General features: G+C 71.3%; 96 protein-coding genes and 5 tRNA genes (1 of these 101 running past the window's edge). 29 read left to right on the top strand and 72 right to left on the bottom strand.

The window, feature by feature from the left end:
* On the top strand, positions 1-57 hold the 3' portion of the coding sequence (locus E6P78_RS14300; protein ID WP_136203950.1) for a helix-turn-helix domain-containing protein. The gene continues 351 nt to the left of window position 1, outside the view; 57 of the gene's 408 nt are visible here — the last part of the coding sequence; its start codon lies beyond the left edge, outside the window; its stop codon occupies positions 55-57.
* On the opposite strand, the gene mutM is transcribed toward E6P78_RS14300, so the two are convergent.
* The 8 genes from mutM to recG all read right to left on the bottom strand — a co-directional run bounded on the left by mutM (position 33) and on the right by recG (position 7,531).
* Entirely contained in the window at positions 33-914 is an 882-nt protein-coding gene (gene mutM / locus E6P78_RS14295; RefSeq protein ID WP_136203949.1) for a bifunctional DNA-formamidopyrimidine glycosylase/DNA-(apurinic or apyrimidinic site) lyase, read from the bottom strand. The two genes, E6P78_RS14300 and mutM, sit on opposite strands and share 25 nt — an antisense overlap.
* A 107-nt stretch (positions 915-1,021) precedes the next feature.
* Positions 1,022-1,846, bottom strand: a complete 825-nt coding sequence (gene rnc, locus E6P78_RS14290) for a ribonuclease III (protein WP_136203948.1) — start codon at positions 1,844-1,846, stop codon at positions 1,022-1,024.
* A gap of 19 nt (positions 1,847-1,865) precedes the next feature.
* Positions 1,866-2,039 (bottom strand): 50S ribosomal protein L32, encoded by a 174-nt coding sequence (gene rpmF / locus E6P78_RS14285; RefSeq protein WP_003965982.1) that lies wholly within the window; start codon positions 2,037-2,039, stop codon positions 1,866-1,868.
* Between the two features lie 2 nt (positions 2,040-2,041).
* Positions 2,042-2,650 (bottom strand): DUF177 domain-containing protein, encoded by a 609-nt coding sequence (locus E6P78_RS14280; RefSeq protein ID WP_136203996.1) that lies wholly within the window; start codon positions 2,648-2,650, stop codon positions 2,042-2,044.
* A 231-nt stretch (positions 2,651-2,881) separates the two neighbouring features.
* Positions 2,882-3,988, bottom strand: coding sequence for a cell division initiation protein (locus E6P78_RS14275; RefSeq protein WP_136203947.1), 1,107 nt, complete (start codon positions 3,986-3,988; stop codon positions 2,882-2,884).
* A 110-nt stretch (positions 3,989-4,098) separates the two neighbouring features.
* Positions 4,099-4,578, bottom strand: a complete 480-nt coding sequence (gene coaD / locus E6P78_RS14270; protein ID WP_206307808.1) for a pantetheine-phosphate adenylyltransferase — start codon at positions 4,576-4,578, stop codon at positions 4,099-4,101.
* Between the two features lie 26 nt (positions 4,579-4,604).
* Positions 4,605-5,189, bottom strand: a complete 585-nt coding sequence (gene rsmD, locus E6P78_RS14265; RefSeq protein ID WP_136203945.1) for a 16S rRNA (guanine(966)-N(2))-methyltransferase RsmD — start codon at positions 5,187-5,189, stop codon at positions 4,605-4,607.
* 122 nt (positions 5,190-5,311) lie between these two features.
* Positions 5,312-7,531 (bottom strand): ATP-dependent DNA helicase RecG, encoded by a 2,220-nt coding sequence (recG, locus tag E6P78_RS14260; protein WP_136203944.1) that lies wholly within the window; start codon positions 7,529-7,531, stop codon positions 5,312-5,314.
* Between the two features lie 175 nt (positions 7,532-7,706).
* On the opposite strand from recG, the gene E6P78_RS14255 reads away from it, so the two are divergent.
* A complete protein-coding gene (locus E6P78_RS14255) occupies positions 7,707-9,644 on the top strand; it encodes an HSP90 family protein (RefSeq protein ID WP_136203943.1) in 1,938 nt (645 codons plus the stop codon).
* Positions 9,641-12,556: a tetratricopeptide repeat protein gene (locus E6P78_RS14250; RefSeq protein WP_136203942.1), complete on the top strand. Its 2,916-nt coding sequence runs from the start codon at positions 9,641-9,643 to the stop codon at positions 12,554-12,556. Before E6P78_RS14255 ends, E6P78_RS14250 begins: the two co-directional genes overlap by 4 nt.
* Before the next feature lie 391 nt (positions 12,557-12,947).
* Here the strand turns inward: E6P78_RS14250 and E6P78_RS14245 are convergent, their stop codons facing one another.
* Positions 12,948-14,582, bottom strand: coding sequence for a DAK2 domain-containing protein (locus E6P78_RS14245; RefSeq protein WP_136203941.1), 1,635 nt, complete (start codon positions 14,580-14,582; stop codon positions 12,948-12,950).
* A 274-nt stretch (positions 14,583-14,856) separates the two neighbouring features.
* On the opposite strand from E6P78_RS14245, the gene rpmB reads away from it, so the two are divergent.
* Positions 14,857-15,042: a 50S ribosomal protein L28 gene (gene rpmB / locus E6P78_RS14240; protein WP_003965989.1), complete on the top strand. Its 186-nt coding sequence runs from the start codon at positions 14,857-14,859 to the stop codon at positions 15,040-15,042.
* Positions 15,043-15,175: 133 nt separating this feature from the next.
* On the opposite strand, the gene thiD is transcribed toward rpmB, so the two are convergent.
* The gene (gene thiD / locus E6P78_RS14235) at positions 15,176-15,985 is read right to left on the bottom strand and encodes a bifunctional hydroxymethylpyrimidine kinase/phosphomethylpyrimidine kinase (protein WP_136203940.1); all 810 of its coding nucleotides are present in this window, start codon (positions 15,983-15,985) and stop codon (positions 15,176-15,178) included.
* A gap of 10 nt (positions 15,986-15,995) precedes the next feature.
* The gene (locus E6P78_RS14230; protein ID WP_136203939.1) at positions 15,996-16,967 is read right to left on the bottom strand and encodes a thiamine-phosphate kinase; all 972 of its coding nucleotides are present in this window, start codon (positions 16,965-16,967) and stop codon (positions 15,996-15,998) included.
* Positions 16,968-17,209: 242 nt separating this feature from the next.
* Here E6P78_RS14230 and E6P78_RS14225 point away from each other — a divergent pair, with 242 nt between their 5' ends.
* Positions 17,210-17,443, top strand: coding sequence for an Lrp/AsnC ligand binding domain-containing protein (locus tag E6P78_RS14225; protein WP_136203938.1), 234 nt, complete (start codon positions 17,210-17,212; stop codon positions 17,441-17,443).
* A 20-nt stretch (positions 17,444-17,463) separates the two neighbouring features.
* Complete coding sequence (locus tag E6P78_RS14220; protein WP_240799206.1) at positions 17,464-17,949, top strand: DUF3515 domain-containing protein; 486 nt, start codon at positions 17,464-17,466, stop codon at positions 17,947-17,949.
* Positions 17,950-18,000: 51 nt separating this feature from the next.
* Here the strand turns inward: E6P78_RS14220 and E6P78_RS14215 are convergent, their stop codons facing one another.
* Genes E6P78_RS14215 through E6P78_RS14205 form a run of 3 tightly spaced genes read right to left on the bottom strand, consistent with a single transcriptional unit; the run spans position 18,001 to position 20,978 of the window.
* A complete protein-coding gene (locus E6P78_RS14215) occupies positions 18,001-19,158 on the bottom strand; it encodes a D-alanine--D-alanine ligase family protein (RefSeq protein WP_136203937.1) in 1,158 nt (385 codons plus the stop codon).
* A gap of 60 nt (positions 19,159-19,218) precedes the next feature.
* Positions 19,219-20,229 carry an NAD(P)H-dependent glycerol-3-phosphate dehydrogenase gene (locus tag E6P78_RS14210; protein WP_136203936.1) on the bottom strand — a complete coding sequence of 337 codons (1,011 nt, stop codon included), beginning with the start codon at positions 20,227-20,229 and terminating at the stop codon, positions 19,219-19,221.
* Positions 20,226-20,978: a lysophospholipid acyltransferase family protein gene (locus tag E6P78_RS14205; RefSeq protein WP_136203935.1), complete on the bottom strand. Its 753-nt coding sequence runs from the start codon at positions 20,976-20,978 to the stop codon at positions 20,226-20,228. The genes E6P78_RS14210 and E6P78_RS14205 overlap by 4 nt, the downstream gene beginning before the upstream one ends.
* 161 nt (positions 20,979-21,139) lie before the next feature.
* Between E6P78_RS14205 and cofC the strand changes: the two genes are divergently transcribed.
* A complete protein-coding gene (cofC, locus tag E6P78_RS14200; protein WP_136203934.1) occupies positions 21,140-21,823 on the top strand; it encodes a 2-phospho-L-lactate guanylyltransferase in 684 nt (227 codons plus the stop codon).
* Positions 21,824-21,833: 10 nt separating this feature from the next.
* A complete protein-coding gene (locus tag E6P78_RS14195) occupies positions 21,834-22,037 on the top strand; it encodes a hypothetical protein (RefSeq protein ID WP_018551731.1) in 204 nt (67 codons plus the stop codon).
* Between the two features lie 96 nt (positions 22,038-22,133).
* Here the strand turns inward: E6P78_RS14195 and E6P78_RS14190 are convergent, their stop codons facing one another.
* The 4 genes from E6P78_RS14190 to leuC form a co-directional block, all read right to left on the bottom strand.
* Positions 22,134-22,811, bottom strand: a complete 678-nt coding sequence (locus E6P78_RS14190; RefSeq protein WP_136203933.1) for an HU family DNA-binding protein — start codon at positions 22,809-22,811, stop codon at positions 22,134-22,136.
* Positions 22,812-22,952: 141 nt separating this feature from the next.
* Entirely contained in the window at positions 22,953-23,180 is a 228-nt protein-coding gene (locus E6P78_RS14185; protein ID WP_136203932.1) for a hypothetical protein, read from the bottom strand.
* Positions 23,181-23,305: 125 nt separating this feature from the next.
* A complete protein-coding gene (gene leuD, locus E6P78_RS14180) occupies positions 23,306-23,899 on the bottom strand; it encodes a 3-isopropylmalate dehydratase small subunit (protein ID WP_136203931.1) in 594 nt (197 codons plus the stop codon).
* Between the two features lie 2 nt (positions 23,900-23,901).
* Complete coding sequence (gene leuC / locus E6P78_RS14175; protein WP_136203930.1) at positions 23,902-25,368, bottom strand: 3-isopropylmalate dehydratase large subunit; 1,467 nt, start codon at positions 25,366-25,368, stop codon at positions 23,902-23,904.
* Between the two features lie 174 nt (positions 25,369-25,542).
* On the opposite strand from leuC, the gene ndgR reads away from it, so the two are divergent.
* The gene (ndgR, locus tag E6P78_RS14170; protein WP_003966003.1) at positions 25,543-26,259 is read left to right on the top strand and encodes an IclR family transcriptional regulator NdgR; all 717 of its coding nucleotides are present in this window, start codon (positions 25,543-25,545) and stop codon (positions 26,257-26,259) included.
* An 81-nt stretch (positions 26,260-26,340) separates the two neighbouring features.
* Here the strand turns inward: ndgR and E6P78_RS14165 are convergent, their stop codons facing one another.
* The gene (locus tag E6P78_RS14165; protein ID WP_136203994.1) at positions 26,341-26,838 is read right to left on the bottom strand and encodes a DUF4188 domain-containing protein; all 498 of its coding nucleotides are present in this window, start codon (positions 26,836-26,838) and stop codon (positions 26,341-26,343) included.
* Positions 26,839-26,928: 90 nt separating this feature from the next.
* Between E6P78_RS14165 and E6P78_RS14160 the strand changes: the two genes are divergently transcribed.
* Positions 26,929-27,570, top strand: a complete 642-nt coding sequence (locus E6P78_RS14160; RefSeq protein ID WP_136203929.1) for a MerR family transcriptional regulator — start codon at positions 26,929-26,931, stop codon at positions 27,568-27,570.
* Positions 27,571-27,643: 73 nt separating this feature from the next.
* Here the strand turns inward: E6P78_RS14160 and E6P78_RS14155 are convergent.
* From E6P78_RS14155 to E6P78_RS14115, 9 genes are all read right to left on the bottom strand, one after another.
* A tRNA-Glu gene (locus E6P78_RS14155) sits at positions 27,644-27,716 on the bottom strand.
* A 26-nt stretch (positions 27,717-27,742) separates the two neighbouring features.
* Positions 27,743-27,814 (bottom strand) — tRNA-Gln (locus E6P78_RS14150).
* Between the two features lie 12 nt (positions 27,815-27,826).
* Positions 27,827-27,899: transfer RNA gene (locus tag E6P78_RS14145), tRNA-Glu, on the bottom strand.
* A gap of 60 nt (positions 27,900-27,959) precedes the next feature.
* Positions 27,960-28,032 (bottom strand) — tRNA-Glu (locus E6P78_RS14140).
* A gap of 27 nt (positions 28,033-28,059) precedes the next feature.
* Positions 28,060-28,131: transfer RNA gene (locus E6P78_RS14135), tRNA-Gln, on the bottom strand.
* A gap of 85 nt (positions 28,132-28,216) precedes the next feature.
* Positions 28,217-28,936, bottom strand: coding sequence for an HAD family hydrolase (locus E6P78_RS14130; RefSeq protein ID WP_136203928.1), 720 nt, complete (start codon positions 28,934-28,936; stop codon positions 28,217-28,219).
* Positions 28,937-29,094: 158 nt separating this feature from the next.
* Positions 29,095-30,567: a glutamate--tRNA ligase gene (gene gltX / locus E6P78_RS14125; RefSeq protein WP_136203927.1), complete on the bottom strand. Its 1,473-nt coding sequence runs from the start codon at positions 30,565-30,567 to the stop codon at positions 29,095-29,097.
* Complete coding sequence (locus E6P78_RS14120) at positions 30,560-31,336, bottom strand: fumarylacetoacetate hydrolase family protein (RefSeq protein WP_136203926.1); 777 nt, start codon at positions 31,334-31,336, stop codon at positions 30,560-30,562. Before E6P78_RS14120 ends, gltX begins: the two co-directional genes overlap by 8 nt.
* Positions 31,337-31,425: 89 nt before the next feature.
* Entirely contained in the window at positions 31,426-31,617 is a 192-nt protein-coding gene (locus E6P78_RS14115) for a hypothetical protein (RefSeq protein WP_136203925.1), read from the bottom strand.
* 582 nt (positions 31,618-32,199) lie between these two features.
* On the opposite strand from E6P78_RS14115, the gene E6P78_RS14110 reads away from it, so the two are divergent.
* From E6P78_RS14110 to E6P78_RS14075, 8 genes are all read left to right on the top strand, one after another.
* Positions 32,200-35,913, top strand: coding sequence for a nitrate- and nitrite sensing domain-containing protein (locus E6P78_RS14110; RefSeq protein ID WP_136203924.1), 3,714 nt, complete (start codon positions 32,200-32,202; stop codon positions 35,911-35,913).
* Positions 35,914-36,336, top strand: a complete 423-nt coding sequence (locus E6P78_RS14105; RefSeq protein WP_003966009.1) for a roadblock/LC7 domain-containing protein — start codon at positions 35,914-35,916, stop codon at positions 36,334-36,336.
* 132 nt (positions 36,337-36,468) lie between these two features.
* The gene (locus tag E6P78_RS14100) at positions 36,469-36,876 is read left to right on the top strand and encodes a DUF742 domain-containing protein (protein WP_018521347.1); all 408 of its coding nucleotides are present in this window, start codon (positions 36,469-36,471) and stop codon (positions 36,874-36,876) included.
* Positions 36,857-37,441, top strand: coding sequence for an ATP/GTP-binding protein (locus tag E6P78_RS14095; RefSeq protein ID WP_018551719.1), 585 nt, complete (start codon positions 36,857-36,859; stop codon positions 37,439-37,441). The genes E6P78_RS14100 and E6P78_RS14095 overlap by 20 nt, the downstream gene beginning before the upstream one ends.
* A gap of 347 nt (positions 37,442-37,788) precedes the next feature.
* Entirely contained in the window at positions 37,789-41,004 is a 3,216-nt protein-coding gene (locus tag E6P78_RS14090; protein WP_136203923.1) for a nitrate- and nitrite sensing domain-containing protein, read from the top strand.
* Between the two features lie 10 nt (positions 41,005-41,014).
* A complete protein-coding gene (locus tag E6P78_RS14085; protein WP_018551717.1) occupies positions 41,015-41,428 on the top strand; it encodes a roadblock/LC7 domain-containing protein in 414 nt (137 codons plus the stop codon).
* A gap of 89 nt (positions 41,429-41,517) precedes the next feature.
* Entirely contained in the window at positions 41,518-42,144 is a 627-nt protein-coding gene (locus E6P78_RS14080; RefSeq protein ID WP_136203922.1) for a DUF742 domain-containing protein, read from the top strand.
* Complete coding sequence (locus E6P78_RS14075) at positions 42,125-42,706, top strand: ATP/GTP-binding protein (protein ID WP_014048542.1); 582 nt, start codon at positions 42,125-42,127, stop codon at positions 42,704-42,706. The genes E6P78_RS14080 and E6P78_RS14075 overlap by 20 nt, the downstream gene beginning before the upstream one ends.
* 118 nt (positions 42,707-42,824) lie before the next feature.
* Here the strand turns inward: E6P78_RS14075 and E6P78_RS14070 are convergent, their stop codons facing one another.
* The 3 genes from E6P78_RS14070 to E6P78_RS14060 all read right to left on the bottom strand — a co-directional run bounded on the left by E6P78_RS14070 (position 42,825) and on the right by E6P78_RS14060 (position 48,810).
* The gene (locus tag E6P78_RS14070) at positions 42,825-43,031 is read right to left on the bottom strand and encodes an acyl-CoA carboxylase subunit epsilon (protein WP_136203921.1); all 207 of its coding nucleotides are present in this window, start codon (positions 43,029-43,031) and stop codon (positions 42,825-42,827) included.
* Between the two features lie 68 nt (positions 43,032-43,099).
* Positions 43,100-44,683, bottom strand: coding sequence for an acyl-CoA carboxylase subunit beta (locus E6P78_RS14065; RefSeq protein ID WP_136203920.1), 1,584 nt, complete (start codon positions 44,681-44,683; stop codon positions 43,100-43,102).
* Between the two features lie 254 nt (positions 44,684-44,937).
* Positions 44,938-48,810: an endo-alpha-N-acetylgalactosaminidase family protein gene (locus E6P78_RS14060; RefSeq protein ID WP_136203919.1), complete on the bottom strand. Its 3,873-nt coding sequence runs from the start codon at positions 48,808-48,810 to the stop codon at positions 44,938-44,940.
* Between the two features lie 361 nt (positions 48,811-49,171).
* Here E6P78_RS14060 and E6P78_RS14055 point away from each other — a divergent pair, with 361 nt between their 5' ends.
* Together E6P78_RS14055 and E6P78_RS14050 are read left to right on the top strand one after the other, a co-directional pair.
* Positions 49,172-50,401: a glycoside hydrolase family 64 protein gene (locus E6P78_RS14055; protein WP_136203918.1), complete on the top strand. Its 1,230-nt coding sequence runs from the start codon at positions 49,172-49,174 to the stop codon at positions 50,399-50,401.
* A 324-nt stretch (positions 50,402-50,725) separates the two neighbouring features.
* A complete protein-coding gene (locus E6P78_RS14050) occupies positions 50,726-51,346 on the top strand; it encodes a YceI family protein (RefSeq protein WP_136203917.1) in 621 nt (206 codons plus the stop codon).
* 98 nt (positions 51,347-51,444) lie between these two features.
* Here E6P78_RS14050 and E6P78_RS14045 read toward each other — a convergent pair whose 3' ends face one another.
* The 3 genes from E6P78_RS14045 to E6P78_RS14035 all read right to left on the bottom strand — a co-directional run bounded on the left by E6P78_RS14045 (position 51,445) and on the right by E6P78_RS14035 (position 54,145).
* Positions 51,445-52,002 (bottom strand): DinB family protein, encoded by a 558-nt coding sequence (locus E6P78_RS14045; protein ID WP_136203916.1) that lies wholly within the window; start codon positions 52,000-52,002, stop codon positions 51,445-51,447.
* A gap of 86 nt (positions 52,003-52,088) precedes the next feature.
* Entirely contained in the window at positions 52,089-53,663 is a 1,575-nt protein-coding gene (locus E6P78_RS14040) for an FAD-dependent oxidoreductase (protein WP_136203915.1), read from the bottom strand.
* 14 nt (positions 53,664-53,677) lie between these two features.
* The gene (locus E6P78_RS14035) at positions 53,678-54,145 is read right to left on the bottom strand and encodes an ATP-binding protein (RefSeq protein ID WP_136203914.1); all 468 of its coding nucleotides are present in this window, start codon (positions 54,143-54,145) and stop codon (positions 53,678-53,680) included.
* Positions 54,146-54,256: 111 nt separating this feature from the next.
* Between E6P78_RS14035 and E6P78_RS14030 the strand changes: the two genes are divergently transcribed.
* On the top strand, positions 54,257-55,084 hold the full coding sequence (locus tag E6P78_RS14030) for a helix-turn-helix transcriptional regulator (protein WP_136203913.1): 828 nt from the start codon (positions 54,257-54,259) through the stop codon (positions 55,082-55,084).
* Positions 55,081-55,272: a DUF397 domain-containing protein gene (locus E6P78_RS14025; protein ID WP_136203912.1), complete on the top strand. Its 192-nt coding sequence runs from the start codon at positions 55,081-55,083 to the stop codon at positions 55,270-55,272. The genes E6P78_RS14030 and E6P78_RS14025 overlap by 4 nt, the downstream gene beginning before the upstream one ends.
* On the opposite strand, the gene E6P78_RS14020 is transcribed toward E6P78_RS14025, so the two are convergent.
* On the bottom strand, positions 55,273-56,400 hold the full coding sequence (locus tag E6P78_RS14020; protein ID WP_136203911.1) for a glycoside hydrolase family 3 N-terminal domain-containing protein: 1,128 nt from the start codon (positions 56,398-56,400) through the stop codon (positions 55,273-55,275).
* 153 nt (positions 56,401-56,553) lie between these two features.
* Complete coding sequence (locus E6P78_RS14015; protein WP_168712620.1) at positions 56,554-57,429, bottom strand: GH25 family lysozyme; 876 nt, start codon at positions 57,427-57,429, stop codon at positions 56,554-56,556.
* A gap of 285 nt (positions 57,430-57,714) precedes the next feature.
* Here E6P78_RS14015 and E6P78_RS14010 point away from each other — a divergent pair, with 285 nt between their 5' ends.
* The gene (locus tag E6P78_RS14010) at positions 57,715-59,313 is read left to right on the top strand and encodes an adenosine deaminase (protein WP_136203910.1); all 1,599 of its coding nucleotides are present in this window, start codon (positions 57,715-57,717) and stop codon (positions 59,311-59,313) included.
* Positions 59,314-59,391: 78 nt separating this feature from the next.
* Here E6P78_RS14010 and E6P78_RS14005 read toward each other — a convergent pair whose 3' ends face one another.
* The 12 genes from E6P78_RS14005 to E6P78_RS13945 all read right to left on the bottom strand — a co-directional run bounded on the left by E6P78_RS14005 (position 59,392) and on the right by E6P78_RS13945 (position 77,148).
* The gene (locus E6P78_RS14005; protein ID WP_136203909.1) at positions 59,392-60,795 is read right to left on the bottom strand and encodes a hypothetical protein; all 1,404 of its coding nucleotides are present in this window, start codon (positions 60,793-60,795) and stop codon (positions 59,392-59,394) included.
* A 101-nt stretch (positions 60,796-60,896) separates the two neighbouring features.
* Positions 60,897-63,974: a glycoside hydrolase family 3 N-terminal domain-containing protein gene (locus E6P78_RS14000; RefSeq protein ID WP_136203908.1), complete on the bottom strand. Its 3,078-nt coding sequence runs from the start codon at positions 63,972-63,974 to the stop codon at positions 60,897-60,899.
* A gap of 232 nt (positions 63,975-64,206) precedes the next feature.
* Positions 64,207-65,625, bottom strand: a complete 1,419-nt coding sequence (locus tag E6P78_RS13995; RefSeq protein WP_136203907.1) for a GH1 family beta-glucosidase — start codon at positions 65,623-65,625, stop codon at positions 64,207-64,209.
* 33 nt (positions 65,626-65,658) lie between these two features.
* On the bottom strand, positions 65,659-66,669 hold the full coding sequence (locus tag E6P78_RS13990; protein ID WP_136203906.1) for an ABC transporter ATP-binding protein: 1,011 nt from the start codon (positions 66,667-66,669) through the stop codon (positions 65,659-65,661).
* A complete protein-coding gene (locus E6P78_RS13985; RefSeq protein ID WP_136203905.1) occupies positions 66,666-67,646 on the bottom strand; it encodes an ABC transporter permease in 981 nt (326 codons plus the stop codon). The genes E6P78_RS13990 and E6P78_RS13985 overlap by 4 nt, the downstream gene beginning before the upstream one ends.
* Before the next feature lie 4 nt (positions 67,647-67,650).
* Positions 67,651-68,631, bottom strand: coding sequence for an ABC transporter permease (locus tag E6P78_RS13980; protein ID WP_136203904.1), 981 nt, complete (start codon positions 68,629-68,631; stop codon positions 67,651-67,653).
* Positions 68,628-69,689 carry an ABC transporter ATP-binding protein gene (locus E6P78_RS13975; protein ID WP_136203903.1) on the bottom strand — a complete coding sequence of 354 codons (1,062 nt, stop codon included), beginning with the start codon at positions 69,687-69,689 and terminating at the stop codon, positions 68,628-68,630. The genes E6P78_RS13980 and E6P78_RS13975 overlap by 4 nt, the downstream gene beginning before the upstream one ends.
* Before the next feature lie 24 nt (positions 69,690-69,713).
* On the bottom strand, positions 69,714-71,390 hold the full coding sequence (locus tag E6P78_RS13970; RefSeq protein WP_136203902.1) for an ABC transporter substrate-binding protein: 1,677 nt from the start codon (positions 71,388-71,390) through the stop codon (positions 69,714-69,716).
* A gap of 110 nt (positions 71,391-71,500) precedes the next feature.
* Entirely contained in the window at positions 71,501-72,475 is a 975-nt protein-coding gene (locus E6P78_RS13965) for a LacI family DNA-binding transcriptional regulator (protein WP_136203901.1), read from the bottom strand.
* Positions 72,476-72,818: 343 nt separating this feature from the next.
* Complete coding sequence (gene cimA, locus E6P78_RS13960; RefSeq protein ID WP_136203900.1) at positions 72,819-74,426, bottom strand: citramalate synthase; 1,608 nt, start codon at positions 74,424-74,426, stop codon at positions 72,819-72,821.
* Between the two features lie 351 nt (positions 74,427-74,777).
* Positions 74,778-75,866 (bottom strand): branched-chain amino acid aminotransferase, encoded by a 1,089-nt coding sequence (locus E6P78_RS13950; RefSeq protein ID WP_136203898.1) that lies wholly within the window; start codon positions 75,864-75,866, stop codon positions 74,778-74,780.
* A gap of 241 nt (positions 75,867-76,107) precedes the next feature.
* Positions 76,108-77,148, bottom strand: coding sequence for a 3-isopropylmalate dehydrogenase (locus tag E6P78_RS13945; RefSeq protein ID WP_093705923.1), 1,041 nt, complete (start codon positions 77,146-77,148; stop codon positions 76,108-76,110).
* Positions 77,149-77,278: 130 nt separating this feature from the next.
* On the opposite strand from E6P78_RS13945, the gene E6P78_RS13940 reads away from it, so the two are divergent.
* Positions 77,279-78,850: a metallophosphoesterase family protein gene (locus tag E6P78_RS13940; protein WP_136203897.1), complete on the top strand. Its 1,572-nt coding sequence runs from the start codon at positions 77,279-77,281 to the stop codon at positions 78,848-78,850.
* A 35-nt stretch (positions 78,851-78,885) separates the two neighbouring features.
* On the opposite strand, the gene E6P78_RS33865 is transcribed toward E6P78_RS13940, so the two are convergent.
* From E6P78_RS33865 to E6P78_RS13925, 3 genes are all read right to left on the bottom strand, one after another.
* Entirely contained in the window at positions 78,886-79,017 is a 132-nt protein-coding gene (locus E6P78_RS33865; RefSeq protein WP_136203896.1) for a hypothetical protein, read from the bottom strand.
* A 446-nt stretch (positions 79,018-79,463) separates the two neighbouring features.
* Positions 79,464-81,095, bottom strand: a complete 1,632-nt coding sequence (gene pruA, locus E6P78_RS13930; RefSeq protein WP_136203895.1) for an L-glutamate gamma-semialdehyde dehydrogenase — start codon at positions 81,093-81,095, stop codon at positions 79,464-79,466.
* A 39-nt stretch (positions 81,096-81,134) separates the two neighbouring features.
* Complete coding sequence (locus E6P78_RS13925) at positions 81,135-82,061, bottom strand: proline dehydrogenase family protein (RefSeq protein ID WP_136203894.1); 927 nt, start codon at positions 82,059-82,061, stop codon at positions 81,135-81,137.
* A 188-nt stretch (positions 82,062-82,249) separates the two neighbouring features.
* Between E6P78_RS13925 and E6P78_RS13920 the strand changes: the two genes are divergently transcribed.
* Entirely contained in the window at positions 82,250-83,392 is a 1,143-nt protein-coding gene (locus E6P78_RS13920) for a helix-turn-helix domain-containing protein (protein ID WP_136203893.1), read from the top strand.
* A gap of 64 nt (positions 83,393-83,456) precedes the next feature.
* Here E6P78_RS13920 and E6P78_RS13915 read toward each other — a convergent pair whose 3' ends face one another.
* From E6P78_RS13915 to E6P78_RS13885, 7 genes are all read right to left on the bottom strand, one after another.
* Positions 83,457-84,068, bottom strand: coding sequence for a TetR/AcrR family transcriptional regulator (locus E6P78_RS13915; RefSeq protein WP_136203892.1), 612 nt, complete (start codon positions 84,066-84,068; stop codon positions 83,457-83,459).
* A 98-nt stretch (positions 84,069-84,166) separates the two neighbouring features.
* Positions 84,167-85,759 carry a phosphoglycerate dehydrogenase gene (serA, locus tag E6P78_RS13910; RefSeq protein ID WP_136203891.1) on the bottom strand — a complete coding sequence of 531 codons (1,593 nt, stop codon included), beginning with the start codon at positions 85,757-85,759 and terminating at the stop codon, positions 84,167-84,169.
* A gap of 261 nt (positions 85,760-86,020) precedes the next feature.
* Entirely contained in the window at positions 86,021-87,022 is a 1,002-nt protein-coding gene (gene ilvC, locus E6P78_RS13905) for a ketol-acid reductoisomerase (protein WP_136203890.1), read from the bottom strand.
* Between the two features lie 117 nt (positions 87,023-87,139).
* Positions 87,140-87,667, bottom strand: coding sequence for an acetolactate synthase small subunit (gene ilvN / locus E6P78_RS13900; RefSeq protein WP_018553223.1), 528 nt, complete (start codon positions 87,665-87,667; stop codon positions 87,140-87,142).
* A 23-nt stretch (positions 87,668-87,690) separates the two neighbouring features.
* Positions 87,691-89,547: an acetolactate synthase large subunit gene (locus tag E6P78_RS13895; protein WP_136203889.1), complete on the bottom strand. Its 1,857-nt coding sequence runs from the start codon at positions 89,545-89,547 to the stop codon at positions 87,691-87,693.
* A gap of 215 nt (positions 89,548-89,762) precedes the next feature.
* Positions 89,763-92,597, bottom strand: a complete 2,835-nt coding sequence (locus E6P78_RS13890; protein ID WP_168712625.1) for an EAL domain-containing protein — start codon at positions 92,595-92,597, stop codon at positions 89,763-89,765.
* 291 nt (positions 92,598-92,888) lie between these two features.
* Entirely contained in the window at positions 92,889-93,851 is a 963-nt protein-coding gene (locus E6P78_RS13885) for a 2-hydroxyacid dehydrogenase (protein WP_136203888.1), read from the bottom strand.
* A gap of 119 nt (positions 93,852-93,970) precedes the next feature.
* Here E6P78_RS13885 and E6P78_RS13880 point away from each other — a divergent pair, with 119 nt between their 5' ends.
* Both E6P78_RS13880 and E6P78_RS13875 read left to right on the top strand, forming a co-directional pair.
* Positions 93,971-94,927, top strand: a complete 957-nt coding sequence (locus E6P78_RS13880) for an aldo/keto reductase (protein ID WP_206307807.1) — start codon at positions 93,971-93,973, stop codon at positions 94,925-94,927.
* 245 nt (positions 94,928-95,172) lie between these two features.
* Positions 95,173-96,297 carry a PQQ-dependent sugar dehydrogenase gene (locus E6P78_RS13875; RefSeq protein WP_136203991.1) on the top strand — a complete coding sequence of 375 codons (1,125 nt, stop codon included), beginning with the start codon at positions 95,173-95,175 and terminating at the stop codon, positions 96,295-96,297.
* A 21-nt stretch (positions 96,298-96,318) separates the two neighbouring features.
* On the opposite strand, the gene E6P78_RS13870 is transcribed toward E6P78_RS13875, so the two are convergent.
* The 13 genes from E6P78_RS13870 to E6P78_RS13810 all read right to left on the bottom strand — a co-directional run bounded on the left by E6P78_RS13870 (position 96,319) and on the right by E6P78_RS13810 (position 113,829).
* On the bottom strand, positions 96,319-99,459 hold the full coding sequence (locus E6P78_RS13870; RefSeq protein WP_206307806.1) for an AAA family ATPase: 3,141 nt from the start codon (positions 99,457-99,459) through the stop codon (positions 96,319-96,321).
* 74 nt (positions 99,460-99,533) lie between these two features.
* Positions 99,534-99,716, bottom strand: coding sequence for a hypothetical protein (locus E6P78_RS13865; RefSeq protein ID WP_136203886.1), 183 nt, complete (start codon positions 99,714-99,716; stop codon positions 99,534-99,536).
* 207 nt (positions 99,717-99,923) lie between these two features.
* On the bottom strand, positions 99,924-100,538 hold the full coding sequence (locus tag E6P78_RS13860; protein WP_206307805.1) for a hypothetical protein: 615 nt from the start codon (positions 100,536-100,538) through the stop codon (positions 99,924-99,926).
* A gap of 86 nt (positions 100,539-100,624) precedes the next feature.
* Positions 100,625-102,838, bottom strand: coding sequence for an MMPL family transporter (locus E6P78_RS13855; RefSeq protein ID WP_136203884.1), 2,214 nt, complete (start codon positions 102,836-102,838; stop codon positions 100,625-100,627).
* A gap of 251 nt (positions 102,839-103,089) precedes the next feature.
* Complete coding sequence (gatB, locus tag E6P78_RS13850) at positions 103,090-104,598, bottom strand: Asp-tRNA(Asn)/Glu-tRNA(Gln) amidotransferase subunit GatB (protein WP_136203883.1); 1,509 nt, start codon at positions 104,596-104,598, stop codon at positions 103,090-103,092.
* Between the two features lie 17 nt (positions 104,599-104,615).
* Complete coding sequence (locus E6P78_RS13845; protein WP_168712355.1) at positions 104,616-104,849, bottom strand: hypothetical protein; 234 nt, start codon at positions 104,847-104,849, stop codon at positions 104,616-104,618.
* Positions 104,850-104,854: 5 nt separating this feature from the next.
* Positions 104,855-106,357, bottom strand: a complete 1,503-nt coding sequence (gene gatA, locus E6P78_RS13840) for an Asp-tRNA(Asn)/Glu-tRNA(Gln) amidotransferase subunit GatA (protein WP_136203881.1) — start codon at positions 106,355-106,357, stop codon at positions 104,855-104,857.
* Positions 106,358-106,362: 5 nt separating this feature from the next.
* Positions 106,363-106,659, bottom strand: coding sequence for an Asp-tRNA(Asn)/Glu-tRNA(Gln) amidotransferase subunit GatC (gene gatC / locus E6P78_RS13835; RefSeq protein WP_018102521.1), 297 nt, complete (start codon positions 106,657-106,659; stop codon positions 106,363-106,365).
* A 103-nt stretch (positions 106,660-106,762) separates the two neighbouring features.
* A complete protein-coding gene (locus E6P78_RS13830) occupies positions 106,763-108,937 on the bottom strand; it encodes a bifunctional diguanylate cyclase/phosphodiesterase (protein WP_136203880.1) in 2,175 nt (724 codons plus the stop codon).
* 230 nt (positions 108,938-109,167) lie between these two features.
* Positions 109,168-111,396, bottom strand: a complete 2,229-nt coding sequence (gene ligA, locus E6P78_RS13825) for an NAD-dependent DNA ligase LigA (protein WP_136203879.1) — start codon at positions 111,394-111,396, stop codon at positions 109,168-109,170.
* Positions 111,397-111,426: 30 nt separating this feature from the next.
* Complete coding sequence (locus E6P78_RS13820; RefSeq protein WP_136203878.1) at positions 111,427-112,452, bottom strand: methionine synthase; 1,026 nt, start codon at positions 112,450-112,452, stop codon at positions 111,427-111,429.
* Positions 112,453-112,486: 34 nt separating this feature from the next.
* Complete coding sequence (locus tag E6P78_RS13815) at positions 112,487-113,176, bottom strand: SDR family oxidoreductase (RefSeq protein ID WP_136203877.1); 690 nt, start codon at positions 113,174-113,176, stop codon at positions 112,487-112,489.
* A 113-nt stretch (positions 113,177-113,289) separates the two neighbouring features.
* On the bottom strand, positions 113,290-113,829 hold the full coding sequence (locus E6P78_RS13810) for a TIGR00730 family Rossman fold protein (protein ID WP_136203876.1): 540 nt from the start codon (positions 113,827-113,829) through the stop codon (positions 113,290-113,292).
* 77 nt (positions 113,830-113,906) lie between these two features.
* On the opposite strand from E6P78_RS13810, the gene E6P78_RS13805 reads away from it, so the two are divergent.
* Positions 113,907-114,242, top strand: coding sequence for a DUF427 domain-containing protein (locus tag E6P78_RS13805; RefSeq protein ID WP_136203875.1), 336 nt, complete (start codon positions 113,907-113,909; stop codon positions 114,240-114,242).
* A gap of 89 nt (positions 114,243-114,331) precedes the next feature.
* Positions 114,332-115,132 (top strand): alpha/beta hydrolase, encoded by an 801-nt coding sequence (locus tag E6P78_RS13800; protein ID WP_136203874.1) that lies wholly within the window; start codon positions 114,332-114,334, stop codon positions 115,130-115,132.
* Positions 115,133-115,229: 97 nt separating this feature from the next.
* Here E6P78_RS13800 and E6P78_RS13795 read toward each other — a convergent pair.
* The coding region (locus E6P78_RS13795; protein ID WP_346765572.1) for an aminomethyltransferase beta-barrel domain-containing protein at positions 115,230-115,343 on the bottom strand (114 nt) is incomplete at its 5' end.

Below are 115,343 nucleotides of genomic sequence, written 5' to 3'. Positions count from 1 at the left end.
CGCATGGACGAGGTCCTGGCGGCGCGGGAGCGCTACGACGCGGCGCGCGAGGCCTGAGGCCGGATGCGGGGCGGGCGCTGGCAGCGCGGGCAGTAGTAGCTGGACCGGTTCATCCAGGGGCGCCGCGCCATCGCCGTACCGCAGCGGTGGCAGGGCTCGCCCTCGCGGCCGTAGGCGTCGAGCGACCGGTCGAAGTAGCCCGACTCGCCGTTCACGTTCACGTAGAGGCTGTCGAAGCTCGTGCCGCCCTGGGCCAGGGCGGCGTTCATCACGTCGCGGACATGGCCGAGCAGCTCGGCCGACCCGGGGCGGGTGAGGGTCGCGGTCGGCCGGTCGTAGTGCAGCCGGGAGCGCCAGAGCGCCTCGTCCGCGTAGATGTTGCCGACCCCGCTGATCAGCGACTGGTCGAGCAGGGCCCGCTTGACCGTGGTGCGGCGCAGGCGCAGCGCCGTGTGGAAGGCGGCGTCGTCGAAGGCGGGGTCCAGGGGGTCGCGCGCGATGTGCGCGATGATGTCGGGCAGGCCGTCGGGGGTGTTCTCGTGGAGCGAGAGCCCGCCGAAGGTGCGCTGGTCCACGAAGCGCAGTTCGATGCCGACGGAGTCGGCGAACCTGATCCTGACCCGCAGGTGCTTCTCGTCGGGCGCCCCCTCGGGCTGGACGAGGAGCTGTCCGCTCATGCCGAGGTGGCCGAGGAGCGAGTCGGCCGCGTCGTCCAGCGGCACCCAGAGGTACTTGCCGCGGCGCATAGCCGTCCCGAAGCGCGCGCCCGTGAGCCGGGCCGCGAAGTCCACGCCGCCCGCGAGGTGGCGGCGGACCGCGCGCGGGTGCAGGACCTCGATCTCACCGGCCGTCCGCCCGGCGACCCAGCGCTCCAGACCGCGGCGGACGACTTCGACCTCGGGCAGTTCGGGCACGGTGTCGCTCCTGGGGTGGGACTGAGGGTGAAACGCGAATGGGGTACGAAGGTACGCGGACAGGGAGAACCCCCCGGTGCGCGCAGGCGCCGGGGGGTTCTCGCAGGTCAGGCCGGAGCGACGTCCGTGGACGGCGACGGGCCGGCAGGGGTGTCGGCGGCCCCTCCGTCGGCTGCGGCCTTCGCCGCGGCCTCCCGCGCTTCCGCGGCGGCGCTGATCTCGCGCCAGGCGGACTCGGCCGCCTGCTGCTCCGCTTCCTTCTTGCTACGACCGGTGCCGGTGCCGTACGAGACACCACCGACGCGAGCAGCAGCAGTAAAGGTCTTCTCGTGGTCCGGGCCGGTCTCCGTGACGAGGTACTCGGGGACTCCGAGGCTCTCGCTCGCGGTGAGCTCCTGGAGGCTGGTCTTCCAGTCCAGGCCGGCGCCGAGGTTCGAGGACCTGTCGATCAGCGGGTCGAAGAGCCGGTGAACCAGCTCCGAGGCCGCGTCGAGGCCCTGATCGAGATAGACCGCGCCGATCACCGCTTCCAGGGTGTCGGCGAGGATGGACGCCTTGTCCCGGCCACCCGTGCCCTCTTCACCGCGGCCGAGCCGGATGAAGGAGCCGAGTTCGAGGCCGCGGCCCACTTCCGCCAGCGCACGCGAGTTGACCACCGCGGCCCGCAACTTGGCCAGCTGGCCTTCGGGCAGGTCGGGGTGGGTGCGGTACAGCGTGTCCGTGACCACCAGGCCGAGCACCGAGTCCCCGAGGAACTCCAGCCGCTCGTTGGTGGGCAGACCGCCGTTCTCGTACGCGTACGAACGGTGGGTCAGCGCACGCACCAGAAGGGCGGACTCGAGGTGATACCCGAGCCGCCCTTCCAGAAGCGTGTGGGACGAGGCTGTGTTGACGTTGTCTGCCTGCTTCTTGGCGTGGGACAACTCAGACATCGGGCCTCTCACCAGCCGCTCAGACCTCGAGGACCTGGCGCTTGTTGTACGTGCCGCAGCTGGGGCACGCGATGTGCTGCAGCTTCGGCTCCTGGCAGCGCTCGCACGAAACCAGGGTGGGGACCGCAGCCTTCCACTGCGACCGGCGGTGGCGCGTGTTGCTGCGCGACATCTTCCGCTTCGGAACAGCCACGGCTACTTCTCCTGCTTCTTGTCGACGCCGGGTGCGGCGCCGCCCATGTTGTCCTTCTCGCCGTCCTGAACGGTCTCGGCGAGTCCTTGCAGTGCCGCCCAACGTGCGTCGACGGCATCGTGGTGGTGGCCCGGATTCTCGTCCAGCCTGATTCCGCATTCGGAACACAGACCGGCACAGGTCTCCTTGCACACCGGCTGCATCGGCAGTGCGAGCACCACCGCATCACGCAGCACCGGCTCGAGGTCGAACAGGCCGTCCTCGAGGAAATACCTGTCCTCGTCGTCCTCGGCGTCGTCGACCGGGTCCGCGGTCTTGCCGCGGTTCCGGTCATCGGCGTCAGGGTACGAGAACATCTCCTGGAAGTCCGCCTCCACCTTGCGGCTCAGCGGCTCCAGACACCTTACGCACTCCCCCTCGGCCGTCGCACGGGCGGTGCCGGTGACCAGCACACCTTCCATGACGGACTCGAGGCGGACGTTCAGCTCCACCGGGGCGCCTTCCGGCACTTCGATGACGCCACCGATACCGAGGTCGGCGGGGGCGTCCGCCGTGCGGGACAGCCGCTGCATGGCACCGGGACGCCGGCCCAGCTCGTGCGTATCGAACACGAGGGGGTTTCGGTGGTCGAGGTGGCCGTTCAGGGCTTCTCCTGCTTTCGGATCGAACGCGTCACGCGCGGTGGGGGTGGGAGGGGCTGACCGGTCCGGAGTCGAAGCGGGCAGCCGGGATCGCGGACATACGCGCGACCGAGGAGCCAGGATACTGGACACACCGCCCAGGACCCAATCCGGCCCCGGACGGGCCGGCCGGCGGGACGCCCGCCGACGGCCCCCGCCGGGTCAGCGTTCCTGTTCGTACCGGCGCAGCTGGTCCAGGTCGATCATGCTGGTGTCGAACAGGCTGGTCTCGTCCAGGGCGCCCTCGCCGTGCTGCTGGAGGGGCTGCTGGGCCGGCACCGGCTGCTGCTGCCAGGCGTCGTAGCCGCCCTGCGCCGGCATCGCGGTCCCGCCCTGCTGGTCGTAGCCCTGCTGCTGGTAGGCCGCGTACGGGTCGGGCTGCTGCTGGTAGCCGTAGGCGTCCTGCTGGGGTTGGTCCTGGTAGGCGTCCTGCTGCGACGGGTCCTGGTAGGCGTAGGTCTGCGCGTACTGCGGCTCCGGCTGGGCGGCGTACTGCGGCTCGGTCTGCTGGGGGATCTGGAGCGGCTGCGGGGCGGCCACCTCGGCCAGTCCGGCCCAGTGGTCCTCGTCGCTGGTGTGGCCCTGGTTGCCCGCCGCGTCCTGGGCGGCGATGTGCGCGCCCAGCTCGTCCGTGGCGACCCGGCCGTGCAGCTTCTGCCGGCCCCGGCCGACCGCCTCCAGGGTCTTGGCGAGCACCGCCTCGAAGGCGCCGAGCTTGGTGTCCACGTACTCGTCGGCGCGGCGCTGAAGAGTGGCCGGGTCGGCGCTGCGCTCGGGGGCCTCGGCGAAGTCCGGGTCCGCGTAGCCCTGCTCGTCGAAGCCCTGGCCGCGGCCGAGGAGCTTCTCGCGGCCCCGGTCGACGGAGCCGATGGTCTTGGTGAGGACGACCTCGAAGTTGGCGAGCTTGCTGTCGACGTACTCGTCGGCCTCGGCGCGGATCTCGTCGGCCTCCTGACGGGCCTCGGTGAGAATCCGGTCGGCCTCGGCCTGGGAGCGCCGGGCGATCTCGGTGTCGGAGATCAGGGTGCCGCGCTCGGCGTGGGCGTTCTCGATGATCCGGCCGGCCTCCTGGCGGGCCTGCTCGACCAGCTGCTCATGGCCGCCGATGACCTCCGCGGCCTGCGCGAGCGAGCCGGGCAGGGCGTCGCGCACCTCTTCGAGCATCGAGAGCAGTTCGGCGCGGTTGACCACGCAGGATGCCGACATGGGCATGGACCGGGCGCTCCCGACCGTCTCGACGATCTCGTCGAGCTTCTTCTGCACGTCCACCGTGTGCTCGCCACTCTCTACTGCCGATTGGAGACGGACGGGACGACTGTACGGCCAGTCACCGCCCGCCCGACACCTGCGGGGTGTACGGCTGACGCCCTGTCAGTGGCTCAGCGCTGCCGGAGGCGTTCGGTCAGGGCCGTGTGGACGACCGGGGGCAGCAGGTGGGAGACGTCGCCGCCCCAGGTCGCCACCTCCTTGACCAGGGAGGACGACAGGAAGCTGTAGGTGGGGTTGGTCGGCACGAAGAGCGTTTCGACGCCCGAGAGCCCGTTGTTCATCTGGGCCATCTGGAGTTCGTAGTCGAAGTCGCTGACGGCGCGCAGGCCCTTCACGATCGCCGGGATGTCGCGCTCCTTGCAGAAGTCGACCAGCAGCCCGTGGAAGGCCTCGACCCGCACGTTGCCGAAGTCCTCCGTGACCTGGCGGATGAGCTCCATCCGCTCGTCGACCGTGAACAGGCCCTTCTTGGACTGGTTGATCATCACCGCGACATGTACGACGTCGTACAGCTTCGAGGCGCGGCCGATGATGTCGAGATGTCCGTTGGTGATGGGGTCGAAAGACCCCGGGCATACGGCGCGGCGCAACTTGATTCCCTCGCTCTCCGGTCCGGTCATCGTGCGTCTTCGCACGTAGCGGCGGCGCGACCGTACCAAAGCGTTCCCTCGCCGTAGCGACGGGCCCGCAATGGCTCGAAACCCTTGGGCCAGCTGAATTCTCCGCCTCTGGTGCTGCGTTCCACGGTGACGAGCGCGTCGGCTGTGAGCCACCCCTGGGCACGGAGTGTGAGCAGTATCTCGCCAAGATCGTCGTCGGTGACGGCGTAGGGCGGGTCCAGGAAGACCACGTCGTACGGCTCCGCGGGCGCCGGGCCCGTCACGATCTGTTCGGCTTTGCCGGTGCGGACCTCGGCGCCGGGCAGGCCCAGGGCGCGGGCGTTGTCCCGGACGGTGCGGACGGCCCTGGCGTCGGCCTCCACGAGCAGGGCGTGGGCCGCGCCCCGGGAGAGCGCTTCGAGCCCCACGGCGCCGGAGCCGGCGTAGAGGTCGGCGATCCGGATGCCGTCCAGGGTGCCGAGGAGCGCCTGCCAGGTGGAGAACAGGCCCTCGCGCGCGCGGTCGGATGTGGGGCGGGTGCCGGTGCCGGGCGGGACGGCCAGGTGGCGTCCGCCGGCCACGCCTGCGATCACGCGGGTCATGGGTGACTGGTCCTCGGGTCGGGGCGGCGCGCGGGATGGAGCGGGCGCCGTGCCTCCCACGATATGGCGTCGGCGGGGGCGGGGCGCCCCCGGGCGGGCGTGCCCGTACTCACCCCCTGTCCTCATCCCTTGTCGAGGTATTCCTCGCGGTCCTTGTCGAGCAGGGCGTCCAGGGCGGTGCGCAGCTCGGGCAGGTGCTCCAGTTCGGGGTCGGCGGCCACGACGGTGACGGCCTCCTGGCGGGCTGCGGCGATGACCTCCTCGTCGTCGATGACGCTCAGGACCCGCAGCGAGGAGCGGACCCCGGACTGGGCCTGGCCGAGGACGTCGCCCTCGCGGCGCTGTTCGAGGTCGATGCGGGACAGCTCGAAGCCGTCCAGGGTGGCGGCGACGGCGGAGAGGCGGGCGCGGGCGGGGCTCGCCTCGTGGGCCTCGGTGACCAGCAGGCAGAGGCCGGGGGCCGAGCCGCGGCCGACCCGGCCGCGCAGCTGGTGCAGCTGGGAGACGCCGAACCGGTCGGCGTCCATGATCACCATCGCGGTGGCGTTGGGGACGTTGACGCCGACCTCGATGACGGTGGTGGCGACCAGGACGTCGACCTCGCCGGCGGCGAAGCGGCGCATCACGTCGTCCTTGTCGTCGGGCTGCATCCTGCCGTGCAGCACCTCGATGCGCAGGCCGCTCAGGGGGCCCTTGGCGAGCTGTTCGGCGATCTCCAGGACGGCGAGCGGCGGGCGCTTGTCCGCCGTCGCCTCCTCCTCGGCGGTCTTCTTCTTCCCCTTCTTCTTTCCGGGGTCGTCCTCGTCGTCCCCGATGCGGGGGCAGACGACGTATGCCTGGTGGCCGTTCTCCACTTCCTCGCGGACCCGTTCCCAGGCGCGGGTGAGGAAGTGGGGCTTGTCCTCGGCGGGGACGACGTGGCTGGCGATGGGTGAGCGGCCGGCCGGCAGCTGGTCGAGGACGGAGGTCTCCAGGTCGCCGAAGACCGTCATGGCGACCGTGCGGGGGATGGGGGTGGCGGTCATGACGAGCAGGTGCGGCGGCTGCTTGCCCTTGGACCGCAGGGCGTCGCGCTGCTCCACGCCGAAGCGGTGCTGCTCGTCCACGACGACCAGGCCCAGGTCGTGGAACTTGACCTTGTCCTCGATCAGCGCATGCGTCCCAATGACGATGCCGGCCTCGCCGGTGACCAGGTCGAGCAGGGCCTGCCGGCGTGCGGCGGTGCCCATGGAGCCGGTGAGCAGGACGACCTTGGTGCCCTGCTCCGAACCGCCCAGCATCCCTCCCTCCGCCAGCTCCCCCATCATCTCGGTGATGGACCGGTGGTGCTGCTGGGCGAGGACCTCGGTGGGCGCGAGCATGGCGGCCTGTCCCTCACAGTCGACGACGGCGAGCATGGCGCGCAGGGCCACCATGGTCTTTCCCGACCCGACCTCGCCCTGGAGGAGGCGGTGCATCGGGTGTTCGGTGGCGAGGTCGTCGAAGATCTCCTTCGAGACCTTGAGCTGGCCGTCGGTGAGGGTGAACGGCAGCTTCGCGTCGAAGGCGTCGAGGAGGCCGCCGGGGGCGGGCCGGCGGGCGACGGCCGGGAGCTGGGTGTCGGCGAACCTGCGGCGGGCCAGGGCGACCTGGAGGACGAAGGCCTCGTCCCACTTCAGCCGGTCCCGGGCCGCCGCCACGTCGGCCTTGGTCTGCGGCCGGTGGATCTTCAGCAGGGCCTCGGGCAGCGAGGTGAAGCCGCGGCCCTCGCGCAGGGCCTCGGGCAGCGGGTCGACGGCCTCCCGGGCGCTGGGCAGGACCGCGTCGACCGCCTTGGCGATCCGCCAGGAGTCGAGCTGCTTGCAGGCGGGGTAGATCGGCAGCAGCTTGCCCGCGAAGGCGTCCACGGCCTCGCTCGCCCCGGCCTCGTCGTCGGACGCGGCGTCGAGCAGCTGGTACGTGGGGTGGGCGAGCTGCATCTTGCGGTTGAAGACGGAGACCTTGCCGGCGCACATGGCGCGCCGGCCCGGCAACAGGTCCTTGTGCGGCTTGTGGACGCCATGGCCGAAGAAGACCAGCTGGAGTCGGCCGTGACCGTCGGTGAGGGTCACTTCGAGGCGCTTGCCGCGTCCCCCGTTGAACGCCAGCACGCGGGCGTCGGCGACCTGGGCGACGACCGTGACGTGCTCGTCGAGCGGGAGGTCGGTCAGCGCGGTGAGGCGGCCGCGCTCCTCGTACCGGCGCGGGTAGTGATGCAGGAGATCACCGACCGTGTGCAGGTCGAGGTGCTCGGCCATCACCTTCGCGGTGGCGCCACCGAGCAGCTTCTTGAGGGGTTCGTCGAACGCAGACACGCGATCCATTGCACACCACGGCAGTGACAGTTGTCCGGCGGGCACCGCCGGGGACACCGGAAGCCGCTGGTCAGAATCGTGCCGCGACCCTAGGATCGGCTCCCCCACGCCTCTCATTCGCGGTCACCCTCCCAGGGACCGCCCGACCCGCGCCGCCGAAAGTCCCCCCACCGGCGCTGCGACGATGACATCTGAGACTTCAGCACCCGATTCCGCCGCCGCCCAGGAGCCGCACACCTTCCAGGTGGATCTGCGCGGACTGGTCGACCTCCTCTCCCATCACCTCTACTCCTCGCCCCGCGTCTATCTGCGCGAGCTGCTGCAGAACGCCGTGGACGCCATCACGGCCCGCCGGTCCGAACAGCCGGACGCGCCCGCGCTGGTGCGGCTGTACGCCGAGGGCGGCCGGCTGCGGGTGGAGGACAGCGGCATCGGTCTGACCGAGGCCGATGTGCACAGCCTGCTCGCCACGATCGGCCGCAGCTCCAAGCGGGACGGTGCCGACTCCCTCGCCTCGGCGCGTGCCGGGTTCCTCGGCCAGTTCGGGATCGGGCTGCTGGCGTGCTTCGTGGTGGCCGCCGAGATCCGCGTCGTGAGCCGGTCCGCGCGCACGCCCGGGGAGCCGCCGGTGGAGTGGTGCGCCCGTGAGGACGGCTCGTACACCGTCCGTACGCTGCCTGACAGCGCGCGTCCGGAGCCCGGGACCACCGTGCATCTGACCGCCCGGCCGGGGAGCGCCGAGTGGCTGGCGGAGGAGCGGGTGCTCGCGCTGGCCCGTGACTTCGGTTCGCTGCTGCCGTACGACGTCCGGGTCGGCGAGGCGGCCGTCACCGCGCTGCCCGCCCCCTGGGACCGGGCCTATCCGAGCCCGGCCGCGCGGCGGGTGGCGCTGGCGCGCCACTGCCAGGAGCAGTTCGGCTTCTCGCCGCTGGACACGATCGATCTCGCCCTGCCGCTCGCCGGGATACGCGGGGTGGCCCACGTCCTGCCGTCGGCGGTCAGCCCGGCGCAGCGCGCGGGCCACCGGGTCCACCTCAAGGGCATGCTGCTGACGGACCGGGCGGAGGAACTGCTGCCGGAGTGGGCGTTCTTCGTGCGGTGCGTGATCGACACGGACAGCCTGCGGCCCACCGCCTCGCGCGAGGCGCTGTACGCGGACGAGACGCTGGCCGCTGTACGGGACGCGCTGGGCGACCGGATCAGGGAGTGGCTGACGGGTCTCGCGGCGGGTGATCCGGAGCGGCTGGCGCAGTTCCTGTCCGTGCACCACCTGGGCGTGAAGTCGCTGGCCCGGCACGACGAGGCGATGTGGCGCACGATGCTGCCGTGGCTGCCGTTCGAGACGACGGACGGGCGGCTGTCGCTGGAGGAGTTCGCCCGGCGCCACCCGGTGGTGCACTTCACCCGGTCCGTGGAGGAGTTCCGGCAGGTCGCGCCGATCGCGTCCGCGCAGGGCATCGGGGTGGTCAACGGCGGTTACACGTACGACACCGAGCTGGTCGAGCGGCTGCCCGCGGCCCGGCCGGGGACGGTGGTCGCGGAGCTGGACGCCGATACGGTGACCGCGCATCTGGACGCCGTGGACCCGCGGGAGGAGCTGGCGCTCGGCCCGTTCCTCGCGGCGGCGCGTGCCCGGCTCGACCCGCTGGGCTGCGATGTGGTGCTGCGCGCCTTCCACCCGGTGACCACTCCGGCGCTGCATCTGGACGACCGGTCGGTCCGCCACGAGCAGGCCAGGGCCGAGGCGGAGGAGCAGGCCGACGACCTGTGGGCGGGCATCCTGGGCTCGTTGCGCGGCAGTGCGCCGCGTGCCCGGCTCGTACTGAACCAGCTCAACCCGCTGATCCGCCGGATCGGTTCGCTGGACACCCCGGAGCTGGCGGTGACCGCGACGGAGGCGCTGTACGGGCAGGCCCTGCTGATGGCGCAGCGGCCGTTGCGGCCGGCCGACTCGGCGCTGCTGAACCGGGCCTTCATGGGGCTCCTGGAGTGGGCCGCGCCCCCGGCCGCGCCCCTCTCCCCGCAGCCGGCCGCGCCACCGGCCGCTCCCCCGGCCGCGCCGCCCGGCGCCGCTTCCCCCGGCGGCGTGCCGCCCGTGAACCCTCAGGAGGACGGCCGATGAGCACCGATGCCGCGACGATCCGCCAGGCCCTGCGGGACATGCGGGCCGAGCCGGAGGGGCCCGCGCGCAACGCCCGCGCGGAGCGGCTGCTGACCGAGGCGGAGCAGAGCGGGGACGCGTCGCTGGTGATCGAGGCGCTGGTCCATCAGCTGCAGGTCTACAACTACAGCTCCGAGAAGGACAAGATGTTCGTCCCCTTCGCGCGGCTGCTGAAGCTGTGGGACGAACAGCCGGGCGACTTCGACCAGTTCATGACCCACCATCTGTTCTGGATGTTCAAGTGGGTCTCCAGCTCCATGATCGACCAGCCGCACATCCCGCTCGCCGCCATCGAGAAGTGGCAGGCCGAGATGGCCCACCGCTACCGGCTCGCCGGCCACTCCGAGCGGGCCGTGCGCCAGGGCGAGCTGGGGATCGCCCAGCACCTGGGCGACCTGGAGCGGGGTGAGCGGGCGTTCACCGCCTGGCTGGCCGCGGACCGGGACCGGATGGCCAACTGCCACGCCTGCGAACTGCACGGGCAGGGCGCCTGGCAGGTGCTGCGCGGGCTGGACGAGGAGGCGCTGAAGACCTGGGCGCCGGTGCTGGAGGGTGAGCACGTCTGCGCGCACGAGCCGCACGACGTGCTGGCCGCCTCCCTGCTGCCGCTGCTGCGGACGGGGCGCGCGGAGCGGGCGCGAGCGCACCATCTGCGCGGGTACCGGATGGTCCGGCCGATGGAGAGCATGCGCTACTCGGCCGCGCTGCACATCGAGTTCTGCGCGCTGACCGGCAACGAGGCCCGGGCGCTGGAGATCCTGGCGGAGCGGCCGGCGTACTTCACCGACAGCGGGAGCCCTGGCAGCCTGATGAGCTTCCTGGCCGTGACCGCCCTGCTGATGGACCGGCTCGTCGCGCTCGGCCACGGCGGGCAGTCGGTCCCCGGCCCGGCCGGGACGGAGTGGACCGCCGCGTCGCTGGGCGCCCGGACCCGGGCCCAGGCGCTGGCCCTGGCCGCCCGCTTCGACGAACGCAACGGCAACGGGTACGTCACGCAGGAACTGGGCAAGCGCCTGGCGCAGGTCCCGCTGCTGGACCGGCTGCCGCTCGGCGTACGGGCGGCGCACCCGGTGAACGCGGGCCGGCCCGCCCCCGCACCGCCGGTGGCCGACGCCGAGGGCGCGGGCGCGCCGGACCTGGCCGCGCTGCTGGCCGAGGCGCACCGGCTGTCCGAGGCCCTGCGCCCCGAGGCCGGGGACGCCTGGCGGGCGGTCGCCGCGCGCGCCGAGGCGGAGGGGGCCGTCCTCGCGCCCCTGGACCGGGCGACCCTGGAGGACCACCTCGCGATGGACGGCACCCTGCCGCCCGCCGAGGCGGCGCGGGCGTTTCGTACGGCGGCCGGGCTGTACGAGGCCGGGGGCGACGTGGGCGAGGCCGTCGCGGCGAGCGCCAGGGAGACCTTCGCCCGTGCGCTGGGCGGGGAGACCGACGAGGCGGCGGCCCTGATCGCACCGCTCGTGGAGCGGGCCCTCGCGCTGCACGCCGGCGGCGGGGCCACCGCCCGGCAGGCGTCCGGTGCCCTGGTCTGCCGGGCCCGGATCGTCGAGCAGCGGATGCTGCGGGCGACGGACGGAGAGTCGCACGACGCCGCCGTCGCGGACCTCGAACGGGCGGCGCGCGAGTTGCTGGCGTTCACCGAGCCCCGGCGCGACGAGGGGCGGCTCGCCACCCGGATCGCGGAGGCGCTGGGCTGCCTCGGGGACGTCGCCGCCCACCGGGGCGACGCGCCGGCCGCCCTCGGGCTGTACGAGCGGGCCGCCGCCGAGGCGCACGACGCGGGACTGCCCTGGAGTGCCGTGGACTACGAGGTGCGGCTGGCGCGGACGGCGGCCGGACTGGAGGACCACGCGACGGCGGAGCGGGCCGCGCGCTCGGCGCTGGAGCACGGGGACACGTTCGTGAGCCCGTCCGGCCGGGCCCGGCTCCGTCTCCAGCTGGCCGATCTGCTCGCTGCGACGGGGCAGATCGCCGAGGCGGCGGACCTCGCCCTGGACGCCTCGCACTGGGCGGACGAGGCCGGCGAGAGCGGGACGCTGGGTGCCTACGCCCGGCACCAGCTCGGTGGCTGGCTGCTGCGGCTGGGGCGGGCGGCGGAGGCGGTGGCCGTGCTGGAGACCGTCCTGCCCGACGTCTCGGCCGAGGACCACGGGGAGGGCATGCTCGTCCAGACGCTGCGGTGGCTCGGCGAGGGGCTGATGGCGCTCGACGAGCCGATGGCGGCGGCGGAGCACTGGCTGCGGGCGGCGGACATCGCCCGCACGTGGCCGGAGCAGCACGACCACGCGATGCTCGCCCAGCTCGCCGGGCAGGCCCTGTACCGGGCCGAGCTGAACCCGGAGGCCGAGCAGGCTTACGCCCGTGCCGGGGAGCTGTGGCGGGCGCTGGACGAGGCGCAGTCGCTGGTGCGGACCCTGCGGGTGCGGGCCTGGATCGCGCTGCGGGAGGGCCCCTCGGGGATGGGTGCGGCGCGGGCGTTCATGGCCGAGGCGGCACGGGAGTGCGCGGCGCGTCCGGAACTGCGGGCGGAGCTGGCCGCCACGTACTGGCAGACCGCCGAACTGCTCGCCCAGTCCTGCGAGGGCGAACCGGGCGAGGCGGCGGACGATCCGGTGCGGGTGGTGTACGAGGAGGCGCTCGGGTACGTCGAGCGTGCGGCGGAGACCTTCCACGAGGCGGGCCCCGACCAGCTGGCCTCGCGCACGGGCGCCCTGCTGATGGCCGCGTGGCTGGAGGCGGACCTGGGCCGCGGCCGGGCCGCGCTGGGGCGGGCGGCGCAGGTGGTGGCCGCGTACGAGGGGGTGCCGGAGGGGGCGGACGAGACGGTGGACGCGCGGCGGGCGGAGGTGGAGTCGGTGCGGGCGTACGTGGCGTGAGCCCCGGGGGGCGGGCGCGGGCTTCGGAGGGCGGGGCGGTGGTGCGGCGCCGGGTTCGTCCGGCGTGCCCCCTCGTCCTCAATCGCCGGACGGGCTTGATCTTGCCGACCCGGCCCGCGAGCACGGCAGCCTGCTTGCGCGGGGCCCGTCCTCAATCGCCGGACGGGCTTGATCTTGCCGACCCGGCCCGCGAGCACGGCAGCCTGCTTGCGCGGGGCCCGTCCTCAATCGCCAGACGGGCTTGACCTTGCCGACCCGGCCCGCGAGCACGGCAGCCTGCTTGCGCGGGGCCCGTCCTCAATCGCCGGACGGGCTTGGTTGTGCCGCACGGGCCTGAATGCGCGGCGCGCGGGCTTGGGTTGTTCGTTGCTCCACGCCGATCAGTTGCTCGCTACTCCACGCCGATCAGGAGCGGAGCGTGCTGGTGGCCGCCGTGGTAGACCGTGGTGTCCACCGCCAGGTAGCCCTCGCGGACGTGTTCCTCCAGGGTGTCGGCCAGGGCGGGCGGGGTGTCCTCGCCGAGGACCAGGGTGACCAGCTCGCCGCCCGCCGCGAGCATCCGGTCCAGGACCTTGCGGGCGGTGCCGGCCACGTCCTGGCCGATGACGGCCACGTCGCCGTCGATCAGGCCCAGGATGTCGCCGGCCTGGCAGATGCCGGCCATGGTCCAGGACTGCCGTTCGGCGACGGCCAGTTCGGCGTAGCGGGTGGCGCCGGCCGCCGAGGTCATCGCGACCACGTCCTCGTCGAAGCTGCGGTCGGGCTCGTGGACGGCCAGGGCCGCGATGCCCTGGACGGCGGCCCGGGTCGGGACGAGGGCGACCCGGATGCCCTGGGCCCTGGCCTGTTCGGCGGCGGCAGCGGCGGTGTGGCGCAGGTCGCCGTCGTTGGGCAGCAGGACCACCTCGCGGGCGTGGGCGCGGCGGATCGCGTCCACGAGTTCGCCGCTGGCGGGCGGCTCCCCGGGCCGGGCGAGCACCGTCGTCGCACCGGCCTGCTCGCACAGGCCGGCGAGGCCGTCGCCCGGGACGACCGCGACGACCGCGCGCCGGGCGGGTTCGGGGCGGGCATGCGCCCGGTCGGCGGCGAAGTGGGTGATGCGGATGCGGTACGGCCGGCCGGCCTCGACACCGGCCTCCACCGCGGCCCCCGCGTCGTCCACGTGCACATGGACGTTCCACAGGCCGTCGCCGCCGACCACCACCAGGGAGTCGCCGAGGCCGTCCAGCCGGGTGCGCAGCCGCTCGACGGCCTCGTCACCGGCCTCCAGCAGGTAGATGACCTCGAAGGCGGGACCGCCCTGGTCGCCGTCGGCGGCCGGGCACTCCCCGTCGTCGGCGGGCGGCGGTACGAACGGGGCGGGGTTCTCGTAAGGCCGCTCCGGGGCCCGTCCCGAAACGGCCTCGACCAGGGCGCCGAGCAGGGTCACCAGGCCGCGCCCGCCGGCGTCGACCACCCCGGCCCTGGCCAGGGCGGGGAGCTGCCCGGGGGTCGCGTCCAGGGCGGCGCGGGCCCCTTCGTACGCCGCCACGGCCACCTCGGCGGTGTTCGCGCCGGGCGGTGCGCTCCCCGCCGCGGCGGCGGCCCGGTCCGCGACGGTCAGGACCGTGCCCTCGACGGGGTGGGCGACGGCTTGGCGGGCGGAGGCGGCGGCCCGGTCGAGCGCCAGGCGGAGCCGGTCGCCGCCGGTCCCCTCGGCGAGCACGCCGGCCATGCCGCGCAGCAACTGGGCCAGGATCGTGCCGGAGTTGCCCCGGGCACCGATCAGCGCCCCGTGGGCCATGGCCCGTACCGCGTCCGCCGCAGAGGGCACCGAGGTGCCGGTCTCGTGGGCGGCGAAGACCGCTTCGACGGCGGCCGCCGCGGACTCCACGGTCAGGTAGAGGTTGGTGCCCGTGTCCCCGTCGGCGACCGGGTAGACGTTGATCGCGTCGATGGCCGCGCGCTCCCGGCCGAGCGCATCCAGGGCCAGGGAGCACCAGGTCCGTACCGCGACGGCATCCGGTTCGTCGGCGGTCTGCGGCACCTGGAAGTCCTCCTCGGAACAGGGACTCGGAACACGGGCGGGGCGGCTGGCTGCACCGCAGGGTAGCTCCGGCCGGCGGGTGCGGGCGGTCCGGGGGCGGGGCGGGCGGGCGGGCGTGGAACCCATGGTAGTTTCGTATCTCCGACGCAGCCGTTGTATGCTGCTTCGGTTGCCCGACGAGAGTCGGGACATTCCCCCGGTACCGCCGCTTCAGACCTTGAATCCGGCGTGCCGGAATTCACTGTAAGTGCATCTGAAGTCTTTGGAGTGACCCGTGGCTGCCAACTGCGACGTTTGCGGCAAGGGGCCGAGCTTCGGCAACAGCATTTCGCACTCGCACCGCCGTACGTCCCGTCGCTGGAATCCCAACATCCAGCGCGTGCGTGCCGTGGTCGGGCGGACGCCGAAGCGGCTCAACGTCTGCACCTCGTGCATCAAGGCCGGCAAGGTCGCGCGCTGACGTTCCCGTCGTAGCGCAGCCCTACCGGTTGCCCAAAAAGCCGGTCCATCTCGGTGGACCGGCTTTTTGCTGTGCCCGGGCGACAAGCATGTGCCCGGGCGACGAGCTCGTGCCCGTGCGGCGGGGCGGGCGGTCAGTCCGCGTCGCGCAGCCGCCAGCCGTGGCCGACCGGGCCGATGCCGGCGCCGAGCGGGAAGCCCGCCTCGATCGCCCCGGTGACGTACGCCTTGGCGGCCCGTACGGCCGTCAGCACGTCGGCTCCGCGCGCCAGGTGGCTCGCTATCGCGGAGGCGAGGGTGCAGCCGGTGCCGTGGGTGTGGCGGTTGTCATGGCGGGGGGCGCGCAGCCAGTGCTCCTCGCTGCCGTCGGTGAGCAGGTCGACGGGCTCGCCGGGCAGGTGGCCGCCCTTGATCACGACCCAGCGGGGGCCGAATCCGAGGAGTGCGGCGGCGGCCCGGCGCATTCCGGGCTCGTCGGTGACGGTGATGCCCGTGAGCTGGGCCACTTCGTCGAGGTTCGGGGTCGCCACGGTGGCGACGGGCAGCAGCTTCGTACGGACCGAGTCGAGGGCTTCGGCGGCCAGGAGCGGGTCGCCGTGCTTGGAGACGCCCACCGGGTCCACGACGGCGGGGGCATCGGTGCCCGCGAGGAGTTCGGCGACGGTCTCGACCAGGTGCGCGGACGACAGCATGCCGGTCTTCACCGCGTCGACGCCGATGTCGTCCACGACGCTGCGGTACTGGGCGCGCACCGCCTTGGCGGGCAGCTCCCAGGCGCCCTGGACGCCCAGGGAGTTCTGGGCGGTGACGGCGGTGAGCACGCTCATTCCGTGCGTGCCGAGCGCCAGCATCGTCTTGAGATCGGCCTGGATGCCCGCACCGCCGCCGGAGTCCGATCCGGCGACGGTGAGCACGCGGGGAGGTACTGGGGGAGTTATCGGCATGCGCCGCAATCTACTGGGCGTCCTCGATGTCACCGAAGTGGTCCCAGCCGTTCTTGCTGGTCCAGGGCGCCCCGTCGACCGTCACCTGGGGCAGCGCCGAGGGGTTGAGGACCTCGCCGATCACCTTCCAGCGGGCCGGCAGCTTCACGTCGGGCGGGAAGGTCGCGACGATCGCGTGGTCCTCGCCGCCGGTCAGGACCCACTGGAGCGGGTCGACGCCTACGGCCTGCCCGATGTCCGACATCTGGGAGGGGACGTCGATGAGCCCGGAACGCAGGTCGATGCGGACCTTGCTGGCCTCGGCGATGTGCCCGAGGTCGGCGACGAGCCCGTCGCTGACGTCGGTCATCGCGGTGGCGCCGAGCCCGGCGGCCGCGGGGCCCGCGTGGTACGGCGGTTCGGGGCGGCGGTGGGCCTCGACGAAGGCGCGGGGCGAGCGGAAGCCCCGGGAGAGCACGGCGTACCCGGCGGCGGACCAGCCGAGCCAGCCGGTGACGGCGACGACGTCGCCGGGCTGGGCGCCGGCCCTGGTGACGGGTTCGTGGTTGCGCAGGTCGCCGAGCGCGGTGATCGCGACGGTGATGGTGTCGCCGCGCACCACGTCACCGCCGACCACGGCCGCCCCCGCGACCTGGCACTCGTCGCGCAGGCCGTCCATCAGCTCCACGGCCCAGGTGACCGGGAGTTCGGCGGGGACGACGAGGCCGAGGAGCAGTGCGGTGGGCACGGCGCCCATCGCGGCGATGTCGGCGAGGTTCTGCGCGGCGGCCTTGCGGCCCACGTCGTACGCCGTCGACCAGTCGCGCCGGAAGTGCCGTCCCTCCAGCAGGATGTCCGTGCTGGCCACGACCCTGCGGTCGGGGGCGGTCACGACCGCGGCGTCGTCGCCCGGGCCGAGCCGGACCGCCGGGGTGGTGGTGAGCCGGGACGTGAGCTCTCTGATGAGCCCGAACTCCCCCAACTCGCCCACGGTTGCCTTCACCGAGTCTCACCTCTCATGTGTCGGGCCGGGCGCTCGCCCGGCCTGTCCCCCGTCCGCGCCGCCCCAGTCGCGGTCGCGTGCCGTCACTGCTGTCGGTACTGTCAAGAGATACGTCAACTTGTGCGTTCTGTACGCCACGCTGGGGCGTCATCCGGCCCGCAGGTCTCCCCGCGGCCCCTGGCGACGCGATAACGTGGCGTCCCTTTCCCCCACATGATCCTCGTGGCCGCCCTGGAGGTTCCGTGGTACAGGCGTACATCCTCATTCAGACCGAGGTGGGCAAGGCGTCGACCGTCGCCGAGACCATCTCCGACATCCCGGGAGTGATCCAGGCAGAAGACGTCACCGGCCCCTACGACGTGATCGTGCGCGCCCAGGCCGACACGGTCGATGAACTCGGGCGCATGGTGGTGGCGCGGGTCCAGCAGGTGGACGGCATCACCAGAACCCTGACCTGCCCGGTCGTTCACCTGTAGCCCCCGTCTACGCTGGGCCGGTGACGTCCTCCAGCCGCCGGCTCCCCCACCCCGTGCTCCTCGGTCCGTCCGCCGCTCTGCTGTTGTTGGCCGCGGCGGGCTGTTCCTCGGGCGGCGCGGCGTCGGTCGCGGTGCCCAGTCCGTCGCCGGAAGCCGCAGCCTACTGCCGTGCGCTGGACAAGGAGCTGCCGGATACCGTCGCCGGTCTGGAGCGCAAGGACCCCGATCCCGGTTCGGAGCTGACCGCCGGGTGGGGGGACGGGGCGATCGTACTGCGCTGCGGTGTGCCGCGCCCCGCCGAGATGGACGACGACCAGTCGAAGGGGATCACCGCGGACGGCGTCAACTGGATGTTGGAGCAGCGGGAGGACGACGGGCCGCGGCTGACGACCACCTTGCGCAAGGCGTACGTCGAGGTGACGTTCTCCTCGGCGTACGCGCATGACACGACCCCGCTCGCGGCTCTCGCCCCGGCGGTGAAGAAGACGGTCCCGAACCGGCTGTAGGGCGTGCGCTCACCGCTCCGGGAGCGCACGCCCCTCGCCGTGCCGGGTGTTTCAGCGCAATCCGGTCGGCCGGTCGAGCGCCGCCTGGATGAGCCGGTCCACCAACTGCTGGTAGCTGACACCGCTCTCCTGCCACATGCGCGGGTACATGGAGATCGGGGTGAAGCCCGGCAGGGTGTTGATCTCGTTGATGACGAAGCCGCCGTCCTCGGTGAGGAAGAAGTCGGCGCGCACCAGGCCCTCGCAGGAGGCGGCCTCGAAGGCCTCGACCGCGAGCCGCTGGACCTCGGCGGTCTGCTCGTCGGTGAGCGGCGCGGGCACGATCCCGGAGGCCGCGTCGATGTACTTGGCCTCGAAGTCGTAGAAGTCGTGCGCGGTGACGGGCGGGATCTCGGCCGGCACGCTGGCGCGCGGCCCGTCCTCGAACTCCAGGACGCCGCACTCGATCTCGCGGCCCCGCAGCAGTGACTCCACGAGGAACTTGGGGTCGTGGCGGCGGGCCTCCTCGATCGCCTCGTCCAGTCCGGAGGCGTCCTCGACCTTGGTGATGCCGATGGACGAGCCGGCCCGGGCGGGCTTGATGAAGAGCGGCCAGCCGTGCTCGGCGGCGAAGTCCGTGATGCGTTCGCGGGCGGCGGCGCGGTCGTTGTCCCACTCGCGGGGGCGGACGACCACGTACGGGCCGACTGGCAGGCCGAAGGAGGTGAAGACGCGCTTCATGTACTCCTTGTCCTGGCCGACGGCCGAGGCGAGGACGCCGGCGCCCACGTACGGCACGCCGGACAGCTCCAGGAGGCCCTGGAGGGTGCCGTCCTCGCCGTAGGGGCCGTGCAGGACGGGGAAGACGACGTCGACCTCGCCGAGCGCCTTGGGGACCGAGCCGGGCTCGCTGTAGACGACTTCGCGGCTGCCGGGGTCGACGGAGAGCACGACGCCGCCCTCGTCGGACTCGGCCAACTGCGCCACGTCCGGCATCTTCCGGTCCGCGATCGCCATGCGTTCGGGTTCGTCGGCGGTGAGCGCCCAGCGGCCGTCCGTCGTGATGCCGATCGGCAGGACGTCGTACTTGGTCCGGTCGATGGCGTTCAGGACGGCACCGGCCGTGACCACCGAAATGCCGTGTTCGGAGCTGCGGCCGCCGAACACGACGGCCACACGCGGCTTGCGGAGCTGCTGCTCCGTGCTCTGGGGGAGGTTCTCGCTGCTCATATCGCGATGAGCGTACCTGCTGGTACCGGTCGCGTCAGCGCAGCCGGGGCCGCCCGGGGGTCAGTGCCGCTCGGCCTTGGCGCTGCGCGACATGAGCTCCTTGAGGGCGACCATCGGCGGCTTGCCCTCGTGGACGATGCCGACGACCGTCTCGGTCAGCGGCATCTCGACGCCGTGCCTGCGGGCCAGGTCGAGCACCGATTCGCAGGACTTGACGCCCTCGGCGGTCTGCTTGGTGACGGCGATGGTCTCCTGGAGCGTCATGCCGCGGCCGAGGTTGGTGCCGAAGGTGTGGTTGCGCGAGAGCGGCGAGGAGCAGGTGGCCACCAGGTCACCGAGACCGGCGAGTCCGGAGAACGTCAGCGGGTCGGCGCCCATGGCCGCCCCGAGCCGCATCGTCTCGGCGAGGCCGCGGGTGATGAGCGAGCCCTTGGCGTTGTCCCCGAGCCCCATGCCGTCGGCGATGCCGACGGCGAGACCGATGACGTTCTTGACGGCCCCGCCGAGTTCGCAGCCGACCACGTCGGTGCTGGTGTACGGGCGGAAGTACGGGGTGTGGCAGGCGGCCTGGAGGCGGCGGGCGACGGACTCGTCCCGGCAGGCGACGACGGCCGCGGCGGGGCGGCGTTCGGCGATCTCCTTGGCGAGGTTGGGTCCGCTGATGACGGCGACGCGGTCGGCGGACACCTCGGTGGCGTCCTCGATGACCTCGCTCATCCGCTTGGCGGTGCCGAGTTCGACGCCCTTCATCAGGGAGACCAGGACCGTCTGCGGCTCCAGGTGCGGGGCCCAGTCGGCGAGGTTGGCGCGCAGCGTCTGGGAGGGCACGACGAGGACGGCGTAGTCGGCGCCGCGCAGCGCCTCGGCCGCGTCCGTGGTGGCCCGGACGGAGGCGGGCAGTTCGATGCCCGGCAGGTAGCCGGGGTTGGTACGGGTCGCGTTGACCGTCTCGGCGACCTCGGCCCGGCGGCCCCAGAGGGTGACGTCGCAGCCGGCGTCGGCGAGGACGATGGCGAAGGCCGTACCCCATGAGCCGGTTCCGAAGACGGCGGCCTTCGCGGGGTGTGTCACGTGAGTCCCTCTCCTTGGGCCCTGCGCCGCTGTTCGGCCCGGGCCTTGCGGTGATCGTAGGGCTCGGCGGGTGCCTGCTGCCCGCGGATCTCCTCCAGCTGGGCGGTGACCGCGTGCATGATGGCCTCGGTGGCCTCGCGCAGCACCTCGGGCGTCGGCTCCTTGTCGTAGAACCGGGAGAGGTCGACGGGCGGGCCCGCCTGGACCTTGAGGGTCTTGCGGGGCAGGAGGCGGACCTTCTTCTCCGTGGCGTAGGGCGGCATGACCTCGTTGGCACCCCACTGCGCGACGGGGATGACGGGGGCGCGGGTCATCAACGCGACGCGGGCGGCGCCGGTCTTGCCGGCCATCGGCCACATCTCCGGGTCGCGGGTGAGGGTGCCCTCGGGGTAGAAGCAGACGCACTCGCCGCGCTCGATGGCGCCGACGGCGGCCCGGAAGGCGTCCAGCGCGTTGGTCGTCTCGCGGTAGACGGGGATCTGGCCGGTGCCGCGCAGCATCATGCCGACGAAGGGGGTTTTGAACAGCCCGGCCTTGGCCAGGAACCGGGGCACCCGGCCGGTGTTGTACTGGAAGTGCCCGTACGAAAGCGGGTCCAGGTACGAGTTGTGGTTGACCGCGGTGATGAATCCGCCCTGGACCGGAATGTGCTCCATTCCCCGCCAGTCGCGCTTGAACAGAACCACCAGTGGCGGTTTTGCGATGACCGCCGCCAGGCGGTACCAGAAGCCGATTCTGCGGCGGGACACTCGGACACCTTCCTCTATGGACCTGACTGTGGAGCTGATTGCTGCCTGACTACCGACGGTCAAGTCTCGCCCCAGGCCCCTGCTCTGTCGAGAACACCGTACGCCCCACCTCCGGGAGCGCCCCTCCGGGTCGGCGCACCGGCAGGCGAGAATAGGCGGCCATGCGCACCGAGGGAGAGACCGCCACGAACACCGACCCGACCGGCCGCTGGGCCCTGGTCGTCCCGTTGAAACCCCTGGCGCGGGCCAAGAGCAGGCTGGTGCCCGCGTCGGGCGCCCTGTTGCGGCCCCGTCTCGCCCTGGCCTTCGCCCGCGACACGGTGGCCGCCGCGCTCTCCTGCCCGGCCGTGGCCGATGTGGTGGTCGTCACGGACGACACGGTGGCGGGGTCCGCACTGGCGGCGCTCGGTGCCCGGATCGTGCCCGACACCCCGGCGGCGGGGCTCAACGCTGCCCTCGCGCACGGTGAGCGCGCGGTCCGGGCGGCCAGGCCCGGGGCGGCGCTCGCCGCGCTCAACGCGGATCTGCCCGCACTGCGGGCGGCGGAATTGTCCCGGGTACTCGAATTCTCTGCCGCTTTTCCCCGTGCATTTGTTCCCGATGCGGCGGGAATCGGAACGACATTTCTGTCGGCCGGTCCGGGAGTGGAATTGCGGCCCGCTTTCGGCGGCCGTTCGCGCTCGTGCCACCTGGCGTCGGGCGCGGTGGAAATCACGCTGCCGGGCATCGATTCGGTGCGCCGGGACGTGGACACCGGCGAGGATCTGCGGGTGGCGCTGGCGCTGGGCGTCGGGCCGTTCACGGCGGGGCGCTGGGCCGCCGGGGCCTTCGCGCCGGAGCGATAGTCTGGCGCCCATGCAGGCGACCTCGTACACGTACGACCCCGTGACCCGCACCGGCAGTGTGCTGCTCGATGACGGCACCCCGGTGGACTTCGACGCCCCGGCCTTCGACGCCGGCGGGCTGCGGCTGCTGCGTCCGGGTCAGCGGGTGCGGATCGAGGGCGAGGGCGAGGGGGCCGGGCTGCGGATCACCCTGGTGACGCTGCAGACGTTCTGAAGGACTCCCGGGGGGCCTCACCCGGACAGCCCGCGGGCCGGGCTCCCCTCGGGGAGCCCGGCCCGGCGCGTGTGCGGAGCCCTGTGCGGCCCGGTCTCACTTCTTGCGCGCGGTGGCCTTCTTGGCCGTGGTCTTGCGCGCGGTGGTCTTCTTCGCGGGCGCCTTCTTCGCCGTGGTCTTCTTGGCGGGCGCGGTCTTGGCGGCGGTGGTCTTCTTCGCCGCCGTCGACTTCGCCGCCGCGGGGGTCGCCTTCTTCGCGGCCGCCGTCGTCGTCTTCTTCGCCGGCGAGGTCTTCGTCGCGGTGGTCTTCTTGGCGGCGGCGGTGGTGGTGGTGGCCTTCTTCGCCGGGGTCGCCTTCTTGGCGGTGGCCTTCTTCGCCACGGCCTTCTTCGCGGTGGCCTTCTTGGCCGCGGCCTTGGCCGTCGTACGGGTGGAAGAACCGCCCGAGAGGCTGCCCTTGGGGGCCTTCTTCACGGCCACGTCGTTCTTGGGGAGCTTCTTGGAGCCGCTCACCAGGTCCTTGAAGCCCTGGCCCGCGCGGAAGCGGGGCACCGAGGTCTTCTTGACCCGCACGCGCTCACCCGTCTGCGGGTTGCGGGCGTAGCGGGCGGGGCGGTCGACCTTCTCGAACGAGCCGAAGCCGGTGACCGAGACCCGGTCCCCCGCGACAACCGCACGGACGATCGCGTCGAGCACCGCGTCGACGGCGTCCGCGGCCTGCTGACGGCCGCCGACCTTGTCGGCAATCGCTTCTACGAGCTGCGCCTTGTTCACGTCTTCCCCTTCGGAGACATTGCCGGAACGAATGTGTTCAGGCTTTTTCGCACGTTAGGCAGATATATACCGCAAATCAAACACGAAACGGGCTAATCACCCTAGTGCCGCAACGAAGTCGACCGCTGCGCAGTTCGGGAGTCAGTCACCTTCGGGGAATCGGCCCTCGTCGAGGTCCTTCATCAACCGGTCCAGAAGCCTTGCCGCGCCCGGGAGATCGTGCTTCGCCGCGGCCGTGACGACCAACAGCTTCCGGTTCAGCGCCATCCTTACGCCGTCCGGGACTTGCAGTGAGCGCACCCGTGAGTGCGCTTCCTTCAATTGGTCGGCGACTTGGCCGTAAAGCTTGAGTTGGCTGTCGCGTTCCATGCACCGATTGTGCCATCTGGGGCGAGTTGTCGCCCGACGGGGTCCCAACAAACGACTGTGCCCCCTACCAGAAGGCAGGGGGCACAGTCCTGAAAACTAGCCGATCAGGCCTGAAAACGCGCTGATCAGGCCTGAATTGTGCGGGGCTTGTGGGCCGGCCTGGCCGCCTCGTACGCCGCGATGTCGGCTTCGTTCTGAAGGGTGAGGCTGATGTCGTCCAGCCCGTTCAGCAGGCGCCAGCGGGCGTTCTCGTCCAGCTCGAAGTCGGCGGTGATGCCCTCGGCGCGGACCTGGCGCGCCTCCAGGTCGACGGTCACCTCGGCGTTCGGGTCGGCCTCCGTCAGCTCCCAGAGCGCGTCGACGACCTTCTGCTCCAGAACCACGGTCAGCAGACCGTTCTTCAGCGAGTTGCCGCGGAAGATGTCGGCGAACCGGGAGGAGACGACGGCCTTGAAGCCGTAGTTCTGCAGGGCCCAGACGGCGTGCTCGCGGGAGGAGCCGGTGCCGAAGTCGGGGCCGGCCACCAGGACCGACGCGCCCTTGCGCTCCGGGCGGTTGAGGACGAAGTTCTCGTCCTTGCGCCAGGCCTCGAAGAGCCCGTCCTCGAAGCCGTCCCGGGTGACCTTCTTCAGCCAGTGGGCGGGGATGATCTGGTCGGTGTCTACGTTGCTGCGGCGCAGCGGGACGGCCCGGCCGGTGTGCGTGGTGAAAGCTTCCATGGTTATCGGACTCCGGCAGGCGTACGGGCGTCGGACAGGTCGGCGGGCGAGGCCAGATGGCCCAGCACGGCGGTGGCGGCGGCAACCTGCGGGGAGACCAGGTGCGTGCGGCCGCCCTTGCCCTGCCGGCCCTCGAAGTTGCGGTTCGAGGTGGAGGCGGAGCGCTCGCCGGGGGCCAGCTGGTCGGGGTTCATGCCGAGGCACATCGAGCAGCCCGCGTGCCGCCATTCGGCGCCGGCGGCGGTGAAGACCTTGTCCAGGCCCTCGTCGACGGCCTGGAGGGCGACCCGGACGGAGCCCGGGACGACCAGCATCCGTACGCCGTCGGCGACTTTGCGGCCGTCCAGGATCGCGGCGGCGTTGCGCAGGTCCTCGATGCGGCCGTTGGTGCAGGAGCCCACGAAGACGGTGTCGACGCTGATCTCGCGCAGCGGCTGGCCCGCGGTCAACCCCATGTACTCCAGGGCCTTTTCGGCGGCGTTGCGCTCCGAGGCGTCCTCGTACGAAGCGGGGTCGGGGACGCTGGCCGACAGGGGCGCGCCCTGGCCGGGGTTGGTGCCCCAGGTGACGAACGGCGCCAGTTCGGCGGCCTCGATGACCACCTCGGCGTCGAAGACCGCGTCGTCGTCGCTGCGCAGCGTCTTCCAGTACGCGACGGCCGCGTCCCAGTCCTCGCCCTGCGGGGCGTGGCCGCGGCCCCGGAGGTAGTCGAAGGTGGTCTCGTCGGGGGCGATCATGCCCGCCCGCGCGCCGGCCTCGATCGACATGTTGCAGATGGTCATCCGGGCCTCCATCGAGAGCTTCTCGATGGCGGAGCCGCGGTATTCCAGGACGTAGCCCTGACCGCCGCCGGTGCCGATCCGGGCGATGATCGCGAGGATCAGGTCCTTGGCGGTGACGTCGTCGGGCAGTTCGCCGTCGACGGTGATCGCCATCGTCTTCGGGCGCGCCATCGGCAGCGTCTGGGAGGCCAGCACGTGCTCGACCTGGCTGGTGCCGATGCCGAACGCGAGGGCGCCGAACGCACCGTGCGTGGAGGTGTGGGAGTCGCCGCAGACGACGGTGGTGCCGGGCTGGGTCAGGCCCAACTGCGGACCGACCACGTGCACGACGCCCTGCTCGACGTCGCCCAGCGAGTGCAGCCGGACGCCGAACTCCGCGCAGTTCTTGCGCAGCGTCTCCAGCTGGGCGCGGGAGACCGGATCGGCGATCGGCTTGTCGATGTCGAGGGTCGGGGTGTTGTGGTCCTCGGTGGCGATGGTGAGGTCGAGGCGCCGCACCGGGCGTCCGGCCTGCCGCAGACCGTCGAAGGCCTGCGGGCTGGTCACCTCGTGCAGCAGGTGCAGATCGATGAAGAGGAGGTCGGGCTCGCCCTCGGCGCGCCAGTCGGGGCTCCCCTGGTCGAGCGAAGTCGAGACCTTGGGGATGACATGGTCGTCCCAAACCTTCTCCGCGAGTGTCCTACCCATCGCTTTCCCTCCGGCCGGCGTCATCGCCGGCCCAACTAGAGATTCGGTGCGCCGCCGTCCGGACCCCCGTGCGGGGCGGTGGCTACGGGCCGTTGTGGGGCCGCCGGTACAGGTTCGCAACTTCCCCGGAAAATTGAACTTGCGTTTCACAGAGTGAGACGCGAGTATCGTCGTATGGACAACTCTAGCGGCGTCGGCGTTCTCGACAAGGCAGCTCTGGTATTGAGCGCCCTGGAGTCCGGGCCGGCCACCCTCGCCGGGCTGGTCGCGGCGACCGGGCTCGCACGACCCACGGCCCACCGGCTGGCCGTGGCACTGGAACACCACCGCATGGTGGCGAGGGACATGCAGGGCCGGTTCATTCTCGGCCCCCGGCTCTCCGAGCTGGCGGCGGCGGCGGGCGAGGACCGCCTGCTGGCGACGGCCGGACCCGTGCTCACACATCTGCGGGACATCACCGGCGAGAGCGCGCAGCTCTACCGCCGGCAGGGCGACATGCGCATCTGCGTGGCGGCGGCGGAGCGGCTGTCCGGCCTGCGGGACACCGTGCCGGTCGGCTCCACGCTCACCATGAAGGCGGGCTCGTCCGCCCAGATCCTGATGGCCTGGGAGGAGCCGGAGCGCCTGCACCGCGGCCTCCAGGGCGCCCGCTTCACGGCGACGGCGCTCTCCGGCGTACGGCGGCGCGGCTGGGCCCAGTCGATCGGCGAGCGCGAGCCGGGCGTGGCCTCGGTCTCGGCCCCCGTGCGCGGCCCCTCGAACCGCGTGGTCGCCGCCGTCTCGGTCTCCGGACCGATCGAGCGGCTGACCCGGCACCCGGGCCGGATGCACGCCCAGGCCGTCATCGACTCGGCCGCACGGCTGAGCGAGGCGCTGCGCCGCACCGGCTGAGCCGGTCCCGCCCCCCGCGCCTCCCTCTCCCCCGAGGCCGCCCCAGCGTCGTGGCGGCCCCCTTCTCACCCCCTCACCGCGTCACTTGGCGCCGGAACGGTGCGCGAGACGGTCCGCCGCCCGCCGGCCCCGCCCCTCGATCGGCAGCGACCCGGTCGCCGCGGCCAGTCCGTACGCGGGCATGTCGGCGTAGATGGACTCGTAGCCGCCCTCGGGCACGATGTAGGTCTCGTGCCACAGCCCCACGTGCTGCCGGGACTTCTTCTCCTTGCGGTTGAACATCGCCCACGCCTTGCGGTGGAACATGTCGGGCGCCGAGGCGTACGCGTACAGCTTCTCCTTCGACTCCCAGTACTGGACGACGTAGTACGTCCTCGGTGAGCCGGACAGCAGGACGTGGCCGAGCAGCCCCCTGGACCTGTCCGCCCTCAACTCCCGCAGCATGCGCCCCATCGCCAGCATGACCGGGAGCCAGTGGTGCACGCCCCTGAAGTGGTTGATGCGCATGCCGATGAGCAGGACGACGACATCCCCCTCGGCTGCGGCGGTCGTCCGTCCCGGCACGGGTTTCGCGAACATACGGGCCCCCTGGATGCTGTTGGAGAGTGCCACTATCCAATGGTTGGATAGTGACACTGCCCAAGGGGTGGAGGCAAGGGAAGGCACCGCATGCGACTCTCGGAACTCAGCGAGCGGAGCGGCATCGCGACCGCGACGATCAAGTACTACCTGCGCGAGGGGCTGTTGCCGCCGGGCGAGCGGGTGAGCGCGACGCAGGCCGAGTACGACGAGAGCCATCTGCGCCGGCTGCGGCTGGTGCGGGCGCTGCTCCAGGTCGGCCGCCTGCCCGTGGCCACGGCCCGCGAGGTGCTGGGCCACGTCGACGACGACTCCCTGGGCCGGACGATCCGGCTGGGCGCGGCCCTCTGGTCGCTCCCGCACGGCCCGGAGCCGGACGAGGAGGTCCCGGAGACGGCGGCGGCCCGGGCGGAAGTCGACGCGCTGCTGGACCGGTTGGGGTGGACCAACGCGCGGGAGACCGGCGAACTCTCCCCGGTCCACCGGTCGCTCGTCGCGGCCCTGGCCACCCTCGCCCGCCTCGGCTACCCGTACGGGAGCGCGTATCTGGAGGAGCACGCCCGGCTGATGCACCAAGTGGCGGTGCAGGACCTGGACCTGATGGAGACCTATCCGACCCGGTCGCAGCAGGTGGAGATGGCGGTGGCCTCGGCGGTCCTGTACGAGCCGCTGCTGACGTCCCTGCGCCGGCTGGCCCAGGAGGAGGAGTCGGCCCGGCGGTACGGGATCTGAGCGGGCCGGCCGCCGCGCGTACAAGCGAAAGGCCCCTCACCGGAGTGAAGGGCCTTCGTCTGCTGCTCTGTTGTACCCCCGACCGGATTCGAACCGGCGCTACTGCCGTGAGAGGGCAGCGTGCTAGGCCGCTACACAACGGGGGCTTGTTGCTCCAACTTGCTGTACTGCGCTGGGCTACCAGGACTCGAACCTAGAATGACGGTACCAGAAACCGTAGTGTTGCCAATTACACCATAGCCCATGGTGTTGCAAGTACCCCCGACCGGATTCGAACCGGCGCTACTGCCGTGAGAGGGCAGCGTGCTAGGCCGCTACACAACGGGGGCCCTAGCGATCCTGCATCGAGAGCGTGGGTGCGACCCAGATGATCTCGCGGGAAGGATCTGTACCCCCGACCGGATTCGAACCGGCGCTACTGCCGTGAGAGGGCAGCGTGCTAGGCCGCTACACAACGGGGGCTTGTTCCTGCAACTTGCTTGTACTGCGCTGGGCTACCAGGACTCGAACCTAGAATGACGGTACCAGAAACCGTAGTGTTGCCAATTACACCATAGCCCACTGAAACGCAACCCCTGGGGGCCTTGTCTCTGTCTGCGCTTCCCGGCCGGATCTTTCGGCCCGCTCGGGCGGCGCAGGAAGAACATTACCCGAAGGTGTCCGACGCTCCAAAACGGGTATTGCCTGCCAACAGGCCGGGCAGCCCGCCGAGGGTGGTGATCCGGACGAGTTCGGGGCGTCCGCCCAGCCCGCGCCGGTCCAGCCAGATGCCCGTAAGCCCGGCGGCGGCGGCGCCCACGGCGTCGATGTCGGGTTCGTCCCCCACGTAGGCGACCTCCGCCGGCGGCAGGCCCAGCGCCTCGCAGGAGGCGAGGAAGGCCTCGGGCGCGGGCTTGGAGACGCCCAGCTCCGCCGCGCAGAGCAGGGACTCGAACCGGTCGCGCACTCCGAGCACGGTCAGCTTGCGGTGCTGCGACTCCAGCGCCGAGTTGGACAGCACGGCATGCCGGTACGCCCCCGCCAGGGCGTCGAGTACGGGGACGGCGTCCGGGAAGAGCGACCAGGCGGACTCGTAGTGGGCGACGTGGCGCTCGAACCAGGCATCGGCCTCGGTGTCGTCCATGGAGCGGCCGAGGAAGTCCCTGGCCCGGTCACGGCGCTGGCCCGGCCAGTCGGTCTCCCCCGCCGCGAACCGCGCCCAGTGGCGCCGGGTGAGCCGCTGCCAGGCGTCCACGGCCTCGTCCGCCGTGGCGTACCCCCTGGGCAGCCCCTCCGCCGCGAGATGCCGGGCCATGCCGTTGGCGGCGGCCGCCGTGTGGTCGAAGAGCGTGTCGTCGATGTCCCAGAGGACGGCTCTGATCGGCATACGGCCACGCTACTGCTCGCGGGCGGCGCTCAGGACCGCTTCTGCTGGACGCCGGGAGGCAGGTGGTGGCCGCCGCATGGGCTTCCGCAAACGGACAACAGCAAGAGGCCGGGGCTCCCCTACAGGGGGCCCCGGCCTCGGGTGCGCTCAGGGCGCCGTTACGCGGCCAGCTCGGCCAGGGCCGCGTCGATGCGGGCGATCGTCTTCTCGCGGCCCAGGATCTCCAGGGACTCGAAGAGCGGCAGGCCGATCGTGCGGCCGGTGACGGCGACGCGGACCGGGGCCTGGGCCTTGCCGAGCTTCAGGCCGTGCTGTTCGCCGGCGGCGAGGACGGCGGCCTTCAGGGCGTCGGCGTTCCACTCGGCGGCGATCAGCTCGGCGCGGGCCGTGACCAGGAGCGCGTCGGAGCCCTCCTTCATCGCCTTGGTCCAGGACGCCTCGTCGCGCACCGGCTCGTCGAGGAAGAGGAAGTCGACGTTGGCGGTGATCTCGGAGAGCACCGTGACCCGGGTCTGGGCGTGCGGGGCGATCCGCGCGAAGAGCTCCGCGTCGAACGCCTCCGGGGCCCAGGGGGCGAACGGCGCCTTCAGCCAGGGGCCGCACGCCTCGGTGAAGGTCTTCACGTCCAGCCTGCGGATGTGCTCCGCGTTGACGTGCTCGCACTTCTTGAGGTCGAAGCGGGCCGGGTTGGCGTTGACGTCCTTGATGTCGAACGCGGCGACCATCTCGTCGACGTCGAAGATGTCGCGGTCCTCGGCGATCGACCAGCCGAGCAGCGAGAGGTAGTTGAGCAGCCCCTCGCGGACGAAGCCGCGCTCGCGGTAGAGGTTGAGCGAGGCCTGCGGGTCGCGCTTGGAGAGCTTCTTGTTGCCCTCGCCCATGACGTACGGCAGGTGGCCGAAGGCCGGGGTGTCCTTGGCGATGCCCAGCTCGATGAGCGCCCGGTAGAGGGCGATCTGGCGCGGGGTGGAGGAGAGCAGGTCCTCGCCGCGCAGGACGTGGGTGATCTCCATCAGCGCGTCGTCCACTGGGTTGACCAGCGTGTAGAGCGGGGCGCCGTTGGCGCGGACGATGCCGTAGTCCGGGACGTTCTCCGGCTGGACGGTGATGTCGCCGCGGACCAGGTCGGTGAAGGTGATCGCCTCGTCGGGCATCCGGAAGCGGACGATCGACGCGCGCCCCTCGGCCTCGTACCCGGCCCTCTGCTCGTCGCTCAGGTCGCGGCAGTGGCCGTCGTAGCCGGACGGGCGGCCGGCGGCGCGGGCGGCGTCGCGGCGGGTGTCGAGCTCCTCGGTGGTGCAGTAGCAGCGGTACGCGTGGCCGGCCGCGAGAAGCTTCTCGGAGACGTCCTTGTAGAGGTCCATGCGCTGCGACTGGCGGTACGGGGCGTGCGGGCCGCCCACCTCGGGGCCCTCGTCCCAGTCGAGGCCGAGCCAGCGCATCGCGTCGAGCAGCTGCTCGTAGGACTCCTCGGAGTCGCGGGCCGCGTCGGTGTCCTCGATGCGGAAGACCAGGGTGCCCTGGTGGTGCCGGGCGAACGCCCAGTTGAAGAGAGCCGTCCGGACCAGGCCGACGTGCGGGTTGCCGGTCGGGGAGGGACAGAAACGTACACGTACTGGTGCGTTAGCCACGCTTGATCACCTTGTTGGTGAGAGTGCCGATGCCTTCGATGGTGACGGCGACCTCGTCGCCGACATGGAGGGGTCCGACCCCTGCGGGAGTACCGGTGAGAATCACATCGCCCGGGAGCAGCGTCATGGCTTCCGTGATGTGGACGACCAGGTCCTCGATGGTCCGGATCATGTCGCTCGTCCGGCCGAGCTGGCGTTGCTCACCGTTGACCGTCGCCTGGACGGCGAGGTCGCTGGGGTCGAGGGCGGTCTCCACCCAGGGGCCGAGGGGGCAGGAGGTGTCGAAGCCCTTGGCCCGGGCCCACTGCTTCTCCCGCTTCTGGGCGTCGCGGGCGGTGACGTCGTTGGCGCAGGTGTAGCCGAAGATGACGTCCTTGACCCGCTCGCGCGGCACTTCGCGGCACATCCGGCCGATGACCACGGCCAGCTCGGCCTCGTGGTGCACCTCGTCGGAGAAGGAGGGGTACTCGATGGCGTCGCCGGAGCCGATCACCGAGGTGGTGGGCTTGAAGAAGGCGACGGGGACGTCGGGGACCTCGTTGCCGAGTTCGGCGGCGTGCTCCGCGTAGTTGCGGCCGATGGCCACGACCTTGTTGGGGAGCACGGGCGGCAGCAGCCGGACCTTGTTCAGCGGAACCTTGGTCCCGGAGAGCTCGAACTCGGAGTAGGGGATGCCCTTGATGATGTCGAGGACGAGACCGTCGGGCCCGTCGCCCTCGACCGCGCCGAAGGCGACATTGCCGTCGATGGAGAACCTGGCGATGCGCACGGGTTGCTGTCGCCCCTCACTTGCTTGCTGGGTGCCTGAAAAGACTGACGCTCCAGGCTAGCGCGGGTGAGGGGCGCTTCCGCGCGGGTCTACTCCGCAGCGGGGGGAGTGGCGGTGGGGGCCGTCATGAGGATGGTGCGGCGCGGGTTGGCCGTCTGTGTGGGCAGGTCGACTGCGTGCTCCGGCCGTTCCGGCGTCCGCAGCGCTTCGGCGTCCTCGAGGTGCGCCAGCGTGGTGCGCCGGGGGTTGGCAATGTTGCGGAGCGTCATCGTCGTCTTCATCTGCCGTACGGACCCTGTCGTCGGGGCGCCGCTCGCGGGGGCGCCGGTTGAATCGGTTCTGCCATCCCAGTAAAGCGTCAGGCTAAACATTCAATTCCCTCCGAACGCCCGGAAGAGACCGCGATCATTATGTGAGTTTGCTCACGAACAGCCGGACAATTGACCCAATACGGGCGGGCGGCCGAGGGCCCGGAATCGGACATTGCACCACTGAATGATCCATTCCGCCCCTGATCATGTCGACTGGGACACCCCTCACCCCCATCGAACTCACACCCAATAGTCCGTTATGTCACTGAACGGCCTCCACGGCTTGTTACGCAGCCATCACAACGTGTCACGCAGGTCACAGCCCGGTACCTGGCCCTTGTTGGAGATCCGCCACTGTGCTGGAATTCCACGCACCGCCGCGGGTTTCAAGCCGGCGCGCAGGGGGCGCAACGCAGCGCCGAGTGGCGGCGGGAAGGGGTAGAGCGCCGGTCACTCACGACCACCATGGGGGCGGGACTCACGCCCCACCACGCCGACACCGTTTTCTCCGTTCACGACGGAGGAGCGCCTGGTCCAGAGGTTGCGACGCTAGTGCAGGGACGTTTCAAGAGGGATGGCAGCGCTGCGGCGGAGCAGGAGCCGCGCGGCGGGACCGATCGCGGTCCCTCGCCCCAGCACGCCCAGAACCCCGGGCCGGCCTCGGCCGGTGACCACAGCGACCGCGAACGGCGCCCCGGAGCCGCACCGGCCGGTGGCGGCTCCGATCAGACGGCCGCGCCCAAGCCGCGCGGCCCCGTCAACACGGGCTCGCGCGTAGCTCTCCGCAACTGGCGCATCAGTACGCGCCTGGTCTCTCTGCTCGCCCTCCCCGTGGTCGCCGCGACCACGCTGGGTGGTCTGCGCATCAACGACTCCATGAACGACATCCAGCAACTGGAGCACATGCAGCTGCTGACCAAGATGACGAAGCAGGCGACCACGCTGGCCCAGGCGCTCCAGGAGGAGCGCGACCGGTCGGCCGGCCCGCTGTCCAACGGGGTGGCCGCGACCGACTTCAAGGTCACCGAGCCGCGGAAGAAGACCGACCGGGCGAAGAAGGCGTTCCTCACCGCCACGTCCGACATCGGTGACACCACCGGCGACGAGACCCTGGAGAGCATCCACGCCAGCGTCCAGCAGATCGCCTCGCAGCTCGGCTCGATCCGCGACATCCGCAAGCAGGCGTACGCCAAGGACAGTCCGAGTCTCCAGACGGTCGACGCCTACAGCCAGCTGATCACCTCGCTGCTGAGCCTTTCCCAGGACATGGCGCAGGCGACCAGCAGCCCCGAGATGATCAAGCGGACCCGTGCGCTGGCGGCGTTCTCCTCCGCCAAGGAGTACGCCTCGATCCAGCGCGCGATCATCGCCGCCGCGCTGCCCGGCGGCGCCGACCGGAAGCCCGAGCTCGACCGCAACGACCAGCAGTTCGGTCTGGCCGCGCAGCGCAAGGAGGACGCGGCCCGCCGCTCCTTCGAGGCGGTCTACAACACCACCGGCAAGAGCGCCGAGGAACTGACCTCGACGCTCGACGACGGCCACCCGGACATCAAGGCCGCGGACACGTACGCCAAGAAGATGCTGGAGAACCCGACGGCGATGAGCGGCACCTCGTCGCGCCGTTCGTACATGGACTGGTACGACCAGGACTCCATCAAGATCCAGTCGATGAAGCTGGTCGAGGAAACCCTCCTCAGCGACATGGAGGGCAAGGCGCGCGAGCTGCGCGACGAGTCCCAGCGCGAGGCGATCATCTCCGGTGCGATGATCCTCCTGGTCCTCGGTGTCTCCCTGGTCGGCGCGTTCGTCGTCGCCCGGTCCATGATCCGCTCGCTGCGCCGGCTCCAGGACACCGCGACGCGCGTCGCGCAGGACCGGCTGCCCGAGCTCGTCAAGCAGCTCTCCGAGTCGGACCCGCAGGACGTCGACACCTCGGTCGAGTCCGTCGGTGTGCACTCCCGTGACGAGATCGGCAAGGTCGCCGCGGCCTTCGACGACGTGCACCGCGAGGCGGTCCGTCTCGCCGCCGAGCAGGCCCTTCTGCGGGGCAACGTCAACGCGATGTTCACCAACCTCTCGCGCCGCTCCCAGGGCCTCATCCAGCGTCAGCTCTCGCTCATCTCCGAGCTGGAGTCGCGCGAGGCCGACCCGGACCAGCTGTCCTCGCTCTTCAAGCTCGACCACCTCGCGACCCGTATGCGCCGGAACGGCGAGAACCTTCTCGTCCTCGCGGGCGAGGAGCCGGGCCGCCGGTGGACCCGTCCCGTGCCGCTGGTCGACGTGCTCCGTGCCGCCGCCTCCGAGGTGGAGCAGTACGAGCGCATCGAACTGGCCGCGGTGCCGGCCACCGAGGTCGCGGGACGGGTCGTCAACGACCTCGTGCACCTGCTCGCCGAGCTGCTGGAGAACGCCACGTCGTTCTCCTCGCCGCAGACGAAGGTCCGGGTCACCGGTCACGCGCTGCCCGACGGCCGGGTGCTCGTCGAGATCCACGACACCGGCATCGGCCTGTCCCCCGAGGACCTGGCGGCGATCAACGAACGGCTCGCCTCGCCGCCCACCGTGGACGTCTCGGTCTCCCGCCGCATGGGTCTGTTCGTGGTCGGCCGGCTGTCCCTGCGTCACGGCATCCGCATCCAGCTGCGCCCCTCGGACTCCGGCGGCACCACCGCGCTGGTCATGCTCCCGGTCGACGTCGCCCACGGCGGCAAGCAGCCGGCCCCCAAGCAGGTGCCCGGCCAGCAGTCCCCCGGCGGCCTGCTCGCCGGCAACGGCGGCAACAGCCAGGGTCAGAGCCAGGCCGGAAGGCTCGCGGCCGGGCCCGGCGCCCAGCGCGGCCAGGTCGGTGCCGGCTCCGGTCCCCGGGCCGCCCTGCCGGCCCGCGACGGCGGCCGCCCGCAGAACCCGCAGAATCCGCAGGGCGGGCCCGGCGCGCAGGACTCGGCGTTCCAGAACCCTCAGGGCCGGCCCCAGCAGGACGGTGGGCGTCCGGAGGCTCCGCGTCCGGGCGGCGGCGGCCTGGCCGGCGCGTTCGGCGGTGCCCGGCTCGGCGCACGCGGCCAGGGCGACGGCTCCGGCCGTACGGACTCCGGTCAGCCCAGCCTGTTCGACCAGCGGCGCCCCGAGCAGAACGGCCCCGCACGGCAGGCCCCGCAGCCCCAGCAGGCCCGGTTCGACCAGGGCGGCCAGGGTGGTCAGAGCGGTCAGGACGGCCGCGGCGCCTTCGAGCCGCCGCGCGGTCCCGGCCGGGGCGAGCGCCAGCTGCCTCCCGTCGGCGGCCCGCGTGCCGAACTGCCCGGCGCCCCGGCCCAGGGCGGGCCGAACGGCGGCTTCCCCGGCCCGCAGCGCCCGCAGACCACCAGCTGGGGCACCGACGAACCGTCGGCGCCGCGGCGCACCCCGCTCGACGCGCCGCGCGGTCACGAGGAGTCGGAGACCACGGGCCGGTTCCAGCAGCCGCTGCCCCCGCGCCCGCAGCCCGATGACCGCCAGGGGCCCGGCGCCACGGCCGAGTTCGCCCGCCCGGACTTCTCGGCGCCCGCGCCCGGCGCGCAGCAGCGGCCCGGCCCGCAGCCGCAGAACCCGGACCTGGCCAGCACCTCGCAGTTCCCCCGCCCGGACTTCGGCGTCCAGCAGCCCGCGCCCCGGCAGCGCGGTGACCAGGACTTCGGTGCGCCGCGCCCGCCCGAGGCGCCGGCCCCCGACGCCCCGTACCGTCCGGTCCTGCCGCAGCAGCCGCAGCAGCCCGAGGCGCTGCCGCCGGCCTCCGGGCCCGGCGACGGCCGCACCCCGCTGTACGACACGCTGGAGACCAACTGGTTCCACGGTCCGCAGCAGGGACAGCAGGGACAGCAGGGTGCCCAGCAGCAGCCTCCCGCCGCACCGGCGCCCGGCTTCCCGCAGCAGTCCGCGCAGGAGCCCACCGCTCCCGGCGCACCGCAGCGCGGCCTCGGCGACACGGGTGCGACGAGCGCCTGGCGCGCCTCGCCGAACGACGAGATCGTCCGGCAGGCGGAGCGGGTGAAGAAGCCCGCAGCGGGCGGAATCACCACGTCCGGTCTGCCTCGCCGGGTACCGCGCGCCAATCTGGTGCCGGGTACCGCCCAGCAGCAGAACCACCAGTCCGGTCCCCAGGTCTCGCGCGCGCCCGATGACGTGCGCGGGCGCCTGACCAATCTGCGCCGGGGCATCCAGCAGGGACGCCAGGCAGGCAGCGGTTCGACCGGCAGTTTTCCCCTCGGCCCCACTCACCAGCAGGAGCGTTAGTTGAGCCCGATGAGTCAGGCCGCACAGAATCTGAACTGGTTGATCACCAACTTCGTGGACAACACCCCCGGGGTGTCGCACACGGTGGTGGTCTCTGCGGACGGCCTGCTGCTGGCGATGTCCGAAGGTTTTCCGCGCGACCGCGCCGACCAGTTGGCGGCCGTAGCGTCCGGACTGACCTCGCTGACGGCAGGTGCCTCCCGGATCTTCGAGGGCGGCGCCGTCAGCCAGACCGTGGTGGAGATGGAACGCGGCTTCCTGTTCCTGATGTCCATCTCCGACGGCTCCTCGCTGGCCGTACTGGCCCACCCGGACGCCGACATCGGTCTGGTCGGCTACGAAATGGCCCTGCTGGTGGACCGGGCGGGCACCGTCCTGACCCCGGACCTCCGTGCGGAGCTCCAGGGCAGCCTGCTCCATTAGGTGCCGTGAACCAGTGACACAGACGATCAACCCAGGTACCGCACTCAACCCTCGCCCGTCCGGCCGCTTACAGCCCCTCACCGGCCCCTTCAGACGGCAAGTCGACACCCTGCTGTCACGCCCGGAGGATTCATGACCCCGCCACCCGCCTCACCCGATCCGTACGGCGCGTCCAGCCACGCGTCGTACGAAGGTGAGGGCGACCAGCCGCTGGTCCGTCCGTACGCCATGACCGGCGGACGCACCCGGCCGCGCTATCAGCTAGCGATAGAAGCACTGGTCAGCACCACGGCCGATCCCGCGCATCTGGGGACCCTGCTCCCCGAGCACCAGCGGATCTGCCATCTGTGCCGCGAGGTCAAGTCGGTGGCCGAGGTCTCGGCCCTGCTGTCGATGCCCCTCGGTGTGGCGCGGATTCTCGTCGCGGACCTGGCGGAAGCCGGCATGGTGGCCATTCACCAGCCGGGCAACGGAGAGGCCGGCGGCGCGCCGGATGTGACACTGCTCGAAAGGGTGCTCAGTGGACTTCGAAAGCTCTAACGGCGGTGCGGCGACCCGGGCCACCACCTCGGCGAAGATCGTCGTGGCCGGTGGGTTCGGCGTGGGCAAGACCACGTTTGTCGGTGCCGTTTCGGAGATCAATCCGCTCCGCACCGAAGCCGTGATGACGTCCGCCTCGGCGGGCATCGACGACCTCACGCACACCGGCGGCAAGACCACCACGACGGTGGCGATGGACTTCGGCCGCATCACGCTCGACCAGGACCTGATCCTGTACCTCTTCGGTACGCCGGGCCAGGACCGCTTCTGGTTCATGTGGGACGACCTCGTGCGCGGCGCCATCGGCGCGGTCGTGCTGGTGGACACCCGCCGGCTCGCCGACTGCTTCCCCGCGGTCGACTACTTCGAGAACAGCGGGCTCCCGTTCGTCATCGCCCTCAACGGCTTCGACGGACACCAGCCGTACACCCCCGACGAGGTGCGCGAGGCGCTCCAGATCGGACCCGACACCCCGATCATCACCACCGACGCACGGCACCGCGCCGACGCGAAGAGCGGTCTGATCACGCTGGTGGAGCACGCTTTGATGGCGCGGCTCAAGTAGCCGCAAGTAGGTAGTGACGTACGGCAGTTACAGTAGTCACACGGGGGCGGGCTGTGTCCTTTGACACGATCCGCCCCCGCCTTCATAACGTTTCGAAAGAGAATTGCCCCACGTCCGACACCGGATGCGCACGATCGGTGTCGCTGCGCTCACATGAGCCTCGCCTTTTGGCGGGGCTCGTTCTTTATGCCCGTTTTATCTGAGGCGTACGCCACTCGGAATCGCCCATTCCAACTGTTTGGAACGGGGCAGGTAGCCGTGCTGCAATTCGACCAACTCCCGAGTAGTACGGCCCTGAACAAAACACGGCACAGCGTAGGTGCCGACGCCGAGAGGTTGTTGGTCGAGTGAGGCGTAACAACGAGGGCTCCCCGGCGCAGGCGGAGCGGGGCAACTTCACCCCGCCGCCGCGTGCCGCGGCGCCGTCCGCCGCCGTGTCCGAAGGGATACCGGCCGGTGGCAGCACCAGTCGGCTGTCCCCGCGCAACTGGCGGGTGCCCACCCGGCTGAACGCGATCCTCCTGATCCCCGTACTGGTCGGGCTGGTCATGGGCGGCTTCCAGGTGAAGGGCTCGATCAACACCTGGCAGGAGGCCCAGGACGCGGAGAAGACCGCGCTGATCGTGCGCGCTGCCGCCGAGTACGGGCAGGCCCTGCTCAACGAGCGCGACCTCACCGCCGAGCCGCTGCTGTCGAACAAGCGGGACGACGACGTCGTCACGCAGGCCCGGGCCACCACCGACGCGGCCGCCGAGAAGTTCGACGAGGCCGTGCGGAGCATGCCGGCCACCCAGGGCCTGGAGCGCCGCCTCAAGCTGTTCAAGCTGGAGGAGCCCAAGCTCCCGCAGCTGCGCAAGGCCGCCTACACCGCCGCCATGGACCCGGTGAAGACCGAAGAGGGCTACGTACAGGTGCAGCACTCCCTCATGGAGTTCTGCAACGAACTGGGTCTCGGCACCGGCAATATCACCAGCTACGGCCGTACCGTCTACGCGATCGAACTGGCCAAGGCCGCAGAATCGCTTCAGCGCTCCATCGGCATGCACCTCCTGGTGCGGCCGAGCAAGGAGGGCACCAAGTTCAACGACCAGGTCAAGGCCTTCGGCTCGTACAACTACCTGGAGCAGATCGCCCTCGGTGAGTTCACCTCCGGTGGTACGGAGGCCGACGCGGCCCGGCTGAAGCAGGTCATGACCGCCAAGGCCACCGCCGGCGCCGCCGACCTCAAGGCCGCGAAGGAGAAGGCCGACGCCGCCGGGGTGCCGTTCGTGACGCCGCCCACCATCGACGGCTCGGTCTACGACGGCATGGCCCAGGAGATCGGCCTCGGCAAGGACCCCGCCCAGCTGAAGGCGAAGGGGATCACCCCCGAGACCTGGATGGCCGCCGCGACCGCCAAGTTCGACGGCTACACCACGGTCGAGGACGAGCTCGTCGACCGGGCGGTGACCGAGGCCGCGGACATCTCGTCCAGCGCCCGCACCGACGCCGTCGTCAACGCCACGATCGTGCTCGTCGCCCTGCTGGCCGCGTTCATCCTGGCCGGGCTCATGGCCCGGCAGATGAGCCGGTCGATGCGCCGGCTGCGTACCGCCGCCTTCGGCATCGCCGAGCAGCGGCTGCCCTCGCTCGTCGACCAGCTCTCGCGGACCGACCCGGGCCGGGTCGACACCCGCGTCCAGCCGATCCCGATCACCTCCCAGGACGAGATCGGCGAGGTCGCCCGCGCCTTCGACCAGGTGCACCGCGAGGCGGTCCGGCTCGCGGCCGAGCAGGCCATGCTCCGGGGCAACGTCAACGCGATCTTCACCAACCTCTCGCGCCGCAACCAGTCGCTCATCGAGGGCCAGCTGACCCTCATCACCGACCTGGAGAACAACGAGGCCGACCCGGACCAGCTGGAGAGCCTGTTCCGGCTGGACCACCTGGCGACCCGTATGCGGCGCAACGGCGAGAACCTTCTCGTCCTCGCCGGCGAGGAGCCCGGCCGCCGCTGGAACCAGCCGGTGCCGCTGGTGGACGTGTTGCGGGCCGCATCCTCCGAGGTGGAGTCCTACGAGCGCATCGAGCTCTCCGGCGTCCCGGAGACCGACATCCACGGCCAGTCCGTCACCGACCTCGTGCACCTGCTGGCCGAGCTGCTGGAGAACGCCACCACGTTCTCCTCGCCGCAGACCAAGGTGCGGGTCACCGCGACCCGGCTGCCCGACGGCCGCGTGATGATCGAGATCCACGACAAGGGCATCGGCCTCACCGCCGAGGACTTCGCCGACATCAACCACAAGCTGGCCAACCCGCCGACGGTGGACGCCGCGGTGTCCCAGCGCATGGGCCTGTTCGTGGTCGGCCGGCTCGCCGACCGGCACGGCATCCGGGTCCAGCTGCGCCCCTCGGGCGAGCAGGCCGGCACCACCTCGCTGGTCATGCTGCCGGACGCGATCACCCACGGTGGCGGCGGCGAGGCCCCCGGCCAGGACGACTTCACCGTCTCCTCGATGATTCCGGAGCAGCAGGCCTTCGACGCCCTGCCGCAGCAGCCGCAGCTGCGTACGGCGGCCGAACTCGGCTTCGACGACTCGCGCTACGAGGAGCCGTCCGCGGACGGCTCCCAGCTCAACCCGGTGGGCCGCTCGCTGATGCGCGAGGAGCGCCGCGCGGCGCTGGAGGCGCAGAGCGGCGGCGAGCCCCCGCAGGAGCAGCCGGAGCAGCGGTACGCCGAGGGCGCGTACGGCGGCAACGGCGAGGACCCCTACGCCACCAACCCGTACGGCCAGGAGCCGCAGCAGGACGGGCAGGCCCTTCAGACGGGGCAGCAGCAGTACGCGCAGCCCGGCTACCAGGGCGGCTACGACCCGTACCGCGGTGACACCGGCTACGAGGGGCAGTCCGGCTACGGCGATCCGCAGGCCGGTTATCCGGAGGCGGCGTACGCGGCCCCCGAGGCGCCCCAGCATGCCTACGACGAGCAGTACGCCGTCCAGCCCCAGCAGGGAGAGTGGCCTGATCAGGGCGCGTACCAGAGCGGCTTCGAGCCGGTGGCGCAGGCGGAAGCGGAATCTGTGGCGGGCGCTCCCGCCGAGCCGCAGGAGCGCGTAGGCTTCGAGCGTTCGGGCCCCGTCCCGAACGCCGGCCACGAACTCACCGAAGCCGGTCTCCCGCGCCGGGGCGGCCAACAGCACTGGCAGCCCACGGGCGGCGGGAACGGTCGGCCCGACGCCGCGCAGGAGGGGCCGCAGCAGCAGGAACTGCCGCAGCGGACGCCGCCGGCGCAGCAGGACGCGAACGGCTCCGACGACTGGCGCTCGGCCAACGACGAGCGCTGGGAGCGGGCCGAGAAGCTCCGGGAGCCGAAGGCGGGCGGGATCACCCCGTCCGGTCTTCCCCGGCGCGTGCCCAAGGCCAACCTGGTCGAGGGCACCGCCGAACAGACCCAGCAGGGCGGCCCCCAGGTCTCCCGCGCTCCGGAGGACGTGCGTGGCAGGCTGAGCAACCTGCGACGCGGTGTCCTGCGGGGACGCAACGCGGGTGCGGACACAAGTAATACCTACAACCAGGAGCGTTAGTGTGAGCCCGATGAGCCAGGCGGCGCAGAATCTGAACTGGTTGATCACCAACTTCGTGGACAACACCCCCGGGGTGTCGCACACGGTGGTGGTCTCCGCCGACGGACTCCTGCTGGCGATGTCCGAGGGATTCCCGCGGGACCGTGCCGACCAGCTGGCCGCGGTCGCCTCCGGGCTGACCTCGCTGACGGCCGGCGCCTCGCGGATCTTCGAGGGCGGCGCGGTGAATCAGACGGTCGTGGAGATGGAGCGCGGCTTCCTCTTCATCATGTCCGTTTCGGACGGGTCCTCGCTGGCCGTTCTCGCCCACCCGGATGCCGACATCGGTCTGGTCGGGTACGAAATGGCCCTTCTGGTCGACCGCGCCGGCAGCGTCCTGACTCCGGACCTCCGCGCCGAGCTTCAGGGAAGTCTTCTTAACTAGTAGACAGACAGTGCGTTTCGCGTCACCGCGCCATAGGGTGCGGTGGCGCGGGCCCACTGGATTCGGGACCGGCAGGCGGAGGAGGAATCGTGGGTACACCCCCAGGCGGGCACCGGTTCGACGGTGGTCGGCACGTATCGGGTGAGCACGGGGACGAACGTTTCAACTTCCCCTCCACACCAGGCAGACAGGGCGATCAGCAGCCCTATCAGCCGTACCGGCAGCCGCAGCAGGGCCAGGGCTCCGACTGGCCTCAGCAGGAGCCCCAGCGGCCCGGGCGCCCGCAGCGCCCGCACCGCCTGGACGCCCCGCAGCAGCCGCCCCGTATCCAGCCTGTGCAGCCGAGGCGGGCTCCCGAGCCGGCTCCGGCCGCGCACAATCCGCTGGTCCGTCCGTACGCCATGACAGGTGGACGGACCCGACCGCGCTACCAACTCGCGATTGAGGCGTTGGTCAGTACTACGGCTGATCCGTCCCGGCTGCAAGGGCAGTTGCCCGAGCACCAGCGGATCTGCCGGCTGTGCTTCGAGATCAAGTCGGTGGCCGAGATCTCGGCCCTCCTCTCGATCCCCCTCGGCGTGGCCCGAATCCTCGTAGCCGACCTGGCAGAGGCCGGACTCGTCGCTATCCACCAGCCCGGCGGCGACGAGTCCGCCGGCGGCCAGCCAGATGTGACACTGCTCGAAAGGGTGCTCAGTGGACTTCGCAAGCTCTAGCGGCGGAGCGGCCCGCTCCACTACCTCGGCGAAGATCGTGGTGGCAGGGGGCTTCGGCGTGGGTAAGACCACGTTTGTCGGTGCCGTTTCGGAGATCAATCCGCTGCGCACCGAAGCCGTGATGACGTCCGCCTCGGCGGGCATCGACGACCTGACGCACACGGGGGACAAGACCACCACGACGGTGGCGATGGACTTCGGCCGCATCACGCTCGACCAGGACCTGATCCTGTACCTCTTCGGTACGCCGGGCCAGGACCGCTTCTGGTTCATGTGGGACGACCTCGTGCGCGGCGCCATCGGCGCGGTGGTCCTGGTGGACACCCGCCGGCTCGCCGACTGCTTCCCGGCGGTCGACTACTTCGAGAACAGCGGGCTCCCGTTCGTCATCGCCCTCAACGGCTTCGACGGACACCAGCCGTACACCCCCGACGAGGTTCGCGAGGCGCTCCAGATCGGACCCGACACGCCGATCCTGACGACGGACGCGCGGCACCGGGCGGATGCGAAGAGCGCGTTGATCACGCTGGTCGAGCATGCGCTGATGGCGCGCCTGCGGTAGGTGCTGCCGTACGCCGAGGGCCCCGCACTCCTGTGAGTGCGGGGCCCTCGGCGTGTGCCGCTCGGCCTGGCGGCCTTGCTCGTCCTCGATCGCCGGACGGGCTCGGCCCGCCCGGGGGTCAGCCCTGCCAGCTGTGGGGGGCCCGGAAGCCGGGGGTGCGCTCCAGGCGGCGCCAGCCGGCCGTGTCGCGGCCCCGGCGGGCGGGGCTCTCGGCGGGCTGGGCGGCGGCGCGGGCGAGCAGGACCGCGGTGATGGCGGCCAGCTCCTCGGGGTCGGCGAGACCCTTCTCGACGCGCAGCACGGACTCGGCGGTGGCAGTGCTCATGGGTGTGTCTCTCCGTCTTCGTCGGCAGTTCTTCGCGGGGCTCGCAGGGTCGCTGCGGGGGCCTCGGACTACTGCGGGGGGTTGCCGTGCTTGCGGGCCGGCAGGTCGGCGTGCTTGGAGCGGAGCATCGCGAGCGAGGCGATCAGGACCTCGCGGGTCTCGGCCGGGTCGATGACGTCGTCGACCAGGCCGCGCTCGGCGGCGTAGTACGGGTGCATCAGTTCGGTCTTGTACTCCTTGACCATGCGGGTGCGCATGGCTTCGGGGTCCTGGGCCTCGGCGATCTGGCGGCGGAAGATGACGTTGGCGGCGCCTTCCGCGCCCATCACGGCGATCTCGTTGGTGGGCCAGGCGTAGGTGAGGTCCGCGCCGATGGACTGGCTGTCCATGACGATGTAGGCGCCGCCGTAGGCCTTGCGCAGGATCAGGGAGATCCTGGGCACCGTCGCGTTGCAGTAGGCGTAGAGCAGCTTCGCGCCGTGCCGGATGATCCCACCGTGCTCCTGATCGACGCCGGGGAGGAAGCCGGGTACGTCCAGAAGAGTGATGATCGGAATGTTGAAGGCGTCGCACATCTGTACGAAGCGGGCGGCCTTCTCGGACGCCTCGATGTCCAGCACACCGGCCAGGGCCTGGGGCTGGTTGGCGACGATCCCGACAACCTGGCCGTCCATCCGGGCCAGGGCGCAGATGATGTTGCGGGCCCAGCGCTCGTGGATCTCCAGGTAGTCGCCGTCGTCGACGAGCTCCTCGATGACCTTGTGCATGTCGTACGGGCGGTTGCCGTCGGCCGGCACCAGGTCCAGGAGGGAATCGCCGCGCCGGTCGGCCGGGTCGTCGCTCGCCGCGGTGGGCGGGTTCTCCCGGTTGTTGGAGGGCAGCATCCCGATGAGGTAGCGGACCTCGGCGATGCAGGTCTCCTCGTCGTCGTACGCGAAGTGCGCCACGCCCGAGGTCTCGGCGTGCACATCGGCGCCACCGAGGCCGTTCTGCGTGATCTCCTCGCCGGTGACCGCCTTGACGACGTCCGGGCCGGTGATGAACATCTGCGAGGTCTCACGGACCATGAACACGAAGTCCGTGAGGGCGGGGCTGTAGGCCGCGCCGCCCGCGCACGGGCCGAGCATCACACTGATCTGCGGGATCACCCCGGAAGCGCGGGTGTTGCGCTGGAAGATGCCGCCGTAACCGGCGAGCGCGGAGACACCCTCCTGGATACGGGCCCCGGCCCCGTCGTTCAGGGAGACCAGCGGCGCACCGGCCGAGATGGCCATGTCCATGATCTTGTGGATCTTCGTCGCGTGGGCCTCGCCCAGGGCGCCGCCGAAGATCCGGAAGTCGTGCGCGTACACGAAGACCGTCCGGCCCTCGACCATGCCCCAGCCGGTGATCACACCGTCCGTGTACGGCTTCTTCGCCTCCAGGCCGAAACCCGTCGCCCGGTGCCGGCGCAGCTGCTCGACCTCGTGGAACGAACCCGGGTCCACCAGCAGCTCGATGCGCTCGCGCGCGGTCAGCTTGCCCTTCGCGTGCTGCGCCTCGGTCGCCCGGTCACTGGGTCCGCGCCGGGCCTGCTCGCGCAGTGCCAGCAGTTCGGCCACCCGGCCACGGGTGTCGCTCGGCTCACCCTGGGTTTCGTCCACAACGGTCATGTATCGACCCTACGAACCCGGTCAAGAAAATCGTGCCGTCGACTCCGTACAGTCTCCTGCCCGGTTTACTGGTGGAGCCTGACAGAAGTCCGGAGCCATGCAGGCGAAGTACCAGCCGGTACCCGCCATCGTTTGTGGAGGTTCCACAAAGACCCCACTGTGGTCTGCCGCACACACCGGTGGGCCAGGGGGGTGGTGGGCAGCAGAGCGGGCGGGGCCTGCGCGGGCCCCGCCCCCTCCTGCGCCTCAGCGGTTCAGCTCCCGCAGTGGAAGCGGGCGCTGCCCCAGTCGGCGTGGTCGTTGCCGTTGCCGTCGCCGCCGTCGCCCACCTTCAGCTCGACGTACTTGGCGCCGGTGACGTCGGCCGTGAGCGACCAGGCGGCGTCGGCCGCCCGGAGCACCGGCGACTTCACCTTCTCGGTGCCGTCCGCCTCGACGGAGAACTGCACGCTGCCCGCGGTCTTCTGCACGTCGTCCACGCCCACCTCGGCGGTGAAGGTGGTGCACTGCCCGCCGAGGTAGTAGCGGACGGTGGCCGGGGCGTGACTGCCGAGGCCCTTCTCGTAGACCGTGCCGCCGATGGTCAGCGCGGTGCCGTCGCCGGCGCCGGTCTCGCCGTTGGACAGGTCGCGCTCGACCGGCCCCCAGCCGTTGGAGGAGGCCGTCCAGTCCAGGTCGCTCGCCCAGCTGTCCGTGGTGGGCGGCGGCGGCAGGGTGCGTACGGAGGTCTGCGCGCCGAGCTTCCGCTGCCCGTCGCCGGTCGTGTACGAGGCCTCGGAGGTCAGGGCGTACGTGCGGTACTCGGCGTCCACCGGCGGGGTGACCTGCCAGCTCGCGGTGGCCTTGGCGCCGGCCGCGACCGAGTCGAAGGTGACGGCGCCCGCGGGCTCGGCCTTCCAGCCCTCGGGGAGGGTCAGGTTCACCGAGACGCCGGTGGCGGCGGTGGACTCGTAGTTGGTGAAGCTCGCCCTGACGGTGTTGGCGGTGCCCGGTTCCAGGGTCTCGGCGGCGGCCGCGACCGTGAGCGTGCCGCAGGCTGCCTGCTCACCGGCGGGGGCCTTGCCGAGGTCGGTCACGGTGAAGCCGTCGAGGACGAAGTCGGCGCCCCCGGGGGCGTCGCCGCGCTTGCGCAGCCCGGTCCAGGTGTCGCCGCAGCCCGCCGTGACGGTCTCGGAGAAGTGGCCGGTGGTGTGCTGGGCGCCGATGGCGGTGGTGCGGGTCTCGACCGACGCGGGCTTGCCGTCGGTGGTGATCCGGTCGTAGCCGTCGACCCACTCGTAGGCCCCGGCGTGGCTGGACTGGTAGTCGTACTCGACCTTGTAGCGGTGCCCGTCGGTCATCGGGACGGTCCAGGGGGCGGTGCGGTAGACGAGCCCGGTGTTCTCCTCGTGGGCCTTCAGGGACTCCTTGCCGCCGAGCACGTCGTCGATCAGCTTCCCGTTCCAGCCGGCCTGGGTGTACGGGGCGTGCAGCTGGGAGATGCTGGTGCGGGGGTCGGTGGAGCCGCCCGCGTCGCCCTTGAGGAAGGGGCCCCAGCCCTGGTCGACGTCCTCGAAGTCCTCGTGGACGACGGTGTTCTTCCTGGTGGCCGGGGCGTTGGCGACGATGCGTACGTCGTCGGCGCGGACGGTCGCCGCGCTGCCCCTGGCGGCCTCGATGCGCAGCGTGGTGCGGCCGTTGGCGGGGGCGGTGAAGTTGACCTTGGCGCGCTGGAAGTAGGTGCCGTGCCAGTCGGACGCGGCGACGTAGTCCTTGGCGGTGGAGCGGTCCACGGCGACGGACTTCCCGCCGGCCGAGAGCGTGGTGTGCCGGGTCTTGCCGGGTTCGACCTCGATGAGCGCGGACGCGGTGTAGCGGGCGCCGGGCTTCAGTCCGTCGATGCGCTGGGAGAGCGCGGCGGTGCCGGTGCCGGAGAGCTTCGCGGAGTTGCGGCCCTGGTCGTCGGTGTCGCGGACGGCGGTGCCGGTCCTCGACCAGTCGCCGAGCCGGTCGTCGTTGAAGCCGGGGTCGTCGACGAGGGTGTCCTCGCCCCACTTGGCGTCGGCCGCCTTGGGGGCCTGGTGCGGGTAGAGGACGTACGGCTGCCCGGCCTCGGCCTTCAGCGTGATCTTCCCGTTCACCGGGCGGACCGTGCCGGTCTTGACCCGGCCGTTGTCGGTGAGCTTGTAAACGGTGTACGTGCCCTTGGACGGCACCGCCCAGTTGCTCGTGCCGCCGGACTCGCTGTAGTGGTACAGCTTCTTGCCGCCGTCCCAGGGCAGCAGGTAGTCGGTGCCGCTGAGCACCTTGCGGCCGTGGTCGTAGAAGGTCCGCTTGCCGTCCTCGACCGTGCCGCTGATCCCGCCGGTGAGGGTGACGTCGTTGCCGTCCCAGCGGGTGATCTGCTGCTGCTGGAGGTACTTGGCGGGCAGATCGCGCTGCCAGATGTTGTCGTAGAAGGTGTTCCAGTCGGTCTCGCCGGTCCAGCCCTCGAACTCGGCGATGGCGCTCTGGCCGAGGACCGGGTCGTTGTTCCAGACGTCCTTCTCGCCGTTGCGGATGAACCGGATGATCTTCGAGTTGAGGCCCTTGTTGGTGGCGCCGCCGTAGTCGAGGTCGTTGGCCCAGTGGGACCAGAGCGAGGCCCGCTCGAATTTGTCGGCCCACTCGCTGGAGACGTTCCAGCCCTGCTTCTGGAGGGCCTGGACGGTCTTGTCCGCGATCCAGCCGTGCGTGTAGTAGACGTCGATGTACAGCATGCTGAGGTTGCTGCCGGTCTCGTCGCGCAGCTGCTGGAAGCGCTTGGCGAGGTCGCCGCTGTTGATGTCGCGGCGCTGGTCGATGTAGTAGCTCTGGTTGAGCCAGTTCCAGCCCGGCTGCGTCTTGTCGACGAGCTGTTCGTCGAACGCCTTCGCCTCCGGGTACGCCTCCGTGGCGTTGACGTGGACGCCGAAGGTCGCTCCCCACTTCTTGCCGTCCTTCAGGAGGGCGTTGAGGTCCTTCAGACCGCCGGCGCGCTTGTTGTAGTCGCCGCCGTAGTCGGGGTGCGCGGAGTCGTGGCCCTCGGAGGCGTACCCCTTGAGGAGGGCGAGCTGCCCGAGGCCGTCGGTGGACAGGGAGATCCGCTTGACGTCGTCCAGGGTGCGCAGGAAGGGGTGGGTGGCCTGGCTGGCGAAGTTGAACGGGATGTGCGTGATCACCCGGTCCGCGGTGTCCTCGCTGCCCGGCGCGACCACGCCGATGGAGCGGAACGCGACGGCGCCGTCCTGCCAGTCGACGGTCCTGTCGCCGTTGGCGTCGGGCGTGACGACGACCTTGGCCCAGGGCAGGTTGTCGCCGCTCTCCGGCTTCGGCGCGCCCTCGCCCCGGTAGGTCCACTGCCCCGACCAGACGGCGACCCGGGTGGAGCCGTCGTCCTCCTTGCGGGCCTGGTGCCAGAAGCGGGCGTCGTCGCCGCCGGTGGCGCCGGAGGGTTTGTCGTACGAGGAGTTGGACTCGACGGCGGCGGCCAGCGAGCCGGTGTTGAGGATCGCGTAGGTGGCCCCGGAGGGCGCGGCGTCCGCCGGGGTGTCCCCGGTGACCTTCGCGAAGACGTCGGCGGTCTTCGTGGAGTCGGTGTCCAGCCGGGTGAAGGCGGTCGCGGCCCCGGCGTCGGTGCTGGTGACGGAGACCAGGTCGTGGCCGGGTATGTCGATCGTGGAGACCCGGAAGGCGGCGGTGTCGCGGACGGCGGTCACCTTGAAGGTGGTGGCGCGCCCGGACACCGACAGCGTGGCGTCGATCTCGACGCCGGGCAGGTCGGGGAAGGCGAGGGTGTAGCGGGCGGCCGATCTGGTGGTCTTCGGGGCGCCCTTGAGCCGCACGGTGTGCGCGGCGCCGTTCAGGGTGACGGCGGTGACCGGCCGGGTGCTGCCGGTCAGCTGCTTGCCGGAGGCGCGGTCGGTGTACGTGAGGACGCGCGGGAAGTCGGCGGCGACGGCGACCGCGAGCTGCCCGGAGGCGAGGACGGGGCTGCCCGCGGGGACGGCACGGCCGGCCGCGGCGGGTGCGGGGGTGGCGGCCGTGGCGGGGAGCGCGGCCCCCACCAGGGCCAGGACGGCGGCTGAGGCGGCGGCTGCGGCGCCCGCCGGAGTAAATCTTGGTGACATGTGCACTGCGTAGTCGTCGGCTACGCACACCGTCAACGACGTACGGCCCCGAGGGCTTCTCCAGTCCAACAACCGCCCTGCGTAAGTCCAAGTGGGGCGGAGACGGGGCATCCCGGGCGCCGCCTTCAGCTCCTGATCACGCGTCATACACGATGGGCCGCACGGGGCCGCCAAGTGGCGCTGAGCAGCGTCGAGTTGTGAAGAGTCCTTCTTTTTGAGAGCGCTCTCAGTCACAAGTCTTGACGCCCGCGCCGCGCGTCGCGAAAGTGGTGCGCACCGCGGACGCCCCCGTTCCACCTCCCCGCTCGGCCCATCCGTCCGCGCCCCCCACGCACCCCCCACGCACCCCCGGAGTCGCCTCATGATTTCGCGCCGGAAGTTCCTCACGGGCGGCGCCGCCGCCACCGCCACCGCCCTCACCTACCCCCTCTGGGGCAGTGCCCTGAGCCCGAGCGCGTCGGCGTCTGCGGCCACCTGCGAACTGGCGCTGGAGAACCGCTCCCTGCCCGGCCGCGTCAACGCCTACGTCACCGGCCACGAGCAGGGCACCGACCGCTGGGTCCTGCTGCGCGCCGACGGCAGCGTCTACCACCCGGACTCCCCCGGCGCCCCGCAGACCCCGCTCCCGGTGGACTGCGCCATCCCGCTGAACGGGGCGGGCGCCGGGCCCGTCGTGCTGACTCTGCCTCAGATGTACGGTGCCCGGGTCTACTTCGTGCGCGACGACACCCTGGACTTCTACCTCAACCCGGGCCCGGCCCTGGTCGAGCCGGCCTTCGCCACCTCCACGGACCCGAACTACGGGCGCACCTGGTCGTTCTGCGAGTTCACGTTCAACCCGCAGCAGCTGTACGCCAACATCAGCTACGTCGACCTGGTGACGGCCCTGCCGATCGGCCTGACCCTGGAGGGCGACTCCACGCACACCGTGGCCCCGCTCCCGGACGGCGCCGTGCAGCGCATCGCGGACGGCCTGATCGCCCAGGCGGCGGCCGACGGCCAGCCCTGGGACCAGCTGGTGACGCGCGGCTCGGACGGCAACGTGCTGCGGGTCGTCTCGCCGCAGAACCTCATGGCGCCGTACTTCGACCGCCCGGACGAGATGCCGTTCCGCGACCTGTTCACCGCGCAGATCGACGAGGTCTGGGAGAAGTACCGCTCGACGGACCTGCGCATCGACCTCCAGGGCGGGCGCGGCGTCCGCACCGGCCGGGTCAGCGGCGACACCCTGACGTTCGACGGCGGGCACACCTTCCCCAAGCCCGTCTCCAAGGACGTCTTCACCTGCAACCACGGGCCCTTCACCAACAACCCGGCGGACAACGACGACAAGAAGGCCCTGCTCGCCCGGCTCGCGGCCGGCTTCAACCGCTCGATCATGCTCAGCCACCCCGACCAGCCGAACGGCACCTCGGTGGCCGACTACTACCAGGGCGCGGTGACCAACCACTGGTCGCGGATCGTCCACGCCAACAGCCCGATCGGGTACGCCTTCCCGTACGACGACGTACGCCCGGACGGCGAGCCGGACGTCTCGGGCGCCGCGAACGACGGCAACCCGCGCCGGTTCACGGTGAGCGTCGGCTCCTGACGACACCGTAGGCGCCTCCAGGCCGCGTGTGCCCCCGTCCGGGCGGGACGGGGGCACACGCTTGTCCACTGCTTCCCGCCCATTCCCGCCCGTGGCCCGGAAGCGGACTCGCACGGGGGCGCCCCGTCACCGCGCAGCCCGTGGCGCCCGAGTTCTACGCGCGTCACCGAAGGGCCCGCCGTAACGGCCGCGTGAACACCTGGCGCCGGGCGCAACAGTCTTCGCCATAGATGTTGAACTTTGAACAAGATGGGTCTAGAGTGAATGTCGTTGAAGGTTAAACAAATGGTCGAGTCCGCTCGGCCCCGTCCCCGAGGAGGAGCCATGGCTCTGTTCAACCGCAAGACCAACGACGCCGCGACCGCTACGACCACGGTCGACGTCGACCCCGCCCTGGCCGCCCTCACGGGTGAGTACACGATCGACCCGGCCCACAGCAGCATCGGCTTCACCGTGCGGCACGCCATGGTCACCAACGTGCGCGGCTCCTTCGGCGAGCACGAGGGCTCCCTGAAGCTGAACGGCTCCGACCCGGCCGCCTCGGCCGCCTCGATCGACGTCAAGATCGCCAGCGTGGACACGGGCATCGCCGACCGCGACGCCCACCTGGTCAGCGGCGACTTCTTCGACGCCGAGAAGTTCCCCCTGATGACGTTCCGCTCGACGTCCGCCGAGCAGCTGGGCGGCGAGAAGTACCGCGTCACCGGCGACCTGACCATCAAGGACGTGAGCCGCCCGCTCTCCATCGACCTGGAGTTCAACGGCTCCGCCACCGACGTCTACGGCAACGAGCGCGTCGGCTTCGAGGGCAGCGCGGAGATCCTGCGCTCCGACTGGGGCCTGACCTGGAACGCGGCGCTGGAGACCGGCGGTGTGATGGTCAGCGACAAGGTGAAGCTGAACTTCGACATCTCTGCGATCAAGGCCGCCGCCCCGCAGGCCTGATCCTCCCGGGGACCGTCCCCCGACCGAGCGCGCCCGCCGCCCGCCCCTTTCCGGGGAGGACGGCGGGCGCTCGGCGTGCCGGGCGGTACGGGCGCCGGTCAGGCCATGCTCTGGGCGCCGTCCAGCGCCTCGCGGATGATGTCGGCGTGACCGGCGTGCTGCGCGGTCTCGGCCAGCACGTGCAGCACCGCACGGCGGACCGACCACCGCGCGTCCCCGTCGAACCACGGGGCCTTCGGCAGGGCGTGCGTGACGCCGAGGTCGGGCAGCGAGGCGATCAGCTCGTCGGTACGGCGGGCCACCTCGGCGTACGCCTCCAGCACGCCCGCCAGGGTCTCCCCCGGCTGCATCGCGAATGATTCGGCCCGCTCCGCGAAGTCGGCCTCCGTCATCGCGGTGAAGTCGGGCATGCTCGCGGCCCCTTCCACCATGAAGTTCGCCCAGCTCCGTTCGGCGTTCGTGACGTGCTTGATGAGCCCGCCCACGCACAGCGCGCTCGCGGTGGTCCGCTGCCCGGCCTGCTCGTCCGTCAGGTCGCGTGCGGTGAACCGCAGGAAGTGCCGCTGCTTGGCCAGCGCCTCCAGCAGTTCGGCACGCTCACCGTCCACGCCGGGCGTGGTGGCCGTCGCGCCGGTGTCCGTCGCGGTGTCGCTCATGGATCTGCCCTTCGTCGTTCTTGTTCCGCCTTCACGAACGACGCTAGAAGCCGTATAGGACAGTCCACGCCCTATACGGCCTCCGGTCAGCGGCGCCGGACCTTGAGCGCGTTGTCCGTACGGGTGACGGGGTTGCCGTCCGGGTCGTTCTGGACCCGCTCGTGCTCCGCGCTGAGCAGCACCTCCCACTCCCCCTCCGGCAGTTCGAGCGAGGCCAGCACCTCGTCGGTGGTCGGGAGCCGCATTTCCGCGTGGTGGTGGTCCCACGGCGGGAAGCCCGCGTGCCCGACGATCAGGAGCACCCCGCCGGGCGCGACCGCCCGCGCCGCCCGGCGCAGAATCCGCTCGCGCGGCAGGTCGCCCATGGAGTGCAGGAACTGCGCCGACACGAGGTCGTACTCGCCCTCGGGGAACGAGGCCCCCAGGTCGTGGAACTGCCAGTCGACCATCTCGGAGACCTCCGCATCGGCCGCGTGTTCGGCGGCCCGCGCCAGCGCGACGCGCGAGATGTCCGTCGCCGTGACCTGCCAGCCCTGCCGCGCCAGCCAGACCGCGTCGGCCCCCTCCCCGCATCCGAGGTCCAGCGCCCGGCCCGGATTCAGGTCCTCGGTCTCGCGGACGAGCACCGTGTTGGGGTTGCCGCTCCAGATGCGGTGGCTCTCCCGGTAGCGGTTGTCCCACAGCTCCGCGTCCGAGGGTGCGTTGCGCGCCTCGACCGCGCGCCGGGTGTCCTCGGTGACGAGGTCCCCGTTGATGGCCGATCCCGCCTTCAGCCCGGCCGCCGCCGAGCCGATGACCTGCTCCATCAGGCTCGCCACATTGCCGGCCACCCACACCCCGGGCACGTCCGTCGCGCCGGTCGGATCGGCCTCGATGTACGTACCGAGGGTGCGCCCGCCCATCTCCAGCGGGGTCGGCCGCAGCCCGAGGCTTTCGAGTACGCCGGAACGCGCCGTGAACCGCGGCTGTACGACCACCGCGTCCCGCGCCACCACCCGGCCGCCCGCCAGCCGCACCCCGGTCAGCCGGTCGCCGCCCACCTCCACACCGGCCACCTCGCCGTCCACGACCGCGATGCCCCGCGCGGCCAGCTGCTCGTACTCCTCGTCGCTGGGCTCCGGGCCCCGGTGCAGGAAGAGCGTGACGTCGTCGCTCCACTGCCGCCACAGCAGCGCCTGGTGCACGGCCATCGGGCTCGAAGCCACGACGCCGATCGCCGAGTCCCTGACCTCCCAGCCGTGGCAGTACGGGCAGTGCAGCACCTCGTGGCCCCAGCGCTCGGCCAGGCCCGGGATCGGCGGCAGCTCGTCCACCAGACCGGTCGTGACGAGCAGCCGGCGCGCCGTCACGGCCGTCCCGTCCCCCCGTACGACCCGGAACCCGGCCCCCTCCGGCAGCCTCTCGGCCACCGTGACCTCGCCCTCCACGATCTCGGCCCCGTAGCCGGTCACCTCGTCCCGGCCGACCGCCAGGAGCTCCGCGGGCGGCGTGCCCTCGCGGCCCAGGTAGTTGTGCACGTGGGACGCGGGGGCGTTGCGCGGCCTGCCCGCGTCGATCACCAGCACCGACCGGCGGGCCCGCGCCAGGGCCAGTGCCCCGCTCAGACCCGCGGCCCCGCCGCCGATGACCACCACGTCGTACATCTGCGTCATGTCGCTCATGCGCACACCTCCATCTACCGGAGATGGTGCGCCCCGCCCGTCACCTCGGCAAACATCCTTGCCGGTGCGGCAAACTCGCACCACACGATCTTCCCCGGATTCCGCTCCCCGACCCCCCACGCCTCGGCGAGCGCCGCCACCAGCATCAGCCCGCGCCCGCCCTCGGCGGTCGGCTCGGGGCACGGCACGGCCTCCGGCACCTCACCGTCCCCGCTGTCGTGCATCTCGACCCGGAGCCGGCCCTCGGCCTTCTCCCAGTACAGGAACAGCCGGAACCCGCGCCCCGGCGGCACGCCGTGCACGAGCGCGTTGGTCGCGAGTTCGCTCACGCAGAGCAGCACATCGTCCGCGCACACCTTGCGCTCCTCGCACGCCCAGTCGGCCAGCGCCTCCCGTACGAACTTCCGTACGAGCGGCACCGACCTGCGCTCGCGGCGGTAGAAAGCCTCGCGGAGGTCGGGGAGTTGAGTTGTTTCGTTCATGAGGCGAAGGTCACATAACGTCACTACGGTTATGCAGTGAGTCAGGTCGTACGGAGTCGATGTACGACCTCTGACGGGTCGTCGAGAGGCCCGGACGGGGAGAGGGACTGCATGCAGCAGGCGAAGCAGACGAAGAGGAAGCGCGTCACGTCCTGGCACGTGATCGGCGCGCAGCTCGCGACCTTCCGCAGAGCGGCCGGGCTGACACAGGCGGCCCTCGCGGACCGGTGCCGGGTCAGTGAGGACACGATCGCGTCGATCGAGCAGGGGCGGCGGCCGCTCCAGTTGGACTTCGCCATCCTGTTGGACGAACTGCTGGATACCAAGGGGGCGTTGCAGGTCGCGGTCACCAAGGTGCCGGAGAAGGAGCGGTTCCCGGCGTTCGTCCAGGACTTCGTGGAGTACGAGCAGGAGGCCCTGACCCTGCTGTCGTACGAGAATCAGGTGGTGCCCGGGCTTCTCCAGACCGAGGAGTACGCACGAGCGGTCTTCGGCTCTCTCTATCCTCCTCTTGAGGCCGAGGAGGTGGACGAGCGGGTGGCCAACCGGCTGAACCGGCGGGCTCTCCTGGAGCGCAAGCCGCGACCGATGCTGACCTTCCTCATCGAGGAGGTGGTGCTGCACCGGCCCATCGGAGGGCCCGAGGTCCTGCGCGAGCAGATCAGATGCCTTCGCGAGTACGCCCGGCTCCCCTTTCTCAGCATCCAGATCGTGCCGACAGCGCGCCAGACGCACGCCGCCCTAGACGGCCCGATGGTGCTTCTGGAGACCCCCGATCACGATCAACTGGCTTATATCGAAGGCCAGCGCGTGAGCTTCCTGGTCGATGACCCGGATGAGGTCAGCGTCCTCCTGCAGAAATGTGGGATGCTCCGATCGCAGGCGCTCTCGCCCGAGGAGAGCGTTCGCCTACTGGATGACCTGCTTGGAGAGAGATGACTCGCGCAGCACACGCCACCGGCCTCAGTTGGTTCAAGTCAAGCTACAGCGGCAGCGAGGGCGGCAACTGCGTAGAGGTCGCCGCCCACCCCGCTGCCGTGCATGTCCGGGACTCCAAGGTGAGCGACGGGCCGGTCCTCACCGTCCCGCCGCACGCCTGGACCGCGTTCCTCCGGGCGAACGTCTAGCTACAGGCCCGCGCGCAGGGCGTTGACGCGTGCGGCGGCGGCTTCGAACGCCGCCGCGTCCAGCGCGCCGGTCCCGAGCGCGTCGCTCAGGGCGGTCACCGCCTCGTCTCCCTGGGAGACACTGCGCGAGGAGCAGAGCAGCAGGTCCATGCCCGCGGCGGCGGCCTTGACGGCGACCTGCGAGGTGCTGCCGAAGGGCTGGAGGGCGCCCGCCTCCAGCGCGTCGGTGATGGTGACACCGGTGTAGCCGAGGCGGTTGCGCAGCTCGCCGACGACGGTCGGGGACAGACCGGCGGGGCGGCTGGGGTCCAGCGCGCTGTAGATGGCCCAGGACAGCATGACGAGCTTGGTGCCGGCGTCGATGGCGGCCTTGTACGGAGCCTCGTCCACGCTGCGCAGGGTGGCCGCGGACGTGGTGATCGTGACGGGGCGCAGGTCGGTGTTCTGGCTGGCGGTGGCCGGGCCGAGGCCCGGGAAGTGCTTGGCGGTGGCGGCGACACCGACGGCCTGCTGGGCGGTGATGAAGGTCTTGCCGCAACTGGCCACCGCGGCGGCCGACTTGCTGTAGGACCGCTTGTACTGGTCCGTGAAGTCGCCGTCCGCGCGGTAGACGTCGAGGACCGGCGCGAGGTTGACGTTCATGCCGATGCCCGCGAGGTTCAGGCCCGCGCCGCTGCCGGTGAAGTCGGCCCACTGGTGCGGGTCGGCGGAGGCGCCGACGTCCTTGGCGGACATGACGGGCTCCCCGGGCAGGCGGCGGACCATGCCGCCCTCCTGGTCGGTCATCAGGAGCAGCGGGGCCTTCACGGGCGACGAGGCGTGGGCCGCGTTCATCGACTTGATGACGCTCTCGATCTGGCTCAGGCTCTGGATGTTCTCGCCGAAGAAGATCACCCCGGCCGTGCGGCCCTCCTCGATGGCGTTCATCAGGGAGGTGGGGGGCGTGAGGCCGGGGTAGGAGTGGATGACGCACTGCCCGGCGCGCTGCTGCGGGGACAGGGCGGAGAAGCGGGGGCGCGCCACCTCGGGCGCGCGTGCGGCGGCCTCGGAGGCCGCCGGTCCCAGTCCGGCGGCCAGGGCCGCCGCCCCGGCGATCAGGGCGCCGCGCCTGCTGAGGGGGGATGTCATGTCGTGCTCCTTCGTGAACGGTCTCGTGGAGCCGGGCGGGGCTCGGGGAGGACGTACGAGGGCCGGAGCAGCCGGTCACGGCCGCTCCGGCCCACGTACCCCTCATTCAGGGGCCACGCCCGGGGAGGGGGCGATGTGGTGCGGCATCCGCCGTCACGGGGTGTTGTTCGCCAGAGCCAGCAGGCGGGAGCGGTCACCGCTGAAGCGGTCGCGGTCGACGTTGCCGGAGACACCGTTCACCGCGCCGGTGGAGGTGTACTGCCAGACCGTGTAGAAGGGGAAGCCCGACGGGATGCTGGGGGTGCCGGTGGTCCAGTTCGCGACCCACAGGGGGCTGCGGGCGGACATGCCGCTCCAGCCGCCGGTGCAGTTGTTCCACCAGCTCGGGCTGGTGTAGATCACGACGTCACGGCCGGTGCGGGCCTTGTACTGGTTGTAGAAGTCGAGAATCCACTGCTGCATGCCGGCCTGGGAGTAGCCGTAGCAGGTGCCCTCGATGTCGAGCACGCCGGGGAGCGTGAGGTTGTCGCGGGACCAGGCGCCCCCGTTACTGGCGAAGAAGTCCGCCTGGGCCGCGCCGCCGGAGACGTCCGGCCGCGCGTAGTGGTACGCACCCCGGATCACACCGGCGTTGTAGGCGTTCAGGTAGTTGGCATTGAACGTCGAGTCCTTGTACGTCAGACCCTCGGTCGCCTTCATCCAGGCGAACTCGATGCCCGCGCCGCGCACCGAGCTCCAGTTGATGCCGCCCTGCCAGCTGGAGACGTCGATGCCCTCGGGGTTCGCCTTGAGGTCGGCGCCGGGGTCGAGGTGCGGCTGCCGGGTGTCCGGCTTGAAGTCCTTGGCGTCCTGGATGTAGCCGACGCCCATGTAACCCTGGCCGTACGGCACGGGGTTGGCCGGCGCGGGCGCCGCCGACGCGGTGCCGCCGGACATCAGGCCGAGCAGCAGCACGGCGCTCGTGCCGATGACACCGGCCACGGTGAGTCTCTTCTGGGTGGGCTTGAGGGAAATGCTGCGGGGGAACACGGCGGCCTCCTGCTTGTGGGGGGACAGGTTGTCCGGCGACGGTCTACGCGCGTTGTTGTCGCGAACACGACATAGTGAGCCACAGAACCGGGTGGGCGGTAAATAGTTTTCCGTTGCCATTAGTGGTCTACACCTCTCTCCGCCTTGATGAGCTGTACGAACGACCGGCACTCGACGGAAGTTTTCCGAACTGACGGGTAGGTCCGCGCACTCGATCGAGTGGACGTTTCCGGCGGTATGCGGGATTCGATGGGAAATGCTCTCACCGGAAGCGATCATTCGGCGGTGATCATTACCCATCGGACGGCACGCCGTCCCAAGTCCACCCTGCTGGCCGGATTCGGCGGCGCGCTCGCCGTCCTGACCCTGCTCCCGGCGATCCCGGCGACCGCCGCGCCGCTACCGGACTCCTCGCCCCGCGTGGTGACCCCGGCCGAGCGTGCGACCGCCGCCTATCTCCGGGACGCGCGGAACCGGCCCGCGCGGCTGCGGGCCTTCTTCAAGGACCTGCCCAAGGGCGGTGACCTGCACAACCACCTGTCGGGCGCGGTCACGACCGAGTACCTGATCAAGCTCGCGATCGACCACGACCTGTGCATCGACGCGACGATGACTGCGGTGGCCCCGCCGTGCGGCTCGGGCACCCGGCCCGCCGCCGACGCGCGGACGGACAGCGCGTTCCGGCAGCAGATCGTCCGGGCCTGGTCGATGCAGGACTTCCCGGCCGACCGGTCCGGCCACGACCACTTCTTCGACACCTTCGGCAAGTTCTCCATGGCGACCTGGTACGACCGGGGCAAGATGCTGGCCAACGTCGCCGACACCGCCGTCAAGCAGAACCAGTTCTATCTGGAGACGATGGTCAGCCCGGCCTCGGACAGCGCCAAGAAGCTGGCCGACACGGTGGGCTACGACGCCGACCTGGCCGCGCTCCACCGCAAGCTCCTGGCCGGCGGACAGCTCGACCGGGTGGTGGACGAGGGGGTCAAGGAGGCCGACGACTCCGACGTCCAGTTCCGACAGACCGCGCACTGCGACACCCCGCGCCCCGCCCCCGCCTGCCGGCTGCCCGTCCGGTGGATCTCCCAGGTCTCCCGGGGCAGCAGCCCGGCCCGCGTGTTCACGCAGATCGCGGTCGGCATGCGGCTGGCCGAGCGCGACCCGAGGTTCGTCGCGGTCAACCTCGTACAGCCGGAGGACGGCGAGACCTCGCTGCGCGACTACAGCCTCCAGATGCGGATGCTGAAGTACCTGCGCGGGCAGTACCCGGGCGCCCACCTCACGCTGCACGCCGGTGAGCTGGCGCCCGGCCTGGTCAAGCCGGAGGACCTGACCTTCCACATCAACGAGGCCGTGCGGGTCGCCGGGGCCGAGCGCATCGGGCACGGTGTGGACCTGGTCCACGAGGACGACTGGCGGCAGCTGGCCCGGACGATGGCCCGGCGCCACGTCGCCGTCGAGGTGCCGTTCTCCAGCAACAAGCAGATCCTAGGCATCGCGGGCGACGACCACCCGTTCAACGCGTACCGCCGCTACGGCGTCCCGATCGTGCTGTCCACCGACGACCCGGGAGTCTCGCGGATCGACATCAGCCACGAGTACCAGTACGCCGCCGAGACGTACAGCCTGTCGTACACCGAGCTGAAGGACCTGGCCCGCGCCTCGCTGGAGTACGCGTTCCGCGACGGCCGCAGCCTGTGGGCCGCCGGTTCCGCGCCCTCCGGCTACCGGCCGGTGTCCGCCTGCCGGGCCGACCGCCCCGGTGACGGCCGCCCGAGCGCGCGCTGCGCCCAGTACCTGGCCGCCAGCCCGAAGGCGGCGACCGAGTGGCGCCAGGAGGTGGCCTTCGCCTCCTTCGAGCGCGCCCACGGCGGTCGCGGCTGAGCCGGCCTGCTCGTTGCGCACAGTAAGGGGTGCGGGAATCTGGTCCCGCACCCCTTGCTCATGGCCTGCGCGGGGGCGTCAGAAGCCGCCCCCGAAGTCACCGCCGCCGCCGAAGCCGCCCCCGTCACCGAAACCTCCGCCGTCACCGAAGCCTCCGCCGCCGAAGCCGGACGCGTCGAAGTCGGAGCCGGAGAAGTCACCGCCCGAGAAGTCACCCCCGCCGAAGTCGCCGCCCCCGTAGTCCGCCGCGTAGGCCGGGGTGGCAAGCATCGAGCCGAGCATGGTGCCAACCAGGAGGCCGGGGAGCAGGCCGCCGCCGAAGTAGCCGCCCGCCCAGGGGCCGTAGGCCGGGCCCGCCTCCCAGTAGGGGCGGCGGGTGCCGTCGCCCATCTCGACGGTGCGGCTCATCGGGTCCTCGCCGTCGCGCAGCCGTACCTCGTCGGCCGCGCAGACCGGGACCTCGCGGGCCGTGCCACGGGCCGGGGCCCAGCGGACGTCGGCGACCGAGGGGCCGTGGCGCGGGTCGAAGAAGCAGGGCGGGCGGCGGGCCGGGATTTCGCGGCCCGAGCGGCGGGCGTCCAGCACGGCCAGCGAGTAGCGCCCGTCCTCCAGGGCCTGGGTCACCCCGCGCACGTCCGAGGGGTGACCGGCGTGCGCCATGCGGGACTTGGCGCTCTCGTAGGAGTCGAGGGCGCGTTCGTAGTCGGCGCGCATCGCGTCGTCGGCGCCGGCCTCCGCCGGGTGGAAGTCGAGCCGTTCCAGCGTCTCGCCGTACGCCGTGATGTCCTCGTCCACGACCACCCGCAGCTTGTCGAGCGCGGCCCGCTCCTCGGTCTCCCTGCGCCTGCGGCCCCGGCGTACGACCGTGTACGCGGCCGCCCCGCCGAGGACCACCACGCCCCCGGCCACGGCCAGGCCGGCGGCGGTCGAGCCCCGCCCGGCCGGGGAGCCGCCGCCGCCCCAGGAGCCGGGAGCGTGGCCCCGGGCCTGTTCGACGGCGCGGTCCACGAAGGCGTTGAGCTGGGTAGAGGCGTCGGTGTCCGCGCCGGGCGTCTTCACGGCGGCGGTGAGGTTGATGACCGCGCTCCGGGACATCACCTGCGGGTCGGCGCCCGCGTTGAAGCCGTCGCCGAGGCGTATCGCGTAGACGCCGGTGATCCCGGTGTCGGTGCGCAGGGTGCGCAGGACGCTGTCCTCGGGGAAGGCGGCGCTCTGCGGCAGCACGGCCACGAAGACCGGCTTGTCCGCGTCCTTGATCTTCTTGGTGAGCGCGGCGGCCTGGCCCCGGGAGAGCTGGTCGGACGCGGCCGGGTCGACGTACACGGGCCCCTTGCGCAGGGCCTGGGCGACGTCGTCCACGGTGGAGGCGCCGGTCGCGGCCGGTGCGGCGGGGGCGAGGACCACGGCCAGGGCGGACAGCACCATCAGGAGCCCCGCCAGGAGCGACGGGGCCGCAGAGGTGGGGAACGACCGGTTCCGCATACTCCCAAGCTAACGCACAAGCGTGCGAAGCGGGCTGGTGAGCGGGCGGACGTGCGGAACGGGCGGACGGCCTCCCGTGCCGCCCGCCCGTTCCGCGTCCGTCAGGCGGCCCGGTAGGCCGTCCTGAGCTTCGCCACCGCACCGGTCAGGTCACCGGTGAGCAGCAGGTGGTCGGCGTCCGCGAACGGCTTGGACACCTTCTCGGTCAGCTTCCCGCCGATCTTCTGCTGGACCAGCAGCCGGGCCTGGCCCACGATGGTCCGGCCCACGTCGGTCCGGCCGAGACCGGTCTTCTGGGCGACCTGGGCGGCCAGCGCGAGCGCGGTGAGCGTGAGCTCGCCGCCCGCCGGGGGCTTGTTCAGCGTGGTGAGCCCCCAGCCGTAGGGGAACTGCGGGTCGTACGCCGCGTCGCCCACGTTGATCGGCAGCTGGGACTCGGACTTCGGCCAGGTCACCGGCAGCTGCCCGGTGAAGGCGCGCTTCCCGAAGAGCACGTCGGCCACGCCGTCGCCCTCGGTGCCCGGCAGCCAGGAGGCCACCAGCGCGTCGATGTCCCCGAGCCGGTCCCCGATGAGCTGCGGGCGGCCCGAGACGATCAGGACCGCGCACTTCATCGCGGCGCACACCTTGTCGACGGCGGCCTTGTCGGCTGCGGACAGCTCCAGGTCGTGCCCGTTGCCGACGTCTCCGACGCCCTCCGCGTACGGGGTCTCACCGACGACCACCACGCCGACGTCGTAGCCGGCCGTGTCGGCGGACGCGTCCTTGGAGTACGTGACGGAGGCGGCGTCCTTCTTCATGGCCGACAGGATCGTCGTGCCCGGGGTGATGGCACCGGAGGAGCCCTGCCAGCTCACCGTCCAGCCGCCGGCCTGGTTGCCGATGTCGTCGGCGTCGGAGCCGGCCACGTACACCTTCTGCGAGGACTTCAGCGGCAGCACACCGCCGTCGTTCTTCAGCAGCACCTGGGACTTGGCGGCGGCCTCGCGGGCCACGGCCCGGTGTTCGGCCGAGCCGACCTTGTCCAGGTTGGAGGTGTCCGCGTACGGCTTCTCGAACAGGCCCAGCTTGAACTTCTGCGTCAGGATGCGGGAGACCGCGTCATCGATCCGGGCCTGGGAGATCCGGCCCGCGGTGACCTCGTCCTGGAGCGTCTTCGTGAAGTCCTTGTACGCCGTGGGGACCATGATCATGTCGAGCCCGGCGTTGATGGAGGTCCGCACGTCGCTCGCGTAGTCGCCGGGGATCTGGTCGATCGCCTGCCAGTCGCTGATGACGAAGCCCTCGAAGCCCATCCGGTCCTTGAGGACGCCGTTGATCATCGCGGCGTTGGCGTGCATCTTCACCGGGCCCTCGTCGTCCCCGATGATGTCGAGCGAGGAGTACGACGGCATGACCGTGCCGACCCCGCGCTTGACCGCGTCCGTGAAGGGCGCGAGGTGGACGGCCTCCAGCTCCTGCCGGGTGACCTTGGTGACGCCCTGGTCGATCGGGTACGAACCGGTGGTCGAGGAGCCGTACTCCGTGCCGCCGTCGCCGACGAAGTGCTTGGCGGTGGCCAGCACCTTGTCGTTGCGGGCGAGGTCCTTGCCGGACGCGGCGCCCTGCATGCCCTGGATGACCGTCTCCAGGGACTCCACGAGCGCCGGGTCCTCACCGTAGGACTCGTAGGACCGGCCCCAGCGCTCGTCGCGCGAGACGCAGAGGCAGGGCGCGAAGTCCCACGGGATGCCGGTGGCGCGCACCTCGTTCGCGGTGATCGCCCCGGTCTTCTCGACGGTCTTCGGGTCGCGCGTGGCGCCGAGGCCGACGTTGTGCGGCATGATCGTGGAGCCGATCACGTTGTTGTGGCCGTGCACCGCGTCCACGCCGTAGATCAGCGGGATCTGGTAGCGGGTGGCCTGGGCGCGCAGCTGGTAGCCGTCGATCATCTTCGCCCACGCCTCGGGGGTGTTGGGCGTGGGAACCGAGCCGCCGCCGGAGAGCAGCGAGCCGAGGTCGTAGGTGGCGATGTCGCCCTGGGAGGCGAGCGCGTTGCGCTCGGCCTGGGTCATCTGGCCGGCCTTCTCGGCGGGCGACATCCGGGCGAGCAGGTCGGCGACCCGCTGCTTCACCGGCAGCTTCGCGTTCTGGTAGGGCAGCCCGTGGGCGTCGATGACGACCTGCGGGTTCTCCTTGGGTGCCTTGGCGCCGGTGACGGTCAGCTGGAGCGGGATCGTCTTCGCGGAGGCGGCTGCGGTGACCTTCTTGGTGGTGACCGCGATCTTGTGCGTGGTGCCGGACGCGGTGCCGGCGGGGAAGGTGTAGCTGCCGCTGACCGGGGTGAAGTCGGTGCCGGACTTCGCGGTGCCGCCCGTCGTCTCGTACGCGACGGTGACGGGCTCCTCCAGCGGGCCCGAGCCGGTCGTGGCGACGGAGAGGCCGACGGTGGCGGTGGCGCCCTGCTTGACCGGGAGCACGGCCGCGTCGGTGACGACGCTCGCCTTCAGGGCCGCGTCGGCCTTGCCGTACAGCTCCATGCCGTCCATGGCGAACTTGCCGGGGGCGCCGGGCGGCAGGGTGAGCGCGTAGCCCCACATCTCGTTCAGGCCGAGGACCTGGTCGATGCCGCCGACGGGCTGGTAGTCGCCGCGGTAGGTGAAGTCGGCGAAGGGGATCTCGACCTGGTGCCAGCCCTCCCAGTCGTCGGTGAAGGAGGTCGTCCACAGCTCGGAGGCCTCGCCGTCGGCGCCGCCGTCCTTGATCTCGAAGCTGATCCGCTTGCCCGAACCGGGCGGCAGGGGCGCGGTGTTCTGGCCGTACCACCAGAACCGGATGCCCTTGTGGGCGGACCAGTCGTGGGCGGGCTGGTCGGCGGCGTAGTCGTGGCTGAAGCCGCCGTAACCGCTGATGTCGTAGCTGCCTTCGAGGACCTTGGCGCCCTCGGGGGCGTCCGCGCGTTCCTTCAGCTCCAGGGTGGGCGGGTCGTCGGCGTCGCCGCCCCAGGTGAAGATGCCCTCGGCCGGCTGCTGGGCGAAGGGCACCTCGCCCTCGAAGCGGTCGATGGCGACGGGCGCCGGATCGTCGGCGGCCGGGGCCGCTGCGCTGGGGACGGCCCCGGCGAGCAGACCGGCCAGGACGGTGACGGCGGCCAGCGCGGCGGTGGCGGGTCTCGCGCGGTGACGGGTGCGTGGTGGCATGTGCGGCTCCTTGGGTGCGGTGGCCGCGCGCGGCACAGCGGGTGCGGGTGCCGTGCCGCGCGCGGAGGTTCAGCCGGGCCGGGGAGGCGTGACACGAGGGGGTGAGGATCACGTACTGGTCGTGGTCCAGGACCCACTGGCCGCGGGTGGACTCCAGCTTCTGGCGGGAGGCCGCCTGCACGACCCGGTCGTCGTATCCATGAGGGTGGCGCGGCCACGCGCGCGGGCGCGGCTACGCGTTGCGGGTGAGGCGGATGGTGTCGCGGTACCACTTGGCGCTGTCCTTGAGCGTCCGCACCTGCGTGTCGTAGTCGACGCGGACGATGCCGAATCGCTTGTCGTAGCCGTAGGACCACTCGAAGTTGTCCATCAGCGACCAGGCGAAGTACCCCCGGACGTCGGCGCCCTGGGTCCGGGCGGCGGCGACGGCGGCGATGTGGTCGGCGAGATACGTGGTGCGGTCGGCATCGTGGATCTCGCCGTCCGGGGAGACGGTGTCGTCGAAGGCGGCACCGTTCTCGGTGATGACCGTCGGGAGGCCGTAGTCCTTCTCCAGACGGACCAGCAGGTCGGTGAGGGCAGTGGGGGTGATCTCCCAGTCCATGCCGGTGCGCGGCAGGTCGCGCTCCACGGCCCGGGTGACGGGCAGTCCCTCGGCGTCGGTGACCGCGCCCTCCTCGGTGACCCCGGAGAAGAGCGTGCCCCGGTAGAAGTTGACGCCGAGGACGTCCAGCGGGGTGGAGATGACGGCCAGGTCGCCGTCCTGGACGGGGAGTTCGATGCCCTGGGCGGCGAGGTCGGTGACGACGTCCTCGGGGTAGGCGCCCTTGACGACCGGGTCGAGGTAGATCCGGGCGCCCAGTCCGTCGGCGCGGCGGCAGGCCTCGGCGTCCTCGTGGCTGTCGGTCTCGGGGGTCGCGGTGCCCAGGTTGAGGGTGAGGCCGAGCTCCAGTTCGTTGCCGCGCGCGGCGGCCTGCTCGCGCAGGTACTGGGAGGCGAGGCCGTGGCCGAGGAGCAGGTGGTGGACGGCGTGGATCGCCTCGCCGAAGTTCTGCCGGCCGGGCGCCTGGTTGCCGTAGGCGTAACCGAGCATCGCCGAGCACCAGGGCTCGTTGAGCGTGGTCCAGTGCTTGACCCGGTCGCCCAGGGCGTCGTAGGCGAGGGCGGCGTACTCGGCGAAGCGGTAGGCGGTGTCGCGGACCGGCCAGCCGCCCGCGTCCTCCAGCTCCTGCGGGAGGTCCCAGTGGTAGAGCGTGATCCAGGGGGTGATGCCCTTGGCCTCCAGCTCGTCGAGCAGACGCTTGTAGAAGTCCAGCCCCTTCGGATTGGCGGGGCCCCGGCCGCCGGGCTGGATGCGCGGCCAGGCCAGCGAGAAGCGGTACGTGTCGACGCCGAGGTCCGCGATGAGCTGCACGTCCTCGGGCATGCGGTGGTAGTGGTCGCACGCCACGTCACCGTTCTCGCCGCGGACGACCATGCCCGGCACCCTGCAGTACGTGTCCCAGATGGACGGCGTTCTGCCGTCCTCGGCCGCCGCGCCCTCGATCTGGTACGCGGCTGTGGCGACGCCCCAGCGGAAGTCGGCGGGCAGACCGGGTACGGCCTGGGCGGCGATCTCGCGTGCGTAGGCCTGGGGGGTGACGAGGTTCATGGTTCTCCTGGAGTGTGCGTTGCTCGGGGGGCGCTACGAACGGGCGGCGGCCGTCGGGGCCTCGTGGTGGAGCCAGCAGGCCACCGAGCGGGAGCCGTCCCGGCCCGGCGTCGCGAGCACCGGGATGTGGGTGTCGCAGCCCTCGACCTTCTTGGCGCAGCGGGGGTGGAAGGCGCAGCCGGCCGGCATCGCCGACAGGTGCGGGGGCGAGCCGGGGATGCCGCTGAGTTCGCGGCGGGGGCCGTGCAGGGCGGGGAAGGAGTGCAGCAGCCCGGCGCTGTAGGGGTGGCGGGGGTCGCGGTAGATCTCGGAGGCGCCGGCCTGCTCGACGATCCGGCCGCCGTACATGATCGCGATCCGGTCGGAGAACTCGATCAGCAGTGAGATGTCGTGGGTGATGAAGACGACCGAGAAGCCCAGCTCCTCGCGGAGCCGGATCAGCTGGCGCAGGATCTGGCGCTGCATGACGACGTCGAGCGCGGTGGTGGGCTCGTCCATGATGACGATCTCGGGTTCCAGGGCGAGCGCCATCGCGATCATCACGCGCTGGCGCATGCCGCCGGAGAGCTGGTGCGGGTAGGCGCCGAGCCGGTCGGCGGATATCCCGACCAGGTTCAGCAGCTCCTTGGCCCGGTCGGTGCGCTCGTTCTTCCTCATCTCCGGGCGGTGGGCCTGGAGGACGTCGGTGAGCTGGCTGTGGACCGTGTGGACCGGGTTGAGGGAGTTCATCGCGCCCTGGAAGACGATCGACAGCTCCTGCCAGCGGAAGGCGCGCAGTTCGGTCGCCGACAGGGCCAGCAGGTCCAGGGCGGAGCCGTCGCGCTGGTGGTAGTGGACATCGCCGCCGGTGATCACCCCGGGCGGGGAGAGCAGCCGGGTGACCGCGTAGGCGAGGGTGGACTTGCCGGAGCCCGACTCGCCGGCGAGGCCGAGGACCTCGCCGCGGTGCAGGGTGAGGTCGACGTCGCGCAGGGCGTGGACGGCGTCGTCGCCGGTCCCGTAGTCGACGTTGAGGCCGCTGATGGTGAGGACGGGCTCGCTCATGAGCGGGTCTCCTTGTGCGGGGTGGTGCCGGTACGGGCCACCGGGGTGAAGCCGACGCGCATCCGGACCTTGCGGGAGCCGCCGGTCTCGGTGCGCAGCCGCGGGTTGACGAACTCGTCGATGCCGAAGTTGATGAGCGCGAGGGACATGCCGAGCAGGGCGATGAAGAGACCGGCGGGGACGAACCACCACCAGGCGCCCTGGGCGAGTGCCTGGTTGGACTGCGCCCAGAACAGGACGGTCCCCCAGTTCCAGTTGGAGATGTCGGCGACGCCGATGAAGGCGAGGGTGATCTCGGAGAGGACCGCGAAGATGACCGTGCCGACGAAGCCGGAGGCGATGACGGCGGTCAGGTTGGGCATCACCTCGAAGATGATGATCCGCCAGGTCGGCTCGCCGGTGGCGCGCGCCGCCTCCACGTAGTCGCGGCGGCGCAGCGACAGCGTCTGGGCGCGCAGCACCCGGGCGCCCCAGGCCCAGGAGGTGAGGGCGATGACGAAGGCGATCAGCAGGTCGCCGGTGTCGGAGACGAAGCTGGCGATGATGATGATCAGCGGCAGTCCGGGGATGACCAGGAAGACGTTGGACAGCAGCGACAGCGCCTCGTCGGCCACGCCGCCGAGGAAGCCGGCGGTGACCCCGATCAGCACGGACAGGGCCGTGGCGAGGATGCCCGCGACGAAGCCGACGACGAGGACGCCCCGGGTGCCGACGAGGATCTGCGAGAGCACGTCCTGACCGGTGTGCGTGGTGCCGAACCAGTGCGAACCGGAGGGCGGCTGGAGCAGTTCGCTGCTCATCGCGTCGGGGTCGTACGGGGCGATCCACGGGCCGATGATCGCGATCAGCACGAAGAAGAGCAGGATGCACAGTCCGACGACGGTCTTGCGGCCGCGCAGGAAGCGGAACCGGCGCTTGTTCGCTGCCGGGGTTTCGGCCGCGTCGAGTACGGCGACCTCGGTGGCGGTGACGGCCATAGCCCTACGCCTCCCTTCGGGTACGGGGGTCGAGGACCATGTAGAGGACGTCGGCGAGGAGGTTCGCCACGAGCACGGAGAGTGTGATGATCAGGAAGATGCCCTGCATGAGGGGGTAGTCCTTGGCGCCCACGCCCTGGAGGAGCTGGAAGCCGATGCCCGGGTAGTTGAAGACCATCTCGACCAGGAGCGTGCCGCCGACGATGAGTCCGAGGGAGAGGGCGAAGCCGGAGATGTTGGGCAGGATCGCGTTGCGTGCCGCGTATCCGAACATCACCCGGCGCTCGGAGAGGCCCTTGGCCTGGGCGACCATGACGTAGTCCTCGCTGGAGACGGTCACCATCATGTTGCGCATGCCGAGAATCCAGCCGGCCACGGCGCTGAGGACGATCGTCACGCCCGGCAGCACCCCGTGGTAGAGCGCGCTGGAGATGAACGGCCAGTCGAAGGCCGGCACCAGGGAGTTGTCGTACCCGCCCTCGAAGGGGAAGAGCGGCCACTTGACGGCGAACAGCGAGATCGCGATGAGGCCGAGCCAGAAGTACGGGATGGCGGAGATGAACGTGGTGACGGGCAGCAGGCTGTCCATCCAGGAGCCGCGCCGCCAGCCGGTGAAGACCCCGATGCCGGTGCCGAGGACGAAGCTGATCAGCGTGGTGATGCCGACGAGCACGAGCGTCCACGGGAGCGCCTGGCCGATGACCTCGCTGACCGGCGTCGGGAAGAAGGTGAACGACATGCCGAGGTCGCCGTGGAGCAGGTGCGACCAGTAGTCGATGTACTGCTCCCAGAGCGACTGCTTCTTGTCGAGGCCGAACAGGGCCTTCAGCGAGGCGATGGCACTCGTGTCCAGCTGCCCCTGGTAGCGGGCGATGAGGGACTGGACGGGGTCGCCGGGCATCAGCCGCGGGATGAGGAAGTTGATCGTGATGGCGGCCCAGGCGGTGACCAGGTAGAAGGCGAGCCGTTGGAGCAGGTACTTCACTTCGCAGCCTCCTTCTCGTGGTCGTCGGTGCGGGCGGTGCCGGTGCCCTCGTACAGCCAGCAGGCGGCCCACTGGCCGTCGGCCAGGTCGAAGCGCGGCGGCAGCTCGGTGCGGCAGCGCTCCATCGCCTTGGGGCAGCGGGGGTGGAAGCGGCAGCCGGCGGGCGGCTCGATGAGCGAGGGGGGCTCGCCGCTGCCGGTCTCCTCCTGCTCCTCCTCGGCGACCACCCGGTCCGGGTCGGGCGCCGAGGCGATGAGCAGCTGGGTGTAGGGGTGTGCGGGGCGCTGGGTGACGGTCTCGCTGTCACCGCCCTCGACGATCCGGCCCGCGTACATCACCAGCGTGGTGTCCGCGAAGTAGCGGGCGGAGGCGATGTCGTGGGTGATGTAGAGGATCGCGAGGCGGAGCCGGTCCTTGAGGTCCTTGAGCAGGTTGAGCACCCCGAGCCGGATGGAGACGTCCAGCATCGAGACCGGCTCGTCGGCCAGGAGGACCTGGGGGTCGGCGCCGAGCGCGCGGGCGATGGCCACGCGCTGGCGCTGACCTCCCGACAGCTCGTGCGGGAACTTGTCCAGATACTGATGAGGAGGAGTCAGCTGGACGCGGTTCAGCAGAGCGGTCAGGTTCTTCTCCAGTTCCGCCTCGCCGCTGCCCGCCCGGCCGTGGATCTTGAGCGACCGGGTCAGGTGGTAGCGCACGGTGTGCACCGGGTTCAGCGAGGCGAACGGGTCCTGGAAGATGAGCTGGACCCGGCGTACGTAACTACGGAAGGACCGGCCACGTCCGGCCTTCACCGGCTGTCCGCCCAGGTGGATCTCGCCCGAGGTGAGCGGATACAGCTGGGCGAGCAGTCTGGCGACGGTGGACTTTCCGGAGCCCGACTCCCCCACCAGTGCCGTGACGGTGCCGCGCCGCAGTTGCAGCGAGACGTCGTCGACGGCGTGGACGGTACGGCGCTTGCCCGCGAGGAGATCGCGGCCGGTGCGCCGCACGGCGAAGTGCTTGGTGACTCCGCGTGCTTCGAGCACGACGTGGTTGTTCTCTGACTGTTCAGACATGGCCGGTACCTGGAATCCCTGGTCCTACTTGGAGGGCTTGAGCTTCAGCACGACTTCCAGCGACGAGGGCTGGGTGTGCTGCGGGTCGGCGTACGGGTCGTCCTCGGTGGGCCAGCCCACCCAGTTCTTGGTGGAGTACTCCGCCCCGATGGGCGCGGCCGCGGTCGGGATCATCGGCGCCTCCTCGACCATGATCTTCTGGAGGGTGTTCATCGCCGAGGTGCGGGCGGTGTCCGTGGTGGCCTGGGCGAAGTCCTTCAGCGCCTCGGTCGCCTCGGTGTTCTTGAAGCGGCCGAAGTTGCCGAGCTGGGAGGCCTTGCCGATGGGCTGGAGCAGCGCGCCGTCCATGATGTTCTGGTACATGTCGTACGGGGTGGCGCCGCTGTTGGTCCAGTGCAGGGTGGCGTCGAAGTTGCCGTTGGCGACGTCCGTGCCCCAGGCCTCGGCGGTCTGCGTCTTGACCTTGGCCTCGATGCCGATCTTCTTGATGTTGTCCTTGATGATCGCGAGGCCGGTGATGTAGTCGTTCCAGCCGGCCGGGTCGGTGAAGGTCAGCTTCACCGGCTTGCCGCTCGGGTCCTTGAGCACACCGCCGCTGAGCGTGAAGCCGGCCTTCTCCAGGACCTCCTTGGCGCCCTCGACGTCCGGCTTGGTGCTGGCGTCCTTGTATTCGGGGGCGATGAACGACTCACCGGCGGGCAGCGGGATGCCGGTGGGGTTGGTGATCTCCGGGTAGAGCGTCGCCTCGGCCTGGGTGTAGATCGCGTTGCGGTCCACGACCATCGCCATGGCCTTGCGCAGCGCCGGGTTGTCGAACGGCTTGCGGGCGGTGTTGAACCACAGGCCGTGGATGCCGAGCCCGGAGGGGAACCACAGCTTGTGGTTCTGCGGGTCCTTGGCGATGAACAGCTTCTTGTAGTCCGGCATGAAGACGAACGACCACTCCAGCTTGCCGCTGGCCAGCGCGGTGGTGGCGGCGCTGTTGTCGTTGTACGTGCTGTAGCGCAGCTCCTTGACCTTCGTCGCGCCCTTCCAGTAGGTGGGCGTGGCGGTCAGCGTGGTGGTCTGCGGGGTGAAGGTCTTCAGCTTGTACGGGCCGGAGCCGACGGGCGTGCGGTTGGGCCAGGTCTCCGGGTCCTTGACGCCCTCCCAGATGTGCTTGGGCACGATGAACTGCTGGATGATCTTGTTCTGGTTGACGTACTGCGACTCGTCGAAGGTCAGGATGACCTTCTTGTCCTTTACCTTGATCCCGCTGAAGGCGATGCCGTTGCCGTTGAGCGCCGGGTGCTTCTTCAGCAGGTCGAAGGTGAACGCCACGTCCTCGGCGGTCAGCGGCTTGCCGTCGGCCCACTTGGCCCGGGAGTCGAGGGTGAAGGTGACCTTGGTGTAGTTGAGGTCCCACTTCCACTCGGTCGCCAGCCACGGGTCGGCCTTGTCGGCCGGCCGGATCTGGCTCGTCATCGCCAGCGGCTCGTAGATCATGTAGCGGTAGCCGAGGGTGGCGCCGGCCGAGGTGCTGAGGAACGGGTTGCTGTTGTTCGTCTGCGGTCCGTCCGGCTTGCCAAGGGTCAGGACGCCCGAGGCGGCGCTGCCGCTGTTCTTGTTGTGGTTCGAGTTGGCCGAGGAACAGCCTGCGGCGAGTGCGACCACCGCGGTGGCGAGCGCGGCGGCTCTGAGCGTGTGACGGCGTGCGGACATAACGACTCCAGGAGGGACTGGCGGGTCTGGGAGATCCGGAAACGGGCAGCGCTCGGCGCGCCGAGCGCGGGCGTAGCGGGTGCGGTGCGGGCCTGGGGGCGCCCTGTCCGCTAGGGCGCCGAGTGGCGCACGACCAGTTCGGTGGGCAGCACGACCGGGGCGTCGGGTACCGGCGTGCCGCCGAGGTGGGAGAGCAGCATCCGTGCGGCCGTCTCACCCATCTGCCGGGTGGGCTGGCGCACGGTGGTCAGGGGCGGTTCGGTGTGCTCGGCCATCGGGATGTCGTCGAAGCCGACCACCGAGATGTCACCGGGCACGGTCCGCCCCGCGGCGCGCAACGCCCGCAGCACGCCTGCCGCGGTGATGTCGTTGTGCGCGAAGACCGAATCGAACTCCGTGCCGGATGCGAGGAGTTCCTCCACGGCCAGCCGGCCGCTGCGTTCGGTGAAGTCCCCGCGGACGACGAGGCCGGTGGGCAGGACCGAGAGGAATCCCGCCAGCCGGTCGCGTACGCAGCCGAAGCCTTCGGGGCCCGTGATCACGACGGGCCTGGTGCGGCCGGCGTCCCGCAGATGACGGGCGGCCGACGCGCCTCCTTCGTGGTTGGTGGTCACGACGGAGGGGAATTCGGGGTGGTGGCCGCGATCGTCGATCAGCACGATCGGGAGGCCGCCGCGGTGCAGTTCGGTGAGGTGGTCGAGGGTGTTCTCGGGTTCCACCACGACCAGTCCGTCGAAGGCCCGCGCCGACACCTGGCTGGTGAAGCGCTCCACGGACTCGGCCCCGCGGTTGCAGGTGAACAGCAGCAGCCCGTAGTCGGCGGCCTCGACGGTGTCGACGACGCCCTGCAGCACCTCGCCCATCCACGGCCAGGTCAGCGAGGGCACCAGCATGCCGACCGTACGGCTGCTGCCGCGGGCCAGACCGACGGCGCCCGAGCTGGGTACGTAACCGAGCTGTGCGATCACTTCACGAACACGGGCGGCCGTCGAACCGTCCACCTCGCCCTTGGTGTTGATCACCCGGGACACGGTCGTCTTGCTGACGCCGGCCTCACGGGCGACATCAGCGATGGTGACACGCATCGGGGGCCTCCAGGACAGGACGGGACAGAGCACACAACGGCTCAGAGAACGGCCGGTTATGGAACCGGTACCGCAACCGGTTCCGGAACCGGTACCGGCGTTGGTGGCGTGAGTTAACCCCGCCGGAACACGACCGTCAATACTTCACGCCGACATTGGTCCGTACCCATCTGATAACGGAGACAGGGAGGGCTTTTCGTTCAACTCCTGAACGTACAAGGCTCTTGACGTGAGCCTGTGGAGGCAGTTCACTCTCACCCCGTACGGGGTCTCGAAACACGCGCGCCCCCGCTCGCTCCGCCGTGAACCGGCGGGCGAACGGGGGCGGTGCGTCGTGTCGTTGTCAGTCCGTGGGCTCGACGCCGGCGCGCAGCAGGCCGAAGGTGTACGCGTCCTCCAGGGCCTGCCAGGACGCCGCGATGATGTTCTCCGCGACCCCGACGGTCGACCACTCTGCGGTGCCGTCACCGGTGGTGATGAGGACGCGGGTGGTGGAGTCGGTGCCGGTGCGGCCCTCCAGGATGCGGACCTTGTAGTCCACCAGCTCCAGCTTGGCGAGCTGCGGGTAGATCCGCTCCAGGGCGACGCGCAGCGCCCGGTCCAGGGCGTTGACCGGGCCGTTGCCCTCGGCGGTGGCGACGATGCGCTCGCCCTTGGCCCAGAGCTTCACCGTCGCCTCGTTGGCGTGCGTGCCGTCGGGGCGGTCCTCGACGATCGCGCGCCAGGACTCGGTACGGAAGTAGCGCCGCACCCGGCCCTCGGCCTCGGCGCGCAGCAGGAGTTCGAAGGAGGCGTCGGCCGCCTCGTAGGTGTAGCCCCGCAGTTCGCGCTCCTTGACCCGCTCCACGACCCGGCCGACCAGCTCGCGGTCGCCGCCGAGGTCGATGCCGAGCTCGTCGCTCTTGAGTTCGATGGAGGCGCGGCCGGCCATGTCGGAGACCAGCATCCGCATGGTGTTGCCGACCAGGGCGGGGTCGATGTGTTGGTAGAGGTCCGGGTCGACCTTGATCGCGGAGGCGTGCAGCCCGGCCTTGTGCGCGAAGGCGGAGACGCCGACGTAGGGCTGGTGGGTGGAGGGGGTGAGGTTGACGACCTCGGCGATGGCGTGCGAGACGCGGGTCATGTCGGCGAGCGCGCCCTCGGGGAGCACGGTCTTGCCGTACTTGAGTTCCAGCGCGGCGACGACGGGGAAGAGGTTGGCGTTGCCGACCCGCTCGCCGTAGCCGTTGGCGGTGCACTGGACGTGGGTGGCGCCCGCGTCGACGGCGGCCAGGGTGTTGGCGACGGCGCAGCCGGTGTCGTCCTGGGCGTGGATGCCGAGCCGGGCTCCGGTGTCGGCGAGGACGGTGGAGACGACGGCCTGGATCTGGGCCGGGAGCATCCCGCCGTTGGTGTCGCAGAGGATGACGACGTCGGCGCCGGCCTCGGCGGCGGCCTTGACGACGGCCTTGGCGTACTCGGGGTTGGCGCGGTAGCCGTCGAAGAAGTGCTCGCAGTCGACGAAGACCCGGCGGCCCTGCTCGCGGAGGTGGGAGACGGTGTCGCGGACCATCTCCAGGTTCTCCTCCAGGGTGGTGCGCAGGGCGAGCTCCACATGGCGGTCGTGGGACTTGGCGACCAGCGTGATCACCGGGGCACCCGACTCCAGCAACGCCTTGACCTGGGGGTCCGCCGCCGCCGAGCCGCCCGCCCTGCGGGTGGCGCCGAAGGCGACCAGTTCGGCGTTCTTGAACTCGATCTCCTGGCGCGCGCGGGCGAAGAACTCGGTGTCGCGGGGGTTGGCGCCCGGCCAGCCGCCCTCGATGAAGCCGACGCCGAACTCGTCCAGGTGGCGGGCGATGGTCAGCTTGTCGGCGACCGTCAGGTTGATGCCTTCACGCTGTGAACCGTCGCGCAGCGTGGTGTCGAAGACATGGAAGCTGTCGTCGGTGGGCTTGGCCTTGGTGGTCATTGCTGGTCTGACTCCTGTCGGATGAGTGGAATCCGGACGATCTGGCTCCACTTGCCCCCATCATCCCGCGCGCCTCGTGTCCCGGCCGAGGTGAGGGCCGGAAAACAAAAAACCCCTCGCGGGTGCGAGAGGTCTGCGCGCGGGTCTGGGGCACGGTGGCCGTGCCGTACGTGGTGGTACGGGACGGTCACTGCGGACCGGCGCGCCTGTTGCCAATAATCATGACGAACGAGGACACGGAGGCAGTCTGGCACAGGACCGCCTCGCTGACCCGCCCCGTCTCAGGATGCGGGCGCAGCGGTACACGGGAAGGCCGGGCACCCGGCCCGGCCTTCCCGTGTGCGAGCCGCCCTACGCGAGCGGGTGCATCCAGCCGTGGGTGTCCTCGACGGTGCCGCGCTGGATGTCGAGCAGGCGCTCGCGCAGCGTCAGGGTGACCGGGCCGGGCGTGCCGTCGCCCTGGGTCCACTCGGCGCCCGCGCTCTTCACGGTGCCGACGGGGGTGATGACTGCGGCGGTGCCGCAGGCGAAGACCTCGGTGAGGGTGCCGGCGGCCGTGTCGTCGCGCCACTGGTCGATGGAGACGCGGCTCTCCTCGGGCTCGTAGCCGAGGTCGGCGGCGACCTTGAGGAGCGAGTCACGGGTGATGCCCGCGAGCAGGGAGCCGGTCAGGGCCGGGGTGACGATCTTGTCGCCGTAGACGAAGTAGAGGTTCATCCCGCCCAGTTCCTCGACCCACTTGTGCTCGACGGCGTCGAGGTAGGCGACCTGGTCGCAGCCCTTGGTGGCGGCCTCGGCCTGGGCGAGGAGGGACGCGGCGTAGTTGCCGCCGGTCTTGGCGTCGCCCATGCCGCCGGGGACGGCGCGCACCCGGTCCTCGGAGAGCCAGATGGAGACCGGCTTGACGCCGCCGGGGAAGTAGGCGCCGGCGGGCGAGGCGATGACGATGAAGAGGTACTCGTTGGCCGGGCGCACGCCGAGGCCGACCTCGGTCGCGATCATGAACGGGCGCAGGTAGAGGGACTCCTCGCCGCCGTGGGGCGGAACCCAGGCCTCGTCCTGCCGGACGAGCGCGTCACAGGCCGCGACGAAGGTCTCGACGGGCAGCTCGGGCATGGCGACCCGGCGCGCGGAGGACCGGAAGCGCTCGGCGTTGGCCTCGGGGCGGAAGGTGGCGACCGAGCCGTCGGGCTGGCGGTAGGCCTTCAGACCCTCGAAGATCTCCTGGCCGTAGTGCAGCGTCATGTTGGCCGGGTCGATCGACAGCGGCGCGTACGGGGTGAGCTGGGCGTCGTGCCAGCCGCGGCCCTCGGTCCACTTGATCGTCACCATGTGGTCGGTGAAGTAGCGGCCGAATCCGGGATTGGCCATGTACGCCTCGCGCTCCGCGTCGGACAGCGGGTTCGAGGAGGGCTTGAGCTCGATCGTGGGCGTCGTCATGAGTGCGTGTCCTTCACCGTTTTGTGTGTGTAGGACCGCGTTCGCGCCTCCCTGCTGTCAGACAGGTGCTAGGACGTCCGAGCTTCACCGCGGGCCACGGTCCCGTTCGATTATCGCCCGACGGGGCCGTTGCAGGAAATGACGCGGACGCGGTCCAGGGTTCGATGGTCACACCCGGGGCCGCACAGGAGAAGCCGCCGGGTGCGTGTGCGACCCGGCGGCTTCTGTGGGAGTCGTCGGATCAGCCCGCTACGCGTACCGCGAGCGCGTCGCCGATCTCGTCGGTGGTACGAGCGGTACCGTCGCGCTCCGCGAGGTCGGCGGAGACTGCGTCCTCGATGCGCACGGCCTCGGCCTCGTAGCCGAGGTGGCGCAGCAGGAGGGCGACGGAGAGGATCGTGGCGGTCGGGTCGGCCTTGCCCTGCCCCGCGATGTCGGGGGCGGAGCCGTGGACCGGCTCGAACATCGACGGGAAGGCGCCCGTCGGGTTGATGTTGCCGGAGGCGGCCAGGCCGATGCCGCCGGAGACGGCCGCGGCGAGGTCGGTGAGGATGTCGCCGAAGAGGTTGTCGGTGACGATGACGTCGAAGCGCTCCGGCTGGGTGACGAAGAAGATCGTCGCGGCGTCGACGTGCAGGTAGTCGGTGGTGACCTGCGGGTATTCGGCCGCCACCTTGTCGAAGGTGTTCTTCCACAGGTGGCCCGCGTACACGAGGACGTTGTTCTTGTGGACCAGCGTCAGCTTCTTGCGCGGGCGGGCGGCGGCGCGCTCGAAGGCGTCGCGGACGACGCGCTCGACACCGAAGGCCGTGTTCAGGCTGACCTCGGTGGCGACCTCGTGCTCCGTGCCGGTGCGCAGCGAGCCGCCGTTGCCGGTGTACGGGCCCTCGGTGCCCTCGCGGACGACGACGAAGTCGATGTCCGGACGGCCGGCGAGCGGGGTGTCCGTGTTCGGGAAGAGCTTCGACGGCCGCAGGTTGATGAAGTGGTCGAAGGCGAAGCGCAGCTTCAGCAGCAGCCCGCGCTCCAGGACGCCGGAGGGCACGGACGGGTCACCGATCGCGCCGAGCAGGATGGCGTCGTGGCCCTTGAGGGCTTCGAGCTCCGCGTCGGGGAGGGTTTCGCCGGTACGGTGCCAGCGCCGGGCGCCAAGGTCGTACTCCTTGGTCTCCAGCTTCACATCCTGCGGGAGAACAGCGTTGAGGACCTTGAGGCCCTGGGCCACGACCTCCTGGCCGATACCGTCACCGGGGATCACTGCGAGATTGATGCTGCGAGACATGTCCGGCACCTTACTGCCCGTCCCATCCCATGACACGTCACGTCCACCATACGGACACGTGGGGAGCTGTACGTGTACCGTTCACCTACCGGACGGGACCACGTCAGCCGGCCGGTGGAGGTTGGCGCCCATGGACATCCCCCGATTCGGTATCCCCGAGAAGCTCGCCGACCGCATGAGCATGGCCGAGCAGCACGACTACCTGCGCACCCGGCTGACCCGCCGCGGGGTGCTGCGTACGAGCGTGGCGACCGCCGCCGTGGCCGGAGTCGGGATCGGCACCTCGCTCGCCTCCTCCCCCGCGTACGCGGCGCCCACCGTGCTCACCTCGCACAGCACCACCCGGGTCGACGGCTCGCTGGTCGCCCCGTTCGGCCGGCACCTGGCGTACGGCGCCGACCCGCGGACGCGGATGGCGGTCTCCTGGCAGGTCCCCTTCGCGGTGCGCCGCCCGTACATCCGCATCGGCCTGAAGCCGTGGGCGCTGAGCCGGAAGATCGACGCCGAGGTGCGCCACCTGACGACGCCGCTGCTGAACGACGGCAAGATCGCGGCGGCCGAGCAGTTCTACGTACACGCCTCCCTGGAGCGGCTGAAGCCCGGCACGACGTACTACTACGGCGTCGGCCACGACGGCTTCGACCCGGCCGACACCCGCAATCTGGGCACGCTCGGCACCTTCACCACCGCCCCCTCGCACGCCCAAAACTTCACCTTCACCGCCTTCGGCGACCAGGGCGTCAGCTACCACGCGCTCGGCAACGACCAGCTGATCCTGGGCCAGAACCCGGCCTTCCACCTGCACGCGGGCGACATCTGCTACGCCGACCCGTCCGGCTCGGGCCAGACCACCGACACCTACGACGCGCGCACCTGGGACCAGTTCCTGGCGCAGACGGAGACCGTCTCCAAGACGGTGCCGTGGATGGTGACGACCGGCAACCACGACATGGAGGCCTGGTACTCGCCGGACGGCTACGGCGGACAGAACGCCCGCTGGACCCTGCCGGACAACGGCCCGGACCCGGTCGGCCAGCCCGGCGCCTACTCCTTCGTGCACGGCAACGTCGGCGTGATCGCGCTGGACGCCAACGACGTCAGCCACGAGATCCCCGCCAACTTCGGCATCAGCGGCGGCAGGCAGACCCGCTGGCTGGACCGGCGCCTGGGTGAGCTGCGGGCCCGCCGTGACATCGACTTCCTGGTGGTCTTCTTCCACCACTGCGCCTTCTCCACGACGAACGCGCACGCCTCGGACGGCGGGGTGCGGGACGCCTGGGTGCCGCTCTTCGAGAAGCACCGGGTGGACCTGGTCATCAACGGGCACAACCACGTCTACGAGCGCACCGACGCGATCCTGAAGAACGCGGTCAAGCGCGAGGTGCCCATCGGCGAGCGCACGAACCCGAAGCGGGACGGCATCGTCTACGTCACGGCGGGCGGCGCGGGCAAGGCGCTCTACGACTTCCCGGTGCCCGACAGCTACGAGGGCCACGTCGCGGACGTGGAGAGCGTGAAGACGTACCACGTGGCCAAGGGCGGCGGAAAGGCCACCGAGACCGTGGAGTGGTCGCGGGTGCGCTACACGGGGTTCTCGTTCCTCGCGGTGGAGGTGGAGACCGGGCGGCACGCCCGGATGAAGGTCACCGCGCTCGCCGAGTCCGGCGAACGCATCGACCACTTCGAGATCAGCCGCGCCTGAGCGCGGGCGGCTGAGCGGGGCCGGCGGGGGCCGGTTCAGTGACCGGTGGAGCCGCCGTTGTCCCTGCGGTCCAGGGCGCGCTGCAGGGCGGCGGCAGCAGCCTTCCGCTCCGACTCGGCCGGGCGGTGGGCGTGACGGACGCGGCGGCGGACAGTGGTCTCGGCCATGATGGATCGACTCCTTGAGATCGCGCGGATTTCGAGATCGAACAGCGTGAACGTGATGTCGAGATCAGTGATTTCGAGGCGCCGGAAGGGGCGGGGAGCAGGCGCCGCAGGGATTGCCTGCTCCAGGGCGCGCGCTCACGACCGCCAGTCGCTTGATCTAGCGAGACGTTCGGCTTCTACAAAGCTAGAACAGCTGGGCCGGTCTGTCTCCACAATTACTCGGACTTCCTACTATCTGAGACGGAGGTTTACGGCCGCTCACCCGCCGCTCACTCTCAGCTCCCGGATGAGAGCCCGCACGGCGGGGGAAAGTGCCGGCTCAGGGGTGGTGACCTGCTCCGGGGTCGGCGTCCACCATTCCATGGAAACCGCCCCCCGTCCGGCAGGGGAACCGGTCGGGGGGCGGGAATCGGGGCGGGGCGCCGGGGTGCGGCGCCCCGGGGGCGTCAGCCCTGGTGGGGGTAGGTGTAGTCGGTCGGCGGGACCAGCGTCTCCTTGATGGCCCGGGTGAGGGTCCAGCGCTGGAGGTTCTGCGGGGCGCCCGCCTTGTCGTTCGTACCGGAGGCGCGGCCGCCGCCGAAGGGCTGCTGGCCGACGACGGCACCGGTCGACTTGTCGTTGATGTAGAAGTTGCCCGCGGCGTACCGCAGCTTGTCCATCGTGTACGCGGCGGCGGCGCGGTCGTTCGCGATGACGGAACCGGTCAGGGCGTAGTCGGAGACCGACTCCATCTGCTCCAGCATCGCGTCGTACTTCTCGTCCTCGTAGACGTGGACGGCGAGGATCGGGCCGAAGTACTCGGTCGTGAAGACCTCGTTCTCGGGGTCGGTGCACTCGATGACGGTCGGACGGACGAAGTAGCCCACCGAGTCGTCGTACGTGCCGCCCGCGATGATCGTGCACGCCGGGTCGGCGGCGGCGCGGTCGATGGCGGCCTTGTTCTTCGCGAACGAGCGGTCGTCGATGACGGCGCCCATGAAGTGCGACAGGTCGGTGACGTCGCCCATGGTGATGGAGTCGACCTCGGCCGCGAACGCCTCCTTGAAGCCGGAGTTCCAGATGGAGGCCGGGATGTAGGCGCGCGAGGTCGCCGAGCACTTCTGGCCCTGGTACTCGAAGGAGCCGCGGGTCAGCGCGGTCTTCAGGATCGCGTGGTCGGCCGACGGGTGGGCGACGACGAAGTCCTTGCCACCGGTCTCGCCGACGAGCCGCGGGTAGGTGCGGTAGTTGGCGATGTTGTTGCCGACCGTCTTCCACAGGTGCTGGAAGGTGGGGGTCGAGCCGGTGAAGTGGATGCCGGCCAGGTCGCGGTGGTTGAGGGCCACCTCGGAGACGGCGATGCCGTCGCCCGTCACCAGGTTGATGACGCCCTTGGGCAGACCCGCCTCCTCCAGGAGCCGCATCAGCAGCACGGCGGCGTGCGTCTGCGTCGGGGACGGCTTCCACACCACGACGTTGCCCATGAGGGCGGGCGCGGTCGGCAGGTTGGCCGCGATGGCCGAGAAGTTGAACGGCGTGATCGCGTAGACGAAGCCCTCCAGCGGGCGGTGGTCCATGCGGTTCCACACGCCCGGGGAGTTGGCCGGGGGCTGCTCGGCCAGGATCTGGCGCGCGTAGTGCACGTTGAAGCGCCAGAAGTCGACCAGCTCGCAGGGGCAGTCGATCTCGGCCTGCTGGGCGGTCTTGCCCTGGCCGAGCATCGTGGACGCGGCCAGCGTCTCGCGCCAGGGGCCGGACAGCAGCTCGGCGGCGCGCAGGATGATGGCGGCGCGGTCGTCGAAGGACATCGCACGCCAGGCCGGGGCGGCGGCCAGGGCGGCGTCGATCGCGTCCTGGGCGTCCTGCTCGGTGGCGCCGGCGAAGGTGCCGATGACGGCCTTGTGGTTGTGGGGCTGCACGACGTCGACGCGCTCGCCGCCACCCATCCGCTTCTCGCCGCCGATGGTCATCGGCAGATCGACCGGGTTCTGGCTGAGCTCCTTGAGCTTCGCCTCCAGGCGGGCGCGCTCCGGGGAGCCCGGGGCGTAGGAGTGGACCGGCTCGTTGACCGGCGCGGGGACCTGGGTCACAGCGTCCATGGGTTCCTTTGCTCCTTCAGGTAGCGGGATGGAAGGGGCTCAGCCCTTGGTGAGGATGGAGCGGCCGAAGAACAGCAGGTTGGCCGGCTTCTCCGCCAGGCGGCGCATGAAGTAGCCGTACCAGTCGGTGCCGTACGCGGTGTAGACACGCATGCGGTGGCCCTCGGCCGCGAGCCGGATCTGCTCGTCGCTGCGGATGCCGTACAGCATCTGGAACTCGTACTCGTCCAGCTTGCGGCCGGCCTTGCGGCCCAGCTCCTGGGCGATCGCGATGAGGCGGGGGTCGTGGGACCCGATCATCGGGTAGCCCTCGCCCTCCATCAGGGTCCTCAGGACGCGGACGTACGCCTTGTCGATCTCGGCCTTGTCCTGGTACGCGACGGAGGCGGGCTCCTTGTAGGCGCCCTTCACGATGCGCACCCGGCTGCCGGCGGCGGCGAGGCGGCGGGCGTCCTCCTCGGTGCGGAACAGGTACGCCTGGATGACGCACCCGGTCTCCGGGTGGTCCTTCCGCAGCTCCTCGTGGATGGCGAACATCGAGTCCAGGGTGGTGTGGTCCTCGGCGTCCAGGGTGACCGTGGTGCCGATCGCCGCGGCGGCCTCGACCACCGGGCGCACGTTGGCGAGGGCCAGCTCGTGGCCGTTCTCCAGCGACAGGCCGAACATCGACAGCTTGACGGACATCTCCGCCCGGGTGCCCAGGCCGAGGTCCTTCAGCCGACCGATGAGCTCCAGATAGGCGTCGCGCGCGGCGGCGGCCTGCTCGGACGTGGTGATGTCCTCGCCGACCACGTCGAGGGTGAGCTCCAGGCCCTTGTCCGCGGCGTCCTGGATGACGGTGACGACCTGGTCGACCGTCTCACCTGCGATGAAGCGGTCCACGACCTGCTTGGTGCCGGGCGCCGCCGAGACGAACCGGCGCATCTTGTCGCTGCGGGACGCGGCGAGAATCACGGGACCCAGCACGGGGCACCTCCACGGAAAGTACGAACGAAGCCGCACCGCCATATATGCCCGGTAAGGAACATAAGCGGTACAGCACGGAGAACCACCGTGAAATCTAAGGATTGCTCCGATCCTCGGCCATCGACAGCTGTCACGCATCCGTGGACTGGATCTCAGACATATGTCTGAAGGGGTGCGAGAATGGGCGGGTGAAGGGCGATTACCAGGAGCTGGTGGACGAGATCTCGGCGCTGCTCGGCGTCCCGGCGACGCTGGAGAACCGGGACTTCGGCCTGGTCGCCTTCGGAGCCCACGACAGCGACGACACCACGGCCATGGACCCGGTCCGCACCCGGTCGATCCTGACCCGCCGCTCCACCCCGGCGGTCCGCGCCTGGTTCGAGAACTTCGGCATCACCCGCGCCACCGGCCCCGTCCGCATCCCGGCCGCCCCCGAGGCCGGCGTCAACCGGGGCCGCATCTGCCTGCCGGTACGCCATCGGGGCGTCGTGCTCGGTTACGTATGGCTGCTGGACACCGACCCCGGGCCCACCGACCGGCAGCTCGACGCGGCGATGGAGGTGGCGGCGCGGATCGGCGCGCTGCTCTTCGACGAGGAGCGGGCCGGCACCGACCTGTCCCGGGAGTTCGGCGCGGTCCTCGCCGCCGGGCGCGGCTGGCAGCGGGACATGGCGGTGGCCGCGCTGGGCGAGGCGCTGGGCCCGGACGCGGAGGGGCTGCACACCGTGGTGTGCGTGACCCCGTGGCCGGACGGGGCGCCCGCGGTGCGCACGGTCCCCTCGGCGGCGGCACTGACCGGCGCCCCGACCCCGGGCCGGTCCGGGCCGCCCGCGCTGGCCGCCCTGATCCGGCTGCGCTCCCCCGACGTGCTGGACCCGGCGCTCACCGCCGCCGACCGGCTGCGCGCCGCGCCGGGGACGGCCGCCACCGCCGGGATCGCGGTCCCGCGCCGGGGCCTCGCGGAGCTGGCCGACGCCTGGCACGAGGCGTCGGCGGCGGCCCGCGCGGCGGCGGCCGAGAGCCGGTTCGGCCCGGTCGCCGAGTGGTCGGCCATCGGCCCGTACCGGACGCTGACCGCGCTCGCCCCGGACGCGCCGCCGGACCATGCGGTGCGCCCGCTGCTCGCCCCGCCGCACCGGGACCTCGCGCGCACCGCCGAAATGTTCCTGGACTGCGCGGGCCAGGCCTCGCGGACCGCCGCCGAGCTGGGCATCCACCGCCAGACGCTGTACTACCGCCTCTCCCGGGTCCAGCAGCTCACCGGCCTCGACCTGAACGACGGCGAGGACCGGCTGCTGCTGCACATGGCGTTGAAGGCGGCCCGGCTCTGAGCCGCCGGCGCCCCCGCCCCGGTAGTCAGCGTGAGCCCTCGTGCGCGGGCGTCCGCCCAGGTAGTCAGCACGAGCGCTCGTGCGCGGGCCTCCGCCCCTCCAGGACCACCTTCAGCCCGTCCGTCAGGTCCTGCGCGGAGGGCGCCGAATCGGTGTCCATCAGCCACTGGACCATGACACCGGCGAGCAGTGCCTGACAGAAGAGGCCGGCCACCCGCGCCTTCTCGGGCTCGGCGTCGGGGTCGATGCCGAGCATGTTCTCGGCGAGTCCGTCGCGGCCCGCGCGCTGCGGAACGGCGAGGGCCTTCTGCAGTCCGGGGTCGGAGTCGATCCGGGAGATGACCTCCATCTGGAGCTGCCAGACGGCCCGGGTCTGCTCGTAGCTCCCGATCACCCGTTCCCAGGTCTCGCGGAACTGGTCCAGCGGCGCTTCCGGCACGTCCGGCGCCGCCTCGGCCTCGGCCTCCTCGCCGCCCTTGGTCAGTATCTCGCCCCACTCCTCCGTCACCTTGATGAAGGCGAGGTTCAGCAGGGCCTCCTTGGAGCCGTAGTGGTAGCCGATGGAGGCGAGGTTCGTCCCCGACGCGGCCACGATGTCACGCGCCGTCGTGCGCGAGTACCCCTTCTCCAGCAGGCAGCGCTTCGCGCCTTCGAGCAGATCCTCACGATGTCCCATGGCAGCAGCGTACCCGGCATGCAGACGTTTGTGTAAGACGCGCGTCTAAATGCCGGGTACGGTCACCTGCCGGACACGGGGGCCGGAGGCGGGGTGTCTCAGTCGGTGAGGTTCACCGAGCGGGCCGAGGCCGCGCCGATCTCCGCGGAGATCTCGGCCAGCACCGACGGCGGGACGTCGTCGTCGACGGTGAGGACGACCAGCGCCTCGCCGCCCACGTCGGCGCGGGAGACCTGCATGCCCGCGATGTTCAGCCCGGCCTCGCCGAGGATCTTGCCGACCGCGCCGACGACGCCGGGGCGGTCCTCGTAACGCAGCACGAGCATGTGGTCGGCGAGCGCCAGGTCCACGTCGTGCTCACCGATGGCGACGATCTTCTGGAGGTGCTTGGGGCCGGCCAGCGTGCCGGAGACCGCGACCTCCTGGCCGTCGGCCAGCGTGCCGCGGACGGTGACCACGTTGCGGTGCTCGGGCGACTCGGAGCTGGTGGTGAGGCGGACCTCGACCCCGCGCTCCTGCGCGAACAGCGGGGCGTTGACGTACGACACGGTCTCGTCCACGACGTCCTCGAAGACGCCCTTGAGCGCGGAGAGTTCGAGCACCTTGACGTCGTGCTGGGTGATCTCGCCGTAGACCTCGACGTCGAGGCGGGCCGCGACCTCACCGGCGAGCGCCGTGAAGATCCGGCCGAGCTTCTCGGCGAGCGGCAGCCCGGGGCGCACGTCCTCGGCGATGACGCCGCCCTGGACGTTGACCGCGTCCGGCACCAGCTCACCGGCGAGCGCGAGGCGCACCGACTTGGCGACCGCGATGCCCGCCTTCTCCTGGGCCTCGTCGGTGGAGGCGCCGAGGTGCGGGGTGCAGACGACCTGGTCGAACTGGAACAGCGGGGAGTCCGTGCAGGGCTCCTTCGCGTACACGTCGAGGCCGGCGCCGGCGACGCGGCCCTCCTTGAGCGCGGAGGCCAGCGCCTCCTCGTCCACGATGCCGCCGCGCGCGGCGTTGACGATGCGCACGGTGGGCTTCACCTTGTGCAGGGCCTCGTCGCCGATCAGACCGAGCGTCTCCGGGGTCTTGGGCAGGTGCACGGTGATGAAGTCGGAGACCTCGAGCAGTTCGTCCAGCGAGAGGAGCTTGACGCCCATCTGCGCGGCGCGCGCGGGCTGCACGTAGGGGTCGTAGGCGACGATCTTCATGCCGAAGGCCGACATGCGCTGGGCGACCAGGACGCCGATGCGGCCGAGGCCGACGACACCGAGGGTCTTCTCGCTCAGCTCGACGCCGGTGTACTTCGAGCGCTTCCACTCGCCGTTCTTCAGAGCGGTGTTGGCCTGCGGGATGTGGCGCGCGGTGGCCACGAGCAGACCGCAGGCCAGCTCGGCGGCGGTGACGATGTTGGAGGTCGGCGCGTTGACGACCATCACGCCGGCCTTGGTGGCCGAGGAGACGTCGACGTTGTCCAGACCGACGCCCGCGCGGGCGACGACCTTCAGCTTCTTCGCGGCGGCGATGGCCTCGGCGTCGACCTTGGTGGCGGAACGCACCAGGATGGCGTCGACATCGGCGATCGCGGGGATGAGTTCGGCGCGGTCCGCGCCGTTGCAGTGCCGGATCTCGAAGTCCGGGCCCAGGGCGTCCACCGTGGCGGGCGACAGCTCTTCAGCGATGAGTACGACAGGTTTCGAGCTCACGTGAGTCCTCACAGATCCAGTGCGGACGGCCGTCCCGACGGCCGCAGGCGTGGAGGGGCTTGCCGCGTGGAAGACGCACGACACTGTGGGCCTGACGCGTGTATGTGGAGAAGTGTAGTCATGCGCGAGGAGGCTTGCCGCGCCCCTTCGAAAGGATCACCCGCATGAGACCGGCCGACTTGTACACACGTACGACGCCGCCTCTTCCAGCGGTGAAGTGACCCCGGGGGCGGGCCGGGACCCGCCCCCGGGGCACCGGTGTTACGCGTCCTCGTCGTTGACCCAGCTCATGAGCTTGCGCAGCTCGCGGCCGGTGGTCTCCAGCAGGTGGTCACCGTCGGCCTTCTTGTACTCGTTGTACTTGGGCAGACCGTTGTGGTACTCGGCCATCCAGTTCTTGGCGAAGGTGCCGTCCTGGATCTCGGCGAGGACCTTCTTCATCTCGGCCTTGGTGGCGTCCGTGATGATGCGGGGGCCGGTGACGTAGTCGCCCCACTCGGCGGTCTCCGAGATGGACCAGCGCATCTTCTCCAGGCCGCCCTCGTACATGAGGTCGACGATGAGCTTCAGCTCGTGCAGGCACTCGAAGTAGGCGATCTCCGGCTGGTAACCGGCCTCGGTCAGGGTCTCGAAACCGGCCTTGACCAGGGCGGCGGTGCCACCGCAGAGGACGGCCTGCTCGCCGAAGAGGTCGGTCTCGGTCTCCTCGGTGAAGGTCGTCTTGATGACGCCGGCGCGGGTGCCGCCGATGCCCTTGGCGTACGACAGGGCGAGCGCCAGGCCGTTGCCCGAGGCGTCCTGCTCGACGGCCACGATGCACGGGACGCCGCGGCCCTCCTCGTACTGACGGCGGACCAGGTGGCCCGGGCCCTTGGGGGCGACCATGCAGACGTCGACGTTGGCCGGCGGCTTGATGAAGTCGAAGCGGATGTTCAGGCCGTGGCCGAAGAACAGCGCGTCGCCGTCCTTGAGGTTGTCCTTGATGGACTCCTCGTAGACCTGGGCCTGGATCGGGTCCGGGACGAGGATCATGATGACGTCGGCCTCGGCGGCGGCCTCGGACGGGGTCACCACGCGCAGGCCCTGCTCCTCGGCCTTGGCCTTGGACTTGGAGCCCTCGTGCAGACCGACACGGACGTCGACACCCGAGTCACGCAGCGACAGCGCGTGGGCGTGGCCCTGGCTGCCGTAGCCGATGACCGCGACCTTGCGGCCCTGGATGATGGACAGGTCGGCATCGTCGTCGTAGAACAGCTCGGCCACTGGGTCTTCTCCTTGGTGTGCAGGTGTTGCGTCCCACCGTACGGCGGGGTGCGTCAGATACGTTTTCGGGTCTCGCCATACGAGCGGCGCGGCGGGCCCTTGATGGTTGCGCCGTGCTTACGCCGTGCGGTCCAGGGCGCGCAGGGACCGGTCGGTGATCGAGCGCGCGCCACGTCCTATGGCGATGGTGCCGGACTGGACGAGTTCCTTGATGCCGTACTGCTCCAGCATCTTGAGCATCGCCTCCAGCTTGTCGGCACCGCCGGTCGCCTCGATCGTGACGGCCTCGGGCGAGACGTCGACGGTCTTGGCGCGGAACAGCTGGACGATCTCGACGATTTGGGAGCGGGTCTCGTTGTCGGCGCGGACCTTCACCAGGACGAGTTCGCGCTGGATCGCAGCGGAGGGCTCGAGTTCGACGATCTTCAGGACGTTGACCAGCTTGTTGAGCTGCTTGGTCACCTGCTCCAGGGGCAGGTCCTCGACATTCACGACGATGGTGATGCGGGAGATGTCGGGGTGTTCGGTGGTACCGACCGCGAGCGAGTCGATGTTGAAGCCGCGGCGGGAGAACAGGGCGGTGATCCTGGCCAGGACACCGGGCTTGTTCTCGACCAGGACGGAGAGCGTGTGCTTGGTGGACATGGAAGTCGGTCTCTCTCTGTCTCTCAGTCGTCTTCGTTGTCGCCGAAGTCGGGGCGGACGCCGCGGGCGGCCATGACCTCGTCGTTGGAGGTGCCGGCGGCGACCATCGGCCACACCATGGCGTCCTCGTGGACGATGAAGTCGACGACGACCGGGCGGTCGTTGACCGCGTTGGCCTCGGCGATGACCTTGTCCAGGTCGGCCGGGTCCTCGCAGCGGAGCGCGTAGCAGCCCATGGCCTCGGAGAGCTTGACGAAGTCCGGCACCCGGGTGCCCTTCGCCGCGTTGCCGTCCGTGTCGGCGCCGGAGTGCAGCACGGTGTTGGAGTACCGCTGGTTGTAGAAGAGGGTCTGCCACTGGCGGACCATCCCGAGCGCGCCGTTGTTGATGATGGCGATCTTGACCGGGATGTTGTTCAGGGCGCAGGTGGTGAGCTCCTGATTTGTCATCTGGAAGCAGCCGTCGCCGTCGATCGCCCAGACCGTGCGGTCGGGCATGCCGGCCTTGGCGCCCATCGCGGCGGGGACCGCGTAGCCCATCGTCCCGGCGCCGCCGGAGTTCAGCCAGGTGGAGGGCTGCTCGTACTGGATGAAGTGCGAGGCCCACATCTGGTGCTGGCCGACGCCCGCGGCGAAGATGGTGTCCGGCGGGGCGAGTTCACCGATGCGCTGGATGACCTGCTGCGGGGAGAGGCTGCCGTCCTCGGGGAGGTCGTAGCCGAGCGGGTAGGTCTCGCGCCAGCGGTTGAGGTCCTTCCACCAGGCGGTGTAGTCGCCGGTGTTGCCCTCGGTGTGCTCGGCCTGGACGGCCTGGACGAGGTCGGCGATGACCTCGCGGGCGTCACCGACGATCGGGACGTCGGCCGCGCGGTTCTTGCCGATCTCCGCCGGGTCGATGTCCGCGTGGACGATCTTGGCGTACGGGGCGAAGCTGTCCAGCTTGCCGGTGACCCGGTCGTCGAACCGGGCGCCGAGCGCGACGATCAGGTCGGCCTTCTGCAGCGCGGTGACGGCGGTGACCGCACCGTGCATACCGGGCATTCCCACGTGCAGCGGGTGGCTGTCGGGGAAGGAGCCGAGCGCCATCAGGGTGGTGGTGACGGGCGCCCCGGTCAGCTCGGCCAGCACCTTGAGTTCGGCGGTGGCCCCGGCCTTCATGACGCCGCCGCCGACGTACAGCACCGGGCGCTTGGCCTGGGTGATGAGCTTGGCGGCCTCGCGGATCTGCTTGGCGTGCGGCTTGGTCACCGGGCGGTAGCCGGGCAGGTCCATGACCGGCGGCCAGCTGAAGGCGGTCTTCGACTGCAGCGCGTCCTTGGCGATGTCGACGAGAACGGGGCCGGGGCGTCCGGTGGAGGCGATGTGGAATGCCTCGGCGATCGTGTGCGCGATGTCCTCGGCGCGGGTGACCAGGAAGTTGTGCTTCGTGATCGGCATGGTGATGCCGCAGATGTCGGCTTCCTGGAAGGCGTCCGTACCGATGGCACCGGAGGCCACCTGGCCGGTGATCGCGACCATGGGCACGGAGTCCATGGCCGCGTCGGCGATCGGCGTCACGAGGTTGGTGGCACCGGGACCCGAGGTGACCATGCAGACCCCGACCCGGCCGGTGGCCTGCGCGTAGCCGGTGGCCGCGTGGCCCGCACCCTGCTCGTGGCGGACCAGGATGTGGCGGACCCGGGTGGAGTCCATCAGCGGGTCGTACGCCGGGAGGATGCAGCCGCCGGGGAGGCCGAATACCGTGTCGGCCCCGACTTCCTCGAGAGAACGGATGAGGGACTGCGCGCCCGTGAGGTGCTCAACGGTGGCGGAGGACGATCCGCCGTTACGGGCCCGCGGCTGGGGATGGTGGGCCCCGGTGGCCTGCTCGGTCATCGGCATTCTCTTCTCGAAGCTGAGGTTTCTGCGAGTGTTTTACGACGTTTTGCGAGGTTCGGTGCAACAAAAAACCCCTCGTGCCGTGAGGCAAGCGAGGGGAGCGCGCCGGTGCGGTCTGCAGAGTGTCATGGAGGGACCCTGCTTCAGCCGACGCGCTTTCCAAGTACGAGAATTCGGGTGCGCATGGCATTGACCCTCTCTCCGACGCACGCGGGGTGTCAAGTGGGTGGGACGGGTGTCTCACCATGTGAACCGGTGAGCGACGGGACGGAACCGCCCGTCAGGACCGGCTGCGCGGGCACGCCGCCGGGCACCGGGAACGTACCGCGGACCAGGGCGCGGCGCAGCCGGTATTCGTCGAGCGGCCCGGAGAAGGCCATCCCCTGGCCGTGCGTACAGCCCATGGCGCGCAGGGCGAGGACCTGTTCGGGGACGTCGACACCGTCGGCCACGGACTGCATGCCGAGGTCGCAGGCGATCCGCAGCAGGCCGCTGGTGATCTTGTGCAGCCGGGCGGACTCGACCACGCCCTCGACCAGGCCGCGGTCCAGTTTGAGTACGTCGATGGGGAGCCGGCGCAGGGCGTTTATCGCCGCGTAACCGCTGCCGAAGCCGTCGAGCGCGATCCTCACCCCGAGGCGGCGCAGGGCGGCCAGGCGCTGTTCCAGGTCCTCGAGGGAGACCCGCGGATCGCTGTCCGCGACCTCGATCATGAGCGCTCCGGACGGCAGGCCGTACCGCGTGAGCAGCGCCTCGACGGAGGCGGCCGGCAGCGCGCGGTCGAGCAGCCTGCGGGCCGGGAGGCGGACGGCGACGGAGACCTGGTGGCCGGCCCTGGCCCGGTCGGCGGCCTGCTCCACGGCCTCTTCGAGGAGCCAGCGGCCCAGCTCGGCGGTGCGGTCGCTGTCCTCGGCGATCCGCAGGAACTCGGCGGGGGTGAACAGGATGCCCTGGGCCGAGCGCCAGCGGGCCTGGGCGGCGACGGCCGCGACCGTGCCGCTGGCCAGGTGCACCACGGGCTGGTGGAGCAGCGCGAACTCGCCGTCGCGCAGGGCGCCGCGCAGCCGGGTCGCCAGCTCGGAGCGGCGTACGACGTCGGCCTGCATCTGCGGGGCGTACAGCTCGACGCGGTTCTTGCCGCCCGCCTTGGCGCGGTACATGGCGAGGTCAGCGTTGCGCATGAGGTCGTTGGGGGTGATGCCGGGCTCCGCGAAGGCGACGCCGATGGAGGCGGTGACCCGGACCTCGCCGGCCCCGACGCGGTAGGGCTCGGAGAGCGTGAGGCGCAGCCGGTCGGCGATCTCGTGGACCTGGTACTCGCGGGCGTTCTGCTCGTGGCTGCCGTCGCCGACGATGAGGGCGGCGAACTCGTCGCCCCCGAGGCGGGCGGCGGTGTCCCCGGCCCGGACGGCCTCCTGGAGGCGGCGGGCGGCCTGGATGAGCAGTTCGTCGCCCGCCTGGTGGCCGAGCCGGTCGTTGGCCGCCTTGAAGCCGTCGAGGTCGATGAAGAGCACGGCGGTGCCCGCGTCCCCGGACCGGCGTCCGCCGAGCGCCTGGCGGACGCGGGTGGTGAACAGCGCCCGGTTGGGCAGGTCGGTGAGCGGGTCGTGCTCGGCGTTGTGCTGCAACTGGGCCTGGAGGCGGACCCGTTCGGTGACGTCCCGGCTGTTGAGGATCAGTCCGCCCTGATGGCGGTTGACGGTGGACTCGACGTTCAGCCAGTCGCCGGAGCCGGAGCGGAAGCGGCACTCGATGCGGGTGGTGGGTTCCTCGCCGGGCGGGGCGGCGAGGAAGCGCCGCACCTCGTGGACCACCTGGCCCAGGTCGTCGGGGTGGATGATCGAGGAGAGCTCGGTGCCGACCAGTTCGTCCGCGTCCCGCCCGTAGACGCCGGCCGCCGCGGGGCTGACGTAGCGCAGGACGCCGCTGGGGGCGGCGATCATGATGACGTCGCTGGAGCCCTGGACCAGGGAGCGGAAGTGGTTCTCCTTCTGGGCCAGTTCCTGGGTGAGGGCGATGTTGTCGACGAGCATGATGCCCTGCCGGACGACGAGCGCGAGCACCACCGTGCACCCGGTGAAGACCACGACGCGGTCGACCCGGCGGCCCTCGATGACGTTGTACAGGATGCCCAGCGTGCAGACGGCCGCGGCGAGGTACGGGGTCAGCGCGGCCAGTGAGCCGGCGATGGGGCGGCTGGTGGTGCGCGGACCGGCGGTGTCGTCCTGGACGGCGCTGTCCGTGTCACGGGCGGCGCCCGCGCCCCAGGGGGCGTACGCGAGGAGCAGCGAGCCGGCGAACCAGCCGGCGTCGAGCAACTGGCCGGAGTGGTAGGTCTGGCGCAGCAGCGGCGAGGTGAACAGGGCGTCGCACAGGACGGTCAGGGCGAGCGCGGCGATGGCGGTGTTGACCGCGGCGCGGTTGACGCTGGAGCGCCGGAAGTGCAGCGCGAGCACCATGGAGACCAGCACGATGTCCAGGAGCGGATAGGCCAGCGAGAGGGCGGCGCGGGCCACGCTGTCACCCTCCACGTCCGCGAGGTGCGCGGTGTGGGCGAGGGCGAGGCTCCAGGACAGGGTGAGCAGCGAGCCGCCGATCAGCCAGGAGTCGAGGGCCAGGCAGACCCAACCCGCTCTGGTGACCGGCCTCTTGGCGAGGACGAGGAGGCCGACGATGGCAGGCGGCGCGAAGCAGAGGTAGAAGAGGTCGGCGAGGGAGGGGCTGGGCACCGGCACCCCGCGCACGAACTCGTACCAGCCCCATACGGCGTTGCCGCCCGAGGCCATCAGCGAGGAGAGCGAGAACAGCAGCCAGGCGGGCCGGAACCTGTTGTCCGCGGCGCGGGCGAACAGGAAGCAGGAGACGGCGGCGGCCAGGGCGGCGGAGCTGAGGCCGAAGTCGCCCATGAACAGGGCGAACCGGGCCGAGCCCCAGCCGGTGGCCGCGCCCACCGCGTACCCGCCGCAGACGAGGCCGAGGACGAGCTGCGGGAGCAGCACGGAGGTGCGGCCCGTCCCGGACTGCCGGGCGAGGAGCGCTCCGCGGGTGCTCACCGGGGCGCTCACCGCGTTGCCCCCGAGGTGCCCGGCCGGCTGCGGCGCCGGTACACCGGCTCCTTGGCCGGTCGCCGGCCCCGCCGTGTCGGATCGTTCGCCCATCGGCCGTCCATCGCCCGTCGCCCCCCTCGCGTGTGGCTGGCTCCCCGGCGCCGTCCCTGCCACGGCGCAGCCCCCCTTTCGGGACGATACACCAGACTCGTCACTCAGGGACATAGTTCCTCTACTCTCCGTGACGACCTGCGGTGTTGTGGCCACGGAACGGAGCCGGGCGTGCTCGGTGCGTGCTCAGCCTGTGGTGCGTACGACGTTCTCCAGCGGCTCGCCCGCGGCGAACCGGGTGAGCTGTCCGGCGATCAGCCGCTTGGCGCGCGGCAGGAACGCGGAGGTGCTGCCGCCGACGTGCGGGGTGATGAGGACGTTCGGAGCATGCCAGAGGGGGTGGCCGGACGGCAGCGGTTCCGGGTCGGTGACGTCGAGGGCGGCGTGCAGCCGGCCGGACTCGAGTTCGGACAACAGGGCCGCGGTGTTGACGACCGGGCCCCGGGCCACGTTGACCAGCAGCGCCCCGTCCCGCATCGCGCCGAGGAAGTCCGCGCCCACCAGCCCCTGCGTGGAGGGGTTCAGCGGGGTGGACACGACGACGATGTCGGCCTCGGGCAGCAGTGCGGGCAGTTCGTCGAGCGTGTGTACGGGTCCGCGTGCGGTTGTCCGTGCGGAGCGCGCGACGCGCGCGACCCGCGCGCACTCGAACGGTGCGAGCCGGTCCTCGATGGCCGAGCCGATCGATCCGTACCCCACGATCAGCACGGACTTGTCGGCGAGCGCCGGGTAGAAGCCGGACCGCCACTCCTCCTTGTCCTGGCCGTGCACGAAGCCGGGGAAGCCGCGCAGCGACGCGAGGATCAGCGCGAGGGTCAGCTCGGCGGTGGACGCCTCGTGGACGCCCTTGGCGTTGCACAGCCGTACTCCGGCGGGCAGTCCGGCGAGGCCCGGCTCGACGTGGTCGATGCCGGCCGACAGGGTCTGCACGACCTGCACCCCGCTCATCCGCCCGAGCGGCCGGACCGCGACCTCCAGGCCCTTCATGTAGGGGACGACGTAGTAGGCGCAGTCGGCGGGGTCGGCGGGGTAGTCCTGCGAGCCGTCCCAGAAGTGGTACGTGAGGCCCTCGGGAAGCCCCTCGATCTCGTCGGCCGCGAAGGGCATCCAGACGTCGGGGGCGGGGGCGGAATGCGTGGTGGAAGTCATGGTCAGGAGGCTATGCGAAGCCCGGTGGGGCGCAGAGGTTAGTTTTGGGGGTGCGGTGCGAGGTCGTGGAAGGGTTCGGGGAGTTGGAGCGCAGGAGTCTCGGTGCGGCGGCGCTCGCCGTGGGTGCGGTCGGTCTCGGCTGCATGCCGATGAGCTGGGCGTACAGCGCCTCGCAGCAGCGGGGCGACCGTGCGCTGCGCGCGGTGCACGCGGCGCTCGACGCGGGCGTCGACCTGCTCGACACCGCCGACATGTACGGCCCGTTCACCAATGAACTGCTGGTGGGCCGGGCCCTGAAGGGGCGCCGCGCGGAAGCGTTCGTCTCCACCAAGTGCGGGCTGCTCGTGGGCGACCAGCACATCGTGGCCAACGGCAGGCCCGGCTATGTGCGACGGGCCTGCGACGCCTCGCTCAGGCGGTTGCAGACCGATGTGATCGACCTGTACCAGCTGCACCGGGCCGACCCCGAGGTGCCCGTCGAGGAGACCTGGGGCGCGATGGCGGAGCTGGTGGGCGCGGGCAAGGTCCGGGCGCTGGGGCTGTGCGCGGTCGGGGCGCGGGCCGCGCGGCGGCCGGGTGCGCGGATGCATGACGGAACGATCCGGCAGCTGGAGCGGGTGCAGCAGGTCTTCCCGGTCAGCGTGGTGCAGGCGGAGCTCTCGGTGTGGTCGCCGCAGGCGCTGGAGTCGCTGCTGCCGTGGTGTGCCGACCGTGGTGTGGGCTTCCTGGCCGCGATGCCCCTGGGCAACGGCTACCTGACGGGGACGCTGACACCGGGCCAGGGTTTCGAGCCGGAGGATCTGCGGGCCAGGCATCCCCGCTTCACGGCCGAGATGATGGCCGCGAACCAGCCGGTGGTGGTGGGGCTGCGCCGGATAGCCGAGCGGCACGGGGCGACGCCCGCGCAGGTGGCCCTGGCCTGGGTCCTGCACCAGGGGCCCCAGGTGGTTCCGGTGCCGGGCACCAAGCAGGAGCACTGGGCCGTCGAGAACGCCGGGGCTGCCGGGCTGTCGCTGACGGACCGGGACCTGGCGGAGATCGACCGGCTGCCGGCGGCGCGCGAGTCCTGGGACTGACCGCGCGCGCAGCGCCGATCGCCGAGCGAGAAAGTCCGCGGGCTTGGCGGCCACGGGCACGGCCGCGGTGTAAGAACGAGGGACAAGCGGCCGTCGAAGGGATTGCGGTGTTCGGATCAGTGCAGGACCCGGTGGGGCGTCGTACGGGGCCGGGCGTGTGCGGTCGCGGGGCGCGGCGGGGCGCGGTCGCCGTGCTGGCGGCCGGCGCCCTGCTGCTCGCCGCGGGGTGCACCTCGCAGGAGGGCATGGAGAGTTCGGCGGGCCAGGGCGCGAGTTCGCCGGCGGGTTCGCCCTCGGCCTCGTCCGGGAGGTCCGCCTCGCCGTCCCCGTCCGCCTCTCGCCCCGCGGCCGATCTGCCGCCCGCCAAGGGATCGGCGACGGTGGTGTCGACGCTCACCGAGGGGCTGAACTCGCCGTGGGGCCTCGCGGCGCTACCCGGCGGCGACCTCCTGGTGGGTTCCCGGGACAAGGGGACGATCACCCGGATCGACGTGAAGAGCGGGAAGAAGACCCTGCTCGGCACCGTCCCCGGGGTGGCCCCGGCCGGCGAGGGCGGGCTGCTGGGCATCGCCGTCTCGCCCGACTTCGGCACGGACCACCAGGTGTACGCGTACTTCACCACCGCGTCGGACAACCGCATCGCCCGCATGCTCTACGACGAGAACGGCTCCACGCCCGGACAGCAGCTCGGCGCCCCCGACACCATCCTGCGCGGCATCCCCAAGGGCACGATCCACAACGGGGGCCGGATCGCGTTCGGCCCCGACCACATGCTGTACGCGGGCACCGGCGAGACGGGCGACGACGGGCACGCCCAGGACAAGAAGTCCCTGGCCGGCAAGATCCTGCGGATGACGCCCGACGGCGATTCACTGCACGGCAACCCGGAGGCGGACTCCGTGGTGTATTCGTACGGGCACCGCAATGTGCAGGGCCTCGCCTGGGACGCGGACAAGCAGCTGTGGGCCTCCGAGTTCGGCCAGGACACCTGGGACGAGCTGAACCGGATCGAGCCGGGCGGCAACTACGGCTGGCCGGACGTCGAGGGCACGGCGCACAAGAAGGGTTTCCGCGACCCGGTGGCGCAGTGGAAGACCTCCGAGGCGTCGCCGAGCGGCATCGCCTTCGTCAAGGGATCGATCTGGATGGCCGGGCTGCGGGGCGAGCGGCTGTGGCGGATTCCGCTGTCGGGGGATGCGGACAAGGAGCCGCTGGCGGACCCGCAGGCGTTCCTGGAGGGCAAGTACGGGCGGCTGCGGACCGTGCTGGCGGCGGGCGGTGACAAGCTCTGGCTGGTCACGAGCGAGACCGACACCCGGGGCACCCCGAAGGCCGGCGACGACAAGATCCTGCTGCTCAAGGTGCGGTAGAGCCGTCCCGCCGCGGTCGCCTCACAGGTTCTCCGGCACGGGGTACAGGCGCAGCCGGTGGGCCAGGGCGGCCGCCTCGCCGCGGCCGGTCACGCCCAGCTTGGCCAGGATGTTGGAGACGTGGACGCTCGCGGTCTTGGGCGAGATGTACAGCTCCTCGGCGATCCTGCGGTTGGTGAGGCCCGCGGCGACCAGCCGGTGCACGTCCTGCTCGCGCGGGGTCAGGCCGAAGGACTCCACGGCGGCGGCAGCGGCCCTCAGCTGCTCCTCGGAGGGGTTTCGGACCGGCGGCGGCTCGGTGGCGCCGGTCCCGTCCGGGACGACGACCGCCGCGGGTATCTCCTCGGCCGTCGCGGCCCCGGTGCCGGTGAGGGTGATGCGGGCGCGGCCGGCCAGCAGCTCGATGGTCTCGGTGAGCGGGCGGGCCCCGAGGCGTACGGCGGTGCCGTGGGCCTCGCGCAGCAGGCCGGTGGCCGCGGCCCGGTCGCCCGAGGCGACGAGCAGGGCCTCCGCCCAGCGGTGGCGGATCTGCGCCAGTTCGTACGGGCGGCTCAGCGGGTCGAAGGCCCGGGCGGCGCAGGACCAGTGGTCGGGGGTGTCGGTCCCCTCCGCCCTGGCCAGCTCCGCGTCGATCAGCAGCACGTAGGCGGACCAGACCGGGACGAGGGCCGGCAGCCGCTTGAGGTGGGCGCGGACCAGGTCGAGGATGGCGGGCCGGCCCGGTTCGGTGGCGGGCAGCCCCCGGGCGTCGGCCTCCGCCGCCGCGACGACGTGCAGCATCGGGAAGGCGTACCGCTGGGTTCCGGTGGGAAAGCCCTCGGCGGCCTGGGCCTCGAAGGCGGCGCGGGCCTCGGGCAGGCGCCCCTGCCGCACGGCGAGCACGATGGAGTGCCGGACGGGGTTGATGAAGTGCTGCGGCTGCGGGTCGCTGGAGCCGAAACACCTGCGGGTCAGGGCGAGTTGCCGCTCGGCCTCGGCGAGGTCGCCGCGCGCGAGGGCCACTTCGGTACGCCGGGCCGCGACGAGCCCCTGCGACTTGCGGGACAGCGACTTGCGGGCGGCGGCCTCGGTCGTGGCCAGCGACTCGTCCCAGCGCCCCAGCGAGAACAGCGACATCGCCTGGTTGGTGCGGACCCAGGCCTCCATGTCCGCAACGCCGTGCTCGTGGCAGATCCCGATGCCGTGGTCGGCGGCGGCCACCGCTTCCAGGGAGCGGCCCATGGCTTCGAGGGTGGAGGGGAGGTTGATGCTGGCGCGGCCCATGATGTCGATGAGGCCCAACTCGTCGGCCCGGTCGCGGACGGCGTACATCTCGGCGATGCCCTCGTCGACGGCCCCGGCGTCGGCGTTGAGCCAGCCGCGGGTGAGCCGTGCGTGCAGCTCGATGTACTCGTCGCCGACCAGCTGCGCGTACTCCACGGCCCGTTCGGCGGCGGCCAGGGTCTCGGCGCCGGGGCGGTGCAGGGCGCCCCAGCCGGCCACCATCATCAGGACGGCCGCGTGCACCGCCGACGGAGGCAGGCCCCGGACCAGCCGCTCCGCCGTGGCCAGCTCCTCCCAGCCGTCGCCGCGCGTGAGGTCCTGCACCAGGCGGGAGCGCTGCACCCAGAACCAGGCGGCGCGCAGGGCGTCGTCCTCGTTCTCCAGGATGCGCAGCGCCTTCTTGCAGATGGCGAAGGCCCGCTCGCGCTCCCCGCCGAGGCGGGCGGCGACGGTGGCCTCGGCCATCAGGTCGAGATAGCTCAGCGGTGTGGAGCCGTCCCGGCCGCAGGCGGGGTAGACCTCGGCGTAGTCGATGGGGCGCAGGGTGCCTCGTACGGCTTCGGGGGCGTCGTCCCACAGCTCCAGGGCCCTTTCCAGCAGCCGCAGTTGTTCGGCGTAGGCGTTGCGGCGGCGGGCTTCGACGGAGGCCTTCAGGACGGCGGGCAGCGCCTTGGCCGGGTCGTGCGCCCCGTACCAGTAGCTGGCCAGGCGGGTGGCGCGCTCCCCGTCGCAGACGAGGCCGGGGTCGGCCTCCAGTGCCTCGGCGTAACGGCGGTTGAGCCGTGAACGCTCGCCGGGGAGCAGGTCGTCGCTGACGGCCTCGCGGACCAGGGAGTGGCGGAAGCGGTAGCCGTCGCCCTCCGGGGTGGTGAGCAGCAGGTTGGCGCCGACGGCGGTGCGCAGGGCCTCGATGAGGTCGTCCTCGGCCAGCCCCGCGACGGCGGCGAGCAGCTCGTACTCGACGGCGGAGCCGCCCTCGGCGACGATCCTGGCGACCTTCTGGGCGTCGTCGGACAGCGCCTCGACGCGGACGAGGAGGAGGTCGCGCAGCGAGTCGGGAAGGCCCGCGCCGTCACCGCACTCCAGGGTGCAGGCCAGCTCCTCGACGAAGAAGGCGTTGCCGTCGGAGCGTTCGAATATCTCGTCCACGAGGGCGGGTTCGGGGGTGTCGGCGAGGATGCCGGCGAGCTGGCGGCGGACCTCGGACCGGGTGAACCGGGACAGCTCGATACGGCGGACGGTGCGCAGCCGGTCCAGTTCGGCGAGCAGGGGGCGCAGCGGGTGGCGGCGGTGGATGTCGTCGGCGCGGTAGGTGCCGACGACGACGAGGCGGCCGCTGCGCAGCGTGCGGAAGAGGTAGGCGAGGAGGTGGCGGGTGGAGGAGTCGGCCCAGTGCAGGTCCTCCAGGACGAGCACGACGGCCCGGTCGGCCGATATGCGCTCCAGCAGCCGGACGGTGAGCTCGAAGAGGCGGGCGGTGCCGTGTTCGTCGGAGCCGTCCCGAGCCGCTTCGCCGAGCTCGGGCAGGAGCCGGGCCAGTTCGCCCTCCTGGCCGGCGCAGGCGGCGGCCATCTCGTCGGGCAGGGCGCGGCGCAGGGCGCGCAGGGCGGTGGAGAAGGGGGCGTACGGCAGGCCGTCGGCGCCGATCTCGACGCAGCCGCCGACGGCGACGACGGCCTCGCGGCGGACCGCGACGGCAAGGAACTCCTCGACCAGGCGGGTCTTGCCGACCCCCGCCTCGCCGCCGATGAGCAGGGCCTGCGGCTCGCCGCCGAACCCTCCGGCCGCGCCGGAGGGTTCGGCGGTGGCGCGGGTGAGCGCGCCGGTGAGCGAGGTGAGTTCGCCGGTGCGGCCGACGAACACGGGGCTGACTGACCTGGTCTCCACGTTGGCGAGCATCGCACACGGGTCCGACAGTACGGTCGGAATTCGCCGGGCGGTCATGTCGGCCGGTCCTGGTCCACCGGACGCGCCTACGCGGCGTGGGTGAAACGCTGCCGTACGCCGCCGCCGGTACTCACCGGCCTCTCGGCTTCCTGTCGCGAGGAGCGGCGGGCGGACCGGCGGGCGCGGCGGGCTGCCCCGATGAGCCGCTGGCGGTCGGCGCGGCGGAGGAGTTCGGCCTGCATGATCTTGTGGAGTTCCAGCTCGTACATGGGTCGTCCCCCTGGGTGAGGGCCCCTTCGGGCCTCGGTGGTACGGCAGTTCATCTGCCGTACCACCACTCTCGTCCCCCAGGGGGGCGCGCCACATCGGGCGAGTTCCGCATCTGCGGGGTGCGGGGGCCTTAGGCGCGGGGCCATACCACCGCAGAGGCCCGCTGAAACCACCCGGACATGCCTTAGGCCGTGACCGGGAGGCCCCTATCCCGCCGTGGGCAGGGCCACGATGAGGTCGAAGTACATGGCCACGGAGATCAGCACGCCGAGGGTGCCCAGGGCGATGCCGCCCTTGGCCACCGCGCGGACCCAGCCGGCCTGCGGGTGCGCGGCCGGGGTGCCGAACGCGGGCCTGACCAGGACGTAGCAGCCGACCAGCAGGGCGAGCAGGCCGAAGAGGCCGTTGACCAGGGCGGTTGCGTGCCAGGCGTCGCCGTATATCTCGGAGATCTGCTGGGCGGCGGAGCCGCCGGACGACGTCTTGATCTGGCCGATCAGGGTCTCGCGCTCGGCGGCGACGCGGCCGGTCCAGCCGCCCGTGAGCGCGACGACGCCGAGCCCCGCGGAGACGACGGCCGCCGCGGCGGCGAGCCCGGAGGACTCCTCGGTGTCGTGGTCGGTGTCGTGGTCGTGGTCGTGGTCGTCGTTGTCGTTGTCGTCGAGTTCCGCGTCCGTTCCGGCCCCCCGGCCCGCCTCGTCGAGGTCCTGCTGATCCGCTTCCTTCGCGGCGGTGCCGGTGAGGTTCTCGGTCGTCTTCTCGCCGTCGCCGTCGCCCTCGGCGACGGGGGCTGCGGGAGTGGTGGGAGTCGTGGGGTTCATGGGACGCACGCTAGGTGGCGCAGATGAGAGGCCCCTTAACGCCCGCAGTCACCCCGGCTCAACACCCGCCGCCACCCGGCGCGCCGTCAGTGGACGCGCGCGGCCATCTCCTCCTCGCGGGCCCGCACCCCCGGGACCGGCACGTGCGGCACCGCGCGGTCGGGCGGCTCGATGCTCAGGCGGGGCAGTCGCCGCTCCAGCCAGCCGGGCAGCCACCAGTTCGCCCCGCCCAGCAGGTGCATCAGCGCCGGGACGAGCAGGGTGCGCAGGACGAAGGCGTCCAGGGCCACGGCCGCCGCCAGGGCGATGCCGAACATCGCGATGACCCGGTCGCCGCTCAGGACGAAGGCGAGGAACACCGAGATCATGATCACCGCGGCCGAGTTGATCACCCGGCTGGTCTCGGCGAGGCCCACCCGGACCGCGCGCCGGTTGTCGCCGGTCTCCAGCCACTCCTCGTACATCCGGCCGACCAGGAAGACCTGGTAGTCCATGGAGAGGCCGAAGAGCACCGAGACCATGATCACCGGGAGGAAGGGCTCGATGGGGCCCGCGCTGCCGAGGCCCAGCAGTTCGCTGCCCCAGCCCCACTGGAAGATCGCGACGACGACGCCGAACGACGAGGCGACCGCCGCGACGTTCATCGCGGCCGCCTTCAGCGGGATGCCGATGGACCGGAAGGCCATCAGCAGGAGCAGGCAGCCGAGCCCTATGACGACGCCGATGAAGAGCGGCAGCTTGCCGATGATGATCTGCGCGAAGTCGTCGTAACTGGCCGTCACCCCGCCCACGTGGGTCTCCAGCGAGGTGTTGTCGGCCGCCTTCGGCAGCACGTCCGTGCGCAGCCGCTCGACCAGGGCGCTGGTCTCGCGGGACTGCGGGGAGGAGTCGGGGACGACGGTGACGTACGCGGTGTCGCCGCCGGCGTTGTACGTCACCGGGTACGCCCGGGCCACCCCGTCGACGGCCCGCAGGGTGGCGGGCAGGGCGTCCATCGCGAGTCGGTCGTCGGCGCCGTCCAGGTGCGCGGCGACCGTCAGCGGCCCGTTGACGCCGGGGCCGAAGCCGTCGGCGAGCAGGTCGTACGCCTGCCGGGTGGTGGAGGACTGCGCGTTGTTGCCCTGGTTGGAGCTGCCGAGGTGGAGCGAGAAGGTGGGCAGCGCGAGGACCAGCATCACGACGGCGGCGAGCGAGCCCAGCAGTTTGGGGTGCCGCTCCACGAAGGCGGACCAGCGGGCGGCGAAGCCGGTGGGCGGTTCGGGCTGCGGCCCGTGGGCGGCCAGCCGGGCGCGCTCGCGTCGGCTCAGCGCCCGCAGGCCGATGAGCGACAGCAGGGCCGGCAACAGGGTCACCGAGGCGGCGACGGTCAGGACGACGGTGAGCGAGGCGGCGATGGCGACGCCGTTGAGGAAGCTCAGCCGCAGGATCAGCATGCCGAGCAGCGCGATGCAGACGGTGGCCCCCGCGAAGACGACGGCCCGCCCGGTCGTCGCGACCGCGTGCTGCGCCGCCTCGGGCACGGTCATGCCGCGCCGCAGCCCTCTGCGGTGTCGGGTGACGATGAAGAGCGCGTAGTCGATGCCCACGCCGAGCCCTATCAGCATGCCCAGCATCGGGGCGAAGTCGGCGACGGTCATGACGTGCCCGAGCAGCACGATGCCCGCGTAGGCCGTGCCGACCGAGACGAGCGCGGTGGCGATGGGCAGCATGCTCGCGGCGAGCGAGCCGAAGGCGAGGAGGAGCACGACCGCCGCGACGGCGACCCCGATGGCCTCGCTGAGGTGCGCGGCCGGTGCCTCGGTGAGGGCCATGGCCGAGCCGCCCAGTTCGACGCGCAGATGCGGGCTCCCGGCCGCCTTCGCGGTGTCCACGACCTCGCGCGCCTGCGCCACGGGGACGTCGTCGGCGCGCTGGTGGAAGGTGACGGTGGCGTACGCGGTGCGCCCGTCCGCGCTGATCTGTGCGGCGCCGGTCTCCGTGTACGGTCCGTCGACCGCCCCGACGCCCGGCAGCCGCTCGACGGCGTGCAGGGTGCGGGTCATCTTCTGTTGGACGTCGGTCGCCCGCACGGTGGAGTCGTCGGTGTGCCAGACGATGGTGTCGGTGTCGCCGCCGAGGTCCGTGAAGCCGCTCTTCAGCAGTGCGGCGGCCCGTTCGGACTCGGTCCCCGGCGCCTCGTAGTCGTTGGAGTAGGCCGACCCGGCGAACCCCGCGGCGGCGGCCGTGCCCCCGAGGGCGAGCAGCCAGATGAGGACGGCGAGGAGGCGGTGCGTGACGCACCAGCGGGCGATGGCAGCCAAGGGACGTACTCCCTGCGGGTTCGTGGCCTCCCCGGGATTCGGCAGAACCGCCCGCAGAAGAACGCATGACCTGAGAACCGCCACTCTGGCAGCCATCTGTGATCATTTGCCCGTTTCGTGGGGAGGGTCACAAGGTGCGGATCACCTTATGGGCGACATCAGTACGCCCGTACGAAGGACCCCTATGCCGAAGGGGCGGTGCGCCCGGTGGAAACCGGTGCACCGCCCCTTCGGGTCGTACGGGGAACGCCTCAGCCCTCGACGCCGAGCTTCTCCAGGATCAGCTCGCGTACCCGGGCCGCGTCCGCCTGGCCGCGGGTCGCCTTCATGACCGCGCCGACCAGCGCACCGGCCGCCGCGACCTTGCCGCCGCGGATCTTGTCCGCGATGGCGGCGTTGCCCGCGATGGCCTCGTCCACGGCCGTGGACAGGGCACCCTCGTCGGAGACGACCTTCAGGCCGCGCTTCTCGACGACGGTGTCCGGGTCGCCCTCACCCGCGAGGACGCCCTCCAGGACCTGGCGCGCCAGCTTGTCGTTGAGGTCGCCCGAGGCGACGAGTTCGGCCACCCGGGCGACCTGCGCCGGGGTGACGGGCAGCTCGTCCAGGCCGCGGCCGGTCTCGTTGGCGTTACGGGCCAGCTCGCCCATCCACCACTTGCGGGCCTGGTCCGACGGCGCGCCCGCCTCGATCGTGGCCACGATCAGCTCGACCGCGCCCGCGTTGAGGATGGACTGCATGTCGTGCTCGGAGACGCCCCACTCCTCCTTGAGCCGGGCGCGGCGCAGCCGCGGCAGCTCGGGGAGCCCCTTGCGCAGCTCCTCGACCCACTCGCGGGCCGGGGCGACCGGTACGAGGTCGGGCTCGGGGAAGTAGCGGTAGTCCTCGGCGTTGTCCTTGATGCGGCCGGCCGTGGTGGAGCCGTCCTCCTCGTGGAAGTGCCGGGTCTCCTGCACGATCGTGCCGCCGGAGTTCAGCACCGCGGCGTGGCGCTGGATCTCGAAACGGGCGGCGCGCTCGACGGAACGCAGCGAGTTCACGTTCTTCGTCTCGGAGCGCGTACCGAACTTCTCGGTGCCGTGCGGGCGCAGCGACAGGTTCACGTCGCAGCGCATCTGGCCCATCTCCATGCGGGCCTCGGAGACGCCGAGCGCCTTGATGAGCTCGCGCAGCTCGGCGACGTACGCCTTGGCGACCTCGGGGGCGCGGGCGCCCGCTCCCTCGATCGGCTTGGTGACGATCTCGATGAGCGGGATGCCCGCGCGGTTGTAGTCGAGCAGGGAGTGGGACGCGCCGTGGATACGGCCGGTGGCGCCGCCGACGTGCGTCGACTTGCCGGTGTCCTCCTCCATGTGGGCGCGTTCGATCTGCACCCGGAAGACCTCGCCGTCCTCCAGCTGGACGTCCAGATAGCCGTCGAAGGCGATCGGCTCGTCGTACTGGGAGGTCTGGAAGTTCTTCGGCATGTCCGGATAGAAGTAGTTCTTCCGGGCGAAGCGGCACCACTCGGCGATCTCGCAGTTCAGCGCGAGGCCGATCTTGACGGCGGACTCGACGCCGATCTCGTTGACGACCGGCAGCGCGCCGGGCAGCCCGAGGCAGACCGGGCAGGTCTGCGAGTTGGCGTCCTGCTTGAGCTCGGTGGAGCAGCCGCAGAACATCTTCGTCTTGGTGCCGAGCTCCACATGGACCTCGAGGCCCATGACGGGGTCGTACGTCGCGAGGGCGTCCTCGTACGACTCCAGGTCGATGACAGTCACGGTGAAAACTTTCCCTCTCAGCCCAGCAGAACGTCGTCGTCGCCGAGACGCTTCAGTTCGCGATAGAGGATCGCGAGGCCCGTGACGATGGCGGCGGCGGACACCGCGGCGTCGACGAGCCGCAGCATGTCGTTGTCGTTGCGCGCGAGCTTCGCCTGCTTGGCGACGCTGATCGCGCCGAACGCGGTGGTGCCGAGCGATACGTACAGCCCGGTCTTCGACTTCTTGAAGTTCTTGGCCTGCTTTGCCATGGCACTCACAGCGACGGAGCCTCCTCGAGCAGTGGGTGCCCCCACTTTTCCACGAATGCGGCCTCGACGGCGGCTCCGACCTTGTAGAGCCGGTCGTCCTTCATGGCGGGGGCGATGATCTGCAGCCCGACCGGCAGGCCGTCCTCGGGCGCCAGGCCGCAGGGCAGCGACATGGCGGCGTTGCCCGCCAGGTTGGTCGGAATGGTGCACAGGTCGGCCAGGTACATCGCCATCGGGTCGTCGGCGCGCTCGCCGATCGGGAAGGCGGTGGTGGGCGTCGTCGGCGAGACGATCACATCGACCTGCTCGAAGGCCTGCTCGAACTCCCGCGTGATCAGGGTGCGGACCTTCTGCGCCGAGCCGTAGTACGCGTCGTAGTAGCCGGAGCTGAGCGCGTACGTGCCGAGGATGACGCGGCGCTTGACCTCGTCGCCGAAGCCGGCCTCGCGGGTGAGCGCGGTGACGTCCTCGGCGGACTTCGTGCCGTCGTCGCCGACCCGCAGGCCATAGCGCATGGCGTCGAACCGGGCGAGGTTCGAGGAGCACTCGGACGGCGCGATCAGGTAGTAAGCCGAAAGGGCGAGGTCGAAGGTCGGGCAGTCCAGCTCGACCACCGTGGCGCCGAGCGACTTCAGCAGCTCGACCGATTCCTCGAAGCGCTGGACGACGCCGGCCTGGTAGCCCTTGCCGGAGAACTGCTTGACGACGCCGACGCGCATGCCCTGTACGGAGCCGTTGCGCGCGGCCTCGACCACCGGCGGGACCGGCGCGTCGATGGACGTGGAGTCCATCGGGTCGTGCCCGGCGATGGCCTCGTGCAGCAGGGCCGCGTCCAGGACCGTGCGGGCGCAGGGGCCGCCCTGGTCGAGCGAGGAGGAGAAGGCGACCATGCCGTAGCGGGAGACCCCGCCGTAGGTGGGCTTGACGCCGACGGTGCCGGTGACGGCGGCGGGCTGGCGGATGGAGCCGCCGGTGTCCGTGCCGATGGCGAGGGGGGCCTCGAAGGAGGCGAGGGCGGCCGAGGAGCCGCCGCCGGAGCCGCCGGGGATGCGGGTGAGGTCCCAGGGGTTGCCGGTGGGGCCGTAGGCGCTGTTCTCGGTGGACGACCCCATGGCGAACTCGTCCATGTTGGTCTTGCCGAGGATGACGACGCCGGCGGCCTTCAGCTTCTGGGTGAGGGTCGCGTCGTACGGCGGAACCCAGCCCTCGAGGATCTTCGAGCCGACGGTGGTCGGCATGTCCTTCGTGGTGAAGATGTCCTTCAGCGCGAGCGGGACGCCGGCCAGCGGGCCGAGCTTCTCGCCCGCCGCCTTCTTGGCGTCCACGGCGCGGGCCTGCGCGAGCGCGCCCTCGCGGTCGACGTGCAGGAAGGCGTGGACCTTCTCGTCCACGGCCTCGATCCGGGCCAGGTGGGCCTCGGTGACCTCGACGGCCGTGAGCTCGCCGGAGGCGATCTTCGCGGCGATCTCGGCCGCGGTGAGCTTGATGATGCTGCTGATGTCCGTCATGGCTGTCAGTCCTCCCCCAGGATCTGCGGCACCTTGAAACGCTGCTGCTCCTGGGCCGGAGCCCCGGAGAGCGCCTGCTCGGGGGTGAGGGACGGGCGGACCACGTCCGCCCGCATGACGTTCGTCAGCGGCAGCGGGTGGGAGGTCGGCGGTACGTCTTGGTCGGCGACCTCGGAGACGCGGGCGACCGCGCCGATGATGTCGTCGAGCTGACCGGCGAAGTGATCGAGCTCTTCGCCCTTCAGCTCCAGACGCGCCAGCCGGGCGAGGTGGGCGACCTCCTCGCGCGTGATGCCAGGCATGCAGCGATCCTCAGGGGTTGGTGTGTGGTTTTGGCCCAATCCTATGGGGTCGCCCGCACCGCCCACGGCCACCTGCCGGATTCGCCTCCGAGGGGGGACGGCTCTACGTCGGTGACGGCCGTGAACCGGCCGTCCGCCCGGAGGGCCGCTGCTCCAGCTCGGGCGGCGGCGCCGCTGCCGCCACGCTCGCCGCCGCCGCTGCCGCAGCCGCCGCGGCCGCCAGCTCGGCCGGTCTGCGCCAGCCGTGCTCGCCCCGGGCCCGCAGCCACGCGGTCGTCTCCTGGGGCGGCATCGCGGCCGCCACCAGCCAGCCCTGGACCGCGTCGCAGCGCAGGTCCCGCAGCCGCTCCCAGGTCTCGTCGTCCTCGACGCCCTCCGCGACGACCAGCAGCCCGAGCGAGTGCGCCAGGTCGATCGTGCAGCGGACGATCTCCGCGTCCTCGTGGTCGATGGCGAGCCGGGCCACGAAGGACCGGTCGATCTTCAGCTCGCTGACCGGCAGGCGGCGCAGATGGACCAGCGAGGAGTACCCGGTGCCGAAGTCGTCCAGGGACATCTTCACGCCGTGCCCGGTCAGCCCGGCCAGCGTGTCCGCGGCCCGCTGCGGGTCCTCCAGGAGTACGTGCTCCGTTATCTCCAGCTGGAGCGCTCCCGCGGGGACGCCGTGCCGGGCGAGCCGGGCCGCGACGCCGCCCGCGAACCCGGGGGTGTGCACGTCGCGCGGGGAGACGTTGACCGCGACGGGTACGAAGAGGCCCTGCGCGCGCCACCGGGCGACCTGGGCGAGCGCCGTCTCCAGGACGTACTCCGTCAGGTGCGGCATCAGGCCGGAGGACTCGGCGATGGCGATGAACTCGTCCGGGGGGACCCGGCCGCGCTCCGGGTGCACCCAGCGCACCAGCGCCTCAAGGCCGGCCACCTGGCCGTCGAAGCGGACCTTGGGCTGGTAGTGCAGCTCCACCTCGCCCGCGTCCAGCGCGCGGCGCAGGTCGCCGAGGAGGCCGAGCCGGTCCGGGGTGTTGCTGTCGCGCTTCGACTCGTACACCTCCACGCCCGTGCGGTCGCGCTTGGCCTGGTACATCGCCACGTCCGCCCGGCGCAGCAGCCCCTCCGCGTCCAGCGCGTGCTCCGGGAAGACGGCGACCCCGGCGCTGGCCTCCAGGACCAGGGTGAGGCCGTCCAGGTCGAGCGGCGAGGACAGCTCGGCGACCAGGTGGCGGGCGACGCGCTGGGCGCTGGTGGTGGAGTCGGCGGTGGGCAGCAGGACGGCGAACTCGTCGCCGCCGAGCCGGGCCGCCTCCGCGCCGCGCGGCAGGGCCAGCCGCAGCCGCTCCGCTATCTGGAGCAGCAGCCGGTCGCCGGCGAGATGGCCGAGCGTGTCGTTGACCGCACGGAAGCGGTCGAGGTCGATCAGGACCAGGCCGACCCGGCCGCCGATGCTCTCGGCCTCCTCCAGCGCCGTCCAGGTCCGCTCCAGCAGCCACTGCCGGTTGGGCAGCCCGGTCAGCGGGTCGCGCAGCTGCTCCTCGGCGCGGGCGCGGGCGATCCAGAGGGTGGAGTCGAGCGCGATCAGCGGCACCGCGAAGAGCGGCAGCAGGATGGGTCTGGCCATCGCGACGACGCAGATCAGCGGGGCGATGCCGAGCAGGGCGACCGCGACGAGGCCCTGGCGCAGCAGCGCGGTGCGGGCGACGGTGGGCAGGCCGCCGCCCGGCTGGGCCCGCGAGTACCACAGCAGGACCCGGGTGACGAGCAGGTAGGTGGAGGCGGCGAGCAGGACTTCCGGGACGGCGTCGATGCCCCAGTCGAGTGGCTGCCAGGGCGACTCGACGGACTGCACCTCGCCGAACGCGGCGAGCACCAGGGCCGCCGCGCCCACCCCGACGATGTCCACCGCCCCGTGCAGGAGCCCCTGCCACCAGCGGTGTCTGCGGGCGACGCCGACGAGGACGACCACGACGAGGCTGACGAGGCCGGCGGGCACCCAGCCGTAGAGCAGCAGGACGGCCAGGGTGAGCGCGGCGCCGGAGCCGGTGCCGCCCCACCAGCGGTCGCGGCCGAGGGCGACGAGGTGGCCGACGACGATGCCGGTGAGGACGGCGAGCGACCAGCCGGCCCGGCCGTCCGGGAAGAGGGCGTGTCCGCGGCTGAGGGCGCGGTAGAAGCCGGTCGCGAGCTGGACCGTGGCGAGGGCCACGACGACGGCACCCACTTTGGGGGTGAGGCTCACGAAACCTTGCAGCCGCGCCACCGGTGCGGCGCTCTCGGTCGGTTTCATTCCGTCCCTCTCACAGCCGGCGATGCCGATGTCACCCGATGATTCCGTTCCGTGCCACCACGCCCCGGTCCTCGCCCGGTGGCCGGGTCCGAGGGCGCATCTTCCAACAGTAGGCCGCGGAGGACTTCTACGGGCAGCGGTCTACCGCTCTTGCCCGAATGCGAACCGACCATCCGTCAGCATCTGCTATGCGCCCGAACGAGTGAAACCGACGGTATGTCGGCCGCCTCTCACTCTCCGGGTCCGGCCGCCTCCCCCGGCTCCTCGCCCGCCGCGGGGCCCTCGGGCGCGACCGCCGCCTCGCGGGCCGCGTCCGCTCCCTGGTCCAGCAGTACGGCGAAGCCGGTCTCGTCCAGCACGGGGACCTTCAGCTGCATCGCCTTGTCGTACTTCGAGCCGGGGTTGTCACCGACCACGACGAAGGAGGTCTTCTTCGAAACGGAACCGGTGACCTTCGCCCCCCGGCTCTGCAGGGCCTCTTTCGCGCCATCCCTGGTGTGCCCGGCCAGGGTGCCCGTGACGACGACGGTGAGCCCTTCGAGGGGCCGGGGCCCCTCGTCCTCGCCGGCCCCCTCGTCCTCCATCCGGACTCCGGCCTCCCGCCACTTGCGCAGGATCTCGCGGTGCCAGTCCTCGGCGAACCACTGCTTGACCGAGGCCGCGATGATCGGCCCGACCCCGTCGGCGTCGGCCAGCTCCTGCTCGGTGGCCGCCTCGATACGGTCGATGGAGCGGAACTGACGGGCCAGCTCGCGGGCCGCGACGGGGCCGACGTGGCGGATGGAGAGCCCGGTGAGGATGCGGGCCAGCGGGGCCTGCTTGGCCGCCGCGATGGCGTCCAGCATGGCGACGGCGTTCTTCTTCGGCTCGCCCTGCTGGTTGGCGAAGACCAGGGCCGTCTTCTCCTCGCCGGTCTTCGGGTCGCGCTTGGGCAGCCCGCTGTCCGGGTCCAGGACGTAGGCCCGGATCGGCAGCAGCTCGTCGACGGTCAGCCCGAAGAGGTCCCCCTCGTCGCGCAGCGGCGGCTCGGTGGGCTCCAGCGGCCTGGTCAGGGCGGCGGCGACGACGTAACCGAAGTGGTCGATGTCCAGGCACTTGCGGCCCGCGAGGTAGGCGACGCGCTCCCGCAGCTGGGCGGGGCAGGAGCGGGCGTTGGGGCAGCGGACGTCGACGTCCGCCTCCTTCATGGGCTTCAACTCCGTCCCGCACTCGGGGCAGTGCGTCGGCATGACGAACGCCTTCTCCGTGCCGTCGCGGAGGTCGGCCACGGGCCCGAGGATCTCCGGGATGACGTCGCCGGCCTTGCGGAGCACCACCGTGTCGCCGATCAGGACGCCCTTGGCGCGGACCACGTTCTGGTTGTGGAGGGTGGCGAACTCGACCTCGGAGCCCGCCACCACGACCGGTTCGACCTGGGCGTACGGGGTGACGCGGCCGGTGCGGCCGACGCCGACGCGGATGTTGACCAGCTTGGTGTTGACCTCCTCCGGGGCGTACTTCCAGGCGATGGCCCAGCGCGGGGCGCGCGAGGTGGAGCCCAGCCGGCCCTGGAGCGGGATCTCGTCCAGCTTGACGACGACGCCGTCGATCTCGTGCTCCACGGAGTGCCGGTGCTCGCCGAAGTACGCGATGAACTCCCGTACGCCGGCGAGGGAGTCGACCACCTTGTTGTACTTGGCGGTGGGCAGGCCCCACTCGTGCAGCAGCTCGTAGGCGTGCGAGAGGCAGTCGATGTCGAAGCCCTCGCGGGCGCCGATGCCGTGCACCACCATGTGCAGCGGGCGGTTGGCGGTGACCTTGGGGTCCTTCTGGCGCAGTGAACCGGCCGCCGCGTTACGGGGGTTGGCGAAGGGCTTGTCGTCGGCCTCCACCAGCCGGGCGTTCAGCTCCTCGAACCCCTCCATCGGGAAGAAGACCTCGCCGCGGATCTCGACGAGCGGCGGGACGCGGTCGCCCTTCAGCCGGTGCGGGATGTCCGCGATCGTACGGACGTTGGGCGTGATGTCCTCGCCGGTGCGGCCGTCGCCGCGGGTCGCCGCCCGGGTCAGCACGCCGTTCTCGTACGTGAGGTTGACGGCGAGGCCGTCGATCTTCAGCTCGCACAGGAAGTGGTAGCCCGGGGAGCCCACGTCCCGGGCGATCCGCTCGCCCCAGGCGGCCAGCTCCTCGTCGTCGAAGGCGTTGTCCAGGGAGAGCATCGGCTCGCGGTGCTCGACGGAGGTGAACTCCGTACGGTAGGGCCCGGCGACCTTCTGGGTCGGCGAGTCGGGCGAGCGCAGCGGGGGGTGGGCGTCCTCCAGGGCCTCCAGCTCACGCATCAGCCGGTCGAACTCGGCGTCGCTGACGACCGGCTGGTCGTTCACGTAATACCGGAAGCGGTGCTCCTCGATCTGTTCCGCGAGGAGCTTGTGCCTCTCCCGCGCCTCCACTGGCACTGCCGTCTGCTCTTCGCCGGCCATCGTCCCGTCCTCCCGTTACCCAGCGCCCCGTTACTCAGGGTTGTCTGCGAGCGATTTAGCGGCCCGGGCGCAATGGGCGAGCGCGGCCCGTGCGTACGCGGGCGACGCACCCGCGAGACCGCACGAGGGAGTGACCGTCACGGACTCGGTCAGAGTCCCCGGATTCAGCCCCAGCCTGCGCCACAGCGTCCTGACACCCATGACGCTACCGCCCGGGTCCGACAATCCGCCCGAAGCCGGGTCGATGCCCGGCACCACCCCGAGGAACAGCCGGGTGCCGCCCTCGACGGCTTCCCCGATCGCCTCGTCCTCACGCTCGGTGAGAAGGGAGAAATCGAACGAGATCCCGTCCGCCCCGGCCCTGCGCAGCAGCGCGAACGGCACCTCGGGGGCGCAGGTGTGCACGAGCGTGGCGGTCCCGCCCGCCGCGTCCAGCACCTCGCGCAGGGTGTCCTCCACGATCTGGCGGTCCACGGCCCGGTAGGTGCGGTAGCCGCTGGCGGTCCTGATCCGGCCGAGCAGGACCCCGGTGAGGGAGGGTTCGTCCAGCTGGAGGGCGAGGCGCGCGCCGGGCATCCGGCGCCGCACCTCGGCGAGGTGGCCGCGCAGCCCCTCGGCCAGCGAGTGCGCCAGGTCGCGGCAGGCGCCCGGGTCGCCGAGGAACGCCTCGCCGCCCCGGCGCTCCAGGGCTGCGGCCAGCGTCCAGGGGCCGACGGCCTGCACCTTGAGCGGGCCCTCGTAGCCCTGGGTGAACTCCTCCAGGGCGTCCAGGTCCTCGCCGAGCCAGGACCGGGCCCGGCGGGTGTCGCGGCCCGGCCGGTCGCTGATGCGCCAGCCGCTCGGCTCGACGTGCCCGTACATCTCGGCCAGCAGCCCGATCGTCCGCCCGATCATGTCCGCGCCCGGCCCCCGGGCGGGCAGTTCCGCCAGGTACGGCATGCCCTGGCCGTCACCGAAGGAGCCGGTGACGGTCTTCGCCGCCTCCCGGGCGTCTGACCCGGGCATCGAACCGATTCCGGTGGCCGGGCAATCCCTGAACTCGCTCTTCTCGCTCACGCGGGAAGCCTACGGCGGTCCGCCCCCCGTACGGTCAGCGGCCGGGGCGCACCGTGAGGTCGTTGACCTCGGCGTCGCGGGGCAGGTCGAGCGCCATCAGGATCGTGGTGGCGACGGACTCGGGGTCGATCCAGCGGGCCGGGTCGTACTCCTTGCCCTCCTGCTGGTGGACCTTGGCCTGCATGGGGCTCGCGGTGCGGCCGGGGTAGACGGACGTGACCCGGACCCCGTTGCCGTGCTCCTCGTGGCGCAGGGCGTCGGCGAGCGCCTTCAGCCCGTGCTTGCTCGCGGCGTACGCGCTCCACTCGGCGCTCGCGGAGAGCCCGGCCCCGGAGTTGACGAACAGGACGTGGCCCTGGGCGACGCGCAGCTGGGGCAGGACGAGGCGGGTCAGCTCGGCGGGGGCGACGAGGTTGGCGTTGAGCTGGAGGTGCCAGGCCTTGGGGGTGAGCTCGCCGACCCGGCCGAGTTCCACGACGCCCGCGATGTGCAGCAGCGAGTCGAGCCGTTCCGGCATCGGCTGCTGGGCGAAGGCCCAGGAGAGCCGGTCCGGGTTGGACAGGTCGCCGACGAGGGTGCGGGCGCCGGGGTGGAGCGCGGCCAGCTCCTTGGCGCGGCCCGCGTCGCGGGCCAGCAGGACGAGGTCGTCCCCGCGCTCGGTGAGACGGCGGGCGACCGCTGCGCCGATGCCGGAGCCGGCACCGGTGATGAGGTGAGTGGACATGGCCCCATCGTCGCACCCGGCACCGCCTGTCACTGCGGGCCGGCCCACTCCTCCAGGTAGGGCACCGCCTGTCACTGCGGGCCGGCCCACTCCTCCAGATAGGACACCGCCTGTCACTGCAGGCCGGCCCACTCCTCCAGGTAGGCCAGGGCGCCGACCCCGTCCTCGGCGAAGAAGACCAGCTCGGTCAGCGGGAGCGGCAGGAAGCCCTCGTCCTCCATGCGCTGGAACTGCTGGCGCAGCCCGTCGTAGAAGCCCGCGGTGTTGAGCAGGACGACCGGCTTGGTGTGCTTGCCGTGCTTCTTCAGCTCCAGGATCTCGGTGGCCTCGTCCAGCGTCCCGGTGCCGCCGACCATGATCACGACCGCGTCGGCCTTCGCCAGGAGCAGGGCCTTGCGCTCGGCGAGGTCGCCCGCGATCACCATCTCGTCGGCGTCGGTCCGCGCCTTGGCGGCCAGGAAGTCCACCGACACCCCGACGAGCTTTCCGCCCGCCTCCTGGACGCCGTCGGCGACGACCTTCATCAGCCCGCTCTCCGAGCCGCCCCAGACCAGGGTGTGCCCGCCGCGGCCGATCAGCTCGGCGAACTCACGGGCGGGCACGGTGTAGCGGTCGGGAAGGTCGGCGGCGGAGAGGAAGACGCAGATGTTCATGGCTGCCACGGTAGAGCCCGCCGTCGGCGGACCGGCGGCCGGGGAAGAATCCCGCCCCCGGGACGGCTGAGAGAAATATGACTTCCACCCGAGGACACCGCATCACCGTCGAGCCCGGCACCGAGCACGTGCGCGTGGTCCGCGACGGCCTGCTGCTCGCCGAGAGCCGGCGCCCGCTCGTCCTGCGCGAGACGGGCTGTCCGGACCGCTACTACCTGCCGCCCGAGGACGTCCGTACGGAGTTGCTGACGCCGTCGGACACCCGCACGCACTGCCCGTTCAAGGGGGACGCCTCCTACTGGTCGCTACCGGGCGCGGCCGATCTGGTCTGGGCGTACGAGGAGCCGAAGGCCGAAGTGGAGGCGATCAGGGACCACTTCTGCTTCTACGACACCGAGCTCGTCGCCCGCTGATCCGGCGGCAGCGGCCCCGGCGGAGCGGGGTCCGGAGAATTCTCCGCCGCCGCCGATGAGTTCCTGGGCGTCCGGCAGTCCACCCTCGCATGGACAGGACTCTTTCCCGCGACGGCACCCTGATCGCCTACCGGCGCCGGGGCGAAGGGCCGCCGGTCATCCTGGTGGGCGGGGCACTGAGCACGGCGGAGACCGAGGCCCCGCTCGCCCGCCTGCTCGCGCCGCGCTTCCACGTCGTCACGTACGACCGGCGCGGCCGGGGCGCCAGCGGGGACGGGGCGCGGTACGCGGTGGAGCGCGAGATCGAGGACCTGGCGGCGCTGGCCGCCGTGACGGGCGGCAGCCCCTCGGTGTTCGGTGTCGGGGCGGGCGGCGCGCTGGCCCTGGAGGCGCGGGCCGCCGGGGTGCCGGCGGACCGGCTCGCGGTGTACGAGCCGCCGTACACGCCGGGGCGGGCCGGGCTGCTGTTCAAGGCCGACTGCACGGCCCGGCTGCACCGGCTGCTGTCCGCCGGGGACCGGGGCGGGGCGGTGGAGCTGTTCCTGACGGTCACGGGTGTCCCGGCGGCTACGGTCGCCAGGATGCGGAGGGCGCCGCTGTGGCGGACCCTGGAATCCGTGGCGCACACACTGGCGTACGACGACGCGGTGCTGGGCGACGGTTCGGTGCCGGCCGCGCGGTTCGCCCCGGCCACGGCGCGGACCCTGGTGGTCTGCGGCGGTTTCAGCTCGGCGACCGCGCGAACGGCGACCCGGCAGCTGGCGGACGCCCTGCCCCGGGGCCGCCACCGCACGCTGACGGGCCAGACCCGTGAACTGGCACCCCACGTGATCGCCCCGGTGCTGGCGGAGTTCTTCGGCCGTGACGTGTACGCCCGCCAGGCGTCCTGACACGCGCCGGGCGGGCCCGGGGGGCCGTGAGCGCCCCGCGCGGCCACGCCCGTACTGGGGTCGGGCGTAGCCGTGCGGGGCTTCCCCCGCGCGGTTCTCAGCTCGCCGCCGCCCGCTCCCGGCGCACCGTCGTCGCGATCGTCGCGGAGCCGACCACGCGCGTCCCGTCGTAGAGCACGACCGCCTGGCCGGGGGCCACGCCCCGGGCCGG

Source organism: Streptomyces sp. A0958 (genome assembly GCF_004795035.1).
GTDB lineage: Bacteria > Actinomycetota > Actinomycetes > Streptomycetales > Streptomycetaceae > Streptomyces.
The sequence above is the reverse complement of the archived record's forward strand: the minus strand, read 5'-3'. Positions and strand labels throughout refer to the sequence as shown.

Excerpts from the sequence above, each read along its gene's own strand:
- rnc (WP_136203948.1), bottom strand. The coding sequence starts at position 1,846 with ATGTCTGAGTTGTCCCACGCCAAGAAGCAGGCAGACAACGTCAACACA.
- rsmD (WP_136203945.1), bottom strand. The coding sequence starts at position 5,189 with ATGACCCGCGTGATCGCAGGCGTGGCCGGCGGACGCCACCTGGCCGTC.
- recG (WP_136203944.1), bottom strand. The coding sequence starts at position 7,531 with ATGGATCGCGTGTCTGCGTTCGACGAACCCCTCAAGAAGCTGCTCGGT.
- E6P78_RS14255 (WP_136203943.1), top strand. The coding sequence starts at position 7,707 with ATGACATCTGAGACTTCAGCACCCGATTCCGCCGCCGCCCAGGAGCCG.
- E6P78_RS14250 (WP_136203942.1), top strand. The coding sequence starts at position 9,641 with ATGAGCACCGATGCCGCGACGATCCGCCAGGCCCTGCGGGACATGCGG.
- thiD (WP_136203940.1), bottom strand. The coding sequence starts at position 15,985 with ATGCCGATAACTCCCCCAGTACCTCCCCGCGTGCTCACCGTCGCCGGA.
- E6P78_RS14215 (WP_136203937.1), bottom strand. The coding sequence starts at position 19,158 with ATGAGCAGCGAGAACCTCCCCCAGAGCACGGAGCAGCAGCTCCGCAAG.
- cofC (WP_136203934.1), top strand. The coding sequence starts at position 21,140 with ATGCGCACCGAGGGAGAGACCGCCACGAACACCGACCCGACCGGCCGC.
- E6P78_RS14195 (WP_018551731.1), top strand. The coding sequence starts at position 21,834 with ATGCAGGCGACCTCGTACACGTACGACCCCGTGACCCGCACCGGCAGT.
- E6P78_RS14185 (WP_136203932.1), bottom strand. The coding sequence starts at position 23,180 with ATGGAACGCGACAGCCAACTCAAGCTTTACGGCCAAGTCGCCGACCAA.
- leuD (WP_136203931.1), bottom strand. The coding sequence starts at position 23,899 with ATGGAAGCTTTCACCACGCACACCGGCCGGGCCGTCCCGCTGCGCCGC.
- leuC (WP_136203930.1), bottom strand. The coding sequence starts at position 25,368 with ATGGGTAGGACACTCGCGGAGAAGGTTTGGGACGACCATGTCATCCCC.
- ndgR (WP_003966003.1), top strand. The coding sequence starts at position 25,543 with ATGGACAACTCTAGCGGCGTCGGCGTTCTCGACAAGGCAGCTCTGGTA.
- E6P78_RS14165 (WP_136203994.1), bottom strand. The coding sequence starts at position 26,838 with ATGTTCGCGAAACCCGTGCCGGGACGGACGACCGCCGCAGCCGAGGGG.
- E6P78_RS14160 (WP_136203929.1), top strand. The coding sequence starts at position 26,929 with ATGCGACTCTCGGAACTCAGCGAGCGGAGCGGCATCGCGACCGCGACG.
- E6P78_RS14130 (WP_136203928.1), bottom strand. The coding sequence starts at position 28,936 with ATGCCGATCAGAGCCGTCCTCTGGGACATCGACGACACGCTCTTCGAC.
- E6P78_RS14115 (WP_136203925.1), bottom strand. The coding sequence starts at position 31,617 with ATGAAGACGACGATGACGCTCCGCAACATTGCCAACCCCCGGCGCACC.
- E6P78_RS14100 (WP_018521347.1), top strand. The coding sequence starts at position 36,469 with ATGACCCCGCCACCCGCCTCACCCGATCCGTACGGCGCGTCCAGCCAC.
- E6P78_RS14085 (WP_018551717.1), top strand. The coding sequence starts at position 41,015 with ATGAGCCAGGCGGCGCAGAATCTGAACTGGTTGATCACCAACTTCGTG.
- E6P78_RS14070 (WP_136203921.1), bottom strand. The coding sequence starts at position 43,031 with ATGAGCACTGCCACCGCCGAGTCCGTGCTGCGCGTCGAGAAGGGTCTC.
- E6P78_RS14065 (WP_136203920.1), bottom strand. The coding sequence starts at position 44,683 with ATGACCGTTGTGGACGAAACCCAGGGTGAGCCGAGCGACACCCGTGGC.
- E6P78_RS14060 (WP_136203919.1), bottom strand. The coding sequence starts at position 48,810 with ATGTCACCAAGATTTACTCCGGCGGGCGCCGCAGCCGCCGCCTCAGCC.
- E6P78_RS14055 (WP_136203918.1), top strand. The coding sequence starts at position 49,172 with ATGATTTCGCGCCGGAAGTTCCTCACGGGCGGCGCCGCCGCCACCGCC.
- E6P78_RS14050 (WP_136203917.1), top strand. The coding sequence starts at position 50,726 with ATGGCTCTGTTCAACCGCAAGACCAACGACGCCGCGACCGCTACGACC.
- E6P78_RS14045 (WP_136203916.1), bottom strand. The coding sequence starts at position 52,002 with ATGAGCGACACCGCGACGGACACCGGCGCGACGGCCACCACGCCCGGC.
- E6P78_RS14040 (WP_136203915.1), bottom strand. The coding sequence starts at position 53,663 with ATGAGCGACATGACGCAGATGTACGACGTGGTGGTCATCGGCGGCGGG.
- E6P78_RS14035 (WP_136203914.1), bottom strand. The coding sequence starts at position 54,145 with ATGAACGAAACAACTCAACTCCCCGACCTCCGCGAGGCTTTCTACCGC.
- E6P78_RS14030 (WP_136203913.1), top strand. The coding sequence starts at position 54,257 with ATGCAGCAGGCGAAGCAGACGAAGAGGAAGCGCGTCACGTCCTGGCAC.
- E6P78_RS14025 (WP_136203912.1), top strand. The coding sequence starts at position 55,081 with ATGACTCGCGCAGCACACGCCACCGGCCTCAGTTGGTTCAAGTCAAGC.
- E6P78_RS14020 (WP_136203911.1), bottom strand. The coding sequence starts at position 56,400 with ATGACATCCCCCCTCAGCAGGCGCGGCGCCCTGATCGCCGGGGCGGCG.
- E6P78_RS14005 (WP_136203909.1), bottom strand. The coding sequence starts at position 60,795 with ATGCGGAACCGGTCGTTCCCCACCTCTGCGGCCCCGTCGCTCCTGGCG.
- E6P78_RS14000 (WP_136203908.1), bottom strand. The coding sequence starts at position 63,974 with ATGCCACCACGCACCCGTCACCGCGCGAGACCCGCCACCGCCGCGCTG.
- E6P78_RS13995 (WP_136203907.1), bottom strand. The coding sequence starts at position 65,625 with ATGAACCTCGTCACCCCCCAGGCCTACGCACGCGAGATCGCCGCCCAG.
- E6P78_RS13990 (WP_136203906.1), bottom strand. The coding sequence starts at position 66,669 with ATGAGCGAGCCCGTCCTCACCATCAGCGGCCTCAACGTCGACTACGGG.
- E6P78_RS13985 (WP_136203905.1), bottom strand. The coding sequence starts at position 67,646 with ATGGCCGTCACCGCCACCGAGGTCGCCGTACTCGACGCGGCCGAAACC.
- E6P78_RS13975 (WP_136203903.1), bottom strand. The coding sequence starts at position 69,689 with ATGTCTGAACAGTCAGAGAACAACCACGTCGTGCTCGAAGCACGCGGA.
- E6P78_RS13970 (WP_136203902.1), bottom strand. The coding sequence starts at position 71,390 with ATGTCCGCACGCCGTCACACGCTCAGAGCCGCCGCGCTCGCCACCGCG.
- E6P78_RS13965 (WP_136203901.1), bottom strand. The coding sequence starts at position 72,475 with ATGCGTGTCACCATCGCTGATGTCGCCCGTGAGGCCGGCGTCAGCAAG.
- cimA (WP_136203900.1), bottom strand. The coding sequence starts at position 74,426 with ATGACCACCAAGGCCAAGCCCACCGACGACAGCTTCCATGTCTTCGAC.
- E6P78_RS13950 (WP_136203898.1), bottom strand. The coding sequence starts at position 75,866 with ATGACGACGCCCACGATCGAGCTCAAGCCCTCCTCGAACCCGCTGTCC.
- E6P78_RS13945 (WP_093705923.1), bottom strand. The coding sequence starts at position 77,148 with ATGTCTCGCAGCATCAATCTCGCAGTGATCCCCGGTGACGGTATCGGC.
- E6P78_RS13940 (WP_136203897.1), top strand. The coding sequence starts at position 77,279 with ATGGACATCCCCCGATTCGGTATCCCCGAGAAGCTCGCCGACCGCATG.
- E6P78_RS33865 (WP_136203896.1), bottom strand. The coding sequence starts at position 79,017 with ATGGCCGAGACCACTGTCCGCCGCCGCGTCCGTCACGCCCACCGCCCG.
- pruA (WP_136203895.1), bottom strand. The coding sequence starts at position 81,095 with ATGGACGCTGTGACCCAGGTCCCCGCGCCGGTCAACGAGCCGGTCCAC.
- E6P78_RS13915 (WP_136203892.1), bottom strand. The coding sequence starts at position 84,068 with ATGGGACATCGTGAGGATCTGCTCGAAGGCGCGAAGCGCTGCCTGCTG.
- ilvN (WP_018553223.1), bottom strand. The coding sequence starts at position 87,667 with ATGTCCACCAAGCACACGCTCTCCGTCCTGGTCGAGAACAAGCCCGGT.
- E6P78_RS13895 (WP_136203889.1), bottom strand. The coding sequence starts at position 89,547 with ATGCCGATGACCGAGCAGGCCACCGGGGCCCACCATCCCCAGCCGCGG.
- E6P78_RS13885 (WP_136203888.1), bottom strand. The coding sequence starts at position 93,851 with ATGACTTCCACCACGCATTCCGCCCCCGCCCCCGACGTCTGGATGCCC.
- E6P78_RS13875 (WP_136203991.1), top strand. The coding sequence starts at position 95,173 with ATGGAGAGTTCGGCGGGCCAGGGCGCGAGTTCGCCGGCGGGTTCGCCC.
- E6P78_RS13870 (WP_206307806.1), bottom strand. The coding sequence starts at position 99,459 with ATGCTCGCCAACGTGGAGACCAGGTCAGTCAGCCCCGTGTTCGTCGGC.
- E6P78_RS13865 (WP_136203886.1), bottom strand. The coding sequence starts at position 99,716 with ATGTACGAGCTGGAACTCCACAAGATCATGCAGGCCGAACTCCTCCGC.
- E6P78_RS13860 (WP_206307805.1), bottom strand. The coding sequence starts at position 100,538 with ATGAACCCCACGACTCCCACCACTCCCGCAGCCCCCGTCGCCGAGGGC.
- E6P78_RS13845 (WP_168712355.1), bottom strand. The coding sequence starts at position 104,849 with ATGGCAAAGCAGGCCAAGAACTTCAAGAAGTCGAAGACCGGGCTGTAC.
- gatA (WP_136203881.1), bottom strand. The coding sequence starts at position 106,357 with ATGACGGACATCAGCAGCATCATCAAGCTCACCGCGGCCGAGATCGCC.
- gatC (WP_018102521.1), bottom strand. The coding sequence starts at position 106,659 with ATGCCTGGCATCACGCGCGAGGAGGTCGCCCACCTCGCCCGGCTGGCG.
- E6P78_RS13830 (WP_136203880.1), bottom strand. The coding sequence starts at position 108,937 with ATGAAACCGACCGAGAGCGCCGCACCGGTGGCGCGGCTGCAAGGTTTC.
- ligA (WP_136203879.1), bottom strand. The coding sequence starts at position 111,396 with ATGGCCGGCGAAGAGCAGACGGCAGTGCCAGTGGAGGCGCGGGAGAGG.
- E6P78_RS13815 (WP_136203877.1), bottom strand. The coding sequence starts at position 113,176 with ATGTCCACTCACCTCATCACCGGTGCCGGCTCCGGCATCGGCGCAGCG.
- E6P78_RS13810 (WP_136203876.1), bottom strand. The coding sequence starts at position 113,829 with ATGAACATCTGCGTCTTCCTCTCCGCCGCCGACCTTCCCGACCGCTAC.
- E6P78_RS13805 (WP_136203875.1), top strand. The coding sequence starts at position 113,907 with ATGACTTCCACCCGAGGACACCGCATCACCGTCGAGCCCGGCACCGAG.
- E6P78_RS13800 (WP_136203874.1), top strand. The coding sequence starts at position 114,332 with ATGGACAGGACTCTTTCCCGCGACGGCACCCTGATCGCCTACCGGCGC.